This window comes from Nocardia coffeae (assembly GCF_019890715.1).
Classification (GTDB): Bacteria; Actinomycetota; Actinomycetes; order Mycobacteriales; family Mycobacteriaceae; genus Nocardia; species Nocardia jiangxiensis.
The window spans coordinates 1-115343 of the sequence record NZ_JAINZY010000014.1 but is presented as its reverse complement, the minus strand read 5'-3'; the positions used below and the strand labels follow the sequence as shown (position 1 = coordinate 115343).

At 65.8% G+C, this 115343-nt stretch carries 54 protein-coding genes and 3 pseudogenes (1 of these 57 running past the window's edge); 39 read left to right on the top strand and 18 right to left on the bottom strand.

Annotated elements, in window-relative coordinates:
• Positions 1-4588, top strand: a pseudogene (locus tag K7711_RS36755) (SDR family NAD(P)-dependent oxidoreductase); its annotated part reaches 4937 nt to the left of the window's first position; the annotation flags it as partial.
• 44 nt (positions 4589-4632) lie between these two features.
• Here the strand turns inward: K7711_RS36755 and K7711_RS36750 are convergent.
• The 5 genes from K7711_RS36750 to K7711_RS36730 form a co-directional block, all read right to left on the bottom strand.
• The gene (locus K7711_RS36750) at positions 4633-5811 is read right to left on the bottom strand and encodes a hypothetical protein (RefSeq protein WP_222975684.1); all 1179 of its coding nucleotides are present in this window, start codon (positions 5809-5811) and stop codon (positions 4633-4635) included.
• Between the two features lie 172 nt (positions 5812-5983).
• Positions 5984-7255 (bottom strand): diguanylate cyclase domain-containing protein, encoded by a 1272-nt coding sequence (locus K7711_RS36745; protein WP_222975682.1) that lies wholly within the window; start codon positions 7253-7255, stop codon positions 5984-5986.
• 162 nt (positions 7256-7417) lie between these two features.
• The gene (locus K7711_RS36740) at positions 7418-8110 is read right to left on the bottom strand and encodes a TetR/AcrR family transcriptional regulator (RefSeq protein ID WP_308015118.1); all 693 of its coding nucleotides are present in this window, start codon (positions 8108-8110) and stop codon (positions 7418-7420) included.
• A 37-nt stretch (positions 8111-8147) separates the two neighbouring features.
• Positions 8148-9029: an alpha/beta fold hydrolase gene (locus K7711_RS36735; RefSeq protein WP_222975680.1), complete on the bottom strand. Its 882-nt coding sequence runs from the start codon at positions 9027-9029 to the stop codon at positions 8148-8150.
• Positions 9026-9871 (bottom strand): alpha/beta fold hydrolase, encoded by an 846-nt coding sequence (locus tag K7711_RS36730; RefSeq protein WP_222975678.1) that lies wholly within the window; start codon positions 9869-9871, stop codon positions 9026-9028. Before K7711_RS36730 ends, K7711_RS36735 begins: the two co-directional genes overlap by 4 nt.
• A gap of 141 nt (positions 9872-10012) precedes the next feature.
• Between K7711_RS36730 and K7711_RS36725 the strand changes: the two genes are divergently transcribed.
• Positions 10013-10543 (top strand): DUF5666 domain-containing protein, encoded by a 531-nt coding sequence (locus tag K7711_RS36725; RefSeq protein ID WP_222975676.1) that lies wholly within the window; start codon positions 10013-10015, stop codon positions 10541-10543.
• Positions 10544-10575: 32 nt separating this feature from the next.
• Here the strand turns inward: K7711_RS36725 and K7711_RS36720 are convergent, their stop codons facing one another.
• The 5 genes from K7711_RS36720 to K7711_RS36700 form a co-directional block, all read right to left on the bottom strand.
• On the bottom strand, positions 10576-56427 hold the full coding sequence (locus tag K7711_RS36720; RefSeq protein WP_222975674.1) for a LuxR C-terminal-related transcriptional regulator: 45852 nt from the start codon (positions 56425-56427) through the stop codon (positions 10576-10578).
• Positions 56428-56561: 134 nt separating this feature from the next.
• Complete coding sequence (locus K7711_RS36715; RefSeq protein ID WP_222975672.1) at positions 56562-56993, bottom strand: YbaB/EbfC family nucleoid-associated protein; 432 nt, start codon at positions 56991-56993, stop codon at positions 56562-56564.
• Positions 56994-57052: 59 nt separating this feature from the next.
• The gene (locus K7711_RS36710) at positions 57053-58696 is read right to left on the bottom strand and encodes a WXG100 family type VII secretion target (protein WP_222975670.1); all 1644 of its coding nucleotides are present in this window, start codon (positions 58694-58696) and stop codon (positions 57053-57055) included.
• A 6-nt stretch (positions 58697-58702) separates the two neighbouring features.
• Complete coding sequence (locus K7711_RS36705) at positions 58703-60034, bottom strand: LysM peptidoglycan-binding domain-containing protein (protein WP_222975667.1); 1332 nt, start codon at positions 60032-60034, stop codon at positions 58703-58705.
• Positions 60035-60038: 4 nt separating this feature from the next.
• The gene (locus K7711_RS36700) at positions 60039-60374 is read right to left on the bottom strand and encodes a type VII secretion target (protein ID WP_222975665.1); all 336 of its coding nucleotides are present in this window, start codon (positions 60372-60374) and stop codon (positions 60039-60041) included.
• An 841-nt stretch (positions 60375-61215) separates the two neighbouring features.
• Here K7711_RS36700 and K7711_RS36695 point away from each other — a divergent pair.
• Positions 61216-61551: a histone-like nucleoid-structuring protein Lsr2 gene (locus tag K7711_RS36695; protein WP_222975663.1), complete on the top strand. Its 336-nt coding sequence runs from the start codon at positions 61216-61218 to the stop codon at positions 61549-61551.
• 1311 nt (positions 61552-62862) lie between these two features.
• Here K7711_RS36695 and K7711_RS36690 read toward each other — a convergent pair.
• The 8 genes and pseudogenes from K7711_RS36690 to K7711_RS36655 form a co-directional block, all read right to left on the bottom strand.
• Entirely contained in the window at positions 62863-63705 is an 843-nt protein-coding gene (locus tag K7711_RS36690) for an MmyB family transcriptional regulator (RefSeq protein WP_222975661.1), read from the bottom strand.
• Positions 63706-63710: 5 nt separating this feature from the next.
• The gene (locus tag K7711_RS36685; protein WP_222975659.1) at positions 63711-65270 is read right to left on the bottom strand and encodes an AMP-binding protein; all 1560 of its coding nucleotides are present in this window, start codon (positions 65268-65270) and stop codon (positions 63711-63713) included.
• Positions 65267-66460 (bottom strand): MAB_1171c family putative transporter, encoded by a 1194-nt coding sequence (locus K7711_RS36680; RefSeq protein WP_222975657.1) that lies wholly within the window; start codon positions 66458-66460, stop codon positions 65267-65269. The genes K7711_RS36685 and K7711_RS36680 overlap by 4 nt, the downstream gene beginning before the upstream one ends.
• Positions 66457-66981, bottom strand: coding sequence for a hypothetical protein (locus tag K7711_RS36675; protein ID WP_222975655.1), 525 nt, complete (start codon positions 66979-66981; stop codon positions 66457-66459). The genes K7711_RS36680 and K7711_RS36675 overlap by 4 nt, the downstream gene beginning before the upstream one ends.
• Positions 66971-67456, bottom strand: a complete 486-nt coding sequence (locus K7711_RS36670) for a helix-turn-helix domain-containing protein (RefSeq protein WP_222975653.1) — start codon at positions 67454-67456, stop codon at positions 66971-66973. The genes K7711_RS36675 and K7711_RS36670 overlap by 11 nt, the downstream gene beginning before the upstream one ends.
• 553 nt (positions 67457-68009) lie before the next feature.
• Positions 68010-68792 carry a hypothetical protein gene (locus tag K7711_RS36665; protein WP_222975652.1) on the bottom strand — a complete coding sequence of 261 codons (783 nt, stop codon included), beginning with the start codon at positions 68790-68792 and terminating at the stop codon, positions 68010-68012.
• A gap of 999 nt (positions 68793-69791) precedes the next feature.
• Positions 69792-70232, bottom strand: a pseudogene (locus tag K7711_RS36660) (transposase); the annotation flags it as partial.
• 65 nt (positions 70233-70297) lie between these two features.
• Positions 70298-71338, bottom strand: a complete 1041-nt coding sequence (locus K7711_RS36655) for a helix-turn-helix transcriptional regulator (protein ID WP_222975648.1) — start codon at positions 71336-71338, stop codon at positions 70298-70300.
• Between the two features lie 1358 nt (positions 71339-72696).
• Here K7711_RS36655 and K7711_RS36650 point away from each other — a divergent pair.
• The 36 genes and pseudogenes from K7711_RS36650 to K7711_RS49390 form a co-directional block, all read left to right on the top strand.
• The gene (locus K7711_RS36650) at positions 72697-73920 is read left to right on the top strand and encodes a cytochrome P450 family protein (protein WP_222975646.1); all 1224 of its coding nucleotides are present in this window, start codon (positions 72697-72699) and stop codon (positions 73918-73920) included.
• Between the two features lie 100 nt (positions 73921-74020).
• On the top strand, positions 74021-75265 hold the full coding sequence (locus K7711_RS36645) for a cytochrome P450 family protein (RefSeq protein ID WP_308015117.1): 1245 nt from the start codon (positions 74021-74023) through the stop codon (positions 75263-75265).
• A 953-nt stretch (positions 75266-76218) separates the two neighbouring features.
• A complete protein-coding gene (locus K7711_RS36640; protein ID WP_222975644.1) occupies positions 76219-77955 on the top strand; it encodes an acyl-CoA dehydrogenase family protein in 1737 nt (578 codons plus the stop codon).
• A 268-nt stretch (positions 77956-78223) separates the two neighbouring features.
• On the top strand, positions 78224-79450 hold the full coding sequence (locus K7711_RS36635) for a cytochrome P450 family protein (RefSeq protein WP_222975642.1): 1227 nt from the start codon (positions 78224-78226) through the stop codon (positions 79448-79450).
• Positions 79451-79877: 427 nt separating this feature from the next.
• Positions 79878-81689 (top strand): coiled-coil domain-containing protein, encoded by a 1812-nt coding sequence (locus tag K7711_RS36630; RefSeq protein ID WP_222975640.1) that lies wholly within the window; start codon positions 79878-79880, stop codon positions 81687-81689.
• A gap of 864 nt (positions 81690-82553) precedes the next feature.
• On the top strand, positions 82554-84386 hold the full coding sequence (locus K7711_RS36625; RefSeq protein ID WP_222975921.1) for an IS481 family transposase: 1833 nt from the start codon (positions 82554-82556) through the stop codon (positions 84384-84386).
• A gap of 1055 nt (positions 84387-85441) precedes the next feature.
• The gene (locus K7711_RS36620; protein ID WP_222975638.1) at positions 85442-86287 is read left to right on the top strand and encodes a hypothetical protein; all 846 of its coding nucleotides are present in this window, start codon (positions 85442-85444) and stop codon (positions 86285-86287) included.
• Positions 86284-87522 carry a cutinase family protein gene (locus K7711_RS36615; protein ID WP_235748358.1) on the top strand — a complete coding sequence of 413 codons (1239 nt, stop codon included), beginning with the start codon at positions 86284-86286 and terminating at the stop codon, positions 87520-87522. Before K7711_RS36620 ends, K7711_RS36615 begins: the two co-directional genes overlap by 4 nt.
• Positions 87519-88619 (top strand): lipase family protein, encoded by a 1101-nt coding sequence (locus tag K7711_RS36610; protein WP_222975636.1) that lies wholly within the window; start codon positions 87519-87521, stop codon positions 88617-88619. The genes K7711_RS36615 and K7711_RS36610 overlap by 4 nt, the downstream gene beginning before the upstream one ends.
• Before the next feature lie 255 nt (positions 88620-88874).
• Positions 88875-90425 carry a cutinase family protein gene (locus K7711_RS36605; RefSeq protein ID WP_222975634.1) on the top strand — a complete coding sequence of 517 codons (1551 nt, stop codon included), beginning with the start codon at positions 88875-88877 and terminating at the stop codon, positions 90423-90425.
• 5 nt (positions 90426-90430) lie between these two features.
• A complete protein-coding gene (locus K7711_RS36600) occupies positions 90431-91132 on the top strand; it encodes a DUF8176 domain-containing protein (protein ID WP_222975631.1) in 702 nt (233 codons plus the stop codon).
• A gap of 2 nt (positions 91133-91134) precedes the next feature.
• Positions 91135-91791, top strand: coding sequence for a hypothetical protein (locus tag K7711_RS36595; RefSeq protein ID WP_222975629.1), 657 nt, complete (start codon positions 91135-91137; stop codon positions 91789-91791).
• Positions 91788-92078: a hypothetical protein gene (locus K7711_RS36590; protein ID WP_222975627.1), complete on the top strand. Its 291-nt coding sequence runs from the start codon at positions 91788-91790 to the stop codon at positions 92076-92078. Before K7711_RS36595 ends, K7711_RS36590 begins: the two co-directional genes overlap by 4 nt.
• Before the next feature lie 94 nt (positions 92079-92172).
• Positions 92173-93015: an alpha/beta fold hydrolase gene (locus K7711_RS36585; protein WP_222975625.1), complete on the top strand. Its 843-nt coding sequence runs from the start codon at positions 92173-92175 to the stop codon at positions 93013-93015.
• Complete coding sequence (locus tag K7711_RS36580) at positions 93012-93245, top strand: hypothetical protein (protein WP_222975622.1); 234 nt, start codon at positions 93012-93014, stop codon at positions 93243-93245. The genes K7711_RS36585 and K7711_RS36580 overlap by 4 nt, the downstream gene beginning before the upstream one ends.
• Positions 93246-93265: 20 nt before the next feature.
• Positions 93266-93907 (top strand): DUF8175 domain-containg protein, encoded by a 642-nt coding sequence (locus tag K7711_RS36575; protein WP_222975620.1) that lies wholly within the window; start codon positions 93266-93268, stop codon positions 93905-93907.
• 11 nt (positions 93908-93918) lie between these two features.
• The gene (locus K7711_RS36570) at positions 93919-94710 is read left to right on the top strand and encodes a DUF8175 domain-containg protein (RefSeq protein ID WP_222975619.1); all 792 of its coding nucleotides are present in this window, start codon (positions 93919-93921) and stop codon (positions 94708-94710) included.
• Positions 94707-96143: a TrbL/VirB6 family protein gene (locus K7711_RS36565; RefSeq protein WP_222975617.1), complete on the top strand. Its 1437-nt coding sequence runs from the start codon at positions 94707-94709 to the stop codon at positions 96141-96143. Before K7711_RS36570 ends, K7711_RS36565 begins: the two co-directional genes overlap by 4 nt.
• Positions 96140-97612 (top strand): SCO6880 family protein, encoded by a 1473-nt coding sequence (locus K7711_RS36560; RefSeq protein ID WP_222975615.1) that lies wholly within the window; start codon positions 96140-96142, stop codon positions 97610-97612. The genes K7711_RS36565 and K7711_RS36560 overlap by 4 nt, the downstream gene beginning before the upstream one ends.
• Complete coding sequence (locus K7711_RS36555; RefSeq protein WP_222975613.1) at positions 97609-99345, top strand: putative type IV secretion/conjugal transfer ATPase; 1737 nt, start codon at positions 97609-97611, stop codon at positions 99343-99345. Before K7711_RS36560 ends, K7711_RS36555 begins: the two co-directional genes overlap by 4 nt.
• 362 nt (positions 99346-99707) lie before the next feature.
• On the top strand, positions 99708-100625 hold the full coding sequence (locus tag K7711_RS36550) for a hypothetical protein (protein ID WP_222975611.1): 918 nt from the start codon (positions 99708-99710) through the stop codon (positions 100623-100625).
• 226 nt (positions 100626-100851) lie between these two features.
• On the top strand, positions 100852-101988 hold the full coding sequence (locus tag K7711_RS36545; protein ID WP_308015115.1) for a C40 family peptidase: 1137 nt from the start codon (positions 100852-100854) through the stop codon (positions 101986-101988).
• 299 nt (positions 101989-102287) lie between these two features.
• On the top strand, positions 102288-102677 hold the full coding sequence (locus tag K7711_RS36540) for a hypothetical protein (protein WP_222975609.1): 390 nt from the start codon (positions 102288-102290) through the stop codon (positions 102675-102677).
• Positions 102674-103216, top strand: a complete 543-nt coding sequence (locus K7711_RS36535; protein WP_222975607.1) for a hypothetical protein — start codon at positions 102674-102676, stop codon at positions 103214-103216. Before K7711_RS36540 ends, K7711_RS36535 begins: the two co-directional genes overlap by 4 nt.
• A 62-nt stretch (positions 103217-103278) precedes the next feature.
• A complete protein-coding gene (locus K7711_RS36530; protein WP_222975605.1) occupies positions 103279-104154 on the top strand; it encodes a hypothetical protein in 876 nt (291 codons plus the stop codon).
• Between the two features lie 67 nt (positions 104155-104221).
• The gene (locus tag K7711_RS36525; protein ID WP_222975603.1) at positions 104222-105124 is read left to right on the top strand and encodes a hypothetical protein; all 903 of its coding nucleotides are present in this window, start codon (positions 104222-104224) and stop codon (positions 105122-105124) included.
• Positions 105121-106074: a hypothetical protein gene (locus K7711_RS36520; protein WP_222975601.1), complete on the top strand. Its 954-nt coding sequence runs from the start codon at positions 105121-105123 to the stop codon at positions 106072-106074. The genes K7711_RS36525 and K7711_RS36520 overlap by 4 nt, the downstream gene beginning before the upstream one ends.
• 79 nt (positions 106075-106153) lie before the next feature.
• A complete protein-coding gene (locus K7711_RS36515; RefSeq protein WP_222975599.1) occupies positions 106154-107047 on the top strand; it encodes a hypothetical protein in 894 nt (297 codons plus the stop codon).
• A gap of 204 nt (positions 107048-107251) precedes the next feature.
• Positions 107252-108142 (top strand): hypothetical protein, encoded by an 891-nt coding sequence (locus K7711_RS36510; protein WP_222975597.1) that lies wholly within the window; start codon positions 107252-107254, stop codon positions 108140-108142.
• A 46-nt stretch (positions 108143-108188) separates the two neighbouring features.
• Positions 108189-109160: a hypothetical protein gene (locus K7711_RS36505; protein WP_222975595.1), complete on the top strand. Its 972-nt coding sequence runs from the start codon at positions 108189-108191 to the stop codon at positions 109158-109160.
• Between the two features lie 62 nt (positions 109161-109222).
• Positions 109223-110161 carry a hypothetical protein gene (locus tag K7711_RS36500; protein ID WP_222975593.1) on the top strand — a complete coding sequence of 313 codons (939 nt, stop codon included), beginning with the start codon at positions 109223-109225 and terminating at the stop codon, positions 110159-110161.
• Positions 110162-110561: 400 nt separating this feature from the next.
• Positions 110562-111257 (top strand): hypothetical protein, encoded by a 696-nt coding sequence (locus K7711_RS36495; protein ID WP_222975591.1) that lies wholly within the window; start codon positions 110562-110564, stop codon positions 111255-111257.
• Complete coding sequence (locus tag K7711_RS36490; protein ID WP_222975589.1) at positions 111254-112453, top strand: hypothetical protein; 1200 nt, start codon at positions 111254-111256, stop codon at positions 112451-112453. Before K7711_RS36495 ends, K7711_RS36490 begins: the two co-directional genes overlap by 4 nt.
• A complete protein-coding gene (locus K7711_RS36485; protein WP_222975587.1) occupies positions 112453-114303 on the top strand; it encodes a type IV secretory system conjugative DNA transfer family protein in 1851 nt (616 codons plus the stop codon). The genes K7711_RS36490 and K7711_RS36485 overlap by 1 nt, the downstream gene beginning before the upstream one ends.
• Entirely contained in the window at positions 114300-115157 is an 858-nt protein-coding gene (locus tag K7711_RS36480; RefSeq protein ID WP_222975585.1) for a DUF4913 domain-containing protein, read from the top strand. Before K7711_RS36485 ends, K7711_RS36480 begins: the two co-directional genes overlap by 4 nt.
• Before the next feature lie 51 nt (positions 115158-115208).
• Positions 115209-115343: pseudogene (locus tag K7711_RS49390) on the top strand (IS256 family transposase); the annotation flags it as partial.

Here is a 115343-nt window from a genome sequence, read left to right as displayed (position 1 = left end):
CGGTGAGGGCTATCGAATGATCGGCTCGGCGTCGAGTGTGGCGTCGGGTCGGGTGGCGTATGTGTTGGGTCTGGAAGGTCCTGCGGTATCGGTGGATACGGCGTGTTCCTCCTCTCTCGTGGCGTTGCACCTGGCCGTGCAGTCGTTGCGGCTGGGTGAGTGCGATCTGGCCTTGGCCGGCGGCGTCACCGTATTGTCCACGCCTGCAGTCTTTCCGGAGTTCAGTCGGCAACGGGTGTTGTCCCCGGACGGACGCTGCAAGGCGTTCGCCGAGTCCGCCGACGGCATGGGGTTCGCCGAGGGTGCTGGTGTGCTGGTGGTCGAGCGGTTGTCGGATGCGCGGCGGCTGGGGCATGAAATCCTGGCGGTGGTACGGGGTTCGGCGTTGAATCAGGATGGTGCGTCGAATGGTTTGACCGCGCCGAACGGCCCCTCGCAGCAGCGGGTGATCCGGGCTGCGTTGGCCAATGCGGGTTTGTCCGCGGCGGATGTGGATGCGGTCGAGGCACACGGCACCGGCACGACCCTGGGCGATCCCATCGAGGCACAAGCATTGTCGGCGACCTATGGGCGGGATCGTCGTGACGGTCGGTCGTTGCTGCTGGGGTCGGTGAAGTCGAATATCGGTCACACGCAGGCGGCTGCGGGTGTGGCGGGTGTTATCAAGATGGTGCAGGCGTTGCGGCACGGGATGCTGCCGCGGACACTGCACGTGGATGTGCCCAGCCCGCATGTGGATTGGGCCTCGGGGGCGGTCTCGCTGTTGAGCGAGTCCCGGGCATGGCCGGATACGGGTGCGCCACGCCGTGCGGGCGTTTCCTCGTTCGGGATCAGCGGCACCAACGCGCACGTGATCCTGGAACAGGCGCCCGACGCCTCCGACCAGCCCGAACCCGAGGGCGTGCGGTTGCCCGTGGTGCCGTGGGTGCTGTCGGGGAAATCGGCCGAAGCATTGACGGGGCAGGCGAACCGGCTGCTGGAGTATGTGCGGCAACGTCCGGACTCGGACGTGTCCGATATCGGTCTCTCCCTGGCGGGCCGCTCGATGTTCGAGCATCGGGCCGTCGTGGTCGGCAGCGATCGCGACGAGTTGATCCGTGGGCTGACCGAACTGATCGAGGGCGCACCCGGCCGGAACGTGGTGCACGGCCGCGCCGACACCGCGGGCAGGACGGCGTTCGTCTTCCCCGGCCAAGGCGCGCAATGGCTCGGCATGGGCGCGGACCTGTACGCGAGTTTCCCGGCCTTCGTCGAGGCATTCGATGCCGTGGTCGACGTGCTGGACAAATATCTGGACCGGCCGTTGCGCGAAATCCTCTGGGGCTCTGACGAAGAGCTGTTGAACAGCACGGAATTCGCGCAACCGGCGCTGTTCGCGGTCGAGGTGGCGCTGTTCCGGCTGCTGTGGCAGTGGGGGCTGCGGCCGGATTTCGTGCTGGGCCACTCGGTGGGCGAGTTGAGCGCGGCCCATGTGGCGGGTGCGTTGTCGCTGCCCGATGCGGCCGCGCTGGTCGTCGCGCGGGGACGATTGATGCAGGCCCTGCCGGAGGGCGGAGCGATGATCGCGGTGCAGGCCGACGAGGACGAGATCCGATCCTCGCTGATCGATGGCGTCGCCGTCGCCGCCGTCAACGGCCCGCGATCGGTGGTGATCTCCGGCGCCGAACCGGCGGTGCACACCATCGCGGATCGGTGGGGCGAACAGGGCCGCAGAATTCACCGCCTGTCGGTGTCGCATGCGTTCCATTCCCCGTCGATGGAACCGATGCTCGCCGAATTCGGTGCGATTGCCGAATCCGTCACGATCGCCGAACCGGAGATACCGATCATATCGAATCTCACTGCGAGGCAGAGCGATACGGACTTCGGCTCGGCGCGGTACTGGACCCGGCACGTCCGGGAGACGGTGCGGTTCGCCGACAGCGTGCGGTTCCTGGAGTCGGCCGGTGTGACCCGATTCGTCGAGGTGGGGCCGACCGGCGGACTCGTGGCATCGATCGAGGAGTCACTCTCGTCTCCCGACGTTGCCCTGACGATCCCCGTCCTCCGGAAAGGACGAGCGGAGCCGGAATCACTGATGCTCGCGCTGGGTCGTTCTGTGGTGGCGGGCGTAGCGTGGGGTGGCCTGTTCGACGGGACGGGTGCTCGTCGTATTCCGCTGCCGTCGTACGCGTTTCAGCGTCGGCGGTTCTGGTTGTCGAGTTCGGTCGCGAGTGGTGATGCGGGTCGACTCGGTGTGGGTGAGGCCGGACACGGATTGCTGGGTGCGGTGGTGGAGCAGCCGGATACCGGTGGAGTCCTGCTGACCGGGCGGTTGTCACGGGCGGTGCAGCCGTGGCTGGCCGATCATGTGGTGGCCGGTGCGGTGGTGTTCCCGAGTGCCGGGTTGGTGGAACTGGTCGTTCGTGCCGGTGACGAGGTCGGTTGCGGCGTCGTCGAAGAATTGCGGCTGCGAGAGCCGCTTGTGCTACCGGCCGAGGGAGCGGTCCAGGTACAGGTCGCGGTCGGGCCCGGTGGCGACGCCGGGCAGCGGACGGTATCGGTGTACTCGCGACGAGGTGAGAGTTCCGGTTGGGTGTTGCACGCCGAGGGGATATTGGGCCCCAAGGGTTTTGCGCCCGACGGCTCGAACCTGTCGGTGTGGCCTCCGGTGGATGCCGTCGAGATCGATGTCGTCGATACTTATGCCCGGTTGACCGCGCAGGGGTACGCGTACGGCCCGGCGTTCCGAGGGCTGCGGGCGATGTGGCAGCGAGGTTCGGACCTGTTCGCCGAGGTCGCTGTTCCCGCGGATACCGGTGTCCGGGTAGCCGGCTTCGGCGTGCATCCGGTGATCCTGGACGGGGCGCTGCACGCTGCGATCGCCGCTACCGATGGGGGAGAGATCGCCCTGCCCTCCGATTGGGCAGGCGTGTGCCTGCATGCGGGAGGCGCGGATACGGTGCGGGTACGGATCAGCCCCGCCGGTGCCGACGCGGTATCGCTGGAATTGGTTGATGGCGAGGGCCTTGCGGTGTTGTCGGTGCGGTCGGTGACGATGCGTCCGGTGGCGGCCGAGGAGTTGCGTGCGGCGGCGGCATTGTCCGGGACCGGTGCGGACAATGTGTTCGAGGTGGTCTGGTCGCCGGGCGTCGTAGCCGCCGATGTCATCCCGGATGCGGCTGCGCCGGTGGTGGTCTTCGAGGCGAGCACATCGGGAAGTGAAGCAGTAGGCGATGTCCACGACCTCACCCATCGGGTGTTGGCGGCGGTGCAATCATGGTTGGCGCAGTCCGTTTCGGGCATATTGATCGTGATGACCCATGGTGCGGTGGCCTTGCCGGGCGAGGACGTCAGGGATCTGGCTGGTGCGGCCGTGTGGGGTTTGGTGCGGTCGGCGCAGACCGAGAATCCTGGTCGGATCGTGTTGGCGGACACCGATTCCGATGTCGATGCGGCCACGATCCTGGCAGCCGGGGAATCGCAGGTCGTCGTCCGATCGGGAACTGTGCACACTGCGCGGATGGCGCGGGTGACCGTTGAATCGAACAGGCCCGCAGCGAGTTTCGACCCTGTCGGCACGGTGTTGATCACCGGTGGTACCGGTATGGCCGGTGCGGCGATCGCCCGGCATGTGGTTGCCGAGCACGGTGTTCGGAATCTGTTGCTGGCCAGCCGGAGTGGTATCGAAGCCGACGGTGTGTCCGAACTGATCGCGGAACTGGCCGAGTCGGGTGCGCGGGTGCGCGTGGTGCCGTGTGATGTGGCCGATCGGGATGCGCTGGCGCAGTTGTTGGCCGACATTCCTACCGAGGCTCCGCTGAAGGCGGTGATTCACACGGCCGGGGTGGTCGACGATGCGGTGTTCGGTTCGTTGACACCCGAGCGCGTCGACACTGTTCTGCGCGCGAAGGTGGATGGCGCCTGGAATCTGCACGAGTTGACTCTCGAGCTGAATCTCCCTGTGTTCGTGCTGTTTTCGTCCATGGCAGGCATCGTGGGCTCGCCGGGACAGGCCAACTACGCCGCAGCGAACGCCTTCCTCGACGCCTTGGCCACCCATCGCCGGGCACAGGGCTCCGCGGCGGTCTCCCTGGCCTGGGGATTGTGGGCTCAGGCCAGCGGCATGACCGGACATCTCGGTGCACGGGACATGGCCCGGATCGGTCGCGGCGGCCTGGCCTCGATGTCCTCGCAGGAAGCGTTGGCGTTGTTCGACGCCACGCTGGGCATCGACCGGCCGTGTCTGGCCCCGGCACGCCTCGAGTTGCGTGCCCTGGACTCCGGCACCGAGGTATTTCCGCTGCTCCGCACGCTCGCCCCGACGCCTCTGCGCCGACAGGTCGACACCCGGCGTGCGGCCGTCCGGACGAATATCGACGAGCTGTCCCCGGCCGAACGCCGATCCGAGCTGATCGAGATGATCCGCGGCAAGGCCGCCGTCGTCCTGGGCTTCGCCGGTCCGGACGATATCGACCCGGACTATCCGTTCGAGGATCTGGGCCTGGATTCCATGGGCGCGGTGGAACTACAGAACAGCCTGGGCGCGGCGCTAGGACAACCACTGCCGCCCGGACTGGTCTTCGAGTACCCCACGACGACCGAGTTGGCCGACCACCTGCTCGACGATCTGTCGATCGTGGTGAATCCGAGCTAGCCGACTCGGGAAACCTCGGCGGAGCCGCCCGGCTCGCCCAGCTCGTGAATGCGAGTCGCGTCGAGCCGGGCCGCGACATCCACGGTGCGGATCGAGGGGTCGGCCAGGTGCCGGCTCACCGCCTCGGACACCTGGGCGGCGATCCGGCGACGCATCTTGCCGATCACGCCGAGCGTGCGCGCCCGCAATCCGTCGGCTCGCAGCTGGACGTCGATCTGCGTGCTGTGCGGCTGCTCCACATCGATCACGATGAGCAGCGGAGCGGCCGTGCGCGTCATCAGGACCAGCGGAATCTCCACCTCGGCGTGGTAGTGATCGGCCTTGCGCACATCCACGACGACGTCCAGCGTGACCGGGACGACCATGTCGAAGGCGACCGTGTCCGCGTCGGTTCGCTCGGTGACCCGGGGCAATCGGATGACGCCCCGTGCCGTCACCTCGGCCGCGTCGCGCGGGCCGGTGCGCATCGAATCCACTTCGATGACCCGTCCCGACAGGCTCTCGGCCACCGCGCGCACCCGCGCGGGCGTCACGATGCGCGGCAGGAAGCGGCGGCCGAACTCCGCGTAATCGATCCAGTCGACGTTCGTGAGATCCGCGGGTTCGGCGGGCTCGCCCGCGGTGATCGCCTCGATGTCGAATATTCGGGCCCGCCGGGCCTGGGCCTGGCCGAGCAGGACGTTGAGCCGGTCGGCGACCTCTTTGCGGACCATTTTCGCGGTCGGTTCCAGGAGTACTTCGGCCTCGGCGTCGACGGCGCCGGCCCGGATGATCGGCGGGCTGACGTCTCGTTTGGTGACCGGCGGGATATCGATGACCACCAGCAGCGGGTCGGCTGTGCGCGCGTGCAGCGTCAGGTTGATGTCGACCGTCGCCTCCAGCTGCACCTCGCGCCCGCCCAGCGTGACGGTCAGCTCCAGCCGCACCGGAATGCGCACTGCGAAGACGACTTCGGACCCGGTGCGGGTGATCGTCGGCGTTCCGATCTCACCCCGGACCCATACCCGCGCGAGCTTGCCCGGCCCGACGGCGAACGGGCCCATCTCGATCCGCCCGGCCAGGCTGGATACGGCCGCTTCGATGCGCGCGGGCGTCACCGCATGCGCGACGAAGCGTTCGCCGAACTCCCCGTAGGAGATCCAAGTGGGCAGATCGACTTCGCTGGACTGTCGCATAGGCTTCCCGGAATCTCGTGGTGTCGGACGGCGGCACGCTCCCCGCCCCGGGCATAGGACGTCAAATCTACCGATCATGAGCCGACCGGCCAAGTTTCCGTGCTCGTCCGGGGCGGCCACCGGGATCGCCTCGGGGACACCGAGTTTGCCCCGCTCCCGGCCGGCGACGGGCCTACTGCCCGGTCTCGGGGTCGTCGTCGGTGCGGTGCAGCACCCAGGTGCCGCGGCCGGCGGCCTTGGCGTGGTACAGGCCGGTGTCGGCTTCGTCCAACAGCTTCTCGGCATTCGCGCCGACCACCGAGGTGACGACGGCGCCGATACTGGCCGACATCGACAACGGATCGCTGAGACCGACCGCAATCGGGTCTCGCAGCGTCTCGAGCATGGTTTCGGCGGCCGCGTGGGCCGCCTCCTCATCGCAGGGCGGTGCCAGCAGCGCGATGAACTCGTCTCCGCCGATGCGAGCCAGCGTCACCTTCGGCGAGGTCAGAGCCGCGTCGAGCCGTCGGCCGATCTCGGCCAGCACGCTGTCTCCGGTGCGGTGCCCGTAGCGGTCGTTGATCAGCTTGAACTCGTCGAGATCGAGAAAGCACAAACCGATCTGATCGGCGGGGTGCGCCTCCGCGACGATGGTCTCCAACTTCTCGAGCAGGCTGTGCCGGTTCGGCAAACCGGTCAGCGGGTCGTGACGGGCCTGCCACCACAGTTTCTCCTGCAGGGCGCGTCGCTCGGTGATGTCCTCCCCGACGGCCAGCAGGCGCAGGTCGCGTCCGCCCGCGCCGCGCACCAGCGTCATCGTCCACGCACCCCAGCAGACGGAGCCGTCCGGGCGACAGAAGCGGCCTTCGAAATGCACCGTGCCCTGTCTGCGCGTGTACAGCTCGACGACCACCTGACGGAGTTTGTCGCGGTCCTCGGGGTGCATCAGGTCCAGACCGGCCACCCCCGGCAGGTCCTCCGGGGCCATACCGACCATCCGGGCCGTGGTGGGATTGGCTTCGAGCGTGATGCCGTTGCTGTCGTAGAGCGCGATGGCCACCGCGGCGTTGTCGAATACCACGCGGAAGCGCTGGTCGGCCGCCTCCTGGCTCTGCATGCAGACCTTCGACAGTTCGGTGGCGTAGCCGCTGCCCAGCTCGCCCAGGAGGGTGCCGAACCGCTGTACCTGATCGGGCCGCTGTGACCGCTCCAGCAAACTGATCAGTGCGGTGGCGGTCGGGCCCATCATGCTGGGGCCCGTCAGGTTGGACCGGACCATCTCGCCCCCGATCCGGTACGCGGGTGACGGGTCGAACGGTTCGGCCGACAGGGCAGCTTCCAGTTCGACGATCCATCGTGCCGTCAACTGGCGAATGTCGTGCGGCACAGGGGTCGACACGCCACCGCAATCGATCAGAGCTGCCGACCAGTCCCGCGCCGTGTCGGCAACCTCGCGACCGTCCATCCGCGAGGACCTTCCTCCATCCCTGGACCCTCCGGTCCAGCACCGACGCCCCTCCCCTTCGCTATCACTCAGCATACGAAAGAACAGCTGTGCTCGCGTCGGTGGCAGCTACAACCGGCTACGACGCGGGCGAAGCCGTTTCCGCGGCAAGTAGATTCGGGTTCACCGCTGGTTGTCGCGCAGCTGGCTCAGGCCGGTGAGCAGCAACTCCAGGCCGAAGTCGAATTCGTCCTCGAGCGGGACCGGAAGGGAGCCGCTGACCTCGGCGGTGGCCGGGTAGCGAGTGGGGTCGGCCGCGCGCAGGGCCGCGGCTTGCTCCGGGTCGTCCTCGGACTCGGCCTGACCGGCGAGTTGGATGGCGAAGCCCAGGATGTAGCGGGCGATGGTCGCATACGAGCGGGCGGCCAGGTGCGGTGCGAAGCCGTTGTCGAGCAGGTTCGCGATGCTCCGTTCGCGGATGAGCATGGCGTTCGGCCCGGTGACCACCTGCTGTACCAGCAGCGGCGCCAGATTGCGGTGCCGCGCCAGCGCGTCGAACATGGTGCGCGCCTGCACGCGGCACGCCTCCTGCCAGCCCGGCGGGCCGAGCTGGTCGGGGGCGAGCGCTGCTTCCCCGAACGCCCGGTCCACGACCTGAGCGACCAGTTCGTCGCGGTTGACGAAGTGTCGGTAGAGCGTCGAGGTGCCCGAGTCCAGTGCTTGTGCGAGTGAGCGCATGGTCAGCGCGTCCGCACCCTGTTCGTCGACGATGCGCAACGCGGTGGCGATGATGCGGTCCAGCGGAACGGCCGGGCGGCCCGGACCACGCCGAGGCGGTGATTCGTCCGTCCGGGAGTTGCGGGGCGCCGTGGTCACACGGTCAGTATGACGAACCGCGCCGACGTGCCGAGATCTATGCGGATGTGAGGAATTCGGCCAGCTGGTCGCCGACCTCGGCGGGACGTTCGTACGGGGCCATGTGGCCGCAGTCCTGGAACACCCGGCACTCGGCCGGGCGAAGCATCCGGCGGACGTCGTCGAGGCTGCTGATCGGTGTCACCCGGTCGTCCGTGCCCCACATCAACATCTTGGGGACATCCAGACGACCGGTCCGTTCGTACAACTCGGCCCGGTCGTAGAGCTCGAAGTTCCGGAGTGCGGCGAACAGCGAGTACATCGAGCCGCGGAAGCGGTAACAGGGGCGGACCATCTCGGCGAGGTCCTCCGCCCGTCGGGGATCGCTCACGTTGTGTCCCAGATGCCGTGCCAGGATCCGTTGCCCGAAGTGCTTGGCAACCAAGGTGGTCAGCACATTGCTGCGGAACGATGCCTGCTGCAACGGCGACCGGGGTCCGAGCCCGGCCGGTCCGATCAGGCTGAGCGTCGACATGGATTCCGGATGCCGGTTCAGGAAGGCCATGGCGATCAAGGCCCCCATCGACGTCCCCACGAGGTGCCCACCCTCGCCCAGGTCGAGCGCATCGGTCAGCTCGGTCAGCTGACGAACGAAGAACGCCTCGTCGTATGCGCCCGCCACGCGGTCGGAGTAGCCGCGTCCGTACAGGCTGTAGGTCAGAGTGCGTAATCCACGTGCGTGCAGTGCGGGAAGAACCTCATCCCAATAGAACAGGGGAATGGTGAGCCCGCCGACCAGAACGACCACCCGGCCCTGCGCCGGTCCGCTCAGTTCGTAGTGTGTGATTCCCGAGGGGAGTTCGATGAAGCTGCCCCGCAACTGCTTTCGGGTTGCGGGGTCGAGGCGTCGGTCCTCGCCGGATGCCACGAAGTATCTCATCGCGCATCGTCCGCTCGGTTCCCGGCGGCGCGGGCATCGAGGAAATCCGCGACGGCGTCGGCGACCCACTCCGGTTGCTCTTCGGGCAGCAGGTGTCCGCCGTCGGGATGGATCAACTCGCGGCTGTCGGCGATGTCGCGAGCGAAATGCTGTCCATCGATGCTCGCGCTGCGCAAGACGAGGGTGGGCACCGATATCCGCGGGATTTCGGTGCTGCGGTCGGGTTGGTCGGTATTGGCGAGATCGACGAATGCCGAACGGTTTCCGGGCAGGCTCAGCAACCGGTACGCGCGATCGATCATCGCGTCGTCGACGATCGTCGAGCCCGGACCCACCGACGACCGCAAACCTCGTTCGACGGCCGAGCGTGGACTCCAGTGTCGAAGCAGTGGCCGAAGCAACGGGTTGCGCGCCAGGCGCATCGCGCCGGGAACGGTCTTCTCCGGATATCCGGTCGCGTTCGCCAGGATCAGCGCGGTCGAGCGTTCGGGGTGGTCCAAGGCCATGTTCCAGGCGATGTTGCCGCCGAGCGAATTGCCCAGCACCGAGTAGTGCTCGACCCCCAGGACTTCGACGAAGCGCGCGATCGTCGAGGCGTAGGCCGGTATCCGGTAGTCGCGATCCGGGCGCGGTCCGGTGCGGCCGAAGCCGGGTAGGTCGGGGCGGATGATGTCGAACGATCCGGCCAGCAGTTCGGCCACCCGATCGAAGTGGTACAGGGAAGATCCACTGCCGTGCAGCAGGACCAGCGTCGGGCCGCGACCGCTGCGCTTGTAGTGAATACGCAGGTCATCGACGGCAGTGAACTTCGAATCGGCATCGGCATCGCTACGCTCGACCATAATGGGAACAGTGTTGCCGATATTTCTCCGGCCTGTCAAGCGCTGCGGGGATCGGCCGACTCGGCGCCTCGGTGCGGGGGCGTCCCCGGGGGTGAGGATAGGTCGCTCGCGGTCCGGCGCGACTCGGCCTAATCTCCGGCTATGAGGCAGCTGAGCAGCCCGTGGTCACATCTGCCCGAACGCATCGCTGCCCCGGAACCGGTCCGTCACGAGGACATTCCGCCGCCGCCGCCGGAACCGTGGACCGTCGTGCGCCGGCGATTGCGCGGGTTGTCGGGCTCGTCGCTCGTCGTCATCGGACTGTGCCTGCTGCTGATGCTGGCCGTGCTGTCGTCCTGCCTGGGCAGCGACAACCATCCTTCCGCGTCGGCGAGTCCGGCGGCGAGCACCACGGCCGCTGCACCCGCGGCGGCCGCGCCCGCGGCGAACCGCGGCATAACGTTCGGAACGGTCACCGCCACCGACGGCACGACCCTGACCGTCCAGGCGATACTCGGCGGGACCGTCGTCGTGCACAGCACCCCGACCACCGAGGTGCTGGCGCTGGGCGGCGGTCGGATATCCGATATCGCCGCAGGCTATTCGGTTTTCGTGCACGGCGACCGGAATCCGGACGGGTCCATCGTCGCGAGCCTGATCATCGGCGGACCGCTGAATCTCTCCGGTAAGTGATCGCCGACGGCGATACCGCTCGCTCAGGGGTACTACCGAACCAGCACGCCCTTCCAGGCGAACCCTTCGAAGAAGATGTCCGCGTTCAACCTCCTCGGCTTCGTCGGCATGCGGTCGGCTATCTCGGCGGGGGTCGGATAGCGGCCGTCCGTCGGGAAGTCGAGCTCGCCGAGTAGTTCGCGCAGTGCGGGGGTGACCACCAGATCCGGGTTCAGTGTGAGGTGGGCGCGGATACGCTGGGCCAGCGCCCGCATGCACTCGCGAAGGCGGGCCGGATCGGCCCGGTCGTCCCAGTCGACCCCGAGCTTGATCGCGGTCGCGGCCCCGCGCTGACCACGAACCGTCATGGTGATCTCGTCGACCTCGCAGCGCTGGAAGAGGTAGTCGCGCAGCGCTGGAAGGACGTCGTCGCTGCATCCGGTGTGGTCGTGCCACGGTTCGATCCACAGGTTGTCGAATCGGGCGACGAGCCGGTCGTCGTCGTCCCATTCGATGCTCAGGTCCAGATCGCCGACCTCGGCCGGCGCGCCGTTGTGGGTGACGAACACGCCGCGAATCCGTACCCCGGATACGTAACCGGCCTCGCCGGTGCGCACATGTTCGACACGGTTGAGCACCAGTTCGATGCCGGACCCGAACCGCTGCTGGAGTCCGGACAGTCGCGGCAGGAGTTCCTCGGGCCGGAGGTTCGCGAGCTCCGGGATGGCCGGAACGCGCGACAGGTCCGCGGCGGCCGCCGCCTGATCCCGCGGGGCCGGCTTCGGTATCCCGCTCGTGTCCAGGTCGTCCTCGAGCAGGTCGGACCGCGGATACAGGCTCGGATTCGCCGCATGCATCATCAGGTCGCGAACCTGCTCGAAGCGCAACGCTTCCGCACCGCGCGACGGCCACAGCCCGACGCGCTCGGCGTACTCCCACAGCGTGCGGTAGTCGGAGTAGTAGCGCTCGGTCAGCGCTTCGGCCTGGCGGGAGTCCCTGCGGATCTTCTGCGCGAAGGTTTCGAAGTCGCTGTAGAGCGAGTCGAGGGCGGCGATCGCGCGCAGCCGCCGGAACTCGGCCGTGCCGTCTTCGCCGTACTGGTCCTCGATTTCGGCTTCGACCATGCGGGTCACCTCGCCGAGATCATCCTTCCGCCAGGGATTCCAGAAGATCGTCACGTAGTCCCACAGCTTGTGGCGGACGCCGGTGAGATTCCAGTTGTCCAGTGCCACTTCGCCGTCCGGCTGCAGCCACGTGTTGCGGAAGGTCACGTTGCCGTGGCTCAGGCCGGGCTCGGGCCAGGTGGTGTCGCCCGGCACGGATATCTCGTTCGGCATCGGTATCCGCAGCGCGTCCAGGAACGGGTGGCGCTGTTCGTATTTGATCCGCTGCATACTGCGGAACAGCTGCTCGTGTTCGGGCACGGTGCGCGCGGCGAGTTCGGGGGGAAGTGCGACCGACTGCATCTGCCGTAGCTGCCGCAGTACGGCGGCCAGGGTGTCGAACCGATCATGGTCTCGGGTCGAGGGAATGCGCCCCGGCCCCATGTGGCGAATCGAACTGACGCCCCGGCCGTCCGAGAGACTGCCCCACTGGGCCATCTTCTCCGGGACATTGACGCCGCCGTGGCGGGCCAGGTCCTCGCCGCTGTCCTCGGTCAGCGCGATGGCGTGGAAATCCCGGTCTCCGGCAAGGAGTTTGGGATGAGTGGGATTGGCTGCCAGGTCCTTGTCGCCGGGCTCGGCGACGACGAGTCGCACCTTCCACGTCCTTCCTTCGCTGTCGGTGACACACCAGACATGCGTGTAGTGACCCCGGGCGTGCGGCGCCTCCATCGCGGTCGTCACCGAGATCTGGAGCACCTGCTCGGGTGTCATTCGGCCGTCCCCGGCCGCCTCGGTGGCGTCGGGAAGGAATTCCTCGCCGCTCGGATGGCGTGTGGCCGTGCGGCATTCGAGCGGTGTCGGCGGCGGGAGCGGTCCCTGTTCGCCCGGCGTGCGGCGTTGGGCCGCGCGATCGGTGAGATCCTTGCTCGCCCACCACCTGGCGGCGCGCAGCACGCCCGGTCCGGTCCGGCGGCGCAACTCCTGCGGAGTCGCCGGGAGCGGCCCCGGTGACTCCGCAGGAGTTGCGCCCTCGGGCGCCTGCGCGCGGATGGTGGCGTGCACGGAGGCGGTGGACTCGGTCTTCCTGCCCGGATGGGAGTCCCAGCCGTACCCGTGCTGGACCGCCCGCGCACTCTCCTTGCCGGTGACCTCGATCGAGATCGCGTCGGCGCCCATTCGGCGGGCCAGGTCCTCGGCGACGCCGAGCAGGTAGGGTCCGCCGTATTCGTCGGCGAGCCGGTCGAGGTCGGCGGTGAGCTCCGGGCGGGCAGTGACCAGGCCCGTCTCGTCGAGTTCGAAAACCATCGGCACCACACCGAATTCGCGGGGTCCGTCCATCAGCACGGTGCGCATCCGGATGCGGCGGGCGATTCCGGTGTCCGCATCTCCGACAGGCTCGAACGCGGCCTGTACCGGTTCCAGCCGGGCGGGCCCGTCGGCGCGCCGCATGTCGACCAGGGCGTCCCACAGATCCTCTTCCGCTTCACCCTCCTGGTCCTCGCCGGTCGACAACAGGTCGCGTATCGACCGCTGTGGCGATGTGCGGGGCATGGTCGCCGTATCGGCACCGTGCTCGACCGGTCCCGGCTCCGCGGACTCCTGATCGTGCAGCCGCACCAGCCGACGCGCCCACCGTTCGATACGACTCCGGATTTCTCGCAGCGACGGCATCGGCAGTTCCGCCACCGCGAACACCCGAGCCAGGTTGCGGTGCAATGCTTTCGCCGCGTCCTCGACCGACATCCGACCGGCGGCGACCAACAGCGGCAGCCGGAAGCTGTCGCCCGCGGCGGACTTCCACGCCTCCAGCACCAGGTACCGGTCGAAGTCCGCGACGGCGTTCTCGCCGTAGTTCTCCCGCAACCGCCGGCGGCACCAGTCCTCCACGTCGCTGCGGACATCGGCAGGCCACGGGTTCCGGGTGGCGAACGCGACGTAGTCCCACACCGGCGAACCCGGTTGCGACAACTCCAGATCCAGGAGCGCGATCCGATCTCTGCCGGGGCCCAGGCACATGATGTTGCCGAATGTCGGATCGCCGTGCAGGACACCGAGTCGCACGTCGTCGGGGGAGTCGGGCCGGACGGTGAAGATCTCGTGCAGGCCGGGCATGCCGAGTTCGCCGTGCAGCCGGTCGGTCCAGTCGTCCGGGTCGCGCGGATGTTTCCGGTCGTACTCGAGCGGGATCCGGGCCACCTCGCGCACGAGTCCCTGCTCCCATGCGGCACGGTTGGGCAGCGCCCGGACGTGTTCGGTGTCGCCCCAGTCCTGCGCGTGCAGCGCGTGGACCCGATCGAGTTCGGTGAATACGGCCTCGGCCAGGTGTCGCCAGGCTCGGTTCGGGGCGGGATCGCTGTCGTCCGGGGCGGCCAGGGGCGGCCAGGGGCGGTCTGCGGTGGGATGGCTGCCGTCCAGAAACTCATGGATCAGGAAGTTTTCCGGGTAGGTGTCCTGCGTGCCGACGTGGAGCAGCTTCGGCACCCGGACACCCGCCATCCGGAACAGCTTCACCGCCTTCTGCTCACCGAAGACCAGGCCGATCCGCGGGTCGAAATTGGGGTTCGGCGTATCGATGGCCACCCGGATGACGACATGGCGGCCGTTCGGCATGGTGATGTCCCAGACCCCGTGATGGTTTCCGGCGAAGGAGGCCCGGTTGCGGACCAGGGCGGCGATGAATTCGACCTGCGGTTCGGGGAGTGGCGGATCGTCGGTATCGGTATCTTGCCGTGCCGCAAGGGGTTTGCGCCGAGGAGTCGTGGTGGGCGCCTCCTGGGCTGCCGGGCCGGGCGTGCCCGCAGGCGCTGCGTCGGCGTCCACTCCGTCCAGCACACCCCACCACCGGTGCTCGTCCGGCCACCGGCCCGGCGACTGCTCGAGATACGCCGCCAGCTCGGGGAAGGTGGGCCGCGCCTCGGCCGGTCGATCGAATCGGTCGAGCATCGGATCGGCCACTACCCGCAACTCGCACGAGTTCAGCAGGGCGGCAGTGCTTTCCCGCGACTCGGCCAGATGGTCTGGTGCCGGATCCAGCCGCAGGCCGTGCTGCGCGGCGATGCGGAAGCCCGCCCGGCCGTGGACGGGGACGACGATCCGGCCACCGGCGCCGATCGCGCGGCGCAGCCGCGGCAGGAAATGCTGCGCGAAATCCTCGGCGAACGACTCGTCGACGAACAGATGGTCGAATATCACTGTGACACAGCCATTTTCGTCGCGACCGAGATGGAACCGCATATCGCCCGGTTCGTCGCAGTCGGAGGGCAGTCCCGCGACGATCGTCGCCGATACGGTCAGGTGGCGGTTCTCCGCGTCGCCGGTGTATTTCGCGGCGGTCGGCCGCACGGCGAGCTCGAGCGGACCGTACTGCTGCGTCAGCAGGCCGGTGGCGACGGCGCGCAGCTCCGCGTCATCGGGGAGTTCGTCGGCCGGTAGCACCGGCTTCGGACTCGCGGTCCCCGGCGGACCCGCGTGCACGGCAGGCTCCCCGGGCAGCGGCTGTGCTCCCTGCTCCACGCGCAGCGCGTCCGCGTCCTGCCGCAGCAGTCCGCGGACCACCTCCGGCGACTGTGGCTGCCAGTCGAGCAGACGGCACAGCCGCCGATAATCGGAGTTGAACCGCCCGGCCAACGTGTCGAGCTTGCCGGGATCTCTCGCGATCAGTTCGACGAAATAGCGGGAGTCGGCGTAGAGCGAGTCCAGGGCCGCCATCGTGAGCAGCCGGTCCAGCTCGGCCTCGGCGCCCGCGCCGATGAGACCGTGGGCTTCGAGATCACGGACCTCGTCCCTGATCTTGTTCTCGATGACCTCGGCACGGTCCGGCGGCCAGTTCGTCCAGAGCATCGTCACGTAGTCCCACAGCGGGTGGCCGATCGCCGCGTTGTCCCAGTCGATGAACCGGACCGTGCCGTCCTCGTCGACCCGGACATTGTCCAGGGTCATATCGTTGTGGTTGAGGCTCGGTCGCCACACCTCGTCGTCGGTGTCCGGCGACCAGACCTGATGCGGCGCAAGCTGGATGAGCGAGTCCAGCCACGGCGCGCGCTTGCGATGGTTGCGCCGCTGGATGTCCAGGTACAGATGCAGATGTTCGGTGACCGACCGCTTCGTCGCGTCCGCGGGAACCGCCATTTCCAGCATCCGGCGCTTCACCGCGAACATCCGGTCCACGATCGTTTCGTAATCCGGATCGGTCGGCTCCGGGGTTCGCACACCGACATACTGTTCTATCTGGTAAGGCCCGTACTCGAACAACTTCGCCGGGGCGGCGGCCTCCTCCGCGGCAAGCTCCTTGGCCTGGTCCGGGTCGAACGCGAGGTGATGGAAGAACCGGCTGACGCCGTCCTGCCGACGGGGATTGATGGTCAGATCCTTCGCCACATCGGTCGTCGGCAGCATCCGGGAGATGACCACCCGATTACCGTGGTCGTCTCGGTCGAACCAGACCATCTTGTTGTTTCCCCACAGGTCCGGAGGGCGGAGTCCGGCACGCAGCAGCATTCTGGCGAAGGACTTCGCCGTTCCCCGATCCAGATCGCCGTGGTTCTGGATCTCGAGGTCGAACGCCGCGGGGACGGGCGGTTGCTCGCCGGGTGGTTCGGTCTGCGGCAGTCCGGGATCGCGCCACACGGCGCCCCCCGCGTCGGACGCGTGGGCCACTTCGACAGTGCCCCACCACGATGCGGGGACGGGACCGAGACGGTTGGCGACCTCATCGAGATCCACCCCGGCGTCGAGCAGCTCTCGCGGTGTCGGGACATCACCCGCGCGCAGTCGGCGGATGCACTCGCCGACGCTCACCGGCACCTGTGCACCACCGTCCTCGAGCGAACGCAGCACCTCACCGACTGCCACCCGGATGTCATCGAGATGCTTTCCGTCCCACTCGAATCCGGCGCGGGCCGCGCCCGGCCCGTCGGTGACCTCCATCCGGAGCCGGTCGGCACCCGCCGCGCGGGCGAAGTCGAGCGTCAGGTGATTGATCGGGGTGTATTTGTCGGCGCAGTAGCAGGTGGCGGTGATTCTGCCGGAGTCGTCCAGATCGAGCGTGATCTGCACATCGTCGTATTCGCGGGTGCCGTCCATGACCACGGCATCGATGTGCATCCGGGCGACGATGCCGCCCTGGCTCGGATACTCGATGCGGACCCGCGCGGGCTCCAACCGCGGTGGCCCGTCCCAGCGCCGGATCCCGTCCAGGAAGTCCCGCATCTGCTTGGGCCCCACGGTAGTACCGGAACGCCGGAAGACCCGGAACAGTCGTCGTGCCCACTCGGGCTGGGGCGCCGTCACGGCGGGTGCGGTACGGACCTCGGCGGCGGCTGCCGTGGCGGCTGCCGCGCCCGGCAGGTCCAGTTCGCGCTCCGTCCATTCCAGCAGCAGCTGTCGGACCCGCGTCTCATCGAAGGGCGGGGTCACGCCCGCGGCTCTGCAGACGCGGACGATATTGCGGTAGAAGGCGGGCAGGACCTCCTCGACCGTCGCCATTTTGGCGGCGATCTTCTTGGGCAGCCGATACGCGTCGCCGACGACCGACTTCCGCGCCTCCAGCAGCACGTAGCGGTCGAAATCGGTGGCCGCTTCGGGCCCGTAGTGGGCGGTGAGCATATCCCTGATCCACGCTTCGATCCGATCGTGCACGCCGTCGTCGAGCCAGTCCGCGGGGACCGGCCTGCCTGGGACGAGCCAGTCGTTCCCGAGGTAGTACCGGGCCCAATCCCAGGCGATCGGGGCATATTGCGAGGATTTGGCGTCGGTGAATCCGATGCGGTGGTCCGCGCCGCGCCGCATCTTGCGCCGGCGCGGGTTGCCGTGACAGAACCCCATCCGGCTCGCCGTCGCGTCCGGCGCCAGCGGCATCCACGTGGTGGACAGGGGCACCCCGCCGATCAGCGCGTCCAGCCTGTGGTCGACGTCGGTGTGTTCCAGGTCGCGGATCCGGCGCTGTTGGGTTGCGTCCCAATGCCGTTGCGTGGTCGTCGGACCGGCGGGGATCGGCACATTGTGCAGCCGATACAGCTCGGGGAAGACCTCCTCGGTCAGGGATTTCCACCCGTCCTTCGGCTCCGGGGCCTTGCCCGGCACGAACTCGTGAATCGTGACCTGGGTGCGGAAATCCGCGATGTAGCGCGGTGCCAGGGAGTCGAACAGCAGCCGCGGGCCCAGCACCCCGGCAGCGTGAAACTGGTTCGAGGAGTCCTCCGCCGACAGCGCCAGCCCGTCCAGATCGAAGTTCAGCTGCTCGGCATCGGGGAGATACACCCGGACCGTCACCTTCGGGCCGGCCGAGCCGGTCTCGGGTGAGAGCGGCAGATGCCAGACGCCGCACTGGTTTTCGTACTCGTCCGGGTCGGTGGCCTTCACCTGTTCGAGCACCTCGACGACCGGAAGGCCGCTGAGCCGTCGAGCGATGCGTGACTCGGCAGGGGCCGGCGCGCTCGGCACGGCCCGGCACGGTTCGCTCAGCCACAGCGGTGCGTCGACGACCGGCATCAATCCGGCCTGCAGCATCGGGTGCAGCTGGTTGACGGCGGGGCTCGCCGGGTCGTCGGCGATCTTCATCCGCAGCACATCCGCACCCGCTTCGCGTACGAAGTGGCGCACCATGTCGAGGAAAGAGCCTCGCTTCGCGCTGTCCAGACGAGGCTGGTAGAGGCGAACGAATTCGGCGGGCGGGCTGGGATCGACGTAGGCGGTGACCGTACCGGCGGCGTCGAGGTCGAAGCGGATGTCCACATCGCCGAATTCCGCCCGGCCGATCATCACCACGGCGCGGATGCGCAGCCGCGCCACCACGCCGACGTCGGAGTCGACCGATTCGTAGCCGGCCTCGGCCACTTCCAGGCGGTGCGGCCGCTGGTACCAGTACTGGGTGCCGTTGAGTGCGTTCAACTTCGTCCGGCCCGTTCCCGGATCCTCCAGCAACGCACGAGCCGACGTCGTGAGACTTCCGCCCAGCGGCTCGCCGGGTTCGTGTCGGATCGTGAGATGTTCCTGTTCCGACGCCCACTCGCGGGCGTTGAGGCGCGAGAATTCGTCGAGCAACATCTGGAACGCCGGATCGGGCATCTCCTCCAGCACACCAGCGTCGCGGACCAACTCGAGATTCCGCCGGAACGCCGCCAGAAGTTCGGGGGGCCGGACGGTGCTGTCGGTGAGATCGCGCGGCGATTGGAAAGCCTGGTCGATGGCGGCGATTCGTGCCTCGAGCACGATATAGCGTTGGAAGTCCGCCAGCCCGGCTCGGCCGCGCAACCGCTTGATGCGGTTGTAGCACCACAGCTGCACCTGCTCGCGCACTCTCGGTGGCCAGGGGTTGCGGACGATGAATGCGGCGTACACCCATTCCAGCGGCCCGGATTCCGTCAATTCCCGGCCCGGCGACACCAGCTCGCCATCCGGCGTGCGCGTCAGGCTGCCGAGTACCACCGCCGGGTGCAGCCGTTCGGGCTGATCGTCACCGGCGGCCGGGGGGCGTTGGTGGAAAGTGCGGTACAGCTGCGGTAGTTCGAGGAATCCCGATCCCGGTCCGAGACGTTCGATCTGCGCCTCGGCGTGGCGAAGCGCGCGGCGGACGTGCTGCTCCCACTGGGCACGTGTCGGGGCCGACGCCGGTGGCGGCGGTGCGTCGGCCGGGACGAGCTGGTCGAACAGTTCATCGGCGTCGTCGGCGAGGAACGTCATGTCGTCGTCCACGAGGTCGGCGATCGTCAGTGCTCGTCCGGGCACGTATTCCTCGACGCTGACATCGTCCTCGAGGTACAGCGTCCGCCGTGTGCGGGGACCACTCGACCCGGTGTCCTCCGGCGCCACGGCAATATCGGTGCCCGGCCTGGGGACGACCCCGAGCAGGGTGGTGACGAGGTCGGGCGTGGTGATCTGGTCTCGGCTCCGCCTGACCCGGACCTGCCCGGAATGCCCTGGACGCGGATCCGGCAGCAGCCACAGCCCATCCGCACCGTCCAGGTAATCCGGCGCCCGCTCCCGGGTCTGCTCCAGCAGCGCATGGGCCTGCGCGTCGGTGACGCCCGGTTCGGCGGTGGCCCGCCCACCCGCGGGTGGAGTTGGTGGGCCGTGCTCGGATGGGCCCTCGCCGGGGCGATGGTCCTCGCCTTCGGGTCGGGAATCGGCGCCGAAGCGGAGTTCTTCGGGTGGTGGTGAGTCGCGTGTCGCGCCGGGGAGGTGGAGGAGTCGGCCGGGAATGTTGTTGTCCCGCATGTCGGGTGTGCGGTGGTAGGTGAGTGCCCAGAGGTTCGTGGTTTCCCGGTGTGTGGTCCCGGCGAGTTGGGGAAGGGTTCTGCGTTCGCCGGTTCGGGTGCGGAATCGTGCGTGGCCGTCCGTGGTGCGCAGGTAGGTGACGGGTTCGCCGTCGATGTCGAATTGGTGTGTGCCGTCGGTGTTTTCGCCGTGGTAGGTGAGGGTGTAGGCGTGTCCGCCGATGCCGTGCCGGTTGGTGGTGCCGCGTTGTTCGAGGATGAGTGCGGTGATGGTGGCGCCCTCGGGGCTCCCGTCTGCTCGGGCGATCATGGCCTCGACGAGTGCGGTGTGACCGGAGTGGTCCTCGTCGTGGGGGATTCGGTCGGGTTGGTCGCCGTGGAAGGTATCGGCGTTTCGCAGGTCTTTCCAGGACACGCCTCGGGCCCAGTCGTCGGCGAGGTGGAACTGTTCGGCGACGGCTCCTTGTCGGTCGATGAGTCGGGTGATGGCGCGGGGGACGCAATGATTGATCGGCAGGGGGCCCGACCGGCCCGGAGCGGACGGATACACGAGGTCTGCCGCGAAGCCCGCTGCCGCGCGGATCGCCTTCGCCGCGTGGCGGGCGGGGGTTCCGGCGAGGCGCTGCGCCGCACCCAACAGGCTTCGCCCGGATTCGCCGGGCAGTATTCCGGCGATACCGTCGAGGATCTCCGCCGCGGTGCCCAGCACCAGGTTCGGGGCTTCCCGCAGGACGGTGCTGACCAGATAGCGGTCGATGATCCGCATCATGTATTCCTCGGATGCCCGGCTGCCGATCAACGACCACAGGTAGGCGCACAGGTACCGCGTGTACAGATATTCGTCGCTCTGGCGTTCGAGTCCCCGGCAGCCCGGGAAATGCAGCGCCGACCACAGGTCGTTCTTCCGGAATTTTTCCCAGAACGCGAACTGCTCGGCCGTCAGGATCTTCTTGTCCACCAGCCCGCGCATGAGATCGACGTCGCCGTCCAGCATCGGCCTGCCCGCGAAATACTCCATATCCCCGCGGGCGATCGCGCGGAGTTGTGGTAGTTCGTCGAGCGAGGTGTCGCGCAGGAATTGGGCACCAGGAGTGATCTGGTCGTCATTGGCGGAGCCGGTGGGCCCCTCCTCGGTGTCCACGGGCATGGTCCGGAATTTCCAGACTATGACCGTCTTTCCGTTGCTCGCGATTTTCTCCTGCCGGATGAACAGCGAGGAAAAGCTCACCTTGCCCTCGTGTACCAGCTGATCGACGGTCAATCCGGTCGCGACGAGCAGGGTGAGCGTCAGATACGCAGGGGCACGCTCGATCAATCGGGCCAGTTCCAGGAGGTCTTTCTCGGTCAGCTCCACGTCCCGCAGCTTCTCGGTATCGTGCGAGAAGAGGTTTTCGAACCACTCGGCTCGATTACTCACCCAGTCCGGGCCGAACACTTTCCCCGGCGCGGGTTCTACCGGAATATTCCGGAGGTACCAGAACGATTCGGGGGCCACGGCGAGAATCTCCCGAATCGTCGCGGCTACCTCCGCCGCCCGCTCGTCCGGGCTGAGCACCTTGTTCAGGCTGGGCTTCTCGTCCGGTTTGCGAACACTATTCGGATCGTGTGCCGAACCACCGGGGGGATTCGCCGTGCCGTCGGGCCGTCCGGACCCGGTGCCCGGTGGTCGGTGGGCCCCCGGCCCGGCGGGACCGAAGGCGAATTCCGTTCCCGTGTCCCGCATCTGGTTGCGCGCACGCCGTGGCCGTTCGGGCCGGTCCGTGGCCTCCGCTTCGGTTGGCAAAGGTCCGGGCAGTTCGGGTGCGACGTCGCTGGTCGGCTCGTTGGTCGTGGCGGTGGGAGCGCCAGCACGGCGCGGGCGGGTCGGCTGCGACGATCGCACTCGCAGAATGGTGTCGGCCAGGTCGTACCAGTAATTCAATTCTTGTCTCGTCGGCGCCGATATCGCCCCGGCGACCGCCGATATCAGGTCCTCGGACGTCGATTCGATCGAGGTGCGATCCTTCGGGCCGGTGGGATCTTCGGTGCTGTGCAGGAATTGCGCGAGCTGCTCCACCTTCGAGGCCAGCTGCTCGAGCGGCACGAGCATCGAATGCAGGGGATAGGACCCCGAGCTGCTGACAGAGGTGGCCGCGACGGTGTCGATCACCACCTGCACCCCGGCACACAACTCACGGATGACGGGCGCCCAGGACGCGAGATGGCGCGCCACCTCCGACAGCGTCGCCTCGTTGAGCAGCCCCATGATTTCGGGGTGGACGAGATAGGAGACCTGTTCGTCGAAGCGCCGGCACAACCTGATGATCAGCGCGTTGAGCATCAGGGCCGGGCCGGTCAGGTCCGCGGTCGGAGGTGTCTCGCCGCGGTGGACAGCAGCGAGCCGGTCCGTGGCGGTCGCACGCAGGTCGGCCAGGATTCGCCAGGCATCCTCAGCAACCAGACCTTCGGCCCAGGCCTCGAGTTCCGAGCGTGTGGCGCCGGAGAGATCCGGTACGACGGGAGTGCCTGTCATCGGTGCCGCCGACGCGGAAGTTTCCGGGACGGCTGAGTCGGCGGGCACCCTCGCCGCTGACGTGTCGTCGTCGATGGTCGAGATGGTCGGCATGCCGGTTTCGTGCACTGGTGCGGGATCCCACACTCCCAGAGTTCGGAAGAGTCGTCCGCTGGTCACGCTGGACGGGTGGCCCCACTCCCGGCCCGGCCGGTCGAAGGCATCCGGCAACTCGGATCGCACGAATTCGATCTGCTCGGGGGTGAGCAGTCCGAACCTGGCCGAACGGCTCAATTCGATGACATCGTGAATGATTCTCTGGATATCCAGGAAGAGTGAATAGGTATAGAGTAGATCGCTGTCGATATTTACTTTCTCCAGCAGTGCTTCTCGGAAATTCGGGCGTGGCGTGAGAAAATGCATGCGGACCCAGTCGAAATCCGGATCGCCGGGCCTGGTCGACTCGTGATCGACCGTCGTGACATGATCGTCGATCTCTTGCAGAAGATTTCCGAGGTGTGCGTCGGCGTGTATGAGAACGAACCGGGTCGGTCCGAGTGTCCGTGCCAGTCGCATGACGGGTTCGAAAGGGTTGTCGGGCACTCCCAATTGCTGGAATCGGCTGCGGAGTTCGGGCAGTGCCGAATCGAAGATGGCCATTTCTTCGGCGATCATGCGCCGGAGAAATTCTGCCCGATCCCCCGCTATCTTCGGTGACCTGTCGTGCAGTATCCGGACTGCGTCGACGACCTTGTCGATCCAGACTATCGGCTGGTCGGCCACCGTTCCGGCCGCTTGCCTGAATCCGTAGATCTGGACCCCGTCGACAACAGTGCCGTCGGGCATGGTGACACCGTCGACCACCGCGTAGACGCGTGGCGTGGGCGCACCTTTTTTCGCATACAGTTCGAGCACACGGGACTCGACGAGAAGCCTGATGTCCTTGCTGCCGCGTTTGGGGAAGCGCACCATGAATTGTCCGTCGGCGACGACCACATTCTCGTGGTTCTTTCCGGCCAAGGCCGTCGACCGGCGGCGTATGGCTTGCGCGACGAGCGCGCGGGCAATTTCGTCGGGCATCTCCCGGCCCGAATCCCCGCCTCGATACCGGTACTGGTCTTTCGGCAGCAGACCGGGGATCGGGTCCTCCCGTTCGCTGGCGACGCCGTTCGCGGCAGTGTCGGCGTCCGCTGCTTCGGCGATGAGTTTCGCGAGTCGGCGCAGAGCGCGGACCTCCACTCCGCGTGCGGTTTTGCCCAGGTTCAGCATGTGCGCGGCTTCGCTGCGGGTGAGTCCTTCCCGGAACCTCGCTGACAGGATGTCGCGCTCCTGCACCGGAAGGTCGTCCAGACATTGCTCCAGCCGCGACCTGGTTGCTGTGTGCAGTGCCTGGGCATACCCGGACGCGCGAACCCGCGTATCGGTCATCAGGGTGACCAGCATCGCCTGGCGGAACCGCGCGAACGCCAGGTGTTCGACCGCCAGATCATGCGCGAGGGCGAGAAGTGCGTCCGGCCGGCCATCGCCGACCCGCGCGAATGCTTCCGCGGTGATCTCGAAGGCGGCTCGCTCGTCGCCCACTACGGCGAATGCGGTGGTGAACACCCTGCGCTCGAGGTGCTGTGGGGATGCGTCGTCCGCGGTGCTGTGTCCGGTGGCGCCGGGGGCTTCCGCGCCGAATCGGAGTGTGCTGGGTGGCGGGGTGTTGGTGCTGCCCGCGAGGCGAATGAGGTGGCCGGTGCGCTGACTGGGTGTGCGTTGATAGGTGAATGCCCAGAGGTTGGTGGTTTCGCCGGGTGTGGAGTTGGCGAGTTGGGACAGTGTCGCTCGTTGGCCGTTTTCGGTGGTGAACCAGGGTCGGCCGTTTTCGGTTGTGTCGTAGGTGATGTGGTGGCCGTCGAGGTCGAAATGGTGCCGGCCGGCGGTGTCCGTGCCGTGGTAGGTGAGGGTGTAGGCGTGGCCGCCGACGCCGTGCCGGTCGATGGTGGCCCGTTGTTCGAGGATGAGCGCGGTGATGGTGGTGCCGGAGGGGCTGTTTTCGGCGGCGGTGATCATGCCTTCGATGAGGGTGGCGTGGTCGGGTTGTTCGTCGGTGCCGAATTGGTCGGGTTGTTCGCCGTGGAAGGTGTTCGCTTGTTCGAGTTCTCGCCAGGAGACGCCGTTGGCGCGTTTCGGGTGGAGAGTGAACGGGTCGGCTACCGGTCCCTGCTGGCCGATGAGTCGTGTGATGGCTTGGGGGACACAGTGGTTGACCGGCTGTTCGGCGGCTTCCGAAGCAATCCGAGGTCGTGTGCCATCGGCGGGTGAGGTGGGGTCGTCACTCGTGGTGGCGCGTGCGGGTTCGGTTTTGCCCCAGTCGCTTCCGATTCGGGGGTCGTGGAAGTAGTCGACTCCGCCGTCGGAGATGCCGGGTGCTCCGGTGGCGGTCCCGAGTCGACGTCGGGTCTTGCGGGCTCGGAGGTCGAGTACGGTGCGGAAGTCGAGTCCGGGGGTGAACGATGTGGTGTCGCCGCGTGGTGTCGGGTCGGTCGTCGCCCCGGATGCCGATGGTGACGGTGAGGTGCGTGCAGCGGCGCCGGAGGCGTTCAGTTCGAACCAGGTTGCGGTGGCGCCCTGGTCGGACATGGTGACGCCGCTGTTGTCGGCGGTTGCCTGGACGCGGATCATGGTCGCGGTCGTGCTGCCCGTGCCGGTGACCGAGATCCGCAGCGGGCTGTCCCGATCGGTGAGGTCCAGGGCGACGGTCACGGGGCCGGAACTGTTGGTCAGCATGTCGGTGACGAGGTCGACGGTGAGGTCCCAAGCCGTATCGGTTCGAGCGCCGGTGCCGTCGTCCCAGCCGCATTCTCGCAGCCGGTCATACAACCAGGTGTCCACGGCACGCGCGCCGTTCGACCGCGCGGCAGTCGCGAGTCCCGGTAGCCCGACCGCCATCTCCGTCCGCCAATGGCGGCGCCCGTTGTCGTCGACGGCGTACCAGTCCGTCGATCGTGAATGCGGGTCCGCCGGGGTGATCTGCCTCGACCGGAAATCGGTCCCGTCGTCGAGTTTTTCCAGGACACTGATCGTTTTTCCGGGGAATTTCGCCGCCAGCGCGGCATCGATGGCCTTGCTCACCATGAGGAAGGCGCCGGACCCCAGGTCGGGCTGTTCCCCGTAGTAGAGGCTGACCTCGATACGTCCGGAATCGTAAATGCTGTAGTGCAGTCTGAACTCGAGCGTGAGATCCCCGTGCTCGATCCGCAGCAGGCTCGGTCGATTCAGCGCGCTCACGATGTTCTGGTGGTACGAGCCCTGCGCCTCGACCGCCAGCAGTTCGAGGGAAGCCAGCGTTCGGCCGGCCTCGGTGGGCTCGACTGTCAGGTTCGCGGTTGTCACCAAGCCCGCGAGAATGTGCGGTCGTTCCGATCTCAGGCGTCCGGCATCCAACACATCGCTCTGCTTGTGGAGTGTTATCGTGCCGGTCGTTTTCGGTGGGACGGACAGCGCCGACGCGGCAGAGTGCGTCGATGGCGGCGACTCTTCGGCATTGGAGCGGTTGTGAGTATCGGTTGCCGGCTCCGATTCCAATCCGGACTTGTCGCGTGTGCCGGTGGCGGGCGAGTCGGCGTCGCGCAGCGACCGGTCGACGATCGCCTCTACCTGCTCGTTCCTTTCGGGGAACTGCTCGCTCGACCGGAGGGTCTCGAGTAGCTGCCGGCATGCTTCGGCGTTGTGCTGTTCGCCTGGGACGAATGGCGAACGCCTGCCGCCCATCTGGCGGTAGCGCCTCTGGGCGCGTTCGAGATCGAGCAGCGATACGGGCGTCGCGCTGCGGCCCGCTCGCTCGAGTTCGGCCTCGAGTTGCTGGTAGCGCTGGCTTCCCGCCTTGATCGTCCGCACCCAGTCCGATCGCCGCGTGAAGAGGTCCGCATCGAATTCCGGTATCGCACCGGGGGGCAATCCGTCCTTCGCCAACGCCCACTGCAGCAGGATTCTGGACAGCCGACCCGACATGCCGCCTTTGGTGTGATGGCCGGAAACGCTGCGGTGCTGCAGGTTCGCCGGTGCCTCATAGGGGTCGCGGCCGGGCGTGCGGCGGGCCGCCTCGTACTCGCGGCACATCGCTTCCGCATCCGCACGGGTCTCGTCCAGACCACCGAAATTGGGGTACAGGATGACGCCGTGTTCTTCAGTGTCGAACGGGTTGCGGGCACGTCCGCGCAATGGGTCGTCGTCGATGGCCGCGATCTGAGCTGCCGTCAGTGGGGCCTCGGGCCACCGGACCCGCCGAGCTCCCGGCTTCCCGGCTTGCGCAGGTTCCAGCACGATCCCGTGGGGCCCGTATTCGAAAGGCCCAGGCACGTAGGTCAGCAACGGGTTCTCGGCTATCGCGGCCTGTTCGTCTGCGGTGAGCGGCCGTTTCAAGCTCCCCCAGCTGACGTTCTTCGCATGGATGAACTGCCCGGCCTTCTCCGGCGCCGCCGGCCCCACGAGCCGCCGTTGCAGTTCCAGAATGAAATCAGCGCTCAACTCGGCGTCGCTGTGGTCGCGGGCGTACTTGCGGGCCTGTAGCCAGCCCAGCCACTCCGCCCGGCCACCGAACATCAGTTCGGGCCGATCCTGATCCGCCGCGATGGCCACATGCAGGTACTTCTCCTCCATGAACAGCGTGAGTTCGAGCGTGCGCTCGGCATCGGTTTCGATGCCGAGCGCACGCTCCAGCTCACGTATTTCAGCGTCGAGCGCGGCGTCGTTGCCGGAGGCTGGATCTGGTCGCTGATCAGGTGTGCCCGAAGCGGTTTCGCTGTCCGATGCGCTGTTTGCGAGCGCGCCGGGGACCGCGTGCTCGGTGCTCGAGCGTTCATGTCCGGGGTTCATGCGATGTGACGGTGGCTCGACCTGTTGTGCGGGAGTTGACCGATCGGATCTCGGCTCGGGGGAGCGGGCGGTCCACGGTGTCGTGCCTGCGGCCGGTGGACCGGAGGGTTCCGCGGCGCGGGGTCGGTCGGATGATGCATGGCCCGGGTCGCGGGGGGCATCCTCGGGCCCGTTGTCGGCGGATCGCCCGATCCATACGTTGGGCTGTTGCCGGTCTCGTGTGCGGGCGCCTTCGATGGTGTGTTGGTTGTGGTCGGGGTCGAGGATGAGGACCAGGACGCGTTCGACGGTGCGGGGGTCGTTCTCGGGGAAGCCCTCGATGCTGCCGTCGGCGTTGACGAGACGGAATGCGTGGGCGCCCACGGGTTTTCCGTCGATGCTGTTGTCGTGGTCTTCTTCGGCGAAGACATGGACGACGATGGCGCGGGCACCCGGCCCGAGTTCGCGCAGTTTCTCGGCTATTTCGTGGTGCGGGTCGGCGGGGTCGAGTTCGCGGAGTTGCTGGAGTTCGCGGCCACCGAGATAGTGTTCGATTCCCGGGTCGTCGGATTCGCTTTCGAGGGGGACCCCGGCTGCTTTGTCGGGCTCGGGGACTGTGGCGCCGGGGAGCCCGGCGGCGTGTTCGGCGAGTGCTACGCGTCGTGCGCAGTTGTTGTCGGGCGCGGGTGCGCCGGGCTCCAGGGTGGTGTCGAGGGTGACGGATGCATCCGTGCCGGATTTCTCCGCACCGGCGGTTCGAGCGACCCCGGTCGACGAGATCGGTGTCGTACCGTCCGACGCGGTGCCGCGGCCGCCGGTTCCGGGGCCGAATTGCTCCTCGCGCCTGCCGATCGCCCCGGTGCGTGAATCGTCCGCACGGATAAGCCTCGGATCGGGCTGGGGCACCTGTTGCGGGTTCGAATGAGGCCGGTGGGCGCGGCTGCTGCCTGTCGCGGCTGGTGATCGGGCTTCCGTTGGCGTGCCGGGTGTTTCGGTTCGGCCGGACTCCTCGTGCGAGCTACTTTCGTGCGGTGCGGTGACTGGTGCCGGATGGCGCGGGCCGATCACTCGCGGCGCACTGTGGCGCATCACTGTTGCGCCGCCGTGTTCGAAGAATTCGTAGACCGATATGTCTCTGCCGGGAAAGGACTCGGTGAAAGCGGCATCGATCAGACGGCGTGCGGTGTCGATATTCGGATCGCTGACGTCGGCATTGTCGTAATGAACTCTGAGTGCGAATCCAAATTTTTCGTGGATGCGATAGAGTATCTTGCACCGAATTAGTGTGCCATTGATGTCGATATCATGTATGTCGGAGAGTTCGAGCTCCCTTATCATTGCGCCGTGCGACAGGGCCTTCGCATGGACCGCATGCAGGGTCAGAGACGTATGCTCCGGTTCTCGACTGGAATTTCCGTCCGAATCTTCACGTACTATCTTCTCGGTTTCCACGGATGTTACGAGTCCGCCGACGGAATTGTCGTCCGCATGGATTCCGCCGAGCTTCTCCAGCTCGCGTATTCCAGGCGGCTCGTACAGAGTGATGCGTCCGGAAACGCTCGTTGGTGTTGCGGAAGCCGAGTTTCCGGAAAACGCTCGGACGATCAGTCCGTTGACTTCGATCGTGATTACCTCGTCGAGGCCCGGGATGGCTTGCCGACGGAGGATCTCGCCCAGATCCGCCGGGAAGAAGTCGATATCGGTCAGATCCACCGCGATTCGGTCGGTGTGGTTTCGTCGTACCTCCTCGGCAATTCCGGCGACGATATCTTCGAGTCGGTAGCTGTTCGGAACATAGCGGAGGTAGACTCGGCCATCGAATTCTATCCGCCCGGTCGATCCGGGATGGTTTTCATCGGTCGTGCTGGCGGTGGACCAATTGTCGAGCTCTGCCGTGGTCAGTCGAAGGTTCGTGGGAAGACCATTATCTTCGGAGAACTGTTCGAACGCACCGTCGCGGAACAGTGTCGCCCTCTCGTATGGTTTCACGATGTCAACACTCGCCGTATTCAATTCGTACAGCCACCGCATATCTCGGCTGGCTCTGTGCAGCGGCTGTATGTCGGGCAATCGTGCGGCGGCAGCCCGGTAGGTCATGTACGTGTGACGTACGAAGTCGGCGGCGCGGTCGGTATCGCGGGCGCGCGCCATGAGATATTCGGAAAACTCCGCCATTACCGGCAGCAGACGCGATGCCGCGGCGGCGACATCCCGATCCGATCCGGGGAGCGCCTTCGTGAACGCATCATCGTGCGCGGCCAGCGATCGGGCCGTATCGGCGATCTTCGCATCGAATCCGGCGTCCGATCGTGACGTGAGATAGGTATCCACGTATTCGTGCCATGTCGCGTCGCCCGGCGCTGTCCTGGCATCGAACGACGTCGTGAGGATTCGAGCCTGCTCGAGCGCCTCCTGCATCGCCGTTCGGTGCTCGTACGCAACCACGCGCCCCGAGGCGGACAGTTCGGGCTGCTCCGCCCACGGGATCATCTCCAGAGCCTGTGCCAGGACGTCGACCAGCGCTCCGACTTCCGTTGGCACACGGTCGAATACATCGAGCGCCTCGCGCAGTGCGGACGAACTTCCACCCTGGTCGGGCGTTTCCGGTGTGAGTGCCCCGATCAGGTCGAACAGGGTGCCGGCCGCGGCATACAGTGTGCGAGCCGAGGAGAGCCGATCTGTCAGATCCCGCGCGATCGCGAACAGCGTCGAGTAGTCGGATATCGACCGAATATCCGTGATCTGTCCCAGCTTCCGGAGCTGCTCGTCGACCAGTGCGTTGAGCACACGGCACTCGCCGATCGCCTCGGTGGCAGGTGGCAGCTCGCCACGCCGGAAGGCTTCGAGGTGTGTATCGATGCGGGACCGCAGATCGGCTGTCAGGCGATCTGTGTTGTCATCGGAAAGCGTTGCTGCCCAAGCGCGCAGCTCCGCATACGACGATTCGCGGGGATTGGGTACGGGCGGCTGATTCGCTGCATCGGAGCGGCTCGGAGCAGCGGGCCCCGGATCCGCTGCCATCCCTGACTCGTCGCGTGCCGAGGCCGAGGGCTCGGCACGCTCGCGGGGGATGGCCGCGACGGCGACCGTGAGGGTGCCCTCGACGGTGCAGCGGCCCTGCACGAGAGTGGGCAGTGCGTCGAATGCCTCGGGGTCCTCGGCCAGTACGCGGGCGTCGAAGGTGCCGGACTCGGGGTGGAATGTGACGTCGATTTCGTTGCGCTGCAACGGCCAGGGGATTACCGCTTTCAACGCCTCGATGACGCTGTCCTTGGCGGCCATCAGTGCTTGGCTGTAGTGCACCGTCGCGTGGTTCCAGGCTTTCCGCATCCGAAGGGCTTCGCCGGGGCGTACGTCATTGCCGAACCGCGGGAAAGGCCCGGCGGCATCGTCTTTGGCATCGATGCCGACGGACAACAGGTCAGCAGCATTGGCAACCACTGCGGCGGAATAGGTTTCGGTTTCGGTGATACTGCCGACCGTGCCGGCCGGCCAGCGCGGTTCCCCGTCGGGGCCGACATCGACCGGCTGGTCGCCGAGCCCGAGAGCATGCAGTGCACGGTCGAGGCAGACTGCCGTGTTGTGGATCGGCGAGCGAGCACTGCCGAGTATTTCCGCGCTGTGGACCTCGGCCGGCACAACGGTTGCGACCACGCCGCCGTCCACGACCGGGTCGACAGCGGGGGCCGGTGCGGATGCGGGCGCTGGTTTCAGGCTGCGTGGGTCGAGCGGATCCCGGACGCTCAGCGGTGGAGCCGCCGAGCCGTCCATGCCTTGCGGGGGTGCGTGTTCGGTGCGTTCGTTGCCTTCGCGGGCCGCATCGCGTCGCTCGACGGCCATGGTTTCCGGACGCATGGCGGAGTCGCCGGGCGCGGGAGAAGTCTGCTGCCACGGGGTCGCGGCGGGCGGGGCTACGGTCCCGGGCGGAGTGTCGGCCTCCTCGGCCCCGAGTTGCCCGGCGGCCGCGTCGATCATGTCCAGAAGTGTCGAAGAGTGCGTGTCTTCGGCGTTGGACTGTTCGATCTTGTCCTCCGCGAGAATGCGCCGCGCCAGGTTGCCAACATCCTCGGTCGCGGCCGACGCGTCGGCGGCATTGAATACGAGCAGGGTGAGCCGTGCGATTTCCGCGTTCAGCCGCTCGAACTCCTGCTCGAATCGAGTGCGATGCGCCTCGGCTGCCGCATGCGCCGCCCGTATCGATTCCGCGTCTGCTCGGCTCCGGGCGAGTTCCGCAGTCAATCGATCGAGTTCGGCGCGCCACAGGGCTCGCGCGATTCGCACCCGCTCGCGCTCGGTGACCAAGCGCTTCCGCTCGGTGAGTAGATCGCTCGAGGAGATTCCCTCGGGAGTACCGCTGTCGACGACTCCGTGACGCCGCAACAGCCGATCGAGGTGTCCGACGATCTCGTCGATCAGTTCGCGGGCGACCGGCGCGGCCGTGCCGTCGGCCGTTGCGGGATCCGCGTCCTGCGTGTGGCGGGCGGGACCGACGGCGGTGGTCGATACGTGGCCGTCGGCGTCGACTCGAATGTGCCGGTAATCCACGTGAATGCCGGACTGCGACAACGTGTTCAGTGCGTCCGCGGTGAAGAAATGCTCAGGATCGGCGAATGGCGACAGTACCGTGAGCGTCTTGCCGTCGAGCCGGGCCCAGCGTCCGATCCGGCGTCCGGGCAGCTGTTCCAGCCACTGGAGTGCCGCGTCGGCCGCCGCCTGTATGCAGACGGTGCGTACGGCGTCCGCATACATTTCCAGGGCGTACAGTTCGTGGCGTGGGCGCTTCTCCTCCCACGGGGACATCTGGTTCGGGTCCGGCTTCGTAATCAACGAGCCGCGCGCTCTCTCACCGTATTTTGTGAGCTGGTCCATGACAGCAGCGATTCGAGCGCCCCAGTCCGGGCGGTCCGCACGTTGTTCTGTCATCGAGGTGGTGCGCTGCCATGGACCCTGTTGCGTGGCTTCCGACTGCTCACCGGGCTCGTTCGCCGCGCGCACCCGGCTGGACTGCTCGTCGATAGGGCCGGACAACTGCCACCAGCGGTCCAGGCGTTGCGCGGTCGATGTGCGCACCGCTTCCGGTACGCCCTCGAGCAGTATCCGACCGGCCAGGTCGACCCGTACCCGCCGTGTGATCACTGGTATGCCGGATTGCTCCACGTTCCGCAGCGCGTCTCCCAGGCCGGCCGGGCGGCCGTAAGGTGTGAATAGTTCTATCCGGCCGTCGCCGACGAACCGTGCGGTCGTGCCCACCGGGTACCCGTCCCCACGCGCGGCAATTTCATTTGCGGCCAGTTCCTCCGCTGCCGTATGTGCCTGCATCAAATCGGCGTCGATGACCGCGCACTGTGGCATCACCCCGGTGATGAGTTCCAGTAGTGCCGACAGTCGGTCGCGTTCCCGGCCGTCGAGGTCGTGTCGAGACAGTGCTTCCATTGCCCGCGCACGGACGGTGACCACGTCCAGATATGCCGGAGCGGCGCCTGCGGCGGTCCACTCGGTGAGGCCCAGCAGTGCGGCAAAACCACGCTGTGCCACCAATATGTCGCGAATTTCGTGCAGGAGCGCTGTTCGTTGCCAGACCAACTCGCCCACCCGCTGGATCTGCTGGTCCAGTTCATCGGAGTGGTCTCGGCCCCATTCGGCGAACTCGCCGTCGCCTGCCTCGTGGCTGTCGTGGTCGGCGCCCAGCATGTGGGCTCGCTGTTCACTCTCCAGCCGGGTGAGTTCATCCCAAGCGGAACGCTGCTGACCGTCCTGGTCGGTGTACCTCAGTGCCGGTGGCGTATATGCCCATCGGGTTTCGGCATCCATGTGCCGCAACATCCGAGCCAGCGAGCTCGCCGTACCGTTCGACGCCATACTGGCCCGGAAGCCGGACGGCGCCGGGATCGGTCCGAGGTTGTTCGCGCGGGTGGTCGCGACGATGCCACGATCGGCGGCCTCTCGCCACACCTGCACGACCGGGACACCCCGGAAGAATGCTTGAAGCGCATAAGCCGGGTGGGTGAAGTCGCCAGGATCGCTGTCTCCGAGGGCTTGGTTCCCCTCGGCCAATGCCTCCGCCACGTTGAAAACGGCCAGATCGCCCAGTGCGGGCAGCGTCGGGCCCGCCAGGCGGAATTCTTCCCCTGATGTTATCCGCTCCAGGCTTTCCGCATCGAGTTGCTTTCTCCACGCTCGGAAGAGTTTATTTCCGTCGACTTTTCGCTGGGTCTTTCCGTCGACTTCGACCTCGATGCTCGGAACCTTGAATCGCCGTACCCATGCCTTGAATGCATCCTCCTGTCCGCTGAAGTCGCTCAGCCATATGTTGAAGGCTCGGTACAGGTTATCCGTATCATTCCGATCCTTCGGGGCGCGGCTGTAGTCGACAAGTTTTTTCAGCCAGTCGTTGAATCGAGTATCGGCAAACGGGGGGTACAGGTCCCGCAATGCGTCGAAATATGTGACCAGATAGAAGAAGGCTTTTGCGTGTGAATCATCGCTGTAATCCGCCCTCCTGTTGAATCGAGTATCCGGAGTAAGTTCACCCTTGCGGCGCAATTCGGCGAGTCGCTCGTACAAACTATTGAAATTATCGGGCTCCGGTGATTCGCCGAATTTTCGAACAGCTGTCTTCAGTTGTTCGCTGACGACCGGTTTCCGGATGCCCGGGTCCCGGAGGTGACTCATTTCGTGTCGGACGACGTCATAAGCCGGAACTCCGGTCTGTGACACGGTCCACGGGCTCCCCCCGGCCGGCGCTTCCGTATCGAGGCTCTTCGCGTATTGGAAATATTCGGCATCGCCGAAGTACTTCTCGTTGAGGAACATGCAGCGTTCAGGGGTCTGGTTAGACCTTGTCACGCAGGCATAAACGTGCTCTTTCAGTGGTGCGATCACCAGTGCATCGAACCGGATCGGCAAACCGTCGGGGAGTTCATCTATGATCGCTTTCCGGACGGCGAGGCGGGTATCCTTTGATACCTCCAATCTGCTCAGTCCCAGTACTTCGTCTATTTCGTCGACGATCGCATACTTTACGGCGAGAGCCGTCTCGAAGGTGATTCCCGGCTTGTCCAGCCCCAGCACCGCTATCCCGTAGGTGTCGAACAACTCGGCGGCGATCGCCTGCTTGATATCCCTCTCGAACTCCGAATCCGAGCGGGTGTCGTCGAGGAGCCCGTGGCGCTGCGCCGCCTCCGCCAGGCCGACCTTGCTGCTGACGCCGAACTTGCGGAACAGCGTGCGAAGTAGCGGCCGCACCCGGCGCTGCCCGATCACATTCCCGATCGCCTTGTTGGTCCTGCCGGACGCCACCATCCGTATGACATGGGTTTCGAGCTCCGACAGCTCTATGTGGCCGGAAGCTTCGGCACCGCTGTCGGGTCCGCCCGCCCGAGCCGGATCCGCCTGTGGCGCTGTGCCCTTGTTTGCAGGGCGGCCGGTGGTCGCCGGATCGGGGACCGATCCGCGCCTCGGGTCCCCGCGGTCGGCGTCGGCCCGCGCTTCCTGCGGCGGCGCAAATTTTCCGACCGGCGGCTCGGGCCGGTGCCCGGAAGGAGATTCGGCGAAGCCGAATTTCGTGGCGACGGCGTCGAAAAGGTCGTCCGGATCGACCCGCGGGCCGGCGAACAGCGACTCGTCCACCAGTGCGATGCCCTGCATGCGCAGCCCCTGCACGAATTCCAACACGGAATGCTGATGCGGGATCATGAAAGCTGCTGTTGCGGCGAGGATGTCCTCTTCCGACAGGCCGGGAACCGACATCCATCCGATCCGCGCCAATATTCGGGCCGCAGTGCCGGAATAGGCCGATACCAGCGGGTTGCCGTCCTGCACGGCATACTTTGCGAACCATTCGTTTTCGGGATCGAATTGCACCAGTGCCGTGGCTTGTACCCAGGGAAGTGGTACCGCGTACCGGTCGGGGTCGAGCTGGAATGCATCGGCCGGGGATACCTTGCCCGCGTTGCGGTAGACCTGGACGCCGTTCACGAGGTAGTCACCGTTCTCGGCACGCATCCGCTCGCCGTTTTCGTCGTAGACGTAGAGCGGGATGACGTATCGGACCTCGGGGTCTTCGGCACGCAATTGTGTCTCGAGCTCGCGGGCATCGATATGGCGGTCTTCGGTGCGGGGGAGTTCCCGGTCGGGGTCGAGCCGACTGATGCTCAGGACATCGAGTTCATCGGATATCGCCTCCAATTCGCGCACCGATACCGGCATGCCCAGCAACTGGTACTCGTACAGCGTGAGGCTGCGGCGCTCCTGCTCCTCGGCCGCCCGGTCCAGCAATGCGTCCTTGCGCAGCGCGTATTCCGCGAACACCGCATCCGCGACCGGGGTGTGCGCGCGGGTATGTTCCACCTGGCGAAGATCTGCGGCCGTGATCGGTTCACCCGGGTGCGCCGCCATAACCGATTCCCGGACGGCTGCCAAGGCGGCGAAATTCAGGCGTAGCGCTTCTGTTCTGCGATGCGCTTCCCCGTCCGGCCGTTGCCATTCCGCGTCCGGCAGGTTCATCAGCTTGGCAATACCCTCGTCGAGGGTTGTTCCGGCTCGGGTGTGGGTCAGTTCCGCATTACGGATCAGCGCGTTGAGGACCGCCGACATGATCTCGCGCAGAGTGCCGTCGCGCCGCAGCTCGTCGAGTGGCACCGAATCCTTGACCATGCCGCCCCACCGGATGGTTTCGCGAGCGTCGAAGGCAGCGCGGATCTGCTCGTCCGACGCGTCCGGATGCAGCCCGCGCAGCAGTTCCTCCAGCCGGTCCAGCACCGCAACAGCGGCCGCCCTGGCCTGCGGCTTGTTGTACAGATAACTTCCGAGCCCGAGCTCGCGTGGTATCCGGCGCACCCGCCACCCGGGCTCGGCAGGCTTCGGCGCGGTATTTCCGGCGCCCCGTGCCGAGGCGTTCCACGGCGTCGTCGCGCCGGTCGGTAGCCGGCCTTGCTTGGCTTGCCACGGCGTCGGCCGCGCAGATGTGTCGGCTTGTGCCGCGTCGCGTGTGGTGCGCGGGTTATGGCTGGAGCCGTCGGCCGCGGTGGCCGCCGGTGGTCCCTGTGCCGAGGGGCCTTGGCTCGCATCGGTGCTGGTGTCGCGGTCCGGGCGGGAGCTCGCGCCGAACCGGAGGTTGTCGGGTGGTGGTGTCGGATCGCCGAGGTTCCGCACGAGTTCGCCGCGTGCCATGTCGGGGGTGCGGCGGTAGGTGATCGCCCACAGCGCGCCGGTCTCCGCGCGTGTGCTGCCCGCAAGTTCGGCGAGCGATACCTTGTGGCCGGTCTCGGTGCGGAACCATTCGAGTCCGTCTTCGATGCCGAGGTAGGTGACGGTGTGGTCGTTGATCTCGAACTGTGGTTGTCCGGCAACGTTCTTGCCGACGTAGGTGAGGGTGTAGGCGTGTCCGCCGACGCCGTGTTCGTCGGTGGCGCGCCGTGTGTTGCCGTGTTCGTCGGCGGTGACGCGTTCTTCGAGCAGCAGCGCGGTGACCTTCGTTCCCGCGGGGCTGCCTTCGGCCTGGGCGATCATGCCTTCGATCAGCTTGCCCTGCCCGGTGGAGCGGTTGTCGCTGTGGAACTGCTCGGGTGTCCCGCCACGGAAGGTGTTCCACTGTCGCAGTTCTTTCCAGGACACGCCGTCGACTCGGGCCGGATCGAGGACGACCGGATCGGCCACGTCGCCCTGGTGTGCTCTGAGGTCGCCGACGGATTGCGGCACACAGTGGTTGACCGGCTCGGTCGCTGGGATCTCGTCCGGCGATCCGACCCCGGACCGGTCGCCGCGCCCGATCAGGAACTCGGCGGCCGCGGTCTGCAGGACAGTGGGCGTGCCCACCGGCGGTTGCGGGTCGATGTGCTCGATCAGGTCCGGTCGGCCGGCGGTGATCCAGGTGATGTTGTCCAGCGGAGTGGTCGGCGTCCGCTGCTCGTCGTCGGTGTAGGAGTAGTAGCCCTGGTGCTTGGCCGCGTTGCCGGTGAACTCCGGCATCGTGGCGTCGAAGTGGATGACGCCGGTGTCCAGCGCGGGATGCAGGCCCAGGCTTCTGACGAACAGTCGGCCGCGCCGACTGCGCCGCCCGCGCCGACCCGGGGTGAGGCTGCCGAGTTGGGCGACCAGATCCCCCGGCGCGATTCCGACGTAGACGTTCGGACCGATGCCGAACTCCCGCGCAGGTATCGGCAGCCCCGGCGAGCCCGTGATGATCACCTGATCCAGCTCACCGGCCAGCCGCCCGCCGGCACCGGCGTGACACAGCGTGACAGACCCGTAGCTGTGCCCGGTCACGGTGCGCAGTCGTGGCGGGGGAGCGCCGTCGGGACGGGTGGCCCGCAGTGCGCGAGTTGCGTTGTAGGCGGCGATATCTCGCGCCACCACGTAGCCGCCCACCTGGGCGAAATCGGAACGGACGGCCTCGCCCCGGTGAACCGGATGGTGGTACGAGATGTCGACGATCGCCGCGACCGTATCGCCGGGGGCCTTGCGCGCGGTCTCGGCGAACTGATTGTGCGCGAACCTGCTTCGGTACAACAGCGACGTCTGCGTGGTGCCGTTGCCGCCGATGTGACGGGTCACGTTCGACGCGGTGTCGGCATTGCCGATCGACACGGACAGCCTGCCGTTGTCGCCGTATCGTGCAGGCTCCCAGGCGATCAGCTGCACCGGCGGCGATCCGGGCAGCTGCCGCGCCGCCGATTCCACTTCGCGCAACTGGTCCCGGACCGCGCGGATCGCCGCACGCGCCGTTTCGGTGAAAGCGGGCAGCCGCCAGTGCTCGGCGAGTCGGTCGTCCAGTACTCGTTCGAGGAACAGCCGGTTGGCGATATCCCTCGAGGTGTAATCGACGCCGTCGGCATTGCCGATGTGATGCGGGTACGCCTTGACCACGGCCGCCTGCTCATCGGCGGAAAGGGCCTGCCACCAGCGGCCGTTGCGAGTAGCACGGTCACGCGAGCGCGAGACGACATCGCCGTCGCGCGGCACCTCGGCGAACAGTGACAGCAGGTCGGCGCCGGCGCCCAGATACTCCGGCAGCCGGGACAGCGCACTGTGGACGAGCCGGCGTTCGTGCGTGGTGAGCGGGAGGTCGTGCGTGGTGAGCGGGAGGTCGTCGGGTGCGGGCAGGCCGCGTCCGGGGTGCGGCCGATCGCCGGCTGCCGCCCGCCCGGATGCGTCGGAGGACAGCGATTCGCCGGCGTACGGCGCCAGGCGCACGATGCTGTCGACGAATTCGGTCTGCGACCATTCGGGATCGTTCAGCAGGTCCGATTGTGTGGCCCGTAGGGCGCGCTGGAATCCCACCGCGTTGAGCCGGGATTCCTCGAATGTGATTTCCCCTGCCGCCACCTGCGGCGCCTGGCGCAGAACCACATTGATGACACGTTCGAGTTGCAGGAGTTCGAGCCAGATATCGACGTTGTGCACTCCCTCCCGTGGCGCATAACCGGGCTCGGTCATGCGCTCGAGGAAGGCCCAGTCGTAATCCTCGTCGCCGACGAAGGCTCCCTCCAGGTCGAGAAGGGTGGTTCTGGTATCCGCCGCATCGTCGGTCTCGGCCACGTGGAAATTGCCCGGGTGCGGGTCACCGTGCACCCACACGAACTTCGTGACGGGCTTGGGCATGTTCCACGACTTGCGCTCCAGCTCGGCGAACGGGTCGCCGGTGAAGCCCAGGGCCCGGAAGACGGGCTCGAAACCATCGCGATAGGCCTGACTCAGGTGCTCGCGCTTTCGGTTGATCAGGTACCGGAGCAGCGCGCCGGTATCGCCGTCGGGAACTCCCGGGGGGATGAACCGTCGCCGGAATTCGCTGTCCGGCAAGTCGCCTGTGGTCCGGTGGAATCGTGTCAAGGCCGAGATGACGGTGTCGCGGTGCCGTTCGATACCACCCGGGATCGCGGTCAGCGGAGGATCGGACACCCGGCGCATGATCAGGATCGGCCGCTCGGGACCGATGACCCGCCCATCGGGCAACTCGACGCCGTGGACGGAAGCCAGCAGCTCGGTGATGTGCCCGATGTGGTTCTGCCCGAGGTAGGTGAGAATCTCGGTCTGCGTCCCGAGGCTCAGGTCGAGGTCGTCCGTTGTCGGACCGGGGATGAGAACGATGAACGGCGATTCCTCGGCGCCCACGACGAGGGCCCGGCTGGACTGGCCCGCACCGGCGACGGAGGATTCGGCCAGGGCCCGCTGCACCAGTGCCTCGGCGATCTCGTCCGACATGACGATGCCGGTTTCCTCACCGGGTGCGCGGAAGTTGCGCGCGTACAGGGCCGAAGCCACCGTCTCGGGTGTGCCGACGACCTGCTCGAGGAGGTGAACGGTGCCCACTCGATAGATGTGGAGCTCTTGCAGGGCTTCGACGCCCCGCCGGGCTGTACCGGGTCGGGCGGCCGCGGGGTTACGAGCGAGATCCGCCAGCACCCGTTCCGCGGCGGAGGCGTGCCGGCCGTGGTCCCGGGCAACCGCGGCGAAGGCGTGTGGCAGCGCCGTCTCCGGAACGAGATTGCCCGCGTCGTCCAGCGCGGCGGGCAGCAACTGGCTGCGCAGCCAGGCGCGAAAGTCGTTCTCGGGAAAATCGTCGGCCTCGCGCAGGTGCGCAACCGATTCTCGGAAGTGTTGCCGCAGAACGGGTTCCGCCTGCGCGAGGGCTCGTCCCTCGTGCGCCGCGACCAGCGCATTGCCCAGCCCGTACAGGGTGAGGTAGTACTCGAACCGGTGCAGCGCCCATGCGGGGATCTCGCCGGAGACGACACCGTGCTGTGCCATCGTCTGCGCCGATTGCGGGTCCGTCGCATAGGTTCCGTTGAGCAGCACCGTCGTCGCGTGCCGGGCCGCGATCGTCTGGCCGAGCGTATTCGGCGCCAGGTTGTCGTGGCTGACGGTCTTGGGCAGGGCCGTTCTGCTCACCGATGCGGCGTCGTGGATGGCGCGGGCGTACTCGCGCACGATCTCTTCGCTGGGCACCTCCTCGAGGCTGGGGAAGCCCACGCCGTAATGCGTCGACAGCATCGCCGCGATCTGCAGCGGCCCCGCCGCCGCCCAGGGGTCGGCGACGAGCCGGTGCAGCCGATCGACGATCGCCCGCTCCTGCGGCCCGCTGCGGTCCGGGTCGCCGATCACCTGGGCGAATGCGCGTCGCAGCGCCTTGGCGCCCGGGGTGGGGGTTTCGCCGTCGGGGAGCAGCCGAACAGCGCCCAGGCTCACCTCGTCGAGCCGGTCGGCCACCGCGCCGAGGACCAGCAGTCGTGCGAGCTGCCGAGTATCGGCAGTCCGGGATTGTCTGGGCCCGAAGGACTTTCCGATGTTATTGCGCAGCCAGGTCTCGTTCGAGAGGGCCCGCGCATCGATGACGATCCGCTCGATTCGATTCTCGGCGTGATTCCACTCCACCCGGAAGGGCTCGTGGGTCGGGGTCTGCGAGATTTCGATGCGGTGGATCGGCGCCGTCGCCGCATGGGCGGCCAGCTGCTCGACGGCGTCGGCGATGCCGTGCGCGACCGCGGCGCCGAGCTGCGGGTCACGCAATCCGTCGGCATGGGTGACGCGCGCGGATATCCGGAGTGCCGCCGCTTCGAGAACGGCGGTGTGCGACAGGGCCGGGACGAGGACATCGTCCTGTTCGATCGGCTCGTGTGCCGTCGTGCCGCCGGGGCTGTCTGCTCGGCGTGACGGCTGCTGCTGATCCGGACCCGGGGATCTGTCGTCGGGGTCGTCGTCTCCGTGTTTCGGGGTGCGGCCGATTCCGTGTTCCGGGAGCGCGTCGGGATCGCTGGGGTGCTCGGCGAGGGGTTGCTCGGGTACGAGTCTGCCACCGTTGTTCTGGAACACGATCGCGGACCGTTTGGCGACGCCGGTCTCGGCCTCGTCGAATATGTATGGACGCCAGCCATTTTCGCTGGAATCCCAGACCTGGACGATGCCGTCGCGGACAGCGAGGAGGTAGGCGTGTGCACCGATTCCGTCGGCGTCGGCGGTGGCGTAGTGGTCGACGACGACCGCCATGGCCGCGTCGTCACGGGAGCTCAGCAGCCGGCGGGCGAGCTCGTCGCGGGAGTCGACGCGGCGCAGGCGGCCGCCGGAGTGCTGCTCGAGTTCGACACCCGTGCGGCCGGACGTCGGCGTGGTGTCGGTGAACTTCTCGGCGGACGCGACCTCGAACTCGTCGACCAGAACCGCTACCGAGTCGTCGGCGCAGGTATTGCTGCGGTTCGGGTGCCGTGCGGGTGCGACGAACAGGTTGGGCATCGGCCGGGCTCGGCCGGTCACTGCGCTCCGCTCGGTGGAGGCGTCGGGGACGGAGTCCGCGCGAGGCCGGACATCGCGGGTGCCGGGGTGCGCGCCCGGCTGGTCGCCGTCGGCGGAAGACGACCCGACAGGTGAGTTCGGTTGCGGCGCGGTGCTGTCGGCCCCGAGTACCGGGCGCGTGCCGTCGCCGGGGGATGTGGCGCGGTCTCGTTGTGTGGTGCTGTGCGTTGCGGATGCCGCATCCCGATCGCCGTTGTCGACGGGTGATTCGGTGTCCGGCCGATCCGTGGGCGGGGCGTCGGGGCTCGGCGGCAGGACCGGGATGTTGTGCAGTGTCGGGGCGTCCGGGTCGGTGAGCGGTTTGGCGAATACGACGTCGACGCGGGTGTACTCCCCGGAAGCCTGACCTTCCGGGGTTGTGACCGTCACACGGTCGTAGCCGTACTCTTCGGCCAGCTGGCCGGTGAAGGTGCGCAGGGCCGCGTCCTGGGGCGTCAGACCGCTCTGGATTCCGGCATTGAGGCTGTCGAGATTGTCGGCGAACCCGGCGTCCGCACTCCAGGGCTCATGAATGGCGGTGGCGTGGCGGCCGATCGCGGACATCATGTCGCGGAACATTTCCCGACCCGAGGGAGTCTCGTCGCCGACCGCGATCTGGTACCGGAGTACGCCGAAAGAGTCGACGTAGGCATGGATGCCCCTACTCGAGTCCGGGCCGTAGGCCTTCGAGTGGATGGGGCAACCGAGGGCGGCCGCCGCCGCCAACGTCGCAAGGAAATCATTTCCCGGGGCAGGACCGTCTTCGAATCCGTATCGGTCACTCCAGGTTTCACCGGCGAGCCGCCTGGCCCATCCGGGGGCTTCGGGAGCCGCGGACACCTCCGAGGGATACACCTTCGCCAACGCCGACCACTGCTCGTTCCGCAACGCGCTGCCGGATACGTTGCCGAGCAACCCGCGGGCTCTCAGTCGTTCGGACTGCAACGCGGCCGCGGCACGGTCACGAGCGCTGGCGAACCGGCCGGGATCGAGTTCTGCGCGCGGCTGCCGAACCGATCCCTCCGCACCGGCAGTCTCGCCGCCTTCGTGATCGAGCGTCGGCCAGAACAGGGTGGGGCCGAGTGGCGCGAGCAGTTGCTGCACGGCCTCCTCGGCGAGCTGCCACTCCGACTCGTCGGCCGGTGCGACGATCAGGACCTGCACCGGCTGGTCCGCGGCTGGATCCGGCTCGTACGGATGCAGGAGCCCATCCTCGGAATCCGCGTCCGGCACCACGACGACATTGCGTCCGTCCCAGACGAGCTGTCGCGTTCGGCCGGTCGGATCCACCACGACGGCCCCCAGGCCGGGCCGGGCGCTGGCCCGCAAGGTGCGGGCGACCTCACCGACCGACTCGTACCGTTCGAGGCGGGTGGCATTGCGCGCCAGCGCAGCTTGCGCCTCCGGCGACCACCCGGCGCCGTCGAGCGCCGGAGTGGGGGTTTCGGCGGCATCCGGCGCCGACGGAGCGTTCGGCGTTCCGGCGGCGGGTTTGCGGCCCTTCCAAGGCTTCGGCATCGTGTTCTCTGGCCGGGGTTCGTCCCAGAGCTGCGGGCCGGATTCGTCGTTGCCGTCCCTGTGATGGAACCACAGGTCCTGGCTCCTCAGACCCGTCGGACGGTTCTGCTGCGGGGCGCGGTAGGGGTGCCACGGCGACGTCCCGAGCCGCGGGTCGTTCGACCTCGACGGTTCGGGTGTGCCCGGCTGCGCGGGAGCGGTGGCGGGCTCGTCGCGATCGACCTCGGTGGTCGCCGGTTGTGCGGAATTCGACGCTCTCGCAGGACCTTCCAGCACGACTGCCGTGATGTTGTCCGTTCCCTTGTTCCTTCCCCGCGCAACGGCGATGGCGTTCTGAATCACCGCGTGCGCCGCCGCGAGCCGGTTGCCGCGGGATTGTTTCAGGGGCTGTCTGACGGCGTCGGCGAGCATTTCGTCGGAGACGTTCTTCAGGGCGCCGTCGCTGACCAGGACCACGACGCCGTTGCCGGTCGGCGTGTACGGCTCGGGGTCGGGTTCCTGCCATGGTTCGGCCCACACCCCGTCGGGGCCCAGACCACGAGTGATGGTCGAGGCGAACGGCATCGACTCGGCCTCCTCGTCGCTGAGGTGCTCGCCCCTGCGCTCGGCGTCCTCGATGTATTTCCGGGCGTACGAGTCGTCCACGGTCAGCCGCACCGGCGGGGCGTCGTCGAGCGGGATCCAGTACGCCCGAGCATCGCCCAATGATTCCGCGACGATCTGTGTGGGCGTTACCAGCGTCACGACGATCGTGCATGCGGGCGGGATTTCGCAGCCTTCGAATTCCGTCCGGATCAGTTCGAGAACCGCGGCCCGGGCTGCCTCGAGCGCATCCTTCACGACCTCTGCCGGATTCCACCGCCCGCCGTTCGCGGCGACTGCCGCCGCCTGATGCAGGACAGCGCACGCCGCCTGCGATGCCACCTTCGCGGCGACATCGCTGCGCGCCAGATGAGATACGCCGTCGCATACCGCGGCGAGGGTCACCGGCTCACCGTCGACGACGGCTTCCGCGATCGCGAACTCGTCCTCGTTCGTGGAGTGCCCCACGCCGACATCGGTCCAGCCGGCGCCGTGGGCGGATTCCTGCAGTCGATTCCCGGGCGGCTTCGGCAGCTTCATCCAGGGCGGCGTCCGGCTCGGTTCTTGCTGGGCTTCGGGCCATTGCTGCGGCTGAACATGTTGTGCGGGTTGGCCGTTGGTGGGCTCTGGCACCGAAGGTGCTGCGGGCCAAGCGAACTCCGGGGCTGGCGCGTCGGGTGCAGCCGATACCTCGGGTGCAGCCGATACCTCGGGCGCGGCCGGCGTCTGTGTCCATGGCAGGAGCCGGGGGTCGGGCACATCGCGTGTGGCGGGCGTCGACGTGTCGTCGGCGTTCGCTGCGATACTCGGTGCGTTCGGTGCGTTCGGTGCGTTCGGTGCGTTCGGTGCGTTCGGTGAGGCAGGTGCTGCCGGAGCCTCGGCCGTTGGCTGCGCCCACAGCAGACGGGGGTCGGTGCCCGTGCGTGTTTCGGGGGTCGCTGTGCCCGGCGCGGGTGTGTCCTCGACGTTCGGCGCCGTGGGTTCGTCGTCGGATCGGGAGTGTCGAGGCTGGTCACCCGGGCGTCCTCGGATCGCGCCGTCGCGCGGGGGCGCCTGATCAGGGTCGGGCGGGTGGAGCGCGGAGAGGTCGCCGTCGTCGGATTTCAGGAGGGCGACGTACGCCGCTGTGATTCTGTCGCGAGGGTAGGACTGCGTCCATGCGGCGTGGGTGCGGACGCGCGGGATGCGGTCGGGGTCGTTGGGGTTCTGGTGCGGGTCGGCGGGGTCGGTGATGTTGGTGTCGAAGATGACGACGGTGCCGCCCTTGCGGCCGTCGGCGTTGGTCACGAGGTAGGCGTGCATCGCGGTGCCGTCGTCGAGGAGGATGACGGCGGTGTCGGCGCCGCCTTTCATGTTCTTCACGTCGGCGATGACGTGGGCGAGCGGGTCCTTGGGGTTGGGACCGAGATGAGTCGTGACGAGCTGGGTGGTGATGGCCTGCTCGGTGGTGGCGGAGCCGGGCGTGAGGGCGGCCTGGAGGTGACGCGGATTGTTCTGTCCCGGTTCGGGTTTGGCGGCGTTCGCGAGGCCGAGCGCGGCAGCCGCTTCGGAGACCTGGCCGATGCACTCCAGCAGCCTCTTCTCGGTGAGCAGGTCGTGACGTTGAGCCGCCAGTGCCAGACCCATCTTGTCCTCGACGCCGAATTTCGCGTACAGCCGCGTCAGGAGGGGCTTTGCCCACCGCTGCCCGACCACGGCTCCGATGGCCTGGTTGGTGTGGCCATCGGCCACCATGCGCAGGACACGCCGCTCCAGTGGTGACAGCTGGACCTGGTTCGTGGTGTCGCCGTTATCGTCCAGTTCCCCCGCGCGCACTGCCGCGAGCACCGTGGGGATCAGTCCGCCGGTGTGGAGCTTCACTTCCGCGTGAGCGATGTAGCCGCGCACCGAACTCACCGGCACGCCGAGCCTGTCGGCGATACCGTTGGGCGACCGGCCCGAGGCGATCAGGCCCAGTACTTCCCGTTCCCTGCCACTCAGTTTCTTGGTGGGCCGGTTCGCGAGGTGAGTGCGGAACTCCCGCAACATATTCGGTGGCAGGGCCGATGTGCCGCCGGGCGCCGGGTCGGGCAGACCTTCCACCAACACGTGGAGCGTTCGGATCTGTGTGGGAGACAGCTGGATTCGCCATGGCGGCGGGTGCGCTGTCGTTGTCGTGCGAACACTGTCCGCGGTCGCGATCCTGGAATTCAGCTGGGCGAGTAGCTGATTGACCTGATCCGGCGGCATGCCCAGTACGGCCCCCAGGGACGCCTCCGACACACCGTCCGCGACGAGCTGGACGACATGTACCTCGCCTTCCGACAGCTCGACATGGCCCGCCCGGCCGAGCACTCGCTGAAGCATCGCCTGAACAACAATGCGAACCCGGCTGCGCGCGCCGAGTTTTCGGCCCGCTTCCTGCAAGTACTCGTCGACGGTGTCCTCTGCGATGCCCAGCCGCTTCCCGATGGCTTTGTTCGACAGTCCTTGTGCTGCCTGTTCGAGCACCTCGTATTCGCGGGGAGACAAGGTCCCGTGAGCGGCCGAGTTCGTCAGAGGTTGCATGAGGTCGGGGGAACCGATGTCGAGCAGGCCCTGGTTCAGGGCCGCCACCACTGTCGCGAGCAGTCCCTTGGCGCCGAGCTTCTTCCCAGCGCGAGCCAGGTGCGTCCGCATGACGTATCGGCTGACCCCCATCCTGTCCGCGATACGGTCGAATGTCAGTCCTTGTACCGCCAGATCGAGCACCTCGAGCTGGGGGGGTGAAAGCTCCACGGTCGGTGTGGGGTGGGCGCCGGTCTGCTCGAAGTCGCCCGGCTGCCCGGTCTCTGAATCGGCTGGACCTCCCACCGTCGACGCCGCGACCAGGGCGGACGGGGCGTTGCCGTAGAGCGTGGCCGGGGCGCCGCGCCGCAAGGTGGACCCGCTGTCGTCGATCTCGTCGGGCTCGGTCTTGATCGGGTTGACCGCACGCCCGGATGCGTTGAGTTCGATACCTCGGTAGTAAGCGATCTCGTCGGACACGGTGAGGCGGTCCGGGTGGAGCTCGACCGGAGGGCTGTCTGGCTCTTCGGGATCGAACAGCCAGACCGTGTCACCGTGATTGACCGCGAACAGCGCATGGCCGGTCCGGCCGTCACTGTAGACCTCTTCGATGATCATGCCTCGGCCGGAACCGCGGTCCGCGAGTCTGCGTGCTATTGCGCGCAGACCGTCTTCGCCGTTGCCGAAGTCATCACGGTGGGCCTGTGCCAGCCAGGACAACACCGTGCCCGGGGCACCGTGATCGAGCGTGTCCTCGGGCACCGACATTGTTCGCAGCACGCCGGCGATGGCGTCGTAGTAGTCGTTGACCAGCAACGCCACCCTGCCGACGCAGTCGGTGCGCCGCCGGGGCCCGGGTCGGGCAACGGTGTCGGTTCGATGATTCCGTTGCTGCGCGTGATGGAGGGCAGCACGCATCCGCCTGATTGCCTCTCGATCGCGCTTGTCGATCTGGTTGTATGCCTCCCGGTACTCCTGCACCGCCCATTCGAAAGTCGTGAGGTGCGAGGTGGGGACACCGGCGTTCTGGGCGGTGATTATCGCGCTTTCAAAACGTTCAACTGCCCTGTCGAGTGTCTCCTCCGGCGAAATCGGCACGGCATCGCGCAAAGGTGCGGTCACCGCGGCCAACTTCTCCAATTCTCGCTGAGCATGGTCGAAGAGCCGTCTCAGTCCGCTGTGAAGCAGCAACCGTCCATCCGGTTCGGGCGGTTCCGGCTCGGCTGTGCGGCTGCGGGGAGCCGTGAGTGCGGTCTGCAGCACCGTGGTGATGCGCTCGCGGAGTTCCTCGGCGACGTCCAACGACATGTTCAGATGGTCGGCAACATCGTCGAGCGGATTGCCCTCGATAAGATGCAGCACTACCAGATTCCACGCCTTGCCCGGGTCCGGGAAGTCGGCCAGGCCGGCGCGAACCGCTTCCTCGAGTTCAATATCGGCGAATGGGGATGCTGCGGTCTCATCACCTACGACGTCATCGAGAGTGCTGCCATCGTCGACTACCGAGCGATTGAGCCCCGACGATCCTCCGGCCAAGATTTGACGCGCCCACTCGACGTCGGCAACGGAGACGCCGAGTGCTTCGGCAATTGCGGTGGCGGGCACCCGATCCTCGTCCAATTGCAGTGCGGGCGCCTGAATACCCAGCTCACGATGGACCTTGACGACCAGCGCGCGTTCCGAACGGTTCAAGCCCGGATACGCCGCCTCGTACCGAGCCGAAACGACAGCCCACACGGCAGTGGCCCAGGCATGCGGCGTAAACGCACCGGCGGGAGAGTGGTTGGCGATCGCCGACAGGATTTCGATCCGGCATTGCTGCGTGAGTTCGTCACGGTCATCGCCGGTCCTTCCCACCTTCCGCATCACGGCGTTGGGCACCCAGGCGTACCGCGCGAAGATTTCGTCCCGGGCGGCGGTTTCTTCTGGTGATCCGACCGGCGTGGCGATGTAGCGCCAGAACAAAGCCTGCTCGTCGGAGTCGGCTTCGTCCACGCCCTCGTGCCGGTAGAAGCGCTCGATGGCAGCGACGATCAGATGCTGTGGAATCCCGTTGGCATCCCGCAGCATTCGCAGCGACGACAACCGTGGCCGCACCGTACGGCCGCGCTCGGTGTGCTTCAGGGCCCCCGTGCTGAGCCGACCGGAGAACTTCTCCTGGCTGCGGCCGAGATAGCGGCGCCACTCGAACAGCCATGCGTTCACAGTCTCGAAGTCGGCGGGCCGCGGCGGGTACACGCCGTCGGGGTCGTACCAGGCCAGTCCTTCACGGTCGTAGAACCAGACGATGGCCTCACAGGCGGTATCGATTGGGATACCGTTGGCGGAGCACAGGTCTCGTATTGTTGCCGCTGTCGGATTGATCGCGAGATTTTCGATCGAACGTATCGTCACATTGCTGAACGGGCCTGCGAAATCCGCTTGGAAGATGCCGAGATAGCGGCGAAGATTGGTCAACCACAGGTTTACTGCGTAGGGCTCGGCGGGATCGAAAGCCGTCGGTCGGGGCAGATATTCACCGTCGGGGTCGTACCAAGCCAATCCTTCGCCGTCGTAGAATCGGCGGAGGGCTTCGCGGGCGATATCGTCCGGAATGCCGTTGGCGGCGCAGAGGTCTCGGAGGGTGCTTGCCCTCGGGTTACGTCGCTCTCGTTCGAAGTGTTTCACCTGCACCGGGTTGACCGGTCCGGCGAATTCGTTCAAGGTGATGCCGAGGTAGCTTCGCATTCTGGCGAGCCATTTGTTCACCGCATAAGGGTCGTCGGTGTCGAAATCCGCAGGGTGGGGCCTGAATCTCCCGTCGGGATCGAACCGGGCGAGTCCCTCGCCATCGAAGAATCGAAGCAACGCCGTGCGCGCGAGGGCGTCTGGAATGTTGTTCGCCGAACAGACCTCGCGGACGATCGTCGCGGTCGCCTTCTTGGTCTCGCGCTCGATGCCCCCGACCGTTGTCCCATCGAGCCGCCCCGCGAACTGTGCCTGGGAGACACCGAGGTAGCGGCGCAGGGCCGCTAGCCATCTGTTCGCAGCGTATGGGTCCGCAGGATCGAAGTCGCCAGGGTCGGGCCGGGATCCCCCGTCGGGATCGAACGCTGCGAGTGCCTCACCGGCATAGAACAGTTGCAGGGCTTCACGGGCAATTGCGTTCGGAACGCCGTTGGCCGTGATCAGGTCCCGTACCGTTCCTGCACTCGGGTTCTTGCTACCGCTCTCGATGAGCGACACGGACGACTTGTTGAGCGCCGACCCCCCGAACCGACTCTGGGTGTACCCGAGGAAGCCGCGATAGGCCGCGAGCCACGCGTTGACGGAGGTGAACGTGGCGGGCCGTGGCGGTTCGCCGAGTGTCTGCTGTCGGGACTCTCCTCCAGCGTCGTCCTCTGCGTTCGCGCGCTTGCTCACCGGTACTGTGTTGCTGGATGGGCTTTGGGCTTTGCCGCCGACGGCGGTGTGCGAGCCGATGGGGTTGTCGGGGTTGATCGCTGTTACGAGGGCGGGGTCGAACTGGCCGACCGGTTTGGCGACGCCGGGCTCGTCGAACGCCTCATCCAGTCCCGCAGCGGGTGCTCTGGAGGTGGCAGTCGGTTGTGCCGGTGTCGGCGAAGGCGCCGCGGCGACGTCGGTCCGGGCGCTCGGCCCGGTGGAGTCCTCGCCACGGGACCGGCGATGTGCCGCCGTCGCGAGACGTTCGATCGCGGCGGTCTGGTCGTCGTCGAGGTTCTCGCCGTGGTGCGATCCTCCGATCGCGGCCGAGACGAGTTGGCGGTCGGCGGTGCCCAGGTGATTGAGATTGTCGAGCAGGGTGTCCTGAGCTACGGCGAACATCCAGTCGCCGATGTCCTGGCCCGCGGGGACGGGCCAGCGGTTGTCTCGGGCGAAAGCCAGGACGCCGAAGTGGATCGCGTGTGCCAGTCGTGCGATCTGCGTGGGCGGTGCGCCGCGCGCCGGGTCCCAGCCCAGCAGCGCCAGCACCCGTCGAACCCCGGCGCGACTGTACCGGCGGTCCAGCGCCAGCGAGGCGGACTTGTCGCCCGCCTGTGCCTGGGACAGTGTCGAGGTGTCTACCGGCCACTCGTCGAGCGCGGCGGGACCCAGGGGCGCCGGCCTGCCGCCGGGGTGGACGGCGGTGACGACAGACCCTGGGCCCGAAGGGGATTCGACTGTGGCGGTGCGATCCCCGGTGCCGTCGCGGTTGGACCACCCCGGACCGTTCACGTCGACCAGACCCTCTCGAATCCCGGCCGCCACGAGGCATGCGGGTGCGGGGTTGCCGAGCCTGCCTGCGATGTCGTCGAAGTGACTCTGCAGCTCCGCGGCCGGCATGGACAGGATTTCCGCGACGGACTTCTGGGTCAGACCTTTCGCGGTGAGGGTCAGCACGTTGGTGTGGTTTCCGGAAAAGCGTTCTGTCGCTGACTGTTTCAACGTGGGGAAGGCGGTGATGTCGAGGTCTCCACGGCGTGCTGCCTCGGCCACCGATGCAGCCCGGTTGGGTACGTTCAGTTTTTCCGCGGCCTGCCTGGCGGTGAGCGTCACGGTCCGCCGCGGCAGGCTCAGACGCTGTGAGATCACCGCCCGGGACAAGCCCTGCGCCGTCAGTTCGAGGACGGCGAGTTCGTCGGCGGTGAGTTCGGCGGGTGTTGCGGGAATCCCGTGTTCCGCGGCGATCGATCGAGCGATGCGGCGCAGCGCGCCGGCGGCGAGGGTCCGCACACCTGTAGCGTGCCAACGCATTCCGGTGGTGACGCGCGCGTTGTGGATGTACGCCGTCTGCTCTTCCGACAACCCTTGGCGGAATCGTTGCCGCAGGGCCTCGCGCTGGCTCGGGTGGAGCCGATCGACCAGCCGCCCGAACACCGCGAGGGGAGCCAGGGCGAGGGCCGCGACGACGGGATCGGATTCCGAGACCCCCTCCAGGGCAATGTAGGCGGCCACAACTCCGCGTTGCAGCGCCTTCAGATCCAGTGTGACGCCCTGATCCATCTTCGACGCTTTGGTCGAATGCCTCTGTGCTGCAATAAGATCGAATGGAAACTGAGCATCGGTCGCCTGGCTCGGACCGGATGGCGCCGCCGCGGCAGCGGGCGCGGCCGGTTCGCCGGAATCGGCTGGTACGAGGGAAACGCTCGGCCCGGCGGTACCTGGTGAGGTCGGCTGCGGTGCGCTCGCGAGCGCCCCCGTCGGCTCGGGCGGTCCGGCGATCGTGTCGTCGGGGCGATGTTGCGCGTGCACTGTCTGTGTGAGCCGCTGCAGCACGTCGATCTGATCCGGCGTGAGATCACGCGGCTGCGCGTGCAGCGCGGCCTGGACGAGATGACGCTCGGCATCGTTCAGTCGGCCCAAGCCGTCGAGCAGCGCATCGTCGGTCTTCTGGTGCAGCCAGTCGGCGAGGTCCGTGTCGGCGGGCACCGCCCACCGCTCGAGTTCCGCGCTGCGGAGCCCGGCGAAGGCGAGCGCGTGTGCCAGCTGCTGAACCGGCTGTGCGGGGGTGCCGGCGGTGGGGTTCCAGCCCAGTGTGGTGGTCACCTGCTGGAGAGTGGTCGGCCAACTGGTATTCACCAGTGTCCGGACGGCCGCCGGGTGGCCCTGTTGGGCTTGCGTCAGCGCTGCGCTCATGTCGGTCGTCTGTGCGACGGAAGCGTGGACCGGCTGTCCGGCCGCGGCGCTCGACGACGGCTGCCCGGTCGCGGTCACGTCGCTCGCGGATGTCCCTGCTGCCGAACCTGCCGACACCGGAAACTGTTGTGGCTGTCCGGTATTCGGGTCGCCCGGGTTGGTGGCGGGAGTTCCGCCGTCGGTGCGGACCGGGGGTGGGTGCCCGGGTTGCCCAGGGGTGTGCGCATTGGCGGCGGGGTCCGCGGTAGGCGGTGAGTTGGGGAGGTGGGCGGTGGCGGGGTCGTAGGTGCCCGCCTTGCGGACGCCGAGGGGCTGCAGCTTGTGGGTGATCGACCGGATGTCGTCGACGGCCTCGTCGAGATTCTTCTGGGAGGCCGCGAGTTTGTTGGTGGCCCTGTGCAGTTTCGATTGGGTTTCTTTGGTCGGTGCCGCGGCATGTTCGGCGAGTGCGTCTCGGTGTGCGTTGACCGCGTTTTCGTGCTGGACGCTACGGATGATGGCAATCTGGGCCTGGGGGGTGTTCGCGTAGAGGGCGTCGTCGGGTGCGGTGAAGTATTGGACGCTGCCTTCGCCACCGCCGCGGGCGGTGCGATTTTCGGCTTGGATGTCCACGGCGCGGGATTCGGCGGAACGGCCGGAGATCAGGACCCGCAGGCCGCCTTTGATCCCCGGATCGACGGGGATGTCGACGCCTCGTCCGCCTTGCCGGTTGATGACGAGGACTTTGCCCTCCTTTCCGGCTTCGGCGATGATCTTCTGTAGTTCGGCTTCGGCGTGGACGCCGTGGCGGAGAAAGAATTTCGCGTCCACGACAACGTGTTCCACCCCGAGGTCGCCGAGGAGTTTCGAGAGTTTGGCGGGTTCGCTGTTGCGGTTGCAGATGGCCAGTATCGGATTGCCCTCGGGTTGGCCTTCGGCGATGACGTGGGCCATGGCCAGGAGTTTCGCGTCCTGATGGGAAATCACTCCCTCCTGGCCGATGGCGTGGTGGTCGTCGACGCGTACCAATTGCGATTCTTTGAAGCGCGGAATGTCGACCACGCGCTTGACACCGTGATTTTCCGCCAGTTCATCGGCGACGCCGTCCGCGGTGCCGGAGAAACCGAACAGCTCGTCGCTCTTCTCCGAGGAGAACAGTTTTCCTGCGGTAACCGAGGCGGAACTGGCGGGGTCATCCCGGATCTGGATACCGTGTTTGGCCTCCATGGCTTGCGCCAGGCCGCCGTTCCAGCGGCTTTCGGTGGAGGTTTCGGCGTCGAACATCACCTTATGGGAAGTTTGGTCGATGATGTAGATCTTGTGCGAGGCCGGATTGCGTACGGGTTCCCCGGCATCGGTGGTCACGATATTTCCCTCGGAGTCGGTGAGGAATTCCGGGCCGAGTTCGGGATGGTGCCACACCACGTAGTGGTCGTCTTCGATGTATTCCCATTCGGCGGTGGCGGCCATGGTCAACCGGTGGCTTTCCTCGTCGGTGAGCGGCCGGCCGAGGATGTCTTCGATCTTGGCGCGGCCGGTGTCGGTCAGTGCGGTGCCGCCACCGATCTGACCGGGATCGCGACCGAAATCGAATTCCGTCAGCAGTCCGGCCTTCATGGCGTCGCCGAGGAAGGCATGGGCGTCGGTGACCTGTGCTTCGACCTCGGCGCCGGCGGGGTTGCCGGAGCCTTCGGAGAGGATGAAGGTGGTGTCGGCGTGGACGAGGGCCTCATCGATCTCGTCGACGCCGTTTATTCGGGCGGGTGCGATGTTGCCGCGTAGTTCGCCGAAGCCGGCGTCGTTCATGGTGCCGATGTAGATGGTCGGTTTCCCGTCGGCCGGTGCGTCATAGGAGTGGTCGGGGTTCATGCGCACGATGTCGAATCCGAACTTGCCCAGAATTGTCTGGTACTCGTCGAAGGCTTCGTTGGCGAGGACGTCCCGAGTGGTGATCACCTTCACCGGGGCGCGGGTGTTGATCGTCTTCGACTGGCCGGCGTGGTCGATGATCACCTTGGGCAGGCCCCCGCGCGCGGCCTTCAATGCCGCCGCGCCCAGGAACACCAGGGTCTTACCCTCACCGGCCTGCATATTGCCCACACCGCCGTCGCGGGCGACCAGGATGGCCATCACCTGCGTCCACCGCAGCACCCTGCCCTTGGGATCGCCGCGGCGGATCATCTCGATCACGGCCATCACCGCCTCGCGTGCGGTGCCCTGGTGAAGCATCCAGTCCAGCCCCTCCGGTGACACCGTGCTCCAGTCCGTCGCCTCGTAATCGTGGAGGGTGGCGTCGGTCTCGGCCTTGTATTGCTTCGCGAGGTCGGCTATATCCGCGGGTGCGTCCTGTTCGGGCGTGGTGCTGGTCTTATCCGATTCATCCTGTGCGGGAGCGGGTTCGGCTTCCGGCGTGGCGTCCGGCGGCGTGCCGGAATCGTCGGTGGTCTCACCGTCGGTCTTCGGTGCGCCGTTCTGCTCCGCGGACTTACCGGCCTCCTCGGAAGACTTTGGCTTCGAGGATGTTTCGGCGCTCTCGGGTGCCTGATCGGCTGGTTTCGACGCGGACTCCGCATCCGACTTCGTGGCGGCCGGTGCGGTGACCGAGGTATTCTCCGGCTCCGGTTTGGTGGTCGGCTGCTTCGGTGGCGGGCTGGTCTCCCCGGCCGAGACCAGCCCGCGCGGCGCCGCCTGCGTCGTGCCGGTCGGCTCCGGTGCCTTCGCCGTCGCCGATTTCTCCGATTGTGCTGTGTCCGAAGAGTTTTCCTCCGCAGTCGGTAGCTTGCTCGATGGTTTCGCCGCAGCCGCCTTCGCCGCCGCGTCGGCGGGGTCCGCGACCGCGGTATCGCCGCGCGCTGTGTCCGATGGCGTGCCCGGCTCCTTCGGCGGTTCGGCGGACTTGTCGGTCGCGGCGGTGGGCGCCGCATCGTCGGCGTCGGCAGCCGGTGGCGCATCGGCGTCGTCGGTTGCCTTCGCTGTCGGGTCCGGTTGCTTCGATGTGCCTTCCACATCGTTTTGTGCCGGATCCCGAACCGCGGCTTCGTCTTCGGCCGTTACGGGCGATCGCGGGGCGTCGTCGGCGGCGCGGGGTCCTGCCGGGGCCGGTTCGAGGTCCGCTGATGCGTTTGGCGAGCCGGAGTCGTCGGCGCCGGTCAGCGTCGGATCGGTGTCGGGCCGTGGTGCGGCACCGTTGAAATCCTTGCCGGACAGCGTGTTCGGCTCTGCTACCGGGCCGGTGGGTTTGTCCGCCTTGGTGATGTGGGGTGGTGCGGTCATGGCGTCGTCGCCGGGCAACGCGTTGAGGTCCGTGGACACCTGGTTGGTGAGCTTGTGCGGCTTGGCGACGAACTCGGGTGACTCGTTCTCGGCGATCCGCTGGAGCAGGCGAGCGTGCAGTTTCCCGGCCGGGCGCGGGGTGAGTTCGCCCGACGGGCTGCCTGGGGCGTCGCCCGGTTGGGCACCGGTTCGAGCTGGCGATGGGCTGTGGTCCGGTACCTGTGCGGCGCCCGCCTGCTGGTCGCGTGCCGCCGTCGGCGCGGGAGTGGTGTCCGGCGCGAACGAGACCGGCTTCACCGGATTGACGTTGTCGGGCAGTGCGAAGCCCAGATTCGGCTGCCAATCGGTGGAGTTGTGCTCGGGCTCCTGGAGCAGTGCGGAGAGCAGGTCGTTGAGTTGTTGTTGGCGAGACTTCGGTGCGTCGCCGGCGGGGACGATGCCGTGCGCGTCCAGTGCGTCCCTGAGCGCCTGCATGCCGCGTGCCGCGTTGCCCGGCGCGCCGGAGTCGACCGACGCCCCGGAGGTGGCGGCCGGTACCGGTGCCCCGGCGCGAAGACCGGCCAACCCGTGGGCGGCGGCCCCCAGAAATCCGCCGGTGACCGCGGGCAGGAGCCCTTCGGTGAAGGCCTTGACGGTGAATTTCTCACCCGACGCCGCGACCGACACTCCGGCCCCGGCGATCCCGCCGACGAACCCGCCGACCGTTCCGACGAACACCGTGCCACCGACCTGGAAGAACACTCGTCCGGCGGCGCTGGTGGCCTGTTCGGCGTGGGCGAGTGTTCTCGGGATTATCCAGCGGTCGCCGATCACCTTGCCCGCCGCCGCGCCGACGCCGCCGCCGACGCCGCCCGCGGCCGCCGTGATACCCACGGTCTTCCAGTCCACCGACTTGCGCTGGTCGTAGAGGACCTGTTTTGCCTGCACCGCCAGGTTGATGCCGCCGCCCTGGATCGCTCCGATGGCCGCCGCTTTACCGGCCAGGACCAGGACGCCGCGTTCGGCTGCCGCCTTGGCACCTTGCCCGGCAAGGTATTCCAGCAGTTTGCGAGATGCGATCTGCAGCGCCGTTCTGGTTTGCATCTCGGCGAGGTAGCCCTCGATCGCGCCGCCGGCGGCGAACATGATCACGGCGTGCGCCAGCGTCCACGCCAGGATCACCAGGAATCCGATGACCGTCCACTTCTGCACCTCGAAGCCGTTGGCGCCCTCGTACAGGTGCTCGGCCTGGATGTCGTTGTGGTCGGCCTGCGCACGAAACTTCTTCGCCAGGTCGCGAAACTGCTCCTCGAGCTTGTCGCCCGCCGCGCCGCGAATGATCTGGTGCCGGTTGTCGGCTTTGTGGTCGAAGTACTCTGCTCGTTCGCGGCACCACTCGGCGGCATCCGACAACCGGTCGGCGTCGCGACGCATCCCGTCTTCCCGGGCCTCGGGAAAATGCCCGGCCGCGATCGCTACCACAGGCGCAGGCAGCCACGGTGGCAATCGCAAAGTCATGTCGAATCCTGCCCCGTCAACCCACGTCCGGTAAGCAAGCCCTTGCCTCTACATCGGCAATCGATCCGACTCCGCCAATTCTTGCCTGCATCGAGCTGTTTCCCGTCAGTGGGAATGTGATGCGATGACGACGTTCACGCCTGTGGGTTCTGCCGGCCCCGGAGGTGGGCGCGGATGCCGGGCAGGCTCGGTGCCTCCGGCATGATGTCGGAGAGTTCGGGCATGTCGTCGAACTCGGCCGCGACCGGGGCGGTGAGGGCCTGATGCTGTTCGCGGACGTTCCCGGCCGCCGCTCGGACCACGTCGACGATGAGGCGCGCGAGGTCGTCGGGCGTCTTGCGCAGTGCGGCGGTGCTCAGCGTCAGATCGGCCAGTACGCCGTCCGAGTCCACGGTGACCTCCACCGACCGGTCGGGTGAATTGGCCTGTGCCTGAATCGCTTCCCGCTGCGTGTACGCCTCGGCCAGTTGGCCCTGCTTCCGCTCGTAGGCGTCCAGGAGGTGCTCGACCTGGTTACGCAACCCATTGTTGGCCGACAGCAGGCCCTCACGCTTCCAGCGATCCATAGCTGACAATTTTTCCCGCTCACCACTGATGGGAAGACCGCAGCCGCCCCTCGATGCCGCTACCGTCTGTCCGGCACCGCAGCTCGTGCCATCACCACCAGCAAGCGATGCAACACCTTGGCCGGGCCGCGAGCCTTACCGCCGTGCATCTCGACCGCGGCGAATCCGGCGGCCAGCGCTCGACCGGGCGACAGCGCGTCGTTGTCGAAACTGTAGTCGTCCAGTTGGGCCCGCCAGCGTTTGTAGCCGCTGACGATGTGGCCCAGGTTGTTGGCCTGAGCGCCACTGATCCGCAGGTATTCGGTGATCAACGCACGCTGGGCTTCATGCCGGGCGCGCAGTCTACCGGTGAGGTCGAGCACGTGGCCGAGTTCGAGCAGCATCGTCGCGTACATCGGCCGACGCTCCGTCTTGTCCGCGGATCGGGTTGCCACCCTGTCGCGTTCGATGAGCAGACCGGGGTCCTCCACGGCAGCCCGGGTGAGGACGATCCACGGCTCCGGAGTCTGCGAGAAGTCTGCCCCGGAGTACGATATGTCTGTCGCACAACGGTTCTCGACGTGCGACATCGGCCCGCTCGCGGCGATCGCGATGCCGCGGAGAAGGATCGAATACTTCGTGAGCACCGCGTCGACGGCATCGGCGATGTCCTGTGCCGTCTGTTCGGCGACACCGGTCGCCTCGAATCCGGTGATCTCGAGGCCGTGCCGGGCGGCCATCTCCCGCAGGATGCGCAGGGCCTCGTCATCGGTCTCCGGCCGCGGCCGCACCGCCGCAGGCTCCCGGCGCGCAGGTGTGGCGCGGCGTTTCTCCTCGCCCGGCTTGGCGGGGCTCGGTGGGCGGTCGGGTTTGCGCGGTGGGGAAACCCTTGGAGGCGTTCGGCTTTCCGGAGAGTTCGCGGTCTCCGGGGTGCTCGACCTCGCCGCGTTTCGAGCCCAGGGCGTTGCGGCTGCCGGGCGGGCGGAGATGTTTCGGGCCGCGGCGTTCGGATTGGCCGGTGTCGTGCTCGTGCGGGCATCGGCGCCACGGGTTGCCGGGGTGGCGGGGGTGTTCGGAGCCGCGGTGCTCGGAGCGGGCTCAGTGGGCTGCTGCTGATCTGCCTGCTGCTGATCTGCGTTCGAGCCGTCGTCGGCCGGGGCGGAGCTGTTGCCGGGAGAGCCCGACTCGGATGAGCCCGGCTGTTGACGTGCGGCCGGTTGCTGCTGGTTCGTGCTGGTGGCAGGACGCGCGGCGCTGTCGGATGGCCCGGAACCCGTGTTGTCCGCCGCCGTCGTCGGTGTGCCCGGTGATCCGGTGGATTGCTGGGTGGGCCGAGCACTTTGGTTCGGGTAGCCGGAGGTGGGCGAGGAGATCGGCGGCGGATCTGTAGTCGAGGTGCCGGTGTTCGCCGGATCGGCAGTGCGAACCTGCGTGGCGCCGCTATCGTCCTGATTCTCGAACGAATCGGTGATGTTGCGCAGGTCGACGCCCATCGCGCGCACGGCAGCCACCAGGTTGTCCATACCCTCCATGCCCTGTTTCTCGCCCGGGACATAGGTTTTCGCGAAGGTCTCACCGGGTTCGTCGTTACCCCAGCAGTCGCCCTCCTGGCCCAATGCGGCCTTCAATTCCGCCACCATGCGTGCCGTCTCGTCGGCGACCTGATCCAATTCCCGCGCTGAGGCACGCATCGCGCCGGTGTCGACCCAGAGTGACTCGCTCATACCACGTCAGTCGGTGCCGTCCCATGTAGGTTTCGGGGTGGCTTCTTTCGGGGTTGTGGTGGGGGTTGCCTTCGGGATCTTCGGGGCGGTTTCTTTCGGGGTTGTGGTGGGGGTTGCCTTCGGGATCTTCGGGGCGGTTTCTTTCGCGACTGTCGTGGGGTCGACCTTCGGGATCTTCGGGGTGGTGGCTGACGTCTTACTGCTCGACGTCGAACTGTCCGATGACTTTGCGCCCTTCCCCGGCGTGATCGAAAACACCTGGTCCGGCTGGATCATGTTCGGATCGGAGCCGATGACACTGCGGTTGGCCGCATAAATTTTCTGCCAGGTAGTATGTTGCTCGGCAGCGATATCGCTGAGATTGTCGCCGGGTTTTACGGTGTATTTGATCGGTATACCCTTGGTCGCATCGTCGACTTCCTTGACGTACGAACTATATTTATTCTGAACGGTTTCCATGGATGTGGCGAGCGTCGACAAGATCGAGTCCGCATTGGCTGCGTTGATCGATTTCGAATTAGGCGATATCAACGCTCGTAGGTGAACGTTCAAATCGGCTATCGTGTGGATTATCGCGTCGTAGTATTTATTGTTCGCGTCCACCATCTTCGCGGATGCGGCAATCGCCTGAGTGTCCCGGTCGTCCCAGGCCTTTTCCTGGTCTTTCAGCGCGTCAGACGTCTTGTTGTACTCGTTCGCCGTCGCGCCCTCCGATTTGCTCAACGTGTGCGCATTCGACGTCGTCAACGGATAGGGCTTGACCACCTGCGGCTTCTTGGATCCGAATTGTCCAAGTATGTGCTGGGTCAACTTCTGGGCATCCTTGATGGCGAGTTGCACGGCCGCCGGCGCCTTCGAGGAGGTGACGATGACGCATTCGCCCGCCGCGGGTTTCAATGCCGAAGGAGCCGGGTTGGTCTGCAGGACTTGACTGTTGTCCGCAGAGCCGTACTCGGTCACCGTCCCGTCGTCGCCGATGACGATGTGCCCCTTCGGGCCCACGGGCTGGAGCTTTATGGTTTCCTGTTTACCGTTCGGTCCTGAAACGTGGATGGTCGGCGCGACCGTGCCGGACGTTATCGAGGAATCGAATGAATTCGGATCGAAGATCTTCGGATCGACGGAATCGACGGTATACAAACCATTCGGCGATGCCATGTAGCCGCCCGACTCGTTGCCGGTGCCCAGTTGCTTGTCGCCGGTAATCAACTGCGTGTTGCCGGTAATCAGCTGCCTGTAACCGTCGGGGTCCTTCGGATCCATGGAAAGCGAATTCCCCAGGTTGCCCGACGAATCTCCGCCGCCGCCGCCACCGTCGGTGGCATCCTTGCTCGTCATCGGCTCACCGATCGAACTCGTCGGTAGCGGCGACCCGACGACCGTTGTCCACATCCGCTCCATCGAAGGCCGGCGCCGCGTGACCGCGCAAATTGGCCCCGATCGCGCCGTGTGCGGCGGCGATACCCTTCAATTCGGTATGACGAAAGTTCGCGTGGTATTCCCGCAATGCCTCCACACCGACCGAGCCGGCCACGCCCAATTCGTCGCTCAGACTGTTCAGGTGTTCATGTGGTGGAGTCGCCGCGTTATGGACCTCACTGGACCGTTGGTAGCGCAGCGTGCTGTGATGCTGTAGTTCATGGTCATCGACCACAAGCCGCGGAACCTCGTTCGGCATATCAACTACCTAATCGTCAGAATGCGGGCAGTCGCGCAGCCGACCGGCGTCTACCTGCGGTTTTGTGGCCGACATGGCGCCGCCCTCGGTTGCTCCATTATTACTGGGCGCCGAATCGAGGTATTGCCAACGTGGGGAACACCTTCCGGTGGCGAACGCCTCGTCGGAAGAACTCGAATCAAGCCGAAGGGCAGGTCCGGAACACGCTCCGGACCTGCCCTTCATGGGGTGGCTGACGGGACTCGAACCCGCGACACCCAGGCTTGGGTCAAACGCCCGGTTGCCAGTCCCTGACTGTCCCGCAGTGTCCCTGGAAGTAGCCTGGGCGGGCGATATTCTGCAAGTGCCCGGCGCGGCCGCGCCCTTGACGTCCCGACTGGTCCCGCTGAAAAGTTGGTCATCGGTTGGAAAGTTCGAGTCTCCATGCCGACGATGTCGGATAATCCTGCGGCGTGTTGGAGTGGTGACGCGCCGATAAGCTTCTGGAGCCAGGAAATACTCAGCAACCTTGGCTGAGGGTGGGATTGTCCCCTGTCAACACCTGGCGGCTGAATCGCACGCCTTTCATCGCACTGCGGTCATAGCGTCGATGCTGAGATCGGTTGTCCGAACCACGGCTGTGATGCATGGACCGAGCGCCACATTCGAAGTATTCGCGCACAAAGGCTTGTTGAGCATGTTAACCTGGCCTATCGAGGCCGGTTGCTGATGCGGCGTTCTGCCAGCGCCAACATCAAATCTCAGCTATGGCTGCCCTGTTGATGTGCCGGTCGAGCGGCGTCTCCGTCAATGTTCTACGCTTGTATCTCTGGCATTTCTTATGAAGACAGGAGCGACTCACATGGCTAAGAAGGTCACCGTCGAACTGATTGACGACTATGACGGTAAGTCCAAGGCGGAAGAAACTGTCCTATTCGGCATCGACGGTGTCGAGTACGAAATCGACTTGTCTGTGAAGAACGCCGGTAAACTGCGGGATGCGTTCGAGCAGTGGGCCGAGCCTGCTCGTAAGGTTGGCCGAATTTCCAAGGGTAAGAGCAAGATTGGCGGTCGTACTGCCGCCGACAAGGAACAGACCAAAGCGGTTCGAGAGTGGGCCCGAAAGAACGGCTATGACGTATCCAACCGCGGGCGGATCCAGGCCAGCATTGTAGAGGCGTACAACAAAGCGAGCTAACCCAAGCGCCCCGCAGCGACCGCACGGAGAAGTAGTGCGGTCGGCGCTGTTCATGGTTGGCGTGTCCGGTCGGTGCGGGCGGACGCATAGTGTCGACCGTGTACCGCGGCAGTGTGTCAATTATCGTTCTGGATGCTTCCTGCTCGAATTCGCCACATGATGTCGCAGTTCATCGATGACTGGTTGGTGGACGTCACCCGGCTGTCCGAGAGTCGTTCGTCAGCTTCGTCAGCTTCGTCGGCGCGGACGGGGAGGAGCTGCTTAACCACTCATCTGGTCGCGCAGCAGCCCTCATCGTCCCAACTCTCAACTGCGCTACTGTCGAGGTTGACTACACCGGGATCACGAGTGGAGATATAGGCCGCGAACTAGGGGCCCAACGTTGGCATGAGCGTGCTTCAGGCGCAATCACACTTGCCGCCTTTAGGCTGAGTGGGTTGGCGACAACATGTCGTGGCTGTGTCGACTGCCGTCGTCTTGGGCGCGCGGCCGAATCGCAGGATCCATTCACCCTTTCGTGGAAGTGTGTCTGAGCTGGCCATTCAGCTTTTGCGGTATTGTTGGGAAATGTACTCAAATGAATCTACTCCGAGAAACCCGCTGGAGGTCGTGTATCCGCCGTCGAAGAAAGGAGAAGTCATTTATGTTGATCGGCTATCGGGGGTAGTGGGCGGTCTGCCTATTGAACGATTCAGGCATGTCGATGCTGAGTCGAGGGGCGATACCCTTCCCGGGCATCGAGCGATCGTGAAGTTATCGGGATGGCCATTCCGGTTTGAAGTGCGCGTTATTGAGAACCATGGTCAGCCACCTCGAATCGTGGACCTGCGTATATATTCGCCACCCGCTTTCGATGATGTCGCCATAACGAACCTCGACCTGAAGTCTTTGCCATTGGCACGCATCGCTGCTGCTGCGGGATCGGGGGTTCTGACCTCCCTGTTGGACGTCGAGGCCGTCCCGGATCGGCTCGAGGCTCCGGAGAGGTATACGGACGCAGTCCGCGCTGGCCTTCGGCGTCGACGGAGCCGCGGTCGGCCTCGAAAGCTTACTGAGAGGTTCCTTCGGGAGGTGGTTGAACGTGCTCGGGAGGGGCGTCTCCGTCACGAGCCGATTCACGAGTACGTTGCAGCCTGCGTAGAGCCTGATCCGAAACGGCGCCCTCGTCCCGAGACGGTTCGCTGGTGGTTGGCGTTGGCGAAGGAAATGGGGCTCATCGGTCCGGGAGAGCCGTCTCGAAAGCCGACGCCTGGACAGGATTAGATGATCACGGGCTTGCCGAACCGTTGTTGGTGATTTGGACTTCTTGGATCACTGTCGTCCAATATGGTGGATTTCGTTGCAGGGGCTCGGTAGCGTGCGAGGTTGGGGGAATACGCTGTACTGGAGGATCTGCTGAGCATCTGTGACGGACGTTATCTGAATCGTCGCCGAGTACTCGCGACTGCTGTCTGGGTATCGCCAGCGCAGTCGGTCGTTTGGTTCGCGGCTGTAGGCGATTCGTGTGCTAGTGGTCCATCGACGGGTGAATTCTTCGTAGCGGCGCAGAATCTGTAGAAGTTCGCGGCCTTCGGGCGCGGCGCGGTGGCGGCCCAGGGAGGCTTTTAGTCTGGCGATAGTGAAGTCGCTTTCCTTGTCGTGATCGAGAAGGATTTGCCGGGATTCGGTGCCGAAGCACCATAGGGTGGTGTTTCCGGCTTCTTCGAGTCCGGGGAAAGCGTTGCGCATAGTCTGATTGAGCGTCAATACGTTGCCCAGTGGGTCGGTGTAGAGGGCTGGGATACCGCGGTGGTCGAGGTCATCGAGGTGGTTGGTGAGTTCTGGTGTGTTCTGCAGGCGGCTGTGGAGTTGGTCGAGCGGGGTCAGAGGTAGTGGGGGTGCGAGCAGTTCGCGGGTATGGCGTGCTTGAGCGGGTGTCATTCGATATCCGGCGATGAGCTTATCGAGGATCTCGGCGCTGGGATGTCGGTCGTTGGTTTCGATGTTTCGTACGTAGGATTTACTGACCCCGGTCAGTTTCTCGACTTGTTCGCGTGACCATTTCAGCTCATAGCGGATCTGTTCGAGGTATTGCGAGAGGGCCGGGATACGGGCGACGTGGCGCGGGGGGATCCGGTGCGGTTGGCGGCGTCTGTTGCCGTAGTTGTGTCGCATGGATGTCACCTCCGTGCGTGGTGGGTTATTTTGGTGCTGTTCGGGTTTCGGGTGGGGCTCATGGAGTCAGAGGGCGAGGTGTCAGGTGCGGGCGACTGGTTGGTGGTGCTCTCGGTGGCGAGTTGTCGGAGCATGATGCGGTCGGGTTTGTTGCTGCCTGTGGTAGGCATGTGGTCGAGAAGGAGGACTACTTCGGGGGTGTAGGCGGATCTGAGTTCGGTGCGTACCCAGTCGGCCACCTCGTCCACGTGGAGGCGATGTGGTGGTGTGGGAACGATTGCGGCGGCGATCTTTTCGTCGCGGTCGTGCCCGTTGGTGATGCCAAATACTGCGGCTTGCTGGATGCGCAGATGTCGGTGCCGGACTTTTTCCACATGCGCTGGGTGCACGGTTTCGTGGACGTCGACGATGGTGTCCTTGCTGCGGCCCACGACGCTCAAATAGCCTTCGGTGTCGAGGAATCCGAGGTCGCCGGTGTGGTACCAGCCTTCGTGCATTGCTTCGACGGTGTGGTCGGGCTGCTTGTAGCAGCCGGTCATCAATCCTGTGGCGATGCTGACCTGTACGCCGGGTACGGGCCGGCCGACGCTGGTGAGTAGTTCGCGCCGTTGGTGTTCGGGTGGTGTGAGCAGGGTGATCTGGCCTGTTTCGTAAGCGCCGTAGCCCTGGGTGATGATCGGCCCGAACCGGTCGAGTGCCTGGACGATGCGTTCGGGTGTGCTGGGCCCGCCGGTGATCGTCATCGAGCGCAGGCTCGAGGTGTCGGTGGTCGCCAGTGCGGGGTCATCCAGGATCTGGTGAAGCATGGCCGGTTGCATCCAAATGAATGTGATCTGCTCGGGTTCGATCGCGTCGAGTACCTGGGCAGGGTTGGAGGCTTCGTGCTGGAGCACCACGCGCCCGCCCGCGGTGACGACGACCTCGGCGAGTTGGTCGCCCAGGTGTCCGATCGCGGTGCAAATCAGCTGAGTGTGGTTCCACCCTTTGAGGTAGTTGGGATCGAAGTAGGCTGGGGGAGCTGAGTTCTGGGGGATTCCTTTGGGGATTCCGGTGCTGCCATCGGTGAGCCGGATCGAGGACAGATCTTCTGGTTGGGCCTGGATATCCGTCGGTTGTGCGGGTTCGGTGTCGATCGCGTCGGCGACGTTCACCGTGCTGGGATACTCGCCCAGTGCCCACACCGCTGCTGCGGGGGCCTGCTCGATGGCAGCGAACACACGGTCCGGGTCGTGTGCGGGATCGACGATGACGGCGGCAGGTTCGACGTAGCGGAGCATGTCGGCGAGTACTGGGGAGGCGAGGTCGTCGTACAGGACGGTGGTGGCGCACCCCAGGACGTTGGCGGCGAACCGCAAGGCGAACGTGGTGGGGTCCGCGCCGGTGGCAAGGGCGAGCGCGTCGCCGCGTCCGATCCCGTGGCCGTGCGGTGCTCGTGCCGCGCGGTGAATGTGTTTCAGCAACTCACGGTATGTCCATCCGCCGTGCTGATAAGTGATGGCGAATCGGTCAGGGGGTTCGGCGAAGGAAGCCAGCACGATCCCGATGGAGGTGTCCGGTGCGGTCATCGCGGGGTCGTACCTTTCACGGTGCATGTTCGGTCGTGCGCCTGTTCACCGAGCGCAATGGCTAGGGCCAGAAGAACTTCGACGTCGGCGTCGAGTCCGTCGGTGGTCGGTGTGGCGATCGGGACGGCGTCTTCGGGGACCGCGACACCGGCGGCGCGATCGTCGAGTGCGCGGCGGAGCTGGTGGGCGAGTTTGCTTGACGTTGAGGGGCTCTGGGCGTCTCGGGCTTGGATCCGCGCGATGTAGGGGCTGATGCGGACGAGCCCGTCGCGGCATTCGATGACGCGGCGATACCAGCGGCGATGCACGTCGCTAAAGCCGAGCCTGTCGAGCAGGCTGCCATCCGGGAAGCGGGTGGGTATGAAGGCGTCCTCGGGGAATTGCGTGTTCAGGGCGCTCCACAGGGGGGCGAGGGTGTGGTAATCGCGGCGGTGGATCCACCAGATCCGTGCTGCGGCGATCCCGGTTCCTGTCGCGGGCATGGTGATGCCTATCAGGTATAGCCCGAATCCGGGAAGTAGAAGCAGTACGCCTAGTTTCCGGATCGGGTTGGGCAGGTTGGCACCGGCCCATCGGACGCTACTGGCGAGAGCGAAGATCCCGAAACCTGCGGTCAAGGTGATCAGTCCCGCTGTGGTGGTCGCCAGGGCACGTCGTAGTGCACCGGCTGCGTAGCGGGCGCTGCGTCGGGTGGAGACCGCCGCAGTGGAAAACGCGTACAGTAGATAGAGATTCGCGCTCGTGTAGAACACCCCGATGCTAGAGACACCGCGTACGAGTTCGGTGTGCTCGACCGCGGTGAGCATGGCAGCATCGGTGCGGACACCGACCGGCATCCGCCAGGCCGCGACGGTCACAGTGAGGACGACCGCGATCAGTACCAGCCCGCGTCGTGTTGCGCGAACTGTCGCTGAATGTGTGTCGAACGCCACGAAACAGTAGAAGCAGCCCAGGCAGTAGGCGCCGGACATCATCAGCGTGTGGCCGATCACTTGGACGGTCATCGGATCCAGGCCCAGATGACGGTGGCCACCGGATGCGCGGATCACGGACGGGATTCCCGTGGTCCAACACCCCACAACCCCGGCGACCCACCACAGCTGGACATTGTTCGGCCGACGCGCCACCAGCGCCACTACCCACAGCAAGGCCAGGATTGCGATCCACTCCAGGATCCGCAGCGCGATCACAGCCAGCCGACCCGGTAGGTCAAGGAGGTCCCGATGCGTTGGGTGGTTGGGCTCGGAGAAGGGGCCGGTGCGACGCACTCTGCGACCGATGCCCATTCCAGGATGATCGAGGCGATCGTTTCTGCTTCGCGTTCCTGGTCGGTGTCGTACGAGGTCCGTTGCAGGGCCCGGCGTACCAACTGCGGTGGTAGTCCGCCATCTGGGGACAGCATCGCGATCATCGACTCGTCGTCCACCTCGCTACGGTGACTGGCAAGGAGGTGACCGAGTTCGTGAAGAATAATGTGCTGCTGGTGCGATGGGGTGGTCTCGCTTTGGAAGAAGATGTAATCCGCACGGGCGGTGGCGATCCAGGCGCCGAAGGGGCCGGGCACCGGGATCGGTTGGGCGATCAGCCGGATGGGGCGGCCCTGCCGCTCACCGACCAGACGGCACAGGGTTTCCACGTCCAGCGGTGGATGAATTCCCAACTCCCGTAACAGGTCCCGGCACTGCCGTCGCAGTGTGCGCTCACCCTTCATCGCCGTGCTCGCCGTGTCGCTCAGCTTGTTCGAGCCTGTGCACCATTTCGAGCATGTCGGCGACCTGTCGGCGGCCCTTGCTGGACAGTTCCCCTGCGCGAAGCGCCATCATCTGTACTTCGTTGGTCGCGGCCAGTTCCCTGAGCCGTTGTTGTTCGGCGCGGAGCTGTTCCAGACGGTGAGTCACCCGGTCGTGTGTCGCGGCATCGAGGAAGTATGCCGGTGGGACGCCGAAGAAGTCGGCGAGTGCCTGGAGGTGTTTGAGCGTGGGATTGTCCTTGCGGCCCTTGCGCAGTTCCCAAATGTAGCTTGGGGAAATCTGCACACCGGTCGCGCAGATAGCACCAGCCACACGCGCGTTGCTGTACTCACGACCCCCGGCCGGGACAATCGTCGCGAACAGGAAGTTCAGCTTTGCGGTGAATCCTCGCCGCGGATCGTCCGCGCAGGTATCACCATCGGTATGGTCCATCATCGGAACTCCTCTAGATGTCCCGCGGTCAGGGGGTTCGGGGACACTGTGATCGACGGCGCACGTCGGTGGACGATCGCTCGGTGCGAGCTTGGTCATCGGAGTCCGGGGTGCGAACCCATTGGCGGGCCCAGAAAGCGCGTCGACGGTCAGACGGGGGGAACTCCCAGTGGGTGAACAGAACTCGGCCATGGCGATGTGCGTCGGTGCTTCGCCGGTGCGTTGGAATCGTTTGTCGGGCAACATCTGCCGGGGCCAGCCTGCTCGCGCGTTCTCGCTCTGCGAGTGCCCGGTGCCGTGGGCGCGGAGGTGCAGCCTCCGGTCAGAGCGGGAACCGCGTCGGTTCGGCAACAAGGTTGAAATCGAGGACATGGCGAGACCTCCAGGGTGAGAAAGGATCTCCGGTCGGCTGGCGTGCAAGCAGGCGATCCGGAGGTGTGAGCGACGCCAGAACGGTGGATGACACGTCTGGCGTAACTCCCTGGAGGGAGTGCATCCGCAGAATAACTGATCACACGCCGATTGCCAACATCGACGGTCGCAATATTGCGTTCTTTCATCTGAGCTGATGATCAAACTGCGGCTGCGTTGGCAGGGGGCGGATGAGCACCGCGATGAATCGTGATGATCCGTGAGGCAGGTGGGTGTGATGCAGTTCGACGGACTGCCAGTGACCCTCCACAGTGAGCAGGCGGGCCACTGTGCGGTTCGCGGTGACGTGCCCGGTGGCCAGGTCGTGCATGTTGCGTAGCGTCGTGGCGAGGTCGTCGGGATGGATCAACGGCGCGGTCTGCGAACTGTTTCCGTCCGGATCGGTGGGGGCGGGACCGTGTGCGGTGGGGTGGTACGGCCAGGCAATCCCGCTCAGCGGCGGGGTAAGCCATTCGACGATCTGCATCCGTTCGATATCGATCAGTGCGGTTGTGGCGCCCAGAAGTTCGGCCGCGGCATCCCGGTGATGAGTCGGTGGAAGGAGCACCGGTGCGTGGTAACGCTCGACCTGCAAGAGCAGCCCAGACAACCGCTGCGGTGAGTGGTACCGGAAATGGGCGTACACCCGGCTCGGGGTGTCGTCGGTAGTCAGGACCTGCATGTGGCCCTTCCAGGTTGTTCCTGGTAAGGGGTTCAGTGCGGCAGCGATCAGCGTGTCGCGGTCTTCGCATTCGATGATCCGGGCCAGGAACCAGGCCGCGTGCAGTCTCGGGTAGCCGGCTGGGACGACCGCGCCGCCCCCGGCACCTTGGCTGAGCAGCATCCACCGGGCGCTGTCCCATATGAACGCATCGACCGGTGGCACGGGCTCGGGCTCACCTTCGGTATTGGTGACTGAGAGTTGCACCGCGAGAGGGTGATCGTGCGGCCCAGGGACCGGAAATGCTGCCACGGTGAAGTTCTCGCCGCGAACAGTGAGCCGCCGGACAGAGTGGCGACTGTTGTGTAGGGCTGTTTGAACTGCGGAGCTGGCGGCTGTGGCCACCGAGGCTGGCCGGATCGCTCGATGCAACGGTTTGGCGCGTGCGGTGCGGTCCTCCGGCTGGTATCGAATGCCTCGAGACGGTATTGCTCTCTCGATCAGATACCACATGACTCAGCGTCGATCTCCTCCGAGCACTTCGCCATCTGTACATCGTTATCCGATATATCGCCAGGAAGGCACCTCGAAGTATGGGGTTTACCACGCGGTTGATCGGCCGCATGTAAATTCGCTGCTTTGATGGTCGCCGATATCGTAGCCGCTGACCACAGTGCCTGCCATTCCTTTGTGCTGACCAGTCCGGCAGAGACAGCAGACCGGCGTCGTGCACGCGCCGTAACTTTTATTGTGACAGGCATGAGGGCTTCGAATCGGGCAGATACGTTACATCCGATCTTCCAGTCGCTGATTCGCTGCGCTGAAATTATGGCCGACCGCACCGACCCGTGAGACTTCCGAACTCGCGATTGTGCGAACATGGCCACACTACGAAGCGGGGGATTGCCCCCGGTTGAACATAGTGCGGAGAACCTATGTGCGAACTCCTTGCGCGATGATTGTCCATAACGCCCCACTGTGTCAGGAAGTATAATTGTTGCCGACATCGCGGACCCCCTCGTTCTCTTCAAGACGCCCACCCGGCCCGGTGCATCCGTAGTATCTACTTCAAGTCGTTAGACGCGGAGGAAGCTCCCCGGGCGGCGTCCGAAATGCGTGAGCACCTTGACCAACTCCACGTCCAGCTGCCCATCAGGTATGGGCCTCCGAAGCGGAATGCTAGCCAGCGTGAGTGTTCAAGCGGAACCGAATTCGCGCACGCGATTTTATGCAACCAGGCGAGGAATGTTTTGAGGCGGGTTGATACTAATCAGCCGGGCTGCAGATGGGTCCGGATGGTGAGAGCGAGTCTGGTTCAGGGGTGTGGGCTGACAGACGCAGGTGGGTTCGCCGGGAGTGGCCTGCGAGGCGGGCTAGGATCGAGAACAGCCGCAGGCGAAGAGTTTTCGGTTCTCATCCGCGGGCACTGTGATCGGCCAGAACGAGGGTTTGTTTCCAGACGGTCAGATCCACCGCGAGCGCGCCGAGGCCGAGCCGGATGCGGTTGGCGTCGAAGTCGTAGAACGGTAGATTCCGCAGATCGGTGTCCATGGCAGTGTGGATGGGTTCCTCGCAGCGCGCTCGCTGGCGATGCTGGAGTTCCAGGTCGGGCGGCTGGCCATGGATGATGTTGGTGACTAACGCGGTCAGCTGCATTCCGTCGCGGTCGGTGAACCGCAGCTGTACGCCGGGATGCGGGCGTTTTTGCGGCCCTTCTTCGTTTCCGATGCGAGCTGTCACCAATTTCGGCGAATTCGCGAAGGCTACGGAAGTTATCCGGCGTTCCCCGGCTGCCGATCCGATGCACTCGTCCGGAGCCTGAACTCCCCGGGTTGGATGCCGTACTTGGCAACGAACGCGTCTCGAAAGCCGCTGAGGCTGGAGTAGCCGCACGCTGTGGCCACATCGACGATGTCCAGTCTGGTCTCCGATTCTGCCTGCAACAGATCGCGTGCCCGCTCCAAACGAATAGTACGTAGTTCCTCGGCGAGGCTGTGCTGAGCTACCTTTTTCATGGCACCCTGCAGATACCGTGTCGACACTCCGAGATGCTCCGCCACAGTACCTACGGTTAGGTCTGAGTCGGAATAATACAGGTGAATGCGTCGACGTGCGTTCGCCACCGTTCTGGCATAGTTATCCAATTCCGGAGCGCGGCGCTCGTCGAGGGTTCCCGCGATGAGATCAACGATCGCACGGCCGAAATCGACGAACTCAGCGGACGACAACGTAGCGCGATCCCCCGCGAGGCTGTCAACCATCGACCGGACATTCCTCAAAATGAAGTTCTTCGGTTGAATCCCCAACGCCCCCTGTGGGTCACGGGCCGGAGGCAGAACGTAGGCAGGGAGATGAAGGATATATGCGCGCACGTCGTCACCGTGAGACAGGGCGATACCCCGGTCCCAGCGCAGGACACCCATCTGCCCCGGCCCGATGCTCGCAGCATGGTCGGATTGGGCGAGGTGGATCTCCCCAGCGAGAGGGATGAACAGCCGAGCACTGTGGTCTTCGCCGCTTCTCGCGGCTTTGTCACTACGGTTGTAATCGATAGCGCTGGAAGCGAATTCCACCAGCTGAATCCGGTTGGGATCACCGTCGTCGTTTCGGGTGGTCAGCGCCTGTTGCGTCCACGTTCGACCCCAGAAGTTCATCGGCTCCCCGATCCGCGTCACGGCCTCGCCTTGATTACGGCCGACGTGGTCACGCCACCTGTCTATCCGGTCGACCGCAGGTAGACCTGCATCAAGGGACACCTCGAAGACGTCGTAATGCACGCTAGGGTCCGCGCCCTTTGTCACCACGATCACCATCCCTTGGTCTGTTTGCGCGAAAACGCCTGCGCGATTTCGGTCACGCCGGTTTCGCACGCCCCGTTAACCTTTCAGCGATCGTACGGGTAGCGCAAGCGCTCATACAGAGCAAGGACGGCGCAGTGCCACTGCTCGGACTGTCGGGCAATGCCGCCCACCAGCTGACCGGAGTGTTCGTCGAGCAGGATTCCAGGCGTGGGTTACCGCCCCGACCTCGATCCATCAACGCACGTTGTGGAGGCACAGATGTCGCTCATTGCTGCCATTGCCGCGTTCGGGCGGCGGTTGCACAACACCGTTCACACCATCTATCACTCAGGCGCGAAAATTGGTCCAACAGCACTACTGGAGCCATGCCTGCATTGTGCGCCTGAACAGTCGTTGACGATCCATGCAGCGCGCATGGCCATGGCAAGAGCACCTAGCGTGCACGGTCGATAAATGCTCGTTCAAGCGTGCTCCGCACCACACACTGGTCGACGGGCAAGCTGACGCCGGATTCTGTTCGCACACAGTAATTCACGAGCCATTCGATTGCATGTTCGCCGCAGCGTGCTCATGTGCCGCGAGGGTGTCGAGCAGTCCTGCGACCGAGGTCAACGGCCGAACTTCGCCCTGGTACCGCGGTGTGCAGGGGCGCTGCCCAAATAGTGTTCTGGCGCAAAATATTTGCGTTCGACCTGAGTCGAAGGCGACACAGGACTGCGACACTATCGCGCACGCTCGGGCGATCGACTGCTGCAGGTGCCGGGAACAATGCCGTTCCCGTCGTCGAACCCGGTGCGCCGGTGTCTTGTCAGTGTCATTCCAATCGGAGGTCACCCTCGCCTATGGCCAGCTCGTCCGTTGTACACAACACACCACTCGGTGCCGAGCGCGCTACCCGCTGTACAGCCGGGATTCGCCGACAACCCGCATGCCGTGTACGACCAGATGCGAGAGCGATTCGGTTCCCTGGTACCGGTGGAGCTGGTACCGACAACCCGCCCATGGCCCAGTTCTGTTTCTCCTACTTACGTCAGCCGATCCTGCTCGAGGACACCTGGCTACCTGCACACCAACCGGCGGTGATACGCCTGGCCGCCTGTAATGCGGATCCTGCAGTGCGGTCATCGGATATAACCGGCAATCGATCACATTTAGGATTCGGTCTGGGCAGCACGCCTGCCCAGCAACAGCGCACGCGATAGCGATCGCGGAGCCTGTGTCGATCAACTGCTCGACGCTGTACCCGACTTCGGCTCGCCCATCGCCCTGACCAATTAGCCTGGCGTCCAGGGCCTTTCCATCGTGCGCTGCGGTCGCCGCCAGTCATTTTCCTCAAAGCCCCATGTTGCAGGACGAGTAAGGAGATCACAGTGGAGCTCGACAGTCTCAGCTATAACCCTATTGTTCTGGATGGTCTGGGCACCGACATTCAGGGTGAGTGCGCACGCCTCCGAGGGCGGGGACCAGCGACCCTGGTCGAGCTCCCCGGGGGATTTCTCGCCTTGGCGGTGACCGACGCCGAACTGCTCAAGGCGCTGCTGGCCGATCCCAGAGTGTCCAAGAACGCCCGCGAGCACTGGCCGGAGTTCATCAACGGTGAAGTGGCCGAGGACTGGCCACTGTCTCTGTGGGTGTCAGTGAAGAACATGTTCACGGCCTACGGTGCAGAGCACAGCCGATTGCGCAAGCCGGTCCAGCGGGCATTCACCATGCGGCGTGTCGAGCAGATGCGCCCGGCCGTCGAGGCGATCGCGACCGCTCGGCTCGACGAATTGATGCATACACCGCCCGGCGAGCCGATCGACCTGCGAGAGGCCTACTGCTATCCGGTTCCGATCCAGGTCATCTCCACGCTGATGGGCGTACCGGAGAGCCTGGGGCCAGGCCTGCGGAATTGCGTCGACAAGATCTTCAACACCTCGCTGACGCGGGAGGAGGCACAGGCCAACGCGGAGCAGATGTACCGAATCCTCGGCGAACATGTCGACGAGCGTAGGAGGCACCCGGGCGATGACCTTACTAGCGCGATGATCGCGGAAGGCCTGGTGGTGCAGGAAGAGTTGGTCGACACTCTGCTGCTGATCATCAGCGCGGGGCACGAAACCACCGTCAACCTGCTCGACCAGGCGATCCACGCAGTGCTCACCGTGCCTAACCTACGAGCCGAGGTGATCTCGGCCGAGGTGCCTTGGCGCGAGGTGATCGAGGAGACCTTGCGGTACCAGTCACCGGTCGCCCACGTGCCACTACGGTACGCGGTCGAGGACATCGATATCGCTGACCTGCACATCGCCAAGGGCCAGGCGATCCTGGCTTCCTACGCGGCGGCGAACCGCGATCCCAAGGTGTACGGAGAGTCCTCCGTCGACGAATTCGACACGCGCCGAACGGTCACCGATCACTTGGCCTTCGGCTACGGCGCTCACTACTGTCTTGGAGCACAGCTGGCCCGGCTTGAAGCTGACATCGCCTTGGCCGCGCTGTTCAACCGCTTCCCGGACATGGCACTCGCCGTGGATGATGGCGGTCTGGGCGCTGTGCCCAGTTTCATCTCCAACGGCCACCAGCGGCTGCCGGTCCGTCTGTACGGATAGTGCCGCACAGGGCATGCACTCCGCCCTGGAAGCGCTGTGCGGCGACCTTTGGACGCCGACTTGGGTACTATACTGCCGCAACCGATTTCAAGGAGACTACGTGCATCCGCAGCACACGCGCCAGGCTGCTATCCCTCGGTCGATCGAGGACATGACTCCTCGATTCCCGATCCACAGTTTAGAGTTCGCGGCCGATCCCCACGGGGCCTATGGTGCAATGCGTCGTATACATGGAGCCCTGGTACCTGTCTGGATGTGGGAGGGCGTGCCCGCGACTCTGGTTATCGGCTACAGCACCGCGGTGCGAATCCTCAACGACCCCGGTCACTTTCCGGCTGATCCGAGCAAGTGGCAAACGACAGTGCCTGCCGATATTCCGATCATGCCGATGCTCGAGGATCGGTTCAACGCGATCCGAAAGAGTGGTCGAGAGCACAAGCGTTACCGTACGGCATTGAACGACGCCTTGTTCGGGGTCGACCGGAGCGTGCGGCCCGTAGTCGAGAGCGCCGCTATTCCTTTCGTCAACGAGTTCTGTCGGGACGGGAGGGCTGACGTACTGAATCAGTACATCCTGCCGGTGGTCTTCTCGGTGTTCTGTCAGATATTGGGCTGCCCACCGGATATCGGTGCCCGGGTCGCGGAAGCCAGCGCCGCGATGTTCGACGGCGTGGACACCGCCACAGTGAACAGCATCATGAACGATGCGTTGCTCGATCTGACAACTCTCAAACGTGAACAGCCCGGTGACGATGTCACGACCAGACTGGCCCAGCACCCCGCAGGGCTGTCCGATCAGGAGATGGTGGATCAACTGGTGCTGCTGTTCGCCGCCGGTGTCGAACCGCCGGTCAACCTCATCGCCAACACGCTGCTGTTGATGATGACCGACAGTCGCTTCATCAGCGACGGCAACCGGCTTGCGCTCTCGACGAGAAACGCTCTCGACGAGCGGCTGGCAACGGATCCGCCGATGGCCAACTACTGCGCCACATATCCTCCGCAGCCGACTCTGGTCGACGGCGTCTGGCTGCCACAAGACCAGCCCGTCATCATCAGCATGGCCGCATGTAACACCGACCCGGCGATGAACAACGGTGAATTCCTCGACAACGGATGGAATTTGGCGTTCGGCGGCCCCAGCGAGCATGCTTGCCCCGCAAACGCGAAGCCATACGGAATAGGGCTCGCGGAATATGCCATCGATACACTCCTGGACTTGCTCGGAGAAACGAAACTGGCAGTGCCACAACAAGATCTCGTGTGGCGGCCCGGCCCATTCCACCGATCACTGACCGCGTTGCCGGTGGTATTCCCGCCCGCAACTCAGCTGTTCACACTTTGAGCGGATTCAGCTCGTTGAAAATCTCTCGGCAGCAGTGCTATTCGACGTCTGCGCCGGGCCCCGAGCAGACGAAGCACTTCGCTACCCGCGGCACAGCCCGTAGCCCCGGTCGGTCCCGTCGTTGCGGTGCGCGAGACCGCCTTCGGTCCGGCCGGGGCATCGGAATCGGCATGTCCGGGTGGGCTCCGCACTGCACGGTGACGGCCGGAGCGGATGCACTATCGCCCGATAGCCCACCGCGCTCCCTACTCGGCGGCAGCTGGGGTTGCCAATCGCTCGCACGCGCAGCGGTAGGAGCGCCCACCCGGGAGACGCTGAGAATTTCCTGAGACCTACACCGTGAGTATCTATCCGCGCTGTTCGGCAGCGAACAGTTTGCCGAACACCGGACCGGAGTGCGAAATCGGGCTCCGCCGACCGTCTGTGATCGTTCGCCATGACCTCCAAGACGAATTGTGCCACAATACAATTCGTGACTCGGTCGGTCGAAGGCAACTCTGCGGCAACGGTGTTGCCGCAGCTTGACACGACATCGACGTCGGCTCAGCGGCGCGTATGCGCTGCGCACCAGCCGATGGCCGGCCATCCGTTAGCTGACGAAACAGGTTCTGGCGATCGTGGTTTCGCTGAGCCTGTTGTCGCAGCTCCGCTGTTCTCCGAAGCTTGTGTCAGGCGAGCGTCAACTCCGCGACGCAGCGCACGCAAGCCGCTGATGAGATAGCGAACGGAGTTCACGTGAAGGTGTGTGATGCGTCGAGCTTTTGACAGGTAATCGGACCGCCCGTCTCTTCTCCCGGCCTCGCTGTGTTCACCTCCTGTGGTTCCAGCGAGTTCCGGCGCGTCGAAGCGGGTGCCGACAGCCTGGGGTATGCCCGGGGGCGAACGAATAGCCGCCGGGTTTGAATCAGTAGGAGGCGGTTATGGTTTCGGATGGTTATGACCAGCGCACATCGTTGGCTGAGGTTCTCCGACACGGCAGCGTGGAGTTCCACCAGCAGTTGCAGGAAGTTCTGAACAACCCCGACTTCGCCATCACGGAGAAGCAGAGTCAGGAGCAGCGACGAGCGAACGCCTACGACCAGCTGCGGTACCTGGTCAAGGAAATCGGCGACACCCACGAGATCGCAACCGATCTGCCTGCGCTGTTCAGCGTGTTCGACTGGAGCGCAGTTCTGGCCACCGACTTGATCCCCCTCATCTCGGGCCACTACAACCTGGCCTCCGGCAGCCTGGCCACCCTGACGGACCCTGCCTCCGCCGAAAAGTATCTGCGGGATCTGGACGACGGTTCGAGTATCGGCGTCATGCTGCTGACCGAATACGGCTGCGGTTCGAACATCCAGTTCATGCGAACCGAAGCTCGGTGGGACGGCGATGCGTTCGTGCTGACCACCCCGGACCCGCTGGCGCGTAAGTTCATGCCCTCGGTCGGCGTGCCCACCGCCCGGGTCTGCGTCGTTGGTGCGCGGTTCATCGATGGCGCGGGTGTCGATCAAGGCGTGCACTTGTTCACCGCGCGACTGCGCGACGCCACCGGTGAGCCCGCCCCCGGCGTGAAGATCACCCAGCTCGACCGCCAGCAGCTGGTCATCATGGACAACTCGTTCATCGAGTTCGACAACCTCCGGGTCGACCGCAGCGCCTGGCTGGCGAACAACTTGGCCACCATCGACCACGATGGTGTGTTGACCTGGCGGGATGAGAGCAGCAAGAAGAAGGCGTTCGCCTCGGCGATCAGCCAGCTTACCGTCGGTCGGCTGGCGCTGTCTTCGTGCCTGACCGCCACCGCGCGTGCCTCCCTGTACATCGCGCTGAGCTACGCGGCCAAACGAAAAGTGCCGTTGACCCCCACGGACACCACCGTGATGCTCGACATCCCGCACGTGCGCGACACCCTGCTCACCGATCTGGCAGGCACGGTAGCCCGAACCGTTTACGGCAACGCGATCAAAACCTTCCTCGCACACAACGATCCCACCGAACGCGAAGCGGTCCTGCCGGTCATGCTGGCCAAGTACTTCATCCAGCCGCACGCGCTGCAAACGGTCACCCATTGCCGCATCAAGATGGGTGCTCAAGGCATGTTCAGCGCCAACCGAGTCGCCGACTACATCGGGGTCTGCCATGCGGCGATCACCGGTGAAGGCGACTGCGACGTCCTTGGGTCGGTGGCCGGTCGTGTCCTGGCCAAGGCGATCGCCCCGACGTTGTCGCCCGCAGCCATCGTGTGCGACCCTGCCAACCCCGCCGATCGCGCGCGCTTGTTCCAGGCTCGCACCCTGACGATCGCGCACGAGGCGCAGCGGCATCTGGCCACACCGGCCCTCGCGGACCGGCTCGCAGTGATCCCCGAAGCCCTGGAACTCGCGAACGCACATTGCGCCGAAGATGCGTTGCGGGTACTCACCGACAACGACGGCCACCCCGAAATCGCCGCTGTACGTGACGTTTTCGCGCTGGACTACATCCAGCAGCACATGACCTGGTATCTCACGCACGGTCTGCTCGACGTCGCAGGGGCCGAGACGACCAAGCAGCTGCTGCGTCGCGCCATCGACACTCTCGCGGAGAACGTGCCCGGTCTGCTGGCCGCCTTCGGGCTCGACGACGAGATGCTCGGAGCACCAGTGCTTTCCGATGATCTCCCCGCTGCCTGGGAAGCCCGTTGTGCGGAGCCGCAGCGGGTCTGATGTCAGCGAGGGCGCCCCGGCCGGGGCGCCCTCGCTCACTCTATCGAGGAGCAGACAACCGTCAGTTCTGCCGCCGATAGCACCAGCACCGGTTCAACAGAGGGGAGGCTGTCGAAACAGGCCCCGTGCCCCTTGCTGCTCTGTGGTGAATTCGCCAGGAAACTGCGACACCCGGCGGCACGGCGCGTCCTTGTGTGAACGCCCACTGAAACCGGAAGGACAGAGCGCAAGGCTGTCCCCACCGGCTGGCTGCCAGATCGGAGTTCCCATGACAAACAACCATACGGACCCTGTCGTCATCAATCCCGAAGGCCCGGACATTCACGGTGAAATCGCCCGCATTCGGGAGCGGGGACCGGTTTCCGGAGTCGTGCTTCCGGGCGGAGTGCTGGCGTGGTCGGTGACCGGCGCGGACGAACTCAAGGAAATACTCTCCGGCTCAACGGTTTCCAAAGACCCACACCAGCACTGGCCTGCCTTCCGGAACGGGGAGATCGGCAAGGACTTCCCCCTCCTCAACTGGGTGAATACGCGTTCGACGTTCACCGCATACGGCCCCGAACACCGTCGGCTCCGCAGTTTTCTCGCGCCGGCATTCACCAACAGGCGCACTGCAGCCTTGGAACCTCGCATTCAGGCGATTACCCGTGATCTGCTCAACAGTCTGGAAGCCACACCGGAGAACGCCCCGGTGGACATTCGCGAGCATTTCGCCTATCCGCTTCCTCTGCGCGTGATCAACGAATTGATGGGAGTGCCCGATCACCTGATCAAACCGCTGCGCCAATGCGTCGACGGCATCTTCGACATCGCGTTGAGCGAAGCGGAAGCCGTCGCCAACTACGAGCGGATGGGCGGGCTCCTGCAAGACCTCGTTGCGTATCGCCGTGAGAATCCCGCTGATGACATGACCAGCACGCTCATCTCCCACGCCGACGATCCCGCAAAGGATTTCAGCGTCGAAGAACTCGTCGGGACACTGTATCTAACGATCAACGCTGGGCACGAAACTACCGTGGACCTGATCGACCAGGCGATATACCTTCTGCTCACCGCCCCGCACCACCGCACGGCCGCACTGGACGGCAGCCTGTCCTGGTCGGATGTGATCGAGGAAGTGCTGCGGCTCCAACCATCGATCGCGCACATCCCACTGCGCTACGCGGTGCAGGATCTGACCGTCGCCGGTGTCGCGATCGGCGAAGGCGATGTGATCCTGGCCTGCCCTGCCGGGGCCAACCGAGACCACCGCCTCTACGGCGACAGTGCACACGAATTCGATCCGAAGCGAACGGCTAAGGACCACATGGCATTCGGATACGGGGCGCACCGGTGTCCGGGTGCACCCCTGGCACGACTGGAAGCGCAAGTGGCGATACCCGCACTCTTTCAACGGTTTCCCCAGATGCGCTTCGCGGTCTCTCCCGACGAACTCGGCACAGTACCCGGCTTCATTGCCAATGGTCATGCCCGACTACCGGTAATCCTGGAATAAACGGCAAAGTACAACTCGATAATGCGCACGACCCTTGTCGCGAGAACCGCTGGGGCGGGATCTGTTTGAGCTCCGGTCGGGTGGTCCGAAATTCCTCGATCCCGGACCACCCGACCGAGAGTCGCAACGCCCCTCACCCACACCTGGTCCAGATCGAGGACTCGTGAAGCACTCGCTGCCAGGGCTGAGACGTTGGGCGCAACATCACGGCAGCCTCAGAGCCAGAGGAGAGGGACCGACAAGATCGCTCATGCAGCCCACGGCCGCCGTCCGCACCTGTATCGCTTCGGCATATCCGCAATCCAGCGAAATTTCCTGCGACATAACATGGTTCCGCAACAGCAAGCCGAAAGCTGGAATCTCCGTCGGTGATCTTCCCATGTGCTCGAGGCTTCACTACGCCAGACGTGAGGAGGATGGCCCGCAGATGGCTGTCATCGTGCAGACGATCGGTACCGGGCATTGGGATATCCCGTCCCAGGTGTGGGAGCAGTTGCGGCTCGCTCACAGCCTTCGTGACGATCTCGTCGATCTTCAACACCAGCACGACGCGGCCCTGAAAGAACTGTGGTCTGCGTTCCCGGGTGTTCGGCGCGTGGAGGGGTCCCTCGCTGCTGTTCAGCAACGCGCGAACGAGCTCAACGAAAGGGTTCGAGCGGAGCGGTCCCAGCAGCGCACCAAGCGGATCATCGGACCGCTGGCAGAAGAGCAGGATGCGGTTCGCGCACAGCTCAAAACGCTTCGGAGCGAGCGCCAGACCGCTATCGCAAAGGTCCACAAGCCTGCCAAGCCTGCCCTCGCAATCATCAAGGGCGAACTGAAAGTGGGATACAGGCGCCTGTTCGACAAATACTGTCGGCGTGGCGGCTTGTTCTGGGCGACGCACAACGACGTTGTCCAGCAACACCAAGCTGCAGTGCGTCGCGTCGCGACCATGCGTAAGGAAGGCCGGAGTGCCGAGCTGCGCCATCATCGGTTCGATGGTGGCACCCTCGCTGTACAACTTCAGCGAGAGGCCGGCGAGCCGCCGCGCACACCTGAAGTGGTAGCGAACTCACATGGCAAGTACCACAGGGTGATACAGATCCCCTGGACAGATCCGAAGGTATGGGCAACGCTCACGCGCCCCCAGCAGCGTGAGGTCGGACGCGCGGTGGTGCGGATGCGCTGCGGCTCTGCCTCGGGTGAGGACCAATGGGTAGACATTCCGGTGCAGCAGCATCGGATGCTGCCCGCGGACGCCGACATCACTTGGGTGAAGCTGACTGTTACCCGCACTGCTGGTACCTGGCAGGCACGACTAGCGGTTGTCGCAGAACTTCCTGACCCCGCACCGATTCCCCTCGCCGACGGTCCCACCGTAGCCTTGCACCTGGGGTGGCGGAATCATGAACACGGGATCCAGGTTGCGAACTGGAGAGCCACCACACCGTTGGACATTCCGTCTGAGTGGCAACACGTACTACGCGCCGACCATGACGGGATAACAGGCGTGGTCGTACTGCCCAACCAGATTGTCGACGGTGTCGACCGCGCCGCCGATATCGCCTCGCAGCGGGACACCGCTCGCAACCGGATCCAAGCCAGCCTGCTGCGGTGGCTCGAAGCGAACGGCTCTTGTCCACATCCGCGCCCCCAGGACGAGGGCGAGGAGCTCACCGGTGCAGACGTAGCACGGTGGAAGTCATCGGCCAGGTTCGCAGCCATCGCTTTCGCATGGCGTGACACACCGCCTCCGCAGGGCAAAGAGGTCGCTGCCAGGTTGGAGTCCTGGCGGCGACTGGACAAAGCACTGTGGGAGCAGCAGGAACACGGTCGGCGGCGTCATCTACGTCGCCGAGACGATATGTGGCGCAACGTTGCAGCGATTATCGCAGGGCAGGCGGCGCACGTCGTGCTGGATGACATGTCCGTCGCGCAGTTGGCCCGGCTCGAGAATCCCGATTTGACTGCCGCGGTGCGGCATAGGGTTGCGCGGCGTCGCGACACCGCATCGCCGGGGCGATTGCGCGACGTGATCCACCGAACATGCGTGAGAAGGGGCGTGACCGTCACCACCGTGCCTGCAGCTGGTTTGTCACGGATACACGCTGCCTGTGGCTACGAGCACCCCGCCGATGATTGGTACAGATCGCAGCCGACCTTGTGCGGTGGTTGCCAGAAGAACTACGATCCGGATCGTTCGGCTACGCTGCTGATGTTGCAACGCGCATGCATCGCAACATCCGTTGAACAGTAAGTACGTTAGCTGACCAAACAACTGAATATCGTAGTGCGACTTGGATTCAGGGGGCCGCGCACCCCAATCGTTACGACGCGCAGCCGGCCACGTGGCCAGCGTTGGGGCCTCATACCAGCGACATGCGCGACTATTATGACATCGCGATACCCTACGCACATGCGGTGCGCAGAGTAAGTGAGAAGGAGTCTGCGGTTGTAGACGATTGGGATGCTCGCCCCCTGAAGCTGAGTTGCCGGATGTCATCGGGGGCCTCCTACACGGGTAGGTGACCACTGAGATGGCTGGCGGAGTGGCCGGCCTGAGAGGATGTCGGTGTGCCCAAGCCGTATCCGCAAGAGTTCCGCTACGACTTGGTTCAGGTCGCTCGTAACCGTGAAGGCAGATGACGCTCCGGCGCGCGGTCGGCCGTCTCGATGTGCAGGCGCAGAATCAGCGAGTCGAGTTCGGGGTTGCTGCCGGAAGCGGCGGCGGCTGGCAGATTTCGGCGAGCTGTCCAGAGAGGGTCGTATAGCGTGCGAGCCTTGGTGGGTATGTTCGGATACTTGCGGGAGGGGGTTGTCCGAGGGGCGGATCCAGCCGTTCTCCTCGGCATACTGGTATATGCATCAGACCGTGGTCACGAAGTTCTCTACGGCGCCGCCTCCGCTGCGTGTTGCGCGGTTGGCGCGGGCGGCGTCCTGGACGAGGCGAGCCATCTCTTCTAAGTCGGGTTTCGCTACCCCGTCGAGATGACGGTCACTCCATGTCAATGTAAGGGCTCAGGAGATGCTTGACCATCTGTTCTCAAGAGACTCTTGACGTTTCGGCGTGATCGATGGTCTTGTTCCGGTCGGCGTTGTCGACGGTGCGAACGGGATCGGTGTGGATCAACAGGCGGTAGCGGAATACCGGTATCGGGCGGTGTGCGAGGTGTTGGGTGGTTCGCCGATCGGTGAGGTCGCGGCCCGCTACGGCACCACGCGGCAGTCACTGGACACGTGGCGGCGGCGGTTCACCGCCGAAGGGATGGCCGGGCTGGTTGATCGGTCCCGTCGGCCGCATTCGAGCCCGACGAAGGTCAGCGCCGAGGTGGAGGCGTTGATCTGCCAGCTGCGGCGCAAGCATCCGCGGTGGGGCGCACGCCGGATCAGCCACGAGCTCGCCGGCCAGGACCTGGCACGGGTGCCGTCGCGGGCGACGGTGCACCGGGTGTTGATGCGCAACGGGATGATCGATCCGCAGGCCCAGCACCACAAGCGCAAATACAAGCGGTGGCAGCGGCAGACGCCGATGCACTTGTGGCAGCTCGATATCGTCGGCGGGGTTCCGCTGGCCGACGGCCGCGAATGCAAACTGCTGACCGGTATCGACGATCACTCCCGGTTCATCGTGATCGCCACCGTACTGGCGAGGCCGTCGGGCCGGGAGGTCGGTGAGGCATTCACCGCGGCGATGCGCCGCTACGGCGTGCCTTCGGAAGTGTTGAGTGACAACGGAGGTCAGTTCACCGGCCGATATGTCAAACCGCTGCCGGTGGAGGTGCTGTTCGAAAAGATCTGCCGCGACAACGGCATCAAGCAGCGCCTCACCAAGCCGCGCTCGCCGACCACGACGGGCAAGATCGAACGGTTTCACAAGACGCTGCGCACCGAATTCCTGGACCACGTGGCCCCGTTCGAATCGATCGCCGCCGCTCAGGACGCCGTCGATGGCTGGATCGCTGCCTATAACCACCGGCGTCCGCACCAAGCGCTGGACATGGCGGTCCCGGCGAGTCTGTTCCGGCCCAACGGGCCGACCCGCATCGATCCCACTGACCCGGCAGCGTCCGTGGAACCTTCGCAGGAGGAGTCGTCGCTGGTCATCGGCGTGATCGAGCCACCACCGCACTCCACCGGCGACGGCGCTGCCGTCGAGTTCGACCTGCGGGTGCCACCTACCGGCAACCTCTCGGTCCGGTCGGGCCGCCAGATGGTGTCGCTGCACGAGAGCATGGCCGGTCGCATGGTCACAGTCTGGGCCGACCTGCGCAGCATCCACATCAGCTGCGACGGGCACGTCATCCGCACCCTGGGCTCCCGGTTGCTGCCCGAAGACCTCACCTGGCTCACGATGCGCGGTGCCCGACCAGCCGGTCGGGCACCGCAGCGGCCAGCGTTGCGCCGCGTCAACGGAATTGCCGTCGTCGAGCCGGGCCAGGTCGTCGAAATCGACCGGTCCGTCAACAAAGACGGCCTGGTCGGCATCGGCGGGATCGACCATCTCGTCGGATTCGCTTGGGCGGGAAGGAGAGTCACGCTGCGGCTGGATGGTCACCTACTGCACGCCATCGCCGACAACGCTCTGATCGGCACCTGGCCCTGCCCGATCAGCCGCGACCGGATCCCCCGCCTGCTCGGCGCTCGCACACCCACCACCCCACTACCGCCGCCACCGCTGCCCGCGGGATCGCTTCGCGCACAACGCAAAGTCCACGCCAGCGGACGCATCATGGTCGCTGGCCAGGGCATCAAGCTCGGCCCCCGCCGCCGCGGCAAGATCGTCACCGTCGTCATCGAGGACACCCACCTGCGCATCCTGCACGGTGAAGAAGAGATCGCCGTCCGCCCCCGAAAAAACACCAAACCCATCACCCGATTCCACGTCACCGGCGCTGGCGCCAAACCCGACGAGCATCAAGCATCTCCTGATGACAAACCGTCAAGGATGTCCTGAGCCCTTACACCGACACTCCACACACTTGAAGTGCAGCTTTGTAGCTGCGGAGTGACCCCGGGGGCAGGGTCGCGAGGGGACTTTGGGGATGATCTAGCCGTATGTGGGGGCGGACGTGCCATCCGCGGCGAGGTCGGCGGCGGGGATTCCTATCTGCGACACGAGCAATCGGGCAGCGGCGACAGCTTCGGCGGTGGCTCGAGACGATCGGTCGGGTGAGGTGGTCATAGTCACTACCGGTCCAGCAGACGCGCGCTCTCGGCGAACAGTTCGTCACTGACCGTCAATGCCAATGCGGATCTACAGAAATGTGTCAGGGGGCAGCCTCTACCGTGGGCAGCCAGGTCGAAGGGATGAAATCTATTGTCGTGCAGCGTAATCAGGCGCAGTCGGCCCGCTGCTCGATGTGCTGCGTTAGGGGCATGTTAGCTCGTGACGGGGCGCGGCGTAGCTGACATTCGACCGGTCACCTGCCCGATGTCCTGGGCATCTGCCGCCGCGGGGGAGCCCGGGATTCGAGGAAAGCGCCCTCTCATGCAGAAATGTTCGCTTGAGGCTACGGGCGTCAAAAGACCGTGATTTCAGCTGGTGGAGCGGAATTTTCGGTGTGACGATAATGGGATTTGACGCAAATAGGGTCACTGCGAACTATGGATATCAGTGGCATCGCCGTGTTGTGTTGATTGCGACAGCGACGCAACTGGAAAGGAAAATGCAGTGGACCTGAACACGATTGCTATCTATGCGCACGATGCCCTGGTCCTGCTCTCGGAAGGATTGACGGTGGCCGTTCAGATCTGGTCCCTCATTCCGCACTGACTCGCAGGATCGGACGGGCCTGCGGGTCAATGGATACCCCGGCTCGCAGGCCCGTCAAGGGGTTCGTAGAAATGCAGTCTCCTCGTTTTCGTTTTTTCTTCTTCGATACACCTGAGATTCCCCCATCCTCGACGAAGGAATTATTCGCCATGCCCACATTCAGGCGACGCGGCACATCGAGTGACCATCCACGCCCCCGCGCCATCACATCGACCTCACTCCAGCAGGAACGGCGAATGCGTGGGCGCAGCGGCAGGCTCGGGCTGGTGGCCGGGAGCTCGATCATGACGGCCGCGACATCAATGGCAATTGCCTCCTCCTGCTACGGTGCGGCCACCGCGAGTGTCCCGGCGGTGATCACGCAGCAGCCCGGAGTCACCAACCAGTCCCAACCAGGTACCACAGCACCAGCGCCACCGCCCGCCGCGACCCCGGCGCCTGCGCCCGCCCTGGCAGTTGACGTGCCTCAGCCCGCGGTCGTGCGTAATGGTCCGGTGCCCAGGCCTGAACCGCGCGCCGCCGCGTCCCCGCCGGTGCGGTTGCAGGACCTGCATCCGCCACGGCCGGTTCCTCCGGTAGCGCCGATCCGGCCTCCGGACAACACGATTCGAATCGGCCAGTGGCAGAGCCCGTCACCAGCCTGGGTACCTCCGGCCGTGCGCGACACGATCAACTCCACCGCAGCGGGAGCCGAGGCCAACGCTGCTACCTTCCTGGACTCGATCGGGCTGCCCGCCGGGCGATCGGACCGTGTTTCAGGAGCGACGATCGCGGGAGCTGCGGTCGGTGGAGCGGCTGGGGCTGTGGTGGCTGCGGCACCAGCGGCGGCCGTGGGCGCGACGGTGGGAGGACTGATCGGTGGCACGGTCGGTGGAATCGCCGGTGCGGTAGTCGGCACGGTAGTCGCGGTGCCGGTGATCGGCACGATCACTTCCGGCGTGGCCGGCACCGCGCTGGGCGCGGCCGCAGGAGCGGCTGCCGGCGCCGCGATCGCCGCAGTACCTGCGGGCCTGGTAGGTGCTGCCGTCGCAGGCGCGATCGGCGCTGGGTTCGGCGCCGGAGTCGGGGTCGGAGCGCGATGAACAGAATTGGAAGGACAGCCCGTGCCACCGCCCTGATGGTGGCGAGTTCCTGGACGGTCGCCGCTGCGCTGACACCGGTGCAGGCGTCCGCAGCGAGTGGAGGGTCGGGCTGCCCGGCACTGTTCGTGCTGGGCGTGCAGGGAACCGGGCAGTCCAACCCCGCCGCCAGCCACACCGCTGACACCGGACTCCTCGGCGCACTGCTGGGACCGGTCATGGCTGCGGCACCAAACCTGGTGCAGCGCAGTTACATCAGCTACGACGCCGGATTCGGTGGCGTCGTCGGTGCGGGGACCGAATCGTACGCCACGTCGGTCACCGGCGCGGTGAACGGACTGATCGATGCGATCAACCACGAGGCAACGACGTGCCCGACGACGAAGCTGGCGGCGGTCGGGTATTCGCAAGGTGCACAGGCGGTCTCGACTGTGGCGCAACAGATCGGTGGCGGGCACGGACTGGTTCCGTCCGACCGGATTGCCGCGATCATCCTGTACGGGGATCCCGATCGCTCACCCGGATCACCGGTGTTCCCCGGTCGGCCAGGCCAGACTCGACCCGACCGCGTTCCAGGAAGCGTCGAGACCGCGGTATCGACCGTCCAGATCAGCGTGCCGCGCGCGGGAGGCGGCGGAATCGGCACCGGCGGACAGAGGTTCGGCGCGCTCACCGGCCGTGTAGCCGAAGTCTGCGACGATGCGGACCTGGCCTGCGCGAGTCCTGACCGTGCCGCGTTGTTCCAGTTCGCCGCACGCCTGGTCGCCCAGGCCGATCTGCGTGATCCGGTCGCCGCGCTGGCCTCCTTGAACAATTTGCTGAGGACGGCGCTGGGCGCGGCATGGACCACGATCCTGGACCAGGACATCGTCGTGGACAACCGCGCCGTCACCTACAGGCCACGAAAACCCCTGTCCCAGAGACTCATCGACGCCGCCGATCCCCGAACGCCGGTCCCGAACCGCACGCAGACCGACTCCGCCAGCGGCCATTTGGCCCAGATCAACGCCGCCGTGAGTGCCGACCCGATCGGGGTGCTCCCCGCCCTGGCCGGGCAACTTGCCGGCGCGATCGGAGGACTGGCCGCCGACGACGCGGACATGAGCAACCCGGCGGTGTGGGCGCATTTCGCAGGCACCGTCGCCGCCCACACCGGCTACGCCGCAACCGGAGAACTCGCCTCGGGCATCGCTTGGCTCACCGCCGCAGCCCACGACATTGCAGGAAGTCACCCATGACCAACCCGACGCCCGAGTTCGAGAACCATTACCCCGACATCGTCATCGAACACCGCTATCGGCCTGGCGACCTGCTACACACCCGCAAGGTTCCCTTGCCGGGCCTGACCCAAGCTGCGCAGGGCTGGCAAATCGTGTACGCCTCCACCGACTCCTACGGCGAGTTGATTGCGGTCTCAGGCATGGTGCTCACCCCGCGCGCCGATGCACCGGGTGTCGATGCGGTGCTGGTGTATTGCCCGGCATTCCACGGGTTGGGCGGCCCAGCCCCCTCGGAACTGCTGGCCGAAGGCCGCGAAACCGAGGCCGATCGCATCGACGCGGCGCTGGAGCATGGATTCATCGTCGCGGTCCCCGACGGTGAAGGCCTAGGAGCCGGGACCGGCCCGCACACATTCCTGGCCGCCCGCGCGGCCGCGCACACGGTCCTGGACATCGCGCGCGCAACTGCACGCCTGACCGAGATCGATGCCGACCCCGCGCACACGGTGGTCTGGGGCTACGCCGACGGAGGGCGCACGGCAGTGACGGCGGCGGAACTGCACTCGACGTACGCACCCGAGGTGCCGCTGCGCGGAGTGTCGGCAGGCGCGGTGGTAGCCGACCCGGGCGAGCTGGCTGCGCAGCTAGCCGATTCTCGCTGGGCCGCACTGAATTTGGCCGGACTGATCGGACTGTCCACCGCCCACCGGCACCTTCCGCTGCTACATGTACTGAGCGACGAAGGCCGCCAGATCGCTGTTCTGGCCGCGAAACTGCCGCTGGAGGTGCTGCTCGAGCAGTTCGGTCAACCGCTCGGACACTGGTGCGAACGCGATGACCCGTGGGCCGACCCGATGTGGCGGTACGTGCTGGCGCGCGAGAAGACCGGCCTGATCATCCCGCAGATCCCCGTGCACCTCTACCACGGCACACACGACGCCCTCGTACCCGTTCAGCACGCACACGCTCTGTACACGCACTACCGAACCGCAGGGGCTGCGGCCAGTTGGCATGCCTACGACACGGACCACCTCAGTGCGGCCACAGACGGTGTGGCCCAGGCGCTGAGCCTGCTCACCGATGACCTGGGCCACGCCACGAGCCCCGAGCCCTGACCAGGTGATCCGAGTGCGCGCCCGGCCCGTGAAATCGGTTCACGCGGCCCAAGCGAGCAACTGGCCGAAGACAGCAAGTCCCATTCGCTGAGGAGGTGAAAAGCCATGCTGCCCAGCATCATCACACCAGACGCAGTCACGAGGGCCGCGCAGCGGCGGTCGCAACGCGGCACGATCCGCATGAGTGCGGCGATGCTCGTATGCTTGCTCGCGACCGGGGCTGGAATAGCGCATGCCGATCCGGACCCTGCACCGGTGGGTGCGAGCTGCCCGGCACTGTACGTGCTGGCTGTGCAGGGACCGTACGAGAACGCTGGCGACACCTCCTCCACGACCGATACCGGCGCGCTCGGTGCACTCTTCAGCACGCTGGAAGCAACAGCGGGACAAGACATCCAGCACGCCTACCTGCCCTACGGTCGCACCGGCGATGGGGCCGCCCAACCTTACGACCAGGCAGTGAACACCGCGGCTGAGAAACTCGGGTCCGCGGCCCACGAGCTGCTGGGACATTGCGCCCACACCCGGATCGCCGCGGTGGGCGATGAACAGGGCGCTGCGTCGGTGGCCGAGTTCGCCCGACAGGTCGGGGCCCGCACAGGCCCGATCCCCGCCGAGGCAGTCGCAGCAGTCGCACTGTTCGGAAACCCCCAACGTCCCAACGGATCACCGACATTCCCAGGGCGGCCAGCGCAGACCCGACCGGACTCCGTGCCCGGCGTATCCGAGCCCGACATCGCGACGATCACCCTGAACGGATCCCGCACCACCGGCGGAGGGGTGAGCCAATCAGACAGCGGCGTAACACCATACGGTGCACTGACCGGCCGCGTGGTCGACCTGTGCACGCCAGGGGACCTGGGATGCGACACCCAGGCAGGCTCACCGATAGCGCGCACGATCGCGAACATCACCGCCCAATCGAACCTCCACGACCCCATCAGTGCGATCTCGACGGTGGCCCAAGCACTCGCGGGCACCGTGTGGAAGACCGCCACCAGCGTGATTACCCAGGACATCCAGGGCAACAGTCTGGATCAGCTGTCGTATCGGCCGACGAAGCCCCTCGGGCAGCGCCTGGCTGAAGCCTCGGACCCCAGTACCCCGATGCCTGGACCGGACCAAGCCTTGGCGACGTTGTTCAAGATCGGCACCATCGGACTCAATGCCGTCGTGTCGATCGCCCAACGTGTGCTGACACCGGCGACGATCGCGGAGCTGGCGACCGTCGGAATGACCAATCCTGGTGCCGCGCTGGCGGATCTGGGCGTCAAACTAGCCGGAGCGGCCGCAGAGCTGGTGCCTCCACAAACAGCGCTGGGCTGGCTCGATCAAGCCTTCACCGCGATCACCTCGACACTCACCGACAACACCGACCTGTACAACGCGGCGACCCAAGCCCAGTACAGCGACACCAGCAGCCACGGCGAGTCCTACCGCACCGCACCCGCCACACCCCAGGGCACCCCGGCATTCGACGCAGTCGCACACTGGCTCGCCGTCGTCGCCCACGACCTGGCCGCAACGACCAGCCCCGCAACACCATCGGCTACGGCCCCGCCCGAACCGAGCAGCTCTGCCTCCACAGAGCCGACCACGACCGCGACGACGCCACGAGCCAGCGGCGAGCCGACCTCGCACGTGCTGGTCCCGCATCCAGACAGCACGTCACCGGTGGTGACGAGCCCACGACCCCTTCGGCGGAGGGACTTCCTTGCCAGCGTCCGAAGGAACACGGTCGTCCCTCGCCGACCGTCCCTCCCCGAAGGGCCCAATCAACCATCCCATTCCCGACAAAGGAGGTGAGCCACGTGGCATGCACGACAACCACGCCGGCTACCGACGCCGACCTCGGCTGGGGCTGGATCACTACTCCAGAGGTAGTTCCCTTGCGCGCCAACGTTTCTGCGGACACCAATGTCGACATCGACCACGGATGGGACTGGCTCGATGAGCCTGTCGCGGCGGCGACCCCACCGGCGAAACCTCCATCCCGGCGGCGATTTTCACGTCCGGTTCTTGTCGGGATTGCCGTCGGCGCGGCGATCATGACGCTGACCGGTGTGGTCGTGGACGCACTATCCGCCACGCACAACGACGCCCGTCCCGTCACGGTCGCCCCTACTCCAGCGACTACTGCCGCAACAGTCCCGGCGGCGTGCACGGGACTGTCGGGACGGACAGTGACCGACCAAGCCGGCTCCACGACCACGATCGCCGGGCTGATCGCCACGTTCGAAAGCGACTATTACCACTTGCGGTCGGCTGATGCGGCAATGCGAACGATGGCTCCCAACAGCGGAATCGCGCTGCAGAGCCTCGCGGCGGGCATCGCCTCGATACCGTCGGGCACCAGCCACTGTGTCGCGATCACTCCAGTTGCCGCGAATACTGCGGCGGTACATCTGGTGGAGTTGCACCCGGACCGCACTCGGGTGGACTACTTCCAACTGGTCAACACCCGTGCTACCGCTACCGGCTTGGTAATCACCAACATCCAGGCGAAGCAGTAGCGATGCACGTGCTGAGAGCTATCGACCCCACCGGCGAGCCGCCCCACGACCGCCTGGACCCGGCGACCATCGAGGCACCCGCCCAGGACCGGTTGGCCCCGGTCCGCGACACACCGTTGCCGATCACCGGTCCGCACCCGCCACTGCTGGCGGTCTTGGGAGCACACGGGGGAGCGGGCGCCTCCACATTGGCGCGCTGGTGGGCCCATGCTGCGGACACCGGCCTGGCCTGGCCAGGATCCCCACGCAGCACTCAACTGGTCGTTCTTGCGGCCCGCGACTGCATCCCCGGACTGACGGCGGCCGCGGACCGGCTGCGCGAATGGCACGCGAGCCTCACCCCTGACGGGGTGACCATCGTTGCGCTGGTTCTGGTCGCTGCGCGTCCCGGCCGCGTCCCCGCGCCCGTGCGCCGTTTCCGCCGGACTGTCACAGAACTTCTCGACGAGGACGCCGTCTTCTCGATCGCCTGGCACGAGGAACTGATCGTGCGCGAACTGACCGATTTGGCGAGATACACCCCCGCCGATCCACCTCCACCGCGGCGTGCACATCTGACCGCCGCGGTCCCGCCCGACGTGCATCGCGCCGGAGCCGCGATCACGGCCCGCATCGCCGCGAGCCGAGTCACCACCCCGACCACCGGGAGGAACCGATGATCTCCGCGATCCACGACACCCTGATGCCCCTGATCATTATTCCCGTCAGTCCCACAGCTCCGCCCGGATCGGCCGGGCTGGAGAAGATCGTCAACTGGCTGGCCTGGCTGACCACCTTGGCAGGAGTCGCCGCACTGATCTACGCGGGCGGCAAATTCGGGTGGGAACGCTGGCACGGCGGCGCCGTCGAGTCACCCAAGATCATTCTGGGTGCTCTGGTCGGGGGAATCGTTGCCACGACCGCTGGAACCATCATGAACGAGATCGTCACCGCGAAACCCTCGTAACGGGCCGAATTCTCAACCACCTCAACATGTTTCGTCGCCATTCCGACCACTGATCGCGGGGCGGTTCGGACGAGCAGCCTCATGTGCTCCACCTGTGGAAGGCATTCTCATGCACCTGGATCGCGAACTGACCATCACCGCCACCGACGGAACCTTCTTGCGCGCAAGATATTTGGGTGCGCCCGCAGCGCCGGCGACGGTCGTGTACGTGCACGGCCCGCTCGCCACGGGAAGTTACTGGACACCGTTGGCGACCCGTCTGCATCAGCGCCTGGACGGCGGTATCGGGCAGATCATATACGACCAGCGCACACCGAGTTGGACCGAGATCGCCTCGAACGCGATCAATCGAGATCAGCTGGTGCAAGACGTGGACACTGTGCTCACCCACGCCTCGGGCTCGGTTGTGCTGGTCACCCACTCGATCGCATCGGTGCTGATCCACACCTGGGCCGAACAACACCCGCACCGGGCTGCGGCATTGTCGGCGCTGGTGTACTTCAACGGCAGCGCCGAAATCCCCGAAACCCTCGACCCGCGAGCGATACCCCACAACGTCGACGATTCGACCAGGGCGCTCGAGAACCGGCCACCGGGCACACCGGTTACAGACCGCGAAGTAGTCCGCGCCATTCTGGCCGGATACTGCGGGAGCAGCCTGTCCGATCGAGGTGCCGGGCAGCTGCGGAGTGTGCCGTCGTGGGTCCTCGCCGGTGACCGCGACCGTCTCGTGCCGCCCGCGCACTCTGCGCAGTTGGCCGAGAAGATCTGGGCCGACTACGAAGTCCTCACCGGTGTAGGGCACGACCCGGCCTACAGCCACCCGGACCGTGCTGCCGCGACTGTGTTGGCGGCCCTGGAGGTGGCCTATCGGGCTCACCAACGGGCCCCGGGCTGTGCGCCCAGTGCGCGTGAGGCCGAATGGGATCAGCCGTGAACTCCAAACCATTGCCTCCCGCAGTGATGCAGGAGCTCCTCACGCTCCTGGATTGGCTGGACTGGTCCGTGCTGACGCTGTGTACCGCCCGAGCGATCTGGGTGGGCAGCCAGCTCGCGATCCGCTGGTACCGACACGAAGCAATCGAAGGGCTGAGCGGGGCGATGCTCGCCGCCGCCCTGCTCGGCGGCGCCGCGGCACTCGCCCAATACCTGTTACCCGAATCGTGAAAACCTCAGGGAGACAAACCATGTCCGCACCTGAACGAACACACACCCAGCACGCGGTGGCACTATTGATCCCCCTGTTGGGACTGACCGCGATCACTGGATGCACTGGTCCCACACAGCCTCAGCAGCCTCCACACATCACCACCACTCAGGTCGACCCACAGGCGGGGCCTTCGCATCTGGGATCGACTGTCTTTCAAGGGATCACCCTGCCCGTCGCCGACCAGGGGCCGCGCAGTGACGATGGCACGCTCGCCACCGGGTTCGACCACTCCGCGGTCGGGGCCGCGCTCGCGGCGATTCACGCGACCGTGCGTATGTCGGTGGCCACCGACGACCAGTTCGCGGCGGTAGGGCAGCACATGCTCGCCCCAGGACCGGGCCGCGACGCGTGGGCCCTGGCCCGTGCCCAGATCTCGATCACCGGCCCGGCGGCCATCGCACCCGAACTTGCCGGCTACTGCGTGCGCACCTACACACCCGAGCGCGCCACGATCGCGATCTACACCCGCGAACCCGATGCGTCTTTGACCTGTAACACCGCGATCGTCATGTGGCAGAACGGCGATTGGAAACTCCTGCTACCAGCCACGCCGTCGGCCCCGACGGTGATCGCGGTGCCCGCACCCCCGGCCGACATGATCGCGTTAGCTCTGCCGTGAGGAGCCTGGCTATGAGTATTCAACGCCACCCGATCATCGCAATTGCCGCCATCGTGCTGGTGCTCCTGGCATCGATCGCGCTCGCGGTGAGTCATCACGAGCACTCCTCGACCGCTCCCGCCACCTCGGAGGGAACCGAGACCACCCCGGCATCGCGGCCCGGCAATACGGCCGAGGTCCCGGGTGTCGACCTCAACGGAAATCTCCTGGAGCTCACCGGCAGCGACACCGGTCAGGCATTGCCCCAGAACCCCGCAGCCCGTCCCGATCCCCGCAGTCCGGGATATCTGAGCGCGCCGCCCGCGGGACTGGAATGGCAGCGCGGCTGGCGCGGGGCGGCGCTGCCGGTCTCGCGCAGCGACGGACCCGAACGAATCCGCGATGGCGTCGCATCCGGATTCGCCCACACCCCACAAGGTGCGGGGTTGGCTGCTTGCGACGCGATCGCCCGCGCCGTGGCCGCACCAGAAGGCATCTGGCAGAACGTGATTCGCGAACGTTACCTCGGCGGCGGGCAAGCCCTGATCGATCGGTTCGCCCGCAACCGCGCCCAGACTCCCGACGCAGCTCAGTATCTGATCGTCCCCGATGGGATCCGGATCCTGAACAGCTACCGACCCGAGTTCGCGGTCGTGCAGATCGCGGTGGCTGCACGCGATGGATGGGTCTCCAGCTCTTGGTCGATGACCTGGCACGACAACGATTGGCGTGTACAGGTCCCCGCCGACATCGACACCCTCTGGCAACCGGCACTGCCCGTGGCAACCATCACCGATTTCGGGCAATGGAAGGGCATCTCATGACCCTCGATATCCCTGCTGCTCTGATGGCGGCGGCTCGACCGGGCCTGTGGCACAACCAGAATCCCGCACCGGACACCAGTTGCTTGCTACCGCCGCCGTACAACACGGTTTGTGCGGGAGGTCAACTCGGTTTGAATGCTGCGGGGGATGCCATCGGGTCGGAATTCGACAAGTTCGTCCAGAGCCTGATCGATGGACTGGGTTCGGTGTTGCGATGGGATCTGTCCTGGTGGACCAACTTGCCTTCGCCCGAACTGGCTTCGGCCAGTGGTGAACCCGGTCCGGTCCTGACAGCGATTCAGAGCTACACCGGGCAGTTGCAGGTGGTGCTACTGACTGCGGGGATCATGTTCGCCGCGGCGCGCCTGGCCCTGGCCAAACGCGGTGGTCTCGCTGGGGAAGCGCAGGAAAGCTTCCTGGTCTTCGCTCGTGCGGTCTTCGCGTCCATGACCTTCGCCTCGGTCGTCACGATCGGCACGCGGGCAGGTGACGCCTTCTCCAGCTGGGTGATCTTCGACGCCAGCCGCGGGGACGCGAACCAGTTCGCCGAGATGCTGACCAAGGGGGCGGGAAACCTGGGTTTGGGGACCGGTGTGCTGTTGGTCGTTGGCCTGCTCGGGCTCATCAGCATGCTCGTGCAGCTGGTCATGCTCGTGGTCCGGCAAGCGTTCCTGATCGTCGTGGTGGCGGCGTTGCCGATCGCCGCCGCCGCGGCCGGGACCGGGCCGGGAGGCCAAGCGTACAAGCGGATGCTGGGCTGGTCGCTGGCGTTTCTGTTGTGGAAACCGGTGGGCGCGTTGTGTTACGCGATTGCGTTCAGTACAGGCGGCGCGGCAGCCGGGCCGCAGCAGCGGGATCCACAGATGCTCCTGCTGGCCTTGATCCTGCTGCTGACAGTCGCGCTGGTGCTGCCGGCACTGATGCGGCTGATCGCTCCGGCTGTGGCATCCCTCGGCGGAGGCAGCGGGGCCGCAGCGACACTCGCCGGTGGCGCGCTCGGGCTGGCAATGGGCCGAGCCGGAGGAGGGGACGGTGGGGCGCAGGCCCGCAACATCGGTGAGAACGACGGCATCGGCGGTGGCGGCGGAGCCTCACCACCGCCCAGCTCCCCTTCGCCGGACGGCGGCAACTCCGGTGGAGGACGTCGGATGTCAGGAGGAAACGACACTGCAGGCACCGGTGACGGTGGTGGCGCCAGCGCAGCGGGCCGCAGTTCGGGTGCACCGAGTTCGGCAGGTGCAGACGGAGCCCGGACTGTGGGACACGAGGGCGGGGCGGCTGGTGCAGGCGCGGCAGGACCGGTAATGGCCGGTGCACAGGCAGTTGGACACGGCGCGCAGCAATTCAGTGCGGCAGCGCAATCCCAGACACGTGATACCGGGGAGGCCGGGATGGACCCAGACGCTCCGGGCCCGATGGAGGTGCGGCGATGACCACGCGGACGTACGGGCGGTGGGAACGCCCTCGCTCGGCCGGGTTCTTCGGCTTGACATGGGGCGTGTCGATGGTCGGGCTCGCTCTGATCGTGATCGTCATGCTCACATTCCTGATCACCCGGTCCCTCCGGGCGACCGCAGTGGTGATCGGTTGCGCTGCTGTAGTTTTCATGCCGTTGGCCATCACGATCGGCGGCCGCAGCGGATGGGAGATCGCGGTACTGCGGGCCCAGTTCGCTCTGGCTCGGGCACGTGGGGAGGACCTGTACCGAGCGGGCCGATTTTCCGCGATCCCCGGGATAGCGAAACTGCCTGGCTTACTGGCCAATTCACGGCTGATCGAATATGAAACAGCGGGCGGAAAACGGTTCGCCCTGGTCCACGTGCGCCGTACCGACCACTACACGGTCATCCTACGGATACTGCCGCGGGGCAAAGAACTCGTCGACCAATCTCAGATCGATTCCTGGGTCGCCGGATACGGGGACTTTCTGGCGAACCAGTCGCGCGGCGGCGAAGTCGTCGCGGTGACCTCCGTACTGGAAACCGTCGTGGAAACCCACCTCAGACAACAGCGTGAAGTCGCGCGGCTGGTCCGCGCCGAATCCCCCGAATGGGCGCGGACGGTGATGCATCAGGCCGCCGCGGACATCGGCGGGGTCGGTGTGCGCGTGGAAGCACGAATCGCGATCACCTACACCGCGTTCGGGCAGGGACGCAGCCGTCGCGATCCGGCCGAGCAGGCCCGCGAGATCGGGCGACGACTGCAAGGCGTGCTTTCGCAACTTGCGCGCGCCGGGCTGCCGGCCACTCCGCTCGAAGCGTGGGAAGTGATCGGGCTGGTCCGCAGCCGCTACGACCTGGCCTCGCAACGCGATGTGGAAACTGCGGGACGGGAGATCACCACGACCCAATCGTGGGACACCGCAGGCCCGCTTGCCCACGAAGACCGATGGGACCACTACCTCCACGACGGGGCCCGCTCGATCACCTGGGAAATGGACCTCGCCCCACGCGGCGCGGTCTACGAGACCGGGCTCGAGGAGTTGCTGCTCCCACGCGCGGACGTGCCGCGCAAACGCATCGCGATCGTGTACCGGCTGCACTCGGCCGCCGAGGCCAGCGATCTGGTCGACAGCGACTACCGCGACGCGCTGGCTGCCGAGCAAACCGAACGCGGGATCGCCTCGGCCGCAGCCTCGATCCGCGTGGACAACACCCGCGCGACCCGTATGGAACAGGTCCGCGGCGCGGGACTGGCCCGCTTCGGCGCCCTGATCACCGCGACCGCCCCACTGGATGCGGACCTGCCCGGCATCGAAGCAGCAGTCAAGGATATGGCTGCCTCCTCACGGCTGGGCATCCGACGCTGCTACGCCGCTCAGGCTGCGAGCTTCGCAGGCTCCCTGGGCATCGGGCTCATCCTGCCCGAACACACCTCCGTCTCCAAGCGGGTGACCGCATGACCACCAACGACACCCGGCCACAGAAAACCAAAGTCACGAAATTCATTCGTCTCGAAGGGATCCGGATCCTGACTGACGATGCCCGCGCGCTGACCGAACAACGCGTCGCGCGGGGTGGACTACGCGGCGCGCGAGCACGACTGCTGCTCTCCAGCGACGATCACCGACGCGCCACCGCCATGCGCCGCGCCCAGGACTCCAGCCACGACGGATTCGTGCGATCACTCGCCCGACTGACCGACCGCGGCTACACCGGAGTCGGCGGCGGCTGCGCCCGCGTGGTTCCAGCAACACCCGAATGGCGCGCCACCACAGTGGAAGTCGCCGGACTATGGCCGTGGACGGTCGGCGCAACCGCCCCCACCGCTGGGGTGCCGGTCGGCACCCACTACGTCACCGGCGCGCCGGTGCACTTCGACCCGATGACCTGGTTCGTGCGCGGCTACATCACCGCGCCGAGCCTGTTCGTGTTGGCACTCAACGGATTCGGGAAGTCCTCCCTGATCCGGCGACTGGTGACCGGCGCGGTGGCGTCCGGGTCGGTGACCCTGTGCATGGGCGACACCAAACCCGACTATCGAGAGCTGGTGCAACACCTCGGCGGACAGGTCATCGACCTGGGTTACGGGCACGGCATCAACCCTCTCGCAGTCGGCGCGCTGGGCGCGATCGTGGAGCAGCTCACCGATCCCGACCAGCGTCGCCAGGTTGCCGCACGGATCGAAGCCAGCCAGGTGAATATCGTCTCGGGGCTGATCGAGCTGGTTCGCGGCGCGCGGGTCGCGGACTACGAAGAAACATTGCTCGTGGCCGGGCTGCGTGAACTTTACAGTCCTACAGCAGGATTCACGCCTCAGTGCCCGCCACTGCTGTCGGACCTGCTCGCGGTGATCTCCACCGGAACCGATCGGCTGCGGCACGCGGCAGAAGAAGACGACGACCACTCCTACAGGGACAGCACCAAAATGCTGCGCCGATCTCTACGGGCCTTGGTGGAAGGGCCTTGGGGAGAAATCTTCGACCGCCACACCGGAACCACCCTCGACCTGAGCGCTCCCGCGGTGTGCCTGGACGTGTCTAAAGTCCCCGAAGGCGACAGCAAGCTCCTGGCCGCAGTGCTGATGGTGTGCTGGCACGAGGGATTCGGCTCCGTAGCCGCCGCCCACGCCCTGTCCGACACCGGGCTCGCGCCGCCACGCACATTCCATGTCGTGATGGACGAGATCTGGCGGGTATTGGGCGCGGGTGAATTCATGGTCGACCGAATCGACAGCCTCTCCCGGTTGCATCGGCCGCTGGGGACTGGGCTGATCATGTGCAGCCACACTCTCAAGGACTTGTCCGGGTTCGACTCCCGCGCCGCGCAAGCCAAAGCGCTAGGGCTGTTCGAACGGTCCCGCGCAAAAGTAATCGGACCAGTGGGGCCCGAGGAGATCGACCGGCTCCGCTCGGCGGTATCGATCACCGAGACCGAAAAACTGCTTGTTACCTCCTGGGCCGCCCCACGTCCACCCACTGATGATCACACGGACGATCAGCGCTCGGTACGCGAAACCCCGCCCGGCACAGGCTGTTTCCTACTGAAGACCGGAGAAGCGGCCGAACCCGGCATCCCCTTTCGCATGAGCTTCACCCCTGCCGAACGCGCAGCGGACATCCACAACACCAATCGCCGCTTCGACCATCTGACCGAACCTGACCTATCGAGCCGCCCTGGAAGTTCCAATGATTGAATTGACCTACCTCGCAATCTATTCGAACACCGTTTGTCCCACGCCATGTCGGAAGCGCTTTAGCTCTGTCCGTGGGCATCGAGCCGGTGAAACCGCCCAGACAGGGAACGACCCACCGCCACGGAAGTGGCCGCTAGCGCGCGAATGACCCTGCGTCTCTTGGTAGATCGGCCACCATACGACCCGAGGTAAACGTCTATCACCCACCGGGTGAACCGAAAACTGCTACATGACAATCGAATTATCGATCACCCACGTTCTGCCGGAATGAGTGGGCGGACTCGATATTGCCAAATTTCGACTTCTCAGGGTGATCGACCTCTGAATTTCCCATCGCTCATATCTGTGAAAGGGCATCCATCATGGCTGAACAGCCTCCGGATTCCAATGCGCTCAGCAGTTCCCTTCCTAGCTGGAAAGTGCGCTTACTGGAGCGTATTCACGATATTTCCGCGGCGCACGTGCGCGTTCTCGATCAGGCGTATCCCCGCTACGAGCTCGATGACGGCCAGGGGGACGTCCCCGTGCTGATCTGGCGTGCGCAACTGCGGACGCTCGAGGTCGAACGCGAGGACCTTGTGGAACAGGCTCTGGGCGTCGGGGTCCCGACCGACGTCATCTATCGAGCATCGGAAGCGGGGGCACACGGCGTCGGGTGGGAACGCGACGCGAGTTCATCTGCCACGAATGCTCCTGGCGAGGACCTTGCTCGGAAATATCTCGTGGAACGGATCGCCAACGATATCTGGCGGCTCGAACACATGGCGGTCCTCAGCGCTGATCACCTTCTGCGCGAACTAGATTCAACCGAGAGCGACGCACGGCAGTTCGACCGGAACATGCACGCGCTCTGGAACCGGGTGAATGACACCGCCGGAGCCATCGGTGTGCGGGATGAGGAGCGCACCGAGCTGTGGGGTCGCGACGAGGCGGGCTGGCTGAGGCTGGCGGCGGTGACCGTACGCGGTTACCTGGATTCTGATCTACAGGAACGGTGGCGCGCCTACGCCTGGGCCGGCATCGAACATGCCGCAGCCCGCAGCCGCGAATTCGCCAACCTTGACCCGACGGTGGTCGCGGAGCGCGGCGCAGCACCTCCTATCCCGCAGGCTCTCATTGGGTGCGCGACCCGTGCGATCACCGAACTAGCTGGGCAACAGCACGATTCGAACCTCTCTGCAGCCGCCGAGGGCACCCGGGAGGCACCAGTGACGGTCTGGGAACCCGCACCGGCAATTCGACCGCCCGAACCAGGCGCAGGAGCCGGACATGACCTATGACGACAGCGCGGCAGCCGACGCTACGGACACGCCAAGCGGTCAGATCCCCAAGGACATTCGGGAAATTTTCAGTGCGCCAAAGGTTTTCGCACAGAAATTCGTTGAGGTACGCCGTTCAGCGGCTGACGGACCAGCCGCTGCAATCCCTGTCTCGGTGCCCACGTACACGAGGCCGTCTGAGCCAGTGTGGAGTGCGAGTGGCGGCAGGGGGACCGGCAGGTGAGTAGTGGCCGGAACGAGAGTCATTGCTGCGCTGACCGTTTTCAGCACGGTTCTGCTGCTGCTGTGCGTGGCGGTGATCAGTGCGGATCAAGGTCAGTCGTGTGCTGGCGCACCGCAGGACAATGGAGCGGAGGGACCGGTCGCGGCGTCGGTGGCGGGGCTGAGCGAGTCTCAGCTGCGGCTCGCGCGCGACGGAGTCGCGGTGGGGAAACAGCACGGGGAGCCCTCGTGGGTGATCATCGCCGAACTTGCTGCGCAGGCCACGGAGAGCACGCTCAGAAATCTGGCCAACCCGGCGGTTCCCGCATCGTTGGGCTACGCGAACGACGGGCTCGGGTACGACCACGATTCGGTCGGTCCGCACCAGATGCGCGCGAGTGTTTGGGGTGGGGCGGGGATGGCGTCACTGATGAACCCGCTTTATCAGATCAAGTGGTTCTATCAGCAGGCCGACAAGGTCGCCGACCGCAACCGGCAGTCCTCGGCGGGTTTGGCGCAGGCGGTCGAGCGGTCAGCCCCGGATGTCTATTCCGGACAACTGGATCTGGCACGCCGGTTGTACGCGCAATTCGCGGACATCAACGTGGCCACGATGACCAGCGCGCCTGGCCAACTGTTGACCGGGTGCGGGAGCGATGGATCGGGTGCTCCGGTGAGCGGGAACGGTGGCACGTTCGGGGCCGCGACGATCGCGGCTGCCCAGCGGTGGATCGGCACTCCGTACGTGTGGGGTGGTGGGGACACTTCGGGCCCGGGCCCGAGCGGCGGTGGTTTCGACTGTTCGGGCCTGACGCTCTACGCGGTTTTCCAAGCCTCGGGTGGCCGAATCCGGTTGCCGCACTACACGCAATCCCAACAGGACGCCCCGCAAGGGCGGGCGGTGCCGTTCAGCCAGCGCCAGCCCGGCGACTTGATCTTTTTCACCAGCGTCGGCGAGCGCGATTCGCATCACGTGGCGATCTATCTGGGCCGCGACGCCGATGGCCACGACTTGGTCCTGCATGCCCCGACCACGGGAAAGAACGTTCGGGTCGCCTCCTTGGCGGCGGTGGCCGGTACAGACCGCCTGGACGTGCGCCGCTACAGCTCAACACCGGCACCGCCCATCGAGCCCAGCCAGCAAGAAGGAAAACAACTGTGAGACAACACTATCCACGACATTATTTCCCCTGGCACGCTGGATGGCCTCCTGTGCGCAGGGTTGCCTCCGGCCTCGAACCAGTGCCGGTACTCGCACTGCAATCGGCTGCACGAAGTGTGCGTGCAGAACATTGTGCGACAAGGGCGAATGCCGTCGATCCCGGGCAGGTACCCCAATCCGACCGGAGCGATATGCCCTCTGCGGCACCAACATCACCGGGTGAGTCAACGCCTGAGAGCGATCGTCTCTGGGGGGAGCGGGCGTATGCAGCCGCTGCGGCGGCGCGGGGCCCGCGACTGTTGGTGTGGGCAGCGGCGACCATCAGCCGGTTTTCGCTGTGCGGGGTCGGCGGGGTGCCGGTCTGGTACGGGCCGTTCCACCCACACCTGGTTATCGACTCCGAGGCCATTGCCATGGAATTGACCGCGTGGCAGGCGCTATGGCTGGCCGGGTGCGCCCGTGAACGATCCTGCGTTACGGCAGCGACCGTGCGATTGATCCTGGCCCGGTCGGCCACCGTGACCGCACCGATCCTCGACTGGGCCGCGATCGGCAGCGGGCTGACCGTGGACGTGGGCGTGAACGCCGTGAACAATCCCGCGCTCGGCTACTGCCACTCCGACGGCCAAACCCATTGGCGCAATAGTGATCTCACCACCCTGATCGAATACCCGGGACAGACGCGATGACCCCGCACTGGCGGCGGGGACTGATGGTGGCGTGCCTGCTGGGGGCGCCCGTGACGGCGTGTGGTCAGCCCCAGGACGCGACTCCGGAAACGGGTGGACGGTGTGCGGCCGGATTCGCCGCACCGTTCGATCGGGTCGATGCCTGCTCGGCCGAAGCGGTGATGATTGCGGGCCTGCGGACCGTATTCAGCTATCGCCCTGCCGAACAGGGCGATGAGCGGGCGGCGTTCCGGCAGGCCGAGGCGTTGATGGACCCGAACTTCGCGAGCCACGCCGAACCCGCCGCGACAGTGCTGCCCCCGATCACCGCCAGGGTGTGGCAGCACTGGGCCGAAGGCGGGATCGCGATCGTGGCAACGGTGCGCGTGGGCGCGGACGATCATCCCCCGGACACCGCGGTCAACGCGGCTCGGGTCCTGCAGGTCACTCAGCAACCCAGCGATGCGAGCCCAGCGATCGAGTTCCCCACCTACGTCCGTGCTCAGCGCGACAGCGCTGCCGGGGCGTGGCGGATCACAGCGTTGGAGGTGAGGACATGACAAGCGGTGGGGATCCCGTCGAGGAAGGCGGGCAGGCGATCCGGACCGGGTTCATTCAGTCCATGCAGACCGCGGCAATGACGATGAATCTGCTGCAACGCCGCGGCGCTGAATCCCGATCGGTCGCTGAACATCAGACCCGGCAAGCCGTTCAAGTCTTGGAGCAACAACGCAAAGACACCATCCACGACTTACAGCAGCAGGGGTATGGCGATCGGGCCTCGCAAGCGGCGGAGTTGCACGACGTGGAGGTGCAGATCAAACAAGGCAGGCTGACCAACGATCAAACCGAAGCCACCCGCCGCACCCAGTTGCACGGGTTTCGGGTGCAGTCGTTCCGGGCCGAACGCAACCGCCAGGATGCGATCCACGAACGACAGATCGGGGGATACGACGCTCGCGCGGCGCATGCGCGGCATCTGCACAGCCTGGAAGTGGAGTACAAGAAACTGCTCATCGAGAGTCGCAGGCGGGCGCTGGGATTCACCGAGACGCTGAGCGAGTACGACCGCGACACCTCCTCTGCGGCGATTTCGATGGCGGCGTGGGCAGGTGCGCACAGCACAGCGGACCTGTCCGCCGAGCATTCCCTGTTCGTCGAGGCCTACGACGAGCGGTTCGCGCAGGACACCGGGGACTTGCCTTCGACGATCATCGATGCCACGGCCGACGACGGACTAGATGAATCTGTTTGGCCGTCAGAGGTTTTCGAGTCGATGGCAGGTTTAGCCAGCGAATTTGTGAGGGCGATGGTCGGCGATCAATACCTGCACGAGGCACTCGATTCCAATGCCCAGGAAACTCCGGCCGATCCACAGCCGGGGGAGGTGATCGACGCCATCTGGCCCCCCGGCACCGAACCGGTGCTGGGGGAGCTTCCCCTCGATGTTCCGGCGCCGACAGCTGGTACCGGACCAGAGACGGGACCCGAGCCGTGATCGCAGGGGCCACGCCGAGCCAAGAGCGCGACAGGCTCGAATTCGGTTGCAGCAGGGGGCGAGTGCGGTGAACGAACCGAATCGTGTGCAGCAGCGTGTCCTGCGTGCGGTGACCACGCAGGCGATGGAGGCCGGAAAACTGGCCAACAGCGCTGTCGTGCGCCCCGGTGAGAGCGGGCCCGACGAAGCCCGCCGCATTGCCCACGAGCGGTCGGTGCACCGATGCGAGCAACTCAGGATCGCCGCGATCGCCGGGGGAGTGCCACAGGAGTGGATTGCGCAGACCCACCACCGCGGGCAACTGGGCATGGCCTGGCGGCCCGACATCCATTGGCGCGAACACGAACCCATCAACCGTGCACGCCTGCTCGCCGACCTGCACAGCGATATGCGGCACGTGCAGGACATCGCCGTCGTCGCGGCCGCCTACGGTCACCGGGGCGCCCGCGTCGAGGCTGGAACTTCGCAGCTGTTCGCCCGGAACCTCAATACCCTGGGACGGCGGGTCGCCGCGATCGCGCACGTCCTGGGCGTCACGGCCGCCGAAGCCGAGCAGTTGTGGGGTCGACAGGACCAGTGGACAGCAGCGGCCACCGCAGTTCGGGGCCTGAGCCAGGACACGCTGCTGGGCCGGTGGCGAGAACACGCTCGCCTCGACACCCGGGAAGCCGCCCTGCAGGTCTCCGGTCTGGAGGATGCCGGGATCGGAGTGGCCACAGCCAAGAACCCGGCGCCGATGGTGAAGGACATGGTCGCGCGCCTCGGGCATTTGCTGCACCACCCCACCGCAGACCCGGGCCAGGGACCTTGCCCTGAGCGGCATGTGACCTTCAGTGCTACGGACGGGGCGCAGATCGCCGCCTCGATCGACGCGACGAACCTGGCTGCCGCCACACCGGTATTTCGCAGCGCCGCGGACCCCCTCCCGGAGTTCTCGGACAGCACTCCGGACACCGGGGTCGAACCATGAGCAGCTATACACCCCAAGGCTTCTCAGAGGAATCGACGCGGTGGGGACCTACCCGCGCCCAGCAGGGGATGCTGCGTCAGATCCATGCCGCAGCGCTGTCCGGCACACAGATCCTCACGCGCATCCGCCAACACGGGGAATACCACGCGGACATTGCCCCAGCCCAGTGGTACCGCGAATTCGACGCCACCGGTGAGCGCGGACAGCACCTGGCAAGCCTGGCCCACGCCGGTGGCATCCCGGACCGATGGATCGAATACGCGCGCCGCGCAGGCGAACTCGGCGAGCAATGGAACAGGCCACGATGGCCGAACGCTGAACCGGTCGACCGAGATCGGCTCATGGCGAACCTCACCACACAGGCCCGCGGCCTGCGGGACATGACCGCGGTGCACGTCGCCTACCGAGACCACGCCTCGCTGCGCGAGCCCACCCAGACGATGGTGCAGATGCGGCACAACACAGCCGTGGTCTGGGAACACATCAACGGCCTAGCTCAACTCGTGGGCCTGGACGTCGACGAGCGAGCCCGACTATGGCCCGGCCACAACGCACGATGGCTGTACACCGCCGCTGAAGCAGCACACACCCTGGACCCCGAACGCTTGGCGAGACGATGGCGGCGCTATGCCGCCCCGCTGGCCCCGACGGCCGGACTCCAGGTCGAGCTACTGCGGGCGGCAGGGATCGCGACCGATTCCGACGATGCGGCACTGCCGCCATTGACCACGATGACCGATCAACTGGCCACCGCGCTGGCCAGTATCCGCGAACCGGTCGAACACCTCGCCGAACCGAACACTGGCTCGGGGGCCGCCATCGGCGCGGCGATCAACTCGGCCCTGCACCAGACCACGGGCCCCGGCACCGATCTGCACGACACGGAGACACCAGCGCACACGGCTGACACTCCCACCGCACCCGCCGCAATCCCAGTGGCCGAGCCATAACACCTCGACGGTCTGCTCCGGTCCGACCCGAATCCGGCGCGTGAACTTCGTTCGCCGCCAACAGAACAGGAAACCCACCATGCCTGAAACTTTGCCGCCGCAGGGACGGCCCGACTGGCAGAAACGTCTGCTCGAGAGCATCCAGAACCTGGCCGCAGATCGGCGCCTGGTGCTGCGCACAGGCCCTGAGCCCTACCCCGGCACCAGCGACCAACAGGTGCGCTCGTGGCGCACCCACCTACAAGTGCTGAGCGACGCCTCGCACGAGATCGAAACCCAAGCCAGCGCAATAGGTATCGGACGAGCGCGAATCGAACGAGCCCGCGGGCGCGGGCACCGGGGTCAGCGCATCACCCGGCAGCCACGCGACCCACGGGAGTTCGCGATCGACACCGTCGCCCGCGATGTATGGCACCTGCAACATATGACAGCTATCGACGTCGACCGCAGAGAACGCCACTCGCACAAGGGCATCGACGAAGTTTCCGAACTCGCCGACCGCGCACAATTCGAACGCAACATGGCCGCGCTGTGGCGGCACGCCCGCACAGTCTCCGCTGAAATCGGCCTGACCCCTGGCGAATACGAGGGGATGTGGGCGACCGATGTGCAGCATTGGCGCACGATCCTGGTCGTTGCCGCATATAGCTATGACGACGAGGTCTTGGACCGACGCTGGCGCGCGTATGCCGAGCCCAGCATCGCCGAGGGAGCTCGATCCGACGAATCACCCCTGAGCGACTCACCAGATCGATGCGGGGCCATACCGATACCGCACTGGACCGTCATGCTGTCCCAGGCTGCGCACGCGGCTACGCCACCAGGCAACACTGCGCACCCGCCGCAGATCGAGTCGGCGATCGAGGTCACGTTGCCTCCAGACGGAACCTACGACTGGACAACGAGCGACACTGCCCCGGCTGTGCCGCCACCAAGCACCACTGCCGAACACGTTGGCGGAACCGAACCATGATGGCCGCGACTGAGCCGCGGAAACTGAACCGCCACTGCGGTTTCGGTGATTCTTCTCCTGATTGGCAACCCGAGCGTTCGATCGGTGCCCGAGCAACGCCGGTCTGCCCCGGACGAAGTGGAATACCGGCCGACAAGCTAGGCGCTCCAGTGGAGAACCGGGCTCAGGGCATACCGACAGGCACCCACGTAGGAGGTGAGAGGTGTGCATCCTGACCAGCAGACACAAGTATTGCAGCGGATACACGCCCTGGCCGGAGCAAGCAACGAAATCCGCCAAAGCCTTGCCGATCAACAGTGGTCCGCCGCGACCGTCGCGCGCTGGCGGGCGGACCGGCAGCGGATCGACACCAAATGTGTTGCAGCCCAGCAACAAGCCCGGCAACTGGGCGTGCGACCACCTGTCATCGCGATGGCCTGGCTGGCCGGGCACCGCGAGCTTTCCTGGCCCGACACCGGACCGACCGACCCGGCACACACCCTGCGCTTCAACCTCACTGCCGAGCTGATCGGCGAAGCCGGCCAACTGCACAACATGGCCGCGGTCGCAGCCGCCCGGCTGCACCAATTGGCCGACCCCGACCGTCATGATCAGGTCGACGCGAGCGGCACCACACAATTCATCCGGAACATGACTGCGGTATCAACCCAGGTCGCGGCGATCGGTGACCTGGTGACACCCAGCCAGGCGCAGTGGAACTCGCTGTGGAACCCCACCCTCGAACAGCGGCTGCACTACCTGACGCCATTTCTGGGACCCGAACGAGACCAAGCATTGAGTTGGGCCTGGGACGAATACGCGCAGACCACCATTGAGGCCGACGCAGGACTGGTGACCTCGACGCTGGAAAACCTCTCGGCTACAACATCATCGGACCGAGTCGTGCCTAGCTCACCGACACTGATCATGAGGGTTTTACGCGCTGCCGCACACGTACGCCCGGTCATCCGAACACCGCCCGCTCCCGGCAGTGCTGCCGACGCCGTGTCCGCAGTCCTGCCCGAAGACACTGCTCGCGGTTGGAACCCTGGCCCGGAGCCTTCTGGTACCTCCGAGCCCACCACAGGAGCACCCGAACCAGAGATCGAACCATGAACTCCCAAGGGTCGCCCCAACGAAGCAGCTTCGCGAGGATCCGGCGATGACCGGGCCGGACGTGTCGGTGACTCGCGCCGCACAGGTCCCGCCGGAACAGGCGAGCCTGCTGCGCGAGATCCAACACCTGGCCGCAGTCGGAGCAGAACTGACCCACCAGTTGAACCACAGCGACGTGGACTACTCGGCAATGACCCGCACCGTCGGCCAGCAGAGCCAGATCGACCAACACCGCGCCTGCGCCGAAATCGCCGCCCGGATAGCCGGCGCTCCGGATACATGGATCGCGCGGGTGCGCAGGCTCGGCGAACAGGGCCACCAATGGCACGCCGATCAACTGCTCCCCAACCCGGTGACCTCCGGCAGGCGCGGCGCGATCACCCAGATCGCCGCAGACATCCGGCACCTGATCGACATGGCCGCACTCGCGGCCGCCCGCCAGCACCACGCAATCCGCAATTCTGTTGATGAACAGGGCAACTCCGCTGACAGCGAGAACGTTGACTCGAGGCGGTTCGACCGCAACATGTTCGAGATATGGATCCGGGCCGGTCGCATCGCCCAATCCGCAGGCTTGACCGGCCACGAACGCGCGCGTCTGTGGAGCGTCAGCGACAAGGACTGGACCCACCATCTCGCGCAAGTTCTACGCTTCGCTCCCACCGACGTAGAGGCAGTGTGGCAGCGGTACGCCTCACCAGAGCTCGGACAGCAGGTGGAGATCTCCCTGAACGACCTGCGCCACCACATGCTCGGAATCGCCATCAGCGGCCCGCACGCAGAAACCGAACAGCTCCCGCCGCCACCGAGCGTGTTCGTCTCCCGCGCTCACCACGCCCTGCACACCGTGATCGAGCACCAGCCGCCGGGCACCTCGGCGATCCACACCGCGATCACCGACGCCCTGCCTGACAACCCGGCAACGCGCGCATGGGAACCCGAGCCCGAATGCGAGGACACCGGCCCCGTTGACCCCGGATCCCTGCGGGGCAATGCGGCAGTGGACCCGGAACCGTGACCCCCCCAATGTCGAGCCCAATCACTGTGCTCGACAACGAATGTCAGAAGATAGGACCGCCGATGACCGAACTGCAACCAGACCCGAGCGCGCAGTGGCATGCCGCGCTCCTGCAACGCATCGCGCAACTGACCGCACAGCACACCCGCGTCGTCCACGCTGGATACCTCGGCTATGACGGCACTGAGACCGACGCCCGTGAACAGTGGCAGGCGGACCTGGACGCTTTGACCGCACAGCGTGAACGCACCGAAGAAGTCGCCGTGTCAGCGGGCGTACCGTGGGCGCAGATCACCCAGGCCCGCTTCGGAGCCACCGCAGGACCCCCGCCGCCACCCGAGCGTTTGGGCGGCCCGGAGCAACTCGCAGGCATGGACACCGATCGCGCCTTTCTGCTGGACATGCTGAGTGTGGACTGGTGGCACCTGGAGAGACTGGTATTACTGACTGCGGCTCGTGAAATCCGGCTGGGCGGTGGACTTTTCGGACGGGATCCCAGCGCGAATAATGCAGCCGAACACACCATGAATCTGGTCCACGCCCGCATCGCGCTGTTGGCCGCGCACGCACACCTCACCCCCGCAGAAAGTGCAGAACTGTGGGGTGCGCAGACCACCCAGCGCTGGCGCGCGCTGGCTCACGTGAGCGTGGACACCCTCGACGACCTGGCCCTGGAACACACCTGGCGACGTGAGGTCACTGCGATCGCCGACCCCGCGGTTCCACCCTATGTCGACACCGCGACCTCGAATATCCCTGCAGCGCATAAGAACACGTACAGCGCACTGCCGGAACCACCGCGAATGCTGATCGATCACGCTATCACCGCACTGGGCGCCGGAGCCGTTGAGTCCAGATTCGCCGACACCACAAGCGGCCCGATCGTCTCGGCCATCGACACCATGCTGCCCGGCGGGGCTGCCCGGCCTTGGAATCCGGACCCAAACCTCGACCATGCCGGGCCGGCCCCACGCGAGTACGACGCCGGGCCCGAACCCTGAGCCGGGCTCCCACTTTCGCGCGAATCGAAAATAGCTGTACAGCAGCATAACTCAGCTCACGGGCGGCGCGTGACGCACGCCGCCGCGCCCAGCGCACCACTTCTCATATGCGAGGGACATCCCACATCCGCACCGGCGTCTCGGACGAAGGTGCGGCCCGCTTCGAGCACCGAAGGCGGAACAGATGTCCGACAACATCTCCGACCCCCAATCCGAACCATCGACCGGCGCAAACGATTACACACAGGAGCGCACGTCACACACGCCGGTCGACCCGGAGGCCTCAGCGACCGACCCGAACGAGGCGCTGCTCCCAGCGCATCCCCTGCTCCGAGATGTCCCCTTCGAGTTGCGGAACGGGGCGATCGCCGCCCGATACGGTCCACGCGACACCGACGCGGTGCACGCCGAGCTGCTGCGCCGCGTGCAAAACGCGGCTTTTATGCGGGCGTTGTGGATGCAGGACGCGGTTGAGCACAACCTGGATACCGCGGACCCTCACTGGCAGTGGGCGATGTTCCCCAACGGCATCGCCAGCGACGTGCACCAAGCACGCCGCGCCGCCGAAAACGCACACATCCCCGCCACCGACATCGCCGCGGCCGAAGAACTTGGCAGCTCCGGCACTCCGTGGCACATCCAACCTGCCCACCAGAGGCTCGGCCGTCTCGAACAACTCAGCCGCGAACTCTACGAAGCTGCCGAACGCGCCGAGGACCTCGCGACGCGCTTGAACACGGCGCACATCACCATCGCCGAACTCCACGAAGATCTCGCCCACTCCGAAAACACCATCCGCGACCTACTCAACGAGGTCGTCGACCACGACTGGGCAACCGGCAACACCCGCCGCAACCTACACCCGGCCCCGGACTGGCCCAGCGCACTCCGCCAGGCCAACACGGCCCTGTGGACCGCAAACCTGCTCGACGCGCTCGAACCTACGCCCACACCGAGCACCGACGACGGCCCACGCACTGCCGAGTCCATCGACGCCGCGCTCTCGGGAACCGACCCAGGCGAGTGGCCCGTGCAACCGCCACCGCCGGAGCCAGGCGAGCCCACCAGCGCCACGGGACCGGAGGCCGAGCAATGAGCTGGCCGCAGCACCGCGCGGGGATCACCGATCCCGACTACTACCGCGACATCGCTGACCTCACCGAACGCGACCTGAGAGCCGGATTCGCTCATCACCACCTGCTGCGCACAATCGCGCCTCATTGCGAAACCAACGAGCAGGCAGCGCAATTCACCGAATGGGCCGACGCGCTCGATGGCCAATGGGGCAATCACGACGACTCGCACTGGCGGACCATGTGGGTGGACCTGCTGGTCACCACCGAGCTGTGGAACACCCAGCCCGACCGTGCCCGTGTGATCGCCGGCCAGTTGGTGCAAGCCCGTGCCACCGGGGAGCTGGCAGCCGACTCGCTGCTGTGGCGGAACTGGCACCAGGCCCGGGAGATCACCGGCCACGGGCACGACATGACCACCGGATCGGCGCCGGATGGCCACCGTCCGCAGCCCGGACTGCAGCTGGAATCAGCGGTTACCACCGACACAACGGTCCAACCCACCCCCGGTGATGTCACCGCACCGGACCGGCGCAGCGCCGTAGACCGGACTCTCGGCGCTCCCCGTGACGCGACAGGACTGATCAGCGTCCATGAGGTCGACCAGGTGATCGCCATGACCGACGACGTGCTGCTCGCCGAGGAATACGCCACCCGAGCCGGGCAACGTGCCATGCTGCTCCCGCCCGAGCATCGCGACGACGCGGTTCACGATCCCGGCCCCCACCAGGCGCGATGGACAGCTGTGCAACAGCTTCTCACACGCCAAGTGCAGGACCTGGCCGCCGCGCACACGCACACCGCCGAAGGGTTCACCGGCGACCCTGCCTCCGACAGTGAACGAATCGAAGACCTCGAACGCCTGCAGGCAGCGTTGCGTTCGGCCCGTGCCGACGCGCTGGGCACCGGCGCGAGTCCCGAGAGCGTGACCAACGCCTACCTGCGTGGCACCCACGGCATGTACGGGCGAGACGATCGCGGCGACCGATCCGATGCGCCGAGCGCCACACCTGCCCGATTGCACGATCTGCGCGCTCCAGACCGCACCGCCACGGAAATCGTTGATGCAGAGAGTGACCCGAGTGGCGGAACAGGGATCGCGGAGGCCGTCGACGCGGCGCTGGTCGATGGGCAGGACGTGCGCTGGAGCCCGACGACCGCATCGGTGACAGGGCCGGAACCTGTCACCAGGGCCGGGGCCGACCCGGAGCAATCGTGATGGCTCGCAGGCAGACCCGCCGCCGCAGCACCGGCGGGCTAGGGGAGGAGACCTGGCTGCTGCTGTTGTTCCTGGTCGCTGTCGCAGTAGTGCTGCTGATTTGGGCAGTGTTGAGCCTGGGCAGTTGGTGGGCGGGACTGCCAGTAGTCGCCAACCCCGTGGCTGCACTGCTCGAAGTGATGCTGGGACGGCACCAGTGGCCTTGGCAGTCAACACTGTTCAGCGTTGTCCTCAGTGCGGCCGCCGCGGTGCTCGCATCCTGGGTAATCCGACGCTGGCCCCGGCCCACCGGCATCGATACCGCCGCCCGCACGATGACGCACCCGCGCGCGATCACCCTGGCCCGCCGCCAAGACAATCTCGTAGCGGCCCAGCGGTTACTCAGAGATGCTCCCGCGCAGGTGCGGGCGATGCCTGGACCACCCTTGGGCACCACCGTGATCGGCGGCATCGATCTGTTCGTGCCGGCCGAGCAAGCCGTGGTGATCGCCGCTGGCCAGCGCACCGGCAAAACGATGGCCTGGGCGATTCCAGCAGTCCTGTCCGCTTGGGGGCCGGTCTTGGCTACCAGCAACAAGCCGGATCTGGTGCAGCACACCGTGTTCGGTCGCGAGCAACGCGGCCGAGTATGGACCTGCGACCTGCAAGCAGTCACCGGCAAACCCGAATGCGGCTTCTGGGTGAATCTCCTGGCCCAGGTACCCAGCTTGCCTGCGGCACGCAAACTCGCTGCCTTCTTCGTTTCCGCGGCCTCGGGATCTGCGAGCGAGAAAGCCAGCGCCAAAGTCGATTCCTATTTCGACGGCGGGGCACAGGAATTGCTGGCCTTGCACATGTTCGCCGCCGCCTGTGTCGACGGGGACCTGCTGCACGTGGCCGAATGGCTCTCGGCCGATCAGGACGCCACCCCAGCCCTGATCCTGCGCGGCCACAACCGCGACGTGGCTGCCCGCCGAATCCTGGACGCGCAGTCGCTCTACAGCCGACAACGCGACGGTCTGTACGACATGGCACGTCGATTCTTGAACACGTTATCCGACGAGGGATATGCGCAGATGGTGACCCCGCCTTCGCGCAAGCGATTCACCGTCTACGAGGGCACGGACGGGGTCGTCACCGAGATTGCGCACGAAACGTCGACTCACCAGCTCCCCGAATTCGTTCCTACGGAATTCGTGATGAGTAGCGACACTCTATACGCCTTATCGATGACCGGGCCCGATTCGGCCGCGGCGCTGACCGCAGCGCTGGTCGGGCAGATACTGGAAGCAGCCCTGGCGATCGCTCGCTCCCGCCGCGGTGGACGCCTTGCGGTCCCGTTGCTCGCGGTGCTGGACGAGGCCGCCAACTGTGCGCGAATCGGCGAGTTACCCAGCTACTACACCTATTGCGCCAGCTGCGGGGTCATCCTGATGACGATCCTGCAAGTTCTCGAACAAGGCGAAGACCTCTGGGGCGCAAGCGGACTGCGCACCATGCGCGCCCAATCCATCGAAATCTACGGCGGCAACATAGCCACCGTCAGCTACCTCGAAGAATGGACCCGCTCGATCGATGAACACGACGTCGCCGACCAATCCCGCTCCATCAGTCCCGGCGGCATCCAACGCACCACATCATGGCGAGCCGAGCCCATCCTCAACGTAGCCAAACTCGTCGCACTGCCCAAGAACCGCGCCCTGATTCGGCTCCCAGGCCACGAACCGGTCCTGGTCCGCAAGCGCTTCTGGTGGGACAACCCCGACCTCGCGCCGATCGTCAACAGCAGCCTCGAACGCTTCAACAATCAGCAACCCACCCCGACGAAACCCGCTAGCAACACCACCGGTGCCACAGGAATCGAACTATGAACACGCCAGCAGCGGCGAACACTGGAAACCCCAAACAAGCACCCATCCCACCCAAATACCCCGACTTCGTCACTTTCGCCGAACAATGGCTGCTACCGCTGATCAACGTGCGCCTGGCCGAGGCCAACCGCGAACAAACCATGACCTGGTGCACCCACTGGTGGCGCCACCGCCCCGTTGCGGTCCGAATCGCCCACTTACACAGCGCGTTCGAAGCCACCCGCCGTAGCCGCAGCGGCAGCGCGGTCTCCACCTACTTGTTGTCCCACGTCGACGCGCACTGCCGCGTCATCCTTGATGCCGCCAACGGCCCGCTCCACAGGTGCAGCCGATCGAAACATGTTGCCCTGCTGTCACTCCCGTACGACCCGGTACCGCTGCGATGGTTCGGCCCACCGCTCAAACCGGCGACCGGTACCCGGCTTCAGCCACGATTCGCGCACTACAGCGAGTTCGTCGAACAATGGCTGCTGCCGATAACGGCCGTACGGATCTCGGGCAACGGCCGCGAAGGCCAATACACCTGGTGCCGTCAATGGTGGGCACACCACGGCGTGGCCCTGCGGTTCGCTGCGTTGCATGCGGTCTTCGAAGCCGCCCGAACCGCAGACGACAGAACCGCCATGTCCACCCTGATCGTCAGCCACGTCGATCCCCACATGCGATACATCCTCGACGCCGCCAACGGCCCACTCCACAGATGCACACCCGACCGCCACGTCCCACATCCCGGCCTACCCACCAGCACAGTGCCACCCAACTGGTTCGGTCTGCTCGGCACCACTACGCCGATTGAAGAACTGGGGTTCGGCCCGGACTTCCGGTTCCTGCGGCCCGCGGGACTGTGTAGCTAACGGTGGTTCCGGCCTGATTCGCTGAACGAAGTTCGGCGGGAAGGTGCCACCATGACGACACTTGATGCGGTGACGAGGAAGAAGAAGCCGGTCGAGGCTTCCGCGGAGACGTTGGCCGCTCAGGAGCTGGTCCGGATGGCCAAGGAACAGGGTTTGTCCCTGACCGGGCCGGACGGGCTGCTCAAA

Coding starts and splice junctions, on each gene's coding strand:
- K7711_RS36695 (WP_222975663.1), top strand. CDS start 61,216: ATGGCTAAGAAGGTCACCGTCGAACTGATTGACGACTATGACGGTAAG.
- K7711_RS36485 (WP_222975587.1), top strand. CDS start 112,453: ATGGCTCGCAGGCAGACCCGCCGCCGCAGCACCGGCGGGCTAGGGGAG.
- K7711_RS36615 (WP_235748358.1), top strand. CDS start 86,284: ATGAACAGAATTGGAAGGACAGCCCGTGCCACCGCCCTGATGGTGGCG.
- K7711_RS36590 (WP_222975627.1), top strand. CDS start 91,788: ATGATCTCCGCGATCCACGACACCCTGATGCCCCTGATCATTATTCCC.
- K7711_RS36575 (WP_222975620.1), top strand. CDS start 93,266: ATGTCCGCACCTGAACGAACACACACCCAGCACGCGGTGGCACTATTG.
- K7711_RS36690 (WP_222975661.1), bottom strand. CDS start 63,705: ATGCGACACAACTACGGCAACAGACGCCGCCAACCGCACCGGATCCCC.
- K7711_RS36565 (WP_222975617.1), top strand. CDS start 94,707: ATGACCCTCGATATCCCTGCTGCTCTGATGGCGGCGGCTCGACCGGGC.
- K7711_RS36500 (WP_222975593.1), top strand. CDS start 109,223: ATGACCGAACTGCAACCAGACCCGAGCGCGCAGTGGCATGCCGCGCTC.
- K7711_RS36655 (WP_222975648.1), bottom strand. CDS start 71,338: ATGGTGATCGTGGTGACAAAGGGCGCGGACCCTAGCGTGCATTACGAC.
- K7711_RS36735 (WP_222975680.1), bottom strand. CDS start 9,029: ATGAGATACTTCGTGGCATCCGGCGAGGACCGACGCCTCGACCCCGCA.
- K7711_RS36610 (WP_222975636.1), top strand. CDS start 87,519: ATGACCAACCCGACGCCCGAGTTCGAGAACCATTACCCCGACATCGTC.
- K7711_RS36715 (WP_222975672.1), bottom strand. CDS start 56,993: ATGGATCGCTGGAAGCGTGAGGGCCTGCTGTCGGCCAACAATGGGTTG.
- K7711_RS36750 (WP_222975684.1), bottom strand. CDS start 5,811: ATGCGACAGTCCAGCGAAGTCGATCTGCCCACTTGGATCTCCTACGGG.
- K7711_RS36505 (WP_222975595.1), top strand. CDS start 108,189: ATGACCGGGCCGGACGTGTCGGTGACTCGCGCCGCACAGGTCCCGCCG.
- K7711_RS36490 (WP_222975589.1), top strand. CDS start 111,254: ATGAGCTGGCCGCAGCACCGCGCGGGGATCACCGATCCCGACTACTAC.
- K7711_RS36630 (WP_222975640.1), top strand. CDS start 79,878: ATGGCTGTCATCGTGCAGACGATCGGTACCGGGCATTGGGATATCCCG.
- K7711_RS36700 (WP_222975665.1), bottom strand. CDS start 60,374: ATGCCGAACGAGGTTCCGCGGCTTGTGGTCGATGACCATGAACTACAG.
- K7711_RS36555 (WP_222975613.1), top strand. CDS start 97,609: ATGACCACCAACGACACCCGGCCACAGAAAACCAAAGTCACGAAATTC.
- K7711_RS36530 (WP_222975605.1), top strand. CDS start 103,279: ATGCAGACCGCGGCAATGACGATGAATCTGCTGCAACGCCGCGGCGCT.
- K7711_RS36730 (WP_222975678.1), bottom strand. CDS start 9,871: ATGGTCGAGCGTAGCGATGCCGATGCCGATTCGAAGTTCACTGCCGTC.
- K7711_RS36725 (WP_222975676.1), top strand. CDS start 10,013: ATGAGGCAGCTGAGCAGCCCGTGGTCACATCTGCCCGAACGCATCGCT.
- K7711_RS36480 (WP_222975585.1), top strand. CDS start 114,300: ATGAACACGCCAGCAGCGGCGAACACTGGAAACCCCAAACAAGCACCC.
- K7711_RS36685 (WP_222975659.1), bottom strand. CDS start 65,270: ATGACCGCACCGGACACCTCCATCGGGATCGTGCTGGCTTCCTTCGCC.
- K7711_RS36620 (WP_222975638.1), top strand. CDS start 85,442: ATGCGTGGGCGCAGCGGCAGGCTCGGGCTGGTGGCCGGGAGCTCGATC.
- K7711_RS36595 (WP_222975629.1), top strand. CDS start 91,135: ATGCACGTGCTGAGAGCTATCGACCCCACCGGCGAGCCGCCCCACGAC.
- K7711_RS36635 (WP_222975642.1), top strand. CDS start 78,224: ATGACAAACAACCATACGGACCCTGTCGTCATCAATCCCGAAGGCCCG.
- K7711_RS36705 (WP_222975667.1), bottom strand. CDS start 60,034: ATGACGAGCAAGGATGCCACCGACGGTGGCGGCGGCGGCGGAGATTCG.
- K7711_RS36515 (WP_222975599.1), top strand. CDS start 106,154: ATGCCTGAAACTTTGCCGCCGCAGGGACGGCCCGACTGGCAGAAACGT.
- K7711_RS36710 (WP_222975670.1), bottom strand. CDS start 58,696: ATGAGCGAGTCACTCTGGGTCGACACCGGCGCGATGCGTGCCTCAGCG.
- K7711_RS36720 (WP_222975674.1), bottom strand. CDS start 56,427: ATGACTTTGCGATTGCCACCGTGGCTGCCTGCGCCTGTGGTAGCGATC.
- K7711_RS36570 (WP_222975619.1), top strand. CDS start 93,919: ATGAGTATTCAACGCCACCCGATCATCGCAATTGCCGCCATCGTGCTG.
- K7711_RS36560 (WP_222975615.1), top strand. CDS start 96,140: ATGACCACGCGGACGTACGGGCGGTGGGAACGCCCTCGCTCGGCCGGG.
- K7711_RS36535 (WP_222975607.1), top strand. CDS start 102,674: ATGACCCCGCACTGGCGGCGGGGACTGATGGTGGCGTGCCTGCTGGGG.
- K7711_RS36745 (WP_222975682.1), bottom strand. CDS start 7,255: ATGGACGGTCGCGAGGTTGCCGACACGGCGCGGGACTGGTCGGCAGCT.
- K7711_RS36520 (WP_222975601.1), top strand. CDS start 105,121: ATGAGCAGCTATACACCCCAAGGCTTCTCAGAGGAATCGACGCGGTGG.
- K7711_RS36550 (WP_222975611.1), top strand. CDS start 99,708: ATGGCTGAACAGCCTCCGGATTCCAATGCGCTCAGCAGTTCCCTTCCT.
- K7711_RS36675 (WP_222975655.1), bottom strand. CDS start 66,981: ATGAAGGGTGAGCGCACACTGCGACGGCAGTGCCGGGACCTGTTACGG.
- K7711_RS36670 (WP_222975653.1), bottom strand. CDS start 67,456: ATGATGGACCATACCGATGGTGATACCTGCGCGGACGATCCGCGGCGA.